The following is a 115,343-nucleotide window of genomic DNA, read 5'->3' as shown; positions in this document are numbered from 1 at the left end:
CGGGCCATCGATCAAAACGGGGGTTTCACGCATGAGCAAGAGATGAACTCCGTGACCTCACAAAGGGTCGACTCGTCTAGCTAAAAGTCTGTGCATGGCATCATTGCGAGCTTAATCGCGGTATACAGCGCAGGTTTGAGCCGTTAACGTAAAGCAAAGCCGTTTATAGAGGAAGGACTCGTGGAACACTCGCTCTTAGTTTGGTTGTTGCCGACTCTTGCCCTGGTTGCCGGTGTCGCCATTGGTTTCCTGGTTGCTCGCTTGCTGCCGAATGCCGCGCCTAACCGCACGCAGCGTCAGCTGGATGACATTCAGGAACGTTTTGACAGTTATCAGAACGAGGTTGTTACCCACTTCAACAGCACCGCGACCCTGGTCAAGAAGCTCACCCAGAGCTACCAGGAAGTACAGGATCACCTCGCCGATGGCGCCAACCGCCTGGCCCTCGACGACATCACCCGCCAGCGCCTGCTGGCCGCGTTGCATTCCGATGCACCGCAACCCCCACGGGAACGCCTGACCCCGCCACGGGAAAACCAGGAGCCACCACGGGACTACGCGCCAAAGACGCCGAACGCCCCAGGCATGCTGGATGAGCATTACGGTTTGAAGAAGTAACTTAATCTTCAAACACTAAAAAGCCCGGCTGATCGATGATCAGCCGGGCTTTTTGTTGAGTGCTCATTCTTCAGAACACTCTAGATCCACTGTGGGAGGTGCGACCTTAAGCCAGTTGTTGTTCCTGCAACAGCCCACCCTCGATCCGCACATGCCGCCCATGGAAGCGCTTGAGGCTACTGCGATGGCCGACGCTGACAATGCTCAACCCCGGCAGCTCATCGATCAACGCCTGATACAGCGTCGCCTCGTCCTCTTCATCCATGGCGGACGTGGCTTCGTCCATGTACAGCCATTGCGGCGCAAACAGCAACGCGCGAGCAAAGGCCAGGCGTTGCTGCTCGCCCGGCGAGAGCATGCGTTGCCAGTGGTTGGCTTCTTCCAGCCGGCCAACCAGATGCGGCAGGCGGCAGGTTTCCAGGACCTGTGCATAACGTTCTGCCGGGTAGGTGCTGTCGCCCTGTGGATAACTCAACACCGCCTTCAGCGTGCCAATCGGCAGGTAAGGTTTTTGCGGCAGGAATAGATAACGTTCGGCCGGCAGGCGGATACTACCGTGCCCAGCAGGCCAGAGCTGCCCCATCGCACGCAGCAAGGTACTTTTGCCGCTGCCGGAACGGCCGCTGAGCATGACACGTTGGCCCGGCTCAACGACCATATCGGCGTCGGCCAGCAGGTGGCGCCCCTCAGCCAGGTCCATGCCCAACCCTTGCACCACCAGGCGTCCGCCCTCGACACTTACATCGATAGCCGCTGGGCGTTGCTCGTTGTCACGCATCGCCTGCTGAAAGCTCAGTAGACGATCACTGGTCGCGCGCCAGCCCGCCAGGTCCGAGTACGCGCTGATAAACCAGCTGAAGTTACCCTGCACGTTGCCGAACGCCGAGTTGATTTGCATCAGTTCACCCAGCTCGATCTTGCCGGAGAAATAGCGCGGCGCGGCCACGATAAACGCAAACACGGTGGCAATCTGTTCGTAGCCGGCGGTGAAGAACGTCAGGCGTTTGGACACCTTCATGATCTCCCAGTAGTTGTGCCAGACCTTCCCGAACCGCGCGCTTAACCGCTGATTCTCATTGGGCTCGCCGTTGTACAGGGCGATACTCTCGGCATTCTCCCGTACCCGCACCATAGAGAAACGCAGGTCCGCTTCGAAACGTTGTTGTTGGTTGCTCAAGCCGATCAGACGGCGACCGATCAGATGGGTCAACCAGCTGCCGACGGCCGCGTAAACCAGGGCGCACCAGAACATGTAGCCCGGGACAGTGATACCGAATACTTCGATGCTGCCCGACACGCCCCACAGGATGATCGAGAACGACACCAGGCTCACCACATTGCGCAGCAGGCCAAGGCCAAGGCTCAAGGTATTCGAGGTAAAGCTGTTGAGGTCTTCGGAAATCCGCTGGTCCGGGTTATCGGTGTAGCCGCCCTGCTCCAGTTGGTAGTAATTCTTGTGGCCAAGCCACCGTGCGAAATACTTTTCGGTCAGCCACGCCCGCCAGCGAATCGTCAGCATCTGGGTCAAATAGAGACGGTACACCGCGCCGAGAATCGCCACGATGGCGATGCCGCAGAAATAGCCGATCTGTTGCCAGAAGGCGGCGGTGTCCTTGTTCTCCAGAGCGTTGTAAAAGTCCTTGTACCAATGGTTGAGCCACACGGAAATCGCCACGCTGAACAGCGTCAAGCCGATTACCACTGCCAGCAACAACCAGGCCCTGCTCTTCTCTTCACTGCGCCAATAGGGTGTGATCATCGCCCAGGTGCGGCGAAAGAATTGCCCACGCACCGCATCGTTGACCGCGGAATACTCAGCGTTCTGATTCATCGTTCAGGCTCGGTAGGGAAAAGGTGACAGGCGTTCGAACCGATCATAGTTGATCGGTTCGGGGCTCCGTGCGGCCTGAAGCAGATTGTTCAGCTGTTGTTCAGATCAGGCTCAGCGACGCACCGGACGCTTCTGCAACTTGCGCTGCAAGGTACGACGGTGCATGCCCAGGGCGCGGGCGGTGGCGGAGATGTTGCCTTCGTGCTCGGTCAGCACACGCTGGATGTGCTCCCACTGCAGGCGGTCCACCGACATCGGGTTTTCCGGCACCAGGGTGTCGAGGTCGGCATGTTCGGAGAGCAAGGCGGCCAGTACGTCATCGGCGTCCGCCGGCTTGCACAGGTAGTTGCAGGCGCCGCGCTTGATCGCCTCGACGGCCGTGGCGATGCTGGAATAACCGGTGAGGATCACCACGCGCATTTCAGGGTCGAGTTCCAGCAGCTTGGGCAACAGCACCAGGCCTGAGTCACCGTCCATCTTCAGGTCGAGCGCGGCGTAGTCCGGCAGGTCGGCGTGGGCGATGGTCAGGCCTTCTTCGGCCGATCCTGCGGTGCTGACACGGAAACCGCGGCGGCTCATGGCGCGCGCCATCACGCGGGTAAAGGTGGCGTCATCATCTACCAGCAACAGGTGCGGCAGTTCTTCGCCTTCGACTTGGATCTCGTCACTCATCGATATCTCCTCGTGCGACACGGGGCAGGCGCAGCTCGGTGAGCGTGCCACCTTCCTCATGACTATAGAGCTTCACTGAGCCGCCCGCGCGGGTCACGCTGGCCTTGCTCAAAAACAGGCCCAAGCCGAAGCCTTTGCCCTTGGTGGTAAAGAAGGGTTTGCCGATCTGTTCGGCAATGGCCAGGGGCACGCCCGCGCCGTGGTCACGAATGCTGATGGTCACGTCTTCCGCATCCCAGTCCAGCTGTACGCCCAGGCCTTCGGGGCAGGCGTCGGCGGCGTTGTTCAGCAGGTTGAGCAGCGCCTGGGTCAGGTCCGGCGGCGGCGCCATGCGCGGCACGCTGCCCTGTCCCAGCAGGTGGAACCGGTAACTGGCTTCAGGGCGCATCAGATGCCAGCGGTTCAGCGCGTCGTCGAGCCACTGGGTCACGTCCTGCATTTCCACTGCGAGGCGGCGATTGGCTTCGGCGGCGCGCACCAGTTGCTGCAAGGTCTGCTTGCACTGCTTGACCTGTTCACGCAGCACGCCGAGATCTTCTTGCAGCGCCGGATCGTGATGGTCCTGGGTCATTTCGTTGAGCAGCACGCTCATGGTGGCCAAGGGTGTGCCCAGTTCATGGGCGGCGCCAGCGGCCTGAGTAGCAACCGCCAGCAACTGCTGGTCGCGCAGGCCTTCTTCCCGGCGAATGGCGCGCAGTTCTTCCTGGCGGCGCAGTTCTTCAGCCATGCGGGCGGCGAAGAAAGTGATCACCGCTGCGGACAGTGCAAAACTCAGCCACATTCCGTAGATCTGCAGATTCTCTCGTGCGATCGGGAAGGTTTGCAGCGGGTAGAACTGCGCCAGAAGCAGGGTGTAAAGGGTCAAGGCGATGCCCGACAGCACTACCGAGTAGCGCCACGGCAAGGTCACGGCGGCGATGGTCAATGGCACCAGGTAATACGACACAAACGGATTGGTGGAACCGCCGGAGAAATAAAGCAACACACTGTGGATAAACAGGTCGCAGGCCAACTGCAGGGCGTATTCCAACTCGGTCACCGGCCAAGTGGTGCGCAAGCGGACCGCCGTAAACGCACAGAGTACGGTGGAGAAACCGAGGGTCACGCCCAGTTGCAGCCAGGGCAGCGGCAGCAGGTCGAACCAATAGGCGAGCCCGACGGAGCCGGCCTGTGCGGCCAATACCAGGGTACGGATGAACGTCAGGCGCCAGAGGTTCTGGCGAGTGGCGGAAGTCAGTTTTACGGCGGCGAGCATGTGCTCTCCCGGTGAGCGCTGCAGGCGGATCGGCAGGAGTATAAACGAAGCAGCGCCTTGGGCATTGGTATGTGGCTCTTTGACGCACCGGGCGCCGCAGCTGCAAGCCGCAAGTTGAAAGCTGCAAGATCGCCCCGCTTTCGCTTGCAGCTTGCAGCTTGAAACTTTTTTTTCTAATTCCTAAACCCGAAGAACCCGACGCCACCGTCTACAGTCATACCGAACACGACTATCCCAAGGAGTTTCCATGTCTCGTTTCACTCGCAGTGCCGCCGTCATCACCCTCAGCGTCGGAACCCTGGTCAGCCTTCCAACCCTGGCCGCCGATGAGCTGCATTACAACCAGATTTCACTGCGTGCCGAGGTCAGCCAGGAGGTGGCTCGCGACAAGATGATCGTGACCCTGTACACCGAGTCCCAGAACAGCGACCCGGCCAAGCTCGCCGCTGAAATCACCACCACCATGAACAAGGCCCTGGGCCAGGCCCGAGAAGTCAACGGCGTGACCCTGCGCCAAGGCAGCCGCAACAGCTACCCGATCTACGACAACAAGAACCAGAAGATCACCGGCTGGCGTGAACGCGCCGAACTGCGCCTGGAAAGCGCGGACTTCCCCGCACTGTCCAAGCTCACCGGAGAATTGCTTAACACCTTGAAGATGGACAGCATGGACTTCGCCATCGCCGACACCACGCGCAAGGCCAGCGAAGATGCGTTGCTCAAGGACGCCGTCGCGGCCTTCAAGGCACGCGCCCAACTGGCCACAGATGCCCTGGGTGGCAAGGGCTACAAGATCGTCAACCTGAACTTCAATACCAACGGTTACCCACAACCCTATGCGCGCGGCGGGATGATGATGAAAGCCGCAGCAATGGACTCGGCACCGACGCCAGACGTTGAGGCCGGCACCAGCCAGGTCAACATGAGCGCCGATGGCTTAATTGAAGTCCAGCATTAACCATTAATAGAACTCAATGGTGCAGCATTAACCAACTGCGCCATTGCTTGAACGTTGTTTCGCGCCCCAACTTCTGTCGTTTGCGCAACGCCCTCTCCACAACCGAAATAAATAGAAACCATATAAGCCACACCATTCCTACTTTAACTCGGAACGTTTCCTACGCAAACAACCACACACTTTCAAACCCCATCAAGACCACTCTCACTGGGAAAACCGAAAGTGACAAATATAAATAATTTCAATATTGTTCGCTATACGCCACCAGCCCCTGGAACGACTAAAGAAGAACAAACGCAGGCACAAGAACGAAAGTCCCCCACACAACTGACTAACTACGAAGCCTATAAAACGGACAACACTGCCTCTGCTACTGACAAACAGTCCGATACTTTCAAGACAACCATCTATGGATCAAATACTGTTAAACCGTTCGGAGGCAGCGAAACGCTTAATGAACGCAAAACTAGCATTGATAACTATGCCTCTCGTCTAAGAACGCAGATCGGAAATATCGAAAACGGCACTGAAGGCGAGCGAAATGTTAAGTTTCAGAACGTGCGCCTTTTCATGGAGCCCGCCGGTTACTTCAGCGCGGGTTTATTAGCGGCAGGGACCAACCCGCATGAAAAATTCACCGTTACGTTCAACTCTTACGTCGGCAAGGGGGTCGCAGAAAACAAGTCCAGTAGCGAGACCCGTACCTACTCCGCCTGGGAAATCGCAGCGGGCATGCTTGACCATGACAAACCAGCACGAGGCGGTGTTCTCAACTTCCATAGCATGGTAATTAAACCAAAAGATAGCAGTAAGATTAAAGATCTGCAATCGCTGGGCAAGCAACTTCAAAAACATTGGGAGCACGATATAGCCACGCCAATGCGTGGTAGCGCTGCGCTCAATAGCGTTCATGATATTACCAAGTTTGCCGGATTCGTAGATCTATTCATCCCCGAAGCGAAAATATCGACAAAAATACCTGAGCGCTCGGGAAAAGCAGACGCCTATGTAGCAAAGGGCGCTATGCAGAGCCTTCGTAACGATAAGGAAGCTTTTGAAAAATTAAGCCCAGCGGGACAAGAAGCGGTTAGCCGAACGTTGGATAAGAATGGGCAAGTGATTATTCCCAATATCTACGGTTACCCCCTGAGTGGGTACGCATTCATTCCCTATACGCCCTATGACGGCGATGCCAAAAACAGGCCCAACCAGGGAATCATGATTGATTTGAAGAGCGGAACTGCCCGCGAGATAAAGAACGATGACGACTTCGCGAAGTGGGCCAAAAACAATCGCAACGAGCTGATAACTCGATTCAACGCCCGCGATCTGCAAGGCGGCAAGGATGCACATTGGCCATCGGCCGCGTATGTACTCGACAGTCTAATCCAAGATAACCGTTCCCACTTCCCCGGGCGCAATACACTGCTATCCGATAAGTCCGTACCCGTTCGTGAATTGTTTAATTATACCGAATCGCGAGGCGATGATTATCAACTGAAGTTTGGCGATCTGAACAAAGGTATTGCTAAACACTATCAGGACGTGAATGCCAAGAATGCAGTATGGGCCGATCAAACCCAGGTTTTTGGCAGCGTGGAGAGAGATTGGAAGGCCGGAAAAGAACTATGGGGCAATACCTTTGGCTACGTCCCCCTCCTTGGCAACGCGGGCAATATTGTTTTTGGCCAGCATGACGCCGAGCATGGCATGACGGCCAACGATCGCGTGGGAGGGGTGGCGGGCGCCGTGATATCAGGCCTGCTGCTGGCGCACGAAGTCATTCCGGCTGGGGTAGAGGCAGGTCTGGGTGAGCCGGCCTTGAATTTCAACGCCTCCAATACCGGAAACTACAATTGGCGATACAACGCGCAGTCCAGCGAATTGGAGTTCGCGCGAGCTCCAACGTCGACAAGCAACGCTGATGTGCCTTCAATCGCACCCAAACAGCCACTGCAAGGGACATCCACGTCAAAGGCTACGACCTTTCCGGGAATGCGAGAAATAGAGCTCAACGGAAAGACATACTTCGTGGCAGAGACCCCTGATGCTAAAGACGGGGTACATTACGTGTTACGCGTGCCGCACCCCAATGATCCCACTCAATTAGTCAATAGCGGAATTATTGCCCGCCCTGATGACGCCGGGATATGGACTCGACGGGGTGCCGATCCAACTGTCCCCGCCACAGGTGAAAAACCCGCAATTGAAAGCCCCTCCGCACTTCCTCCGGTCAACCGACTACGTCCAAGTCAGGCCGGCAATATCAGTGAACATGCAATACCGAACGGCGATCAGCTTATTGGAAATACCACGCCCAACGCGCAGGGGATTTACCAGATAAAGGATGGGACCACAGGCCAAGACCGGTGGTTGATCCGGTATACCGACAATACCGGCTCCAGCAAAGTGTACGAGATCAGAAGCGATTTTAAACTCAGTAACAATTACGTTCAGATCATTAACCCCACCACGCGAAAGCCTGTGCTGACGGTTGAGGGTGCGGGTGATGGGAAGTGGAACGCTGTCAGCGCAGAGGGTGGAGTCAAGTGGCCATGGCAACGCCCGGCTTCACCGACCCCCAGTGATGATCTGAAGGCCCCTGCCACCTTTGCCGCTGAGTTCCGAGAACTTGACGGCAAACCAATGGCCGGTGCCGAAAAGCTGGACGAAGTCTTGAATGTCAAAGAGGGAACCCACTACGAATTCTTCACGAGGAACATCGCGCAACCAGACGGGAGCATTAAAAAACAACTTAACGTGTCCTGGACCGTCGACGAAACGGAGTTTGCCCCCACACCAGGCGAGAAAGCAGAACCTACGGAATACAGCTCGAGCCAGTACTCATCCAGCTTTGTCAAAGATATCCATCGCAACCCTTACAGCGTCACCACGACAGAAAACGGTGTTTCAGTGACCAAGGTGATAGATCTCAGAAAACTGCCAGGGGAGGAAGGAAAGCGACTAGGACTGGAAATGTTCGAGGCGGCAATTCCCGATGCCGACATGAGAGCCCGTATTTCCGAGGTGGCCCACCAAGGCGCAACCGTCGACGCTTACGCAGATTTGCTTAACGGAGGCAAAGTGAAAGATGGCTACTTCTACGGTGCTGAGAATACCGAGTTTAAAATTGATTACAATCCGTCTGATAATTCGGCCAAGGTCCACGTCATTTCAACAGGCGTCCTCACTTACCCGGAAAAAGGCGAGGCCCCTATTCCAGGTGTGCAGGTAACAATCAAAAGGACATTCACGATAAGGGAAGGTAACGAGTTGGACAGTCTATATGAGATCGACAAGAACGCGCCCTCCACGGTCGAGGTTGGCGCCACAGTCGATTCATAAAACCGGCGAATCGCCCCTTACCTGATGCGCCAAAACGGCGGTAACCTCGGTGACCGCCGTTTTTTGTTTGGGCAACGTTTGTATGCCTGCCACTTCAGGGGTCTCCATGGAAAGAATCGCCTTAAAACCGCTCCTCCTCACCGCAGGCCTGCTGGCGTTTACGCCGCTGGCCCAAGCCGCGAGCACCCTCGTCTACTGCTCCGAAGCCAGCCCCGCCGGTTTCGACCCCAGCCAGTACACCAGCGGCACCGATTTTGATGCGTCCGCCGAAACCGTGTTCAACCGCCTGACCCAGTTCAAGCGCGGCGGCACCGAAGTCGAACCTGGCCTGGCGACGAGCTGGGATGTTTCCAAAGACGGCCTGACGTATACCTTCCACCTGCGCGATGGCGTCAAATTCCACACCACCGATTTCTTCACCCCTGCCCGCGATTTCAACGCGGATGATGTGCTGTTTACCTTCAACCGCCTGCTGGATGCCGACAGTCCATTTCGCAAGGCTTATCCCTCCGAGTCGCCGTACTTCACCGACATGGGCTTGAACACCACGATCAAGCGCGTCGACAAACTCGACGACCACACGGTGCGCTTCAATCTGAATAACGTCGATGCGTCGTTCGTGCAGAACCTGGCCATGAGTTTCGCCTCGGTGCAATCCGCCGAATATGCCGCGCAACTGCTCAAGCAAGGCAAGGCCGAAGACATCAACCAGAAACCGGTGGGCACCGGCCCGTTCGTGTTCAAGCGCTATCAGAAGGACTCCCAGATTCGCTACGTGGCCAATAAACAGTATTGGAAACCTGAGGATGTGAAGCTCGACAACCTGGTGTTCGCCATCACCCCGGATGCCGCGTCGCGCCTGCAAAAGCTCAAGGCCGGCGAATGCCAGGTCAGCGGTTACCCGCGCCCTTCGGACATTGAGGTGATGAAGCAGGACCCGAATTTGCGGGTGCTGCAGCAAGCCGGTTTCAACCTGGGCTTTCTGGCCTACAACGTGACGCACCCACCGCTGGATCAGCTCAAGGTACGCCAGGCCCTGGATATGGCCATCGATAAGCCAGCGATTATCAAGGCCGTTTACCAGAGTGCCGGACAATTGGCGCAGAACGCGCTGCCTCCGGCGCAGTGGTCTTATGACCCGACCATCAAGGACGCGCCCTACGACCCAACCAAGGCCAAGGCGCTACTAAAGGAAGCAGGGGTTGCACCAGGCAGCACCATCAATCTATGGGCAATGACCGTGCAACGCGCGTCCAACCCGAACGCGCGGATGTCGGCACAAATGATCCAACAGGATTGGGAAAAAATCGGGATCAAAGCCAATATCGTCAGCTATGAGTGGGGCGAGTACATCAAACGCGCCAAAAACGGCGAGCATGACGCAATGATTTACGGCTGGACCGGCGACAACGGTGACCCCGATAACTGGCTGGGTGTGCTCTACAGTTGTGCCGCCGTCAAGGGCAGCAACTACGCTAAATGGTGTAACCCGGACTATGACAAGCTTGTGCAACAAGCCAAGGTCAGCAACGACCGTGAGCAGCGCATCAAGTGGTATCAAAAGGCGCAAAAAATCCTTAAGGAACAAGTGCCTATAACACCCATTGCGAACTCGACGGTTTTCCAGCCGCTGCGCAAGGAAGTCAAGGGCTTCAAGATCAGTCCCTTCGGGCTGACGCCCTTCTACGGCGTGAGTCTGGATAAGTAACAGCAACGCCCCAACCGAGTGCGCCAGACGCCTCGGTTGGTCTTTTTTGGTGCGCGTCCTGCACCGAAAAAAACCTCAAAATATGCGCAAATATGTACAAACTTTCATAATTGCGACATTCCTGTACGTTCGTACCACTGTTTCACCCCCGTGACGGTTCAGCATCTTGCAATGGGTATGGCGCCTGCATAAGTATCCGCAGGCCGACTCACGAGGTCGCCCTCACCACCAAAAATGACAACAAATCATGAGGCCAACATGCTTAAACACGCAGTCATTCCGTTAATTGTTAGCGCTGGCCTTATGGCCGCAGCCCCTTTCGCCCACGCGGCGACTAACCTGGTGTTCTGCTCCGAAGGGAGCCCGGCCGGTTTTGACCCAGCCCAGTACACCACCGGAACAGACTTCGATGCCTCGGCCGAAACCATGTTCAACCGCCTGGCCCAGTTCGAACGCGGCGGCACCGCTGTGGTTCCTGGGTTGGCCACCAGCTGGGATGTCTCCCCGGATGGCTTGACCTACACCTTTCACCTGCGTGATGGCGTCAAGTTCCACACCACCTCGTACTTCAAGCCGACCCGTACCTTCAATGCCGATGACGTGCTGTTCACGTTCAACCGCATGATCAACAAGGACGATCCGTTCCGTAAAGCCGCCCCCACCGAGTTCCCGTACTTCACGGACATGGGGATGGACACCAACATCAAGAACATCGAAAAAATCGATGATCACACTGTCAAGTTCACCCTTGGCACCGTGGACGCTGCCTTCATCCAGAACATGGCCATGAGCTTCGCGTCGATCCAGTCGGCGGAATACGCCGCCCAGCTGTTGAAAGAAGGCAAGGCCACGGATATCAACCAGAAGCCGATCGGCACCGGCCCGTTCGTGTTCAAGAGCTACCAGAAAGACTCGAACATCCGTTACACCGGTAACAAAGACTACTGGAAACCAGAAGACGTCAAGATCGACAACCTGATCTTCGCCATCACCACCGACCCATCGGTGCGTATCCAGAAGCTCAAGAAAAACGAATGCCAGATCACCTTGTTCCCACGTCCGGCCGACCTGAAGGCCCTGAGCGAAGACAAGGACCTGAAAATGCCGAACCAGGCTGGTTTCAACCTGGGCTACATCGCTTACAACGTCATGGACAAGGTCAAGGGCAGCGACCAGCCAAACCCGCTGGCTGACCTGCGCGTTCGCCAGGCGCTGGACATGTCGGTGAACAAGCAGCAGATCATCGACTCCGTCTACCAGGGCGCCGGCCAACTGGCCGTCAACGCCATGCCTCCGACCCAATGGTCGTATGACACCACCATCAAGGACACCCGGTACGACCCTGAGAAAGCCAAGTCGCTGCTCAAGGAAGCGGGCGTCAAGGAAGGTACCGAAATCGTTCTGTGGGCCATGCCGGTTCAGCGTCCGTACAACCCGAACGCCAAGCTCATGGCTGAAATGCTGCAGAACGACTGGAAGAAGATCGGTCTGAACGTGAGGATCACCAGCTACGAGTGGGGCGAGTACATCAAGCGCTCCAAAGGTGGCGAGAACCAGGCCATGATCATTGGTTGGAGCGGTGACAATGGTGACCCGGACAACTGGCTGAACGTGCTGTTCGGCTGCGACTCGCTGTCTGGCAACAACTTCTCCAAATGGTGTGACAAGAAATTCGACGGCGTCGTGAAAGAAGCCAAGGCTACATCGGATGTCGCCAAACGCACCGAGCTGTACAAGCAGGCGCAACATATCCTCAAAGATGCAGTCCCGATGACACCTATCGCGCACTCGACGGTGTATCAACCCATGCGCAACACCGTGCAGGACTTCAAGATCAGCCCGTTTGGCTTGAACTCCTTCTACGGCGTGGGCGTCAGCGGCAAGTAAGGATCACTGACGGCGACGCTTCCTAGCGTCGCCGTTATTGCATCCGCCTGGACCGTAGGAATAGACCACGCTCACGATCATTGCGTCCTACAGCAATGAACCGCGATGCGTGACGCCGTTACCTACAAGGTCAATCCGATTTGGCGCATTTACTGCCAGGTCCACGACCCATAACGTCGTAGGACAGCAGAGGTTCCCAACTCGGAAAGGCACTTGCTGCGTGTGGGATCAGTGATGTCACCCTGGCCGAACGCCCGGATGATTGCTCGCTGATGACAACTACAAACAAGGATCGGGATCGTCATGCGCCATACCACCGTTCTATCCGCAATTTTTGGCACCAGCCTGCTGGCTGTGGCCACGATGGGCCAAGCCGCCGACAAGAAGAGCCTGGTGTTCTGCTCGGAAGGCAGCCCCGCCGGTTTTGATACCGCGCAATACACCACTGCCACCGATAACGACGCGGCCGAGCCGCTGTACAACCGTTTGGTCGAGTTTGAAAAAGGTGCGACCAATGTGGTGCCTGGCTTGGCAACCAGCTGGGATATTTCCGAAGACGGCCTGACCTATACCTTTCACCTGCGTGAAGGGGTGAAATTCCACAGCAATAAGGAATTCAAGCCGACGCGAGACTTCAACGCCGACGACGTGGTGTTCACCTTCAACCGCATGCTTGACCCCGACCATCCATTTCGCAAGGCCTACCCTACCGAGTTTCCGTATTTCAACGGGATGAGCCTGAACAAGAACATTGCCAAAGTCGCCAAAACCGACTCGCACACCGTGGTGATGACCCTGAACACGGTCGACGCCGCGTTTATCCAGAACATCGCCATGAGCTTCGCCGCGATACTCTCGGCCGAATACGCCGAGCAGTTGCTCAAGGATGGCAAGCCGAGTGATATCAACCAAAAGCCGATCGGCACTGGCCCGTTCGTGTTCCAGCGCTACCAGAAAGATTCGCAAATCCGTTACGTGGGCAACAAACAGTACTGGGACCCGAGTCGGGTCAAGCTGGACCAGCTGATTTTCGCCATCAACACCGACGCTTCGGTGCGGGTGCAAAAGCTCAAGGCCGGCGAATGCCAGGTCACCCTGCATCCGCGCCCGGCTGACGTCGATGCCCTCAAGGCCGATCCGAACCTGCAACTGCTGACCAAGCCGGGTTTCAACCTGGGCTACATCTCTTACAACGTGCGCCACAAGCCGTTTGACCAGCTCGAAGTGCGCCAGGCGCTGGACATGGCGGTGAACAAGCAGAGCATCCTGAACGCCGTCTACCAGGGCGCGGGGCAATTGGCGGTCAACGCCATGCCGCCAACGCAGTGGTCCTACGACGACAGCATCAAGGACGCCGCCTACAACCCGGAAAAAGCCAAGGAACTGCTCAAGGCCGCCGGCGTGAAAGAAGGCACCGAGATCACCCTGTGGGCGATGCCGGTACAACGTCCGTACAACCCCAACGCCAAGCTGATGGCCGAGATGCTGCAAAGCGACTGGGCCAAGATCGGCCTCAAGGTCAAGATCGTCAGCTATGAGTGGGGCGAATACATCAAGCGCACCAAGAACGGTGAGCACGATGTGAGCCTGATCGGCTGGACCGGCGACAACGGTGACCCGGACAACTGGCTGGGCACCCTCTACAGCTGCGACGCCATCGGCGGGAACAACTACTCCATGTGGTGTGACCCGGCGTACGACAAGCTGATCAAGCAAGCCAAGGTCGTCACCGACCGCGAACAAAGGACTGTTCTGTACAAACAGGCGCAGCAACTGCTCAAGCAGCAGGTGCCGATCACGCCAGTCGCCCACTCGACGGTCAACCAGCCGTTAAGCGCCAAGGTCGAAGGTTTCAAAGTCAGCCCCTTCGGCCGCAACGTGTTCTCGGGCGTCAGCATTACCCCATAAGAAAATAACCGGATTGCAGGAGAGCGATGTGGCTCTCCAGCAAACGTGCAGCCATTTATTAGGATTTTTCCTACGGCAAACGTTTGCAAGGCTTGAAAAGAGTTACACACCCAATAGCCGGATCACCAAAAAAGACCGGCATTAAAAAGAGAACCAAAGGAGCTTCATCAATGAAACTGAGCAGCAAAGCGCTTCTGGCCCTGGCCATCAGCAGCATCACGGCCACCGCCTACGCGGAACCCGCCAGCCAGGACTTCGTTCCGACCACCCTGGCCGGCACCAGCGCGCAAAGCGAGGCCAAAGGCTTTATCGACGGTCAAAGCCTGGGCGGTACCACTCGCAACTGGTATGCGAACGAAATGAAGTTTCGCAACGACCGCTTCAGCTACCGCAAAGACGGTGTGAAGACGCCGATCTCCCGCCGTATCAACTGGGCCCAGGGCACCATCCTCAACTACACCTCGGGCTTCACCCAAGGCACTGTCGGGGTCAGCACTGAAGTCGCTGCCTACAACTTCATCGCCCTCGACCGCGATCGCAAAGATATCGCCGGCGGCTCCAACCGTACCCTGGCGGATTCCGGCGGCGACGCTGTAGGCCAGTGGAGCAAGCTGGGCCTGGCCAACGTCAAGTTCCGTGTCTCCAACACCACCTTGACCGCCGGTCGCCAGAACTTCAGCACCGGTATCGTCGACACCATCGGCAACCGTGCCCTGCCTTCGAGCTTTGAAGGCGTGAGCTTCAACAGCGAAGAGTTCAGCAACCTATCGTTCCAGGGCGGTATCTTCGATCGCGTTTCGCCGCGTACCGAGCAGAGCCTGTCGAAATTCCGTTCCGAATACGGCAATGGCCAGGAAACCGACAAGGTCAAAACCCTGGGCTTCAACTACCAGCCGTTCAAGAGCCTGAAAACCAGCGTGTTCGCCGCCAACGTCGAAGACTTCTGGAACCAGTACTACTTCGGCGCTACCCACGAACTGGGTGATGCTCAGACGCTGGCACTGACCACCGGCCTGAACTACTACAAGACCACCGACACCGGCAGCAAGAAGATGGGCAACATCGACAACGATACCTACTCGTTGTCCCTGGGCTTGACCCACCAGGCCCACAGCCTGACCTTCTCGTACCAGGAAGTGAACGGTGACGAGTACTTCGACTACCTGCACGAGACCAACGGCATCTACCTGGCCAACTCCCTGACTTCGGACTTCAACAGCCCGAACGAGAAGTCTTTCCAGATCGCCTACGCCATCAACATGGCCGAATACGGCGTACCAGGCCTGAAGTTCAACGTCTACTCGGCTCGCGGTTGGGGCATCGACGGTACTCACTACAACGGCACCGCCTACGGCGAAGCCGGCGTATCGCGCAGCGACCTGCGCCTCATGGACGGTGAGAAACACCAGGAATACGGCGTTGGTACTTCCTACGCAATTCAGAGCGGCCCGCTCAAGGCCACGACCATCCGTGGCACCTACGTGACTCACCGCGCCAGCGCGCAACAAGCTGACGGCAACATCAAAGAGTTCCGCCTGGTCACCACCATCCCGTTCAACATTCTTTAATCAGCGCCAAGTAAGCGGCGGGCTCAGGACGAGCCCGCCGTCTACGTTTGTCTGGTCCCATCGATTGCAGAGGGCTCCGAATGAAATTGCTCCCACTACAAGCCGCCATGGCTGCCGCGCTGTTGAGCGTGGCGATCGGCGTTTCGGCCAAACCACTGGTGGTCTGCACCGAAGCCAGTCCGGAAGGTTTCGACCCGGTGCTATACACCACCGCCGTGACCGCTGACGCCGCGGCTGAAACCATGTTCAACCGCCTGGTAGACTTCAAGCCCGGCACCACCGAAGTGATCCCCGCGCTGGCCAAAGACCTGCCCGAGATCAGCGCCGATGGCCTGACCTACACCTTTCACCTGCGTGACGACATCAAGTTCCACACCACCGACTACTTCAAGCCCACGCGCAACATGAACGCCGACGACGTGCTTTGGAGTTTCCAGCGCCAGCTGGACCCGAATCACCCGTGGCATAAAAAGTCCAACGTGGGCTACCCCTACTTCGAAAGCATGGGCTTCAAGGAACTGCTCAAGAGCGTAGAAAAGATCGACGATCACACTGTCGTCTTTACCCTGACCCGCCCTGAAGCACCGTTTTTGGCCGACCTGGCCATGGCGTTCTCCTCGATTCACTCCGCCGAGTATGCTGACCAGTTGCTCAAGTCCGGCAAGACCGATGACCTGAATGCCAAGCCGATCGGCACCGGGCCGTTCATCTTCACCCGCTATGCCAAGGACGCCCAGGTGCGCTTCAAGGCCAACCCGGATTACTTCCGTGGCAAGCCGCCGGCTGATCCGCTGATCCTGGCGATTACCACCGACAACAACGTGCGTCTGCAAAAGCTCAAGGCCAACGAGTGCCAGATCGCGCTGTATCCGAAACCGGATGACGTGCCGAGCATGAAGGCCGACCCGAACCTGAAGGTGGCGGAACTGGCGGCGATGACCACCGCCTACACCGCGCTGAACACCACCCACAAGTACATGAGCGACGCACGGGTACGCCACGCAATCAACATCGCGTTCGACAAGAAAGGCTATAACGAATCCCTGTACGGCAAAGGCAATGCAGTGGATGCCACCGCCCCTTATCCAAACACCCTGCTGGGCTTCAGCGACAAGCTGAAAAACCCGCCACGTGACCTCGACAAGGCCCGCGCCCTGCTCAAGGAAGCCGGTGTGCCGGAAGGCACAGAGTTCACTCTGTTCACCCGTAACGGCGGCGGCCCGACCAACCCTAACCCGATGCTCGGCGCCCAGCGCATGCAGGCGGATCTGGCGCAGATCGGCCTGAAGGTGAATATCAAAGTCATGGAATGGGGCGAAATGCTCAAACGTGCTAAAAACGGTGAGCACGACATGGTTTCCGCCGGTTGGGCGGGGGATAACGGCGACCCGGATAACTTCCTCACGCCGAACCTGAGTTGCGATGCAGCGAAAAACGGCGAAAACTACGCCCGCTGGTGTAACAAAGAGTTTCAAGACTTGATCGACAAGGCCCGTGCTGATGCTGAACCGACCCAGCGCGCGGCACTCTATGAACAAGCATTGGACGTTTTCGACAAGGACCAACCGTGGATTCCCATGGCTTACCCGAAAATGTTCACCGCCATGCGCAAGAACGTAGAGGGTTATACCCAAAGCCCACTGACGACAAATAACTTCGCCACTACCCAGGTGAAGTAAATAAGAGAAACGCTCGGCACCGCCCACCCGGGTGGTGCCGGACCTGCCTAACCGGCTGATTGAGGTAAACAACAAGATGTTTAGTTTTATTGCCCGCCGACTGGGGTTACTGATCCCCACGTTTTTCGGCATAACGTTGCTCACGTTTGCGTTGATTCGCATGATCCCTGGCGACCCCGTCGAAGTCATGATGGGCGAGCGGCGCGTCGACCCCGAGATGCACGCACAGGCAATGGAACGCCTCGGCCTTAACAAGCCGCTGTATGCGCAATACCTGGATTACGTCGGCAAACTCGCCCAGGGTGACCTTGGCGAATCGCTGCGTACTCGCACCAGCGTGTGGACCGAATTCACCGCACTCTTCCCGGCGACCCTGGAACTGTCCATGGCCGCCCTGCTGTTCGCCGGTATCCTGGGCCTGTTGGCCGGGGTGATCGCGGCCTTGAAGCGAGGATCCCTGTTCGACCATGGGGTGATGGGCATCTCCCTGGCGGGATACTCGATGCCGATCTTCTGGTGGGGCCTGATCCTGATCATGTTCTTCTCGGTCAGCCTGGGCTGGACTCCGGTTTCCGGGCGTATCGACCTGCTCTACGACATCGAGCCGCGCACCGGCTTCATGCTGATCGACACCCTGCTGGCCGACGAGCCGGACGCGTTCTGGGACGCCCTGCACCACCTGATCCTGCCGGCCATCGTGCTGGGTACCATCCCGCTGGCGGTGATTGCGCGGATGACCCGTTCGTCGATGCTCGAAGTATTGCGTGAAGACTACATCCGCACCGCCAAGGCCAAAGGCCTGTCGCCGGCGCGCGTGGTGTTTGTGCACGGCCTGCGTAACGCGCTGATCCCGGTACTGACCGTGGTCGGCCTGCAAGTCGGCACCCTGCTGGCCGGTGCGGTTTTGACCGAAACCATCTTCTCCTGGCCCGGCATCGGCAAATGGCTGATTGAAGCCATTGGCGCGCGGGACTACCCGGTGGTGCAGAACGGCATCCTGCTGATCGCCTGCCTGGTTATCCTGGTGAACTTCGTGGTGGATATCCTCTACGGCTTCGCCAACCCACGCATCCGTCACCAGCGCTGAGATCATGACCATGACCACACCTACTCCAGTGTCAGCAGTCGATCAAAGCCTGCTGTACCCGTCCCCGTACAAAGAATTCTGGCAAGCCTTCTCCAAGAACAAAGGCGCCGTTGCCGGCCTGCTGTTCATGTTGCTGATCGTGTTCTGCGCGATCTTCGCACCCTGGGTTGCGCCGCATAATCCGAGCGAGCAATACCGCGATTTCCTGCTGACCCCGCCAGCCTGGCTGGAAGGTGGCCAGATGCAGTTCCTGCTCGGCACCGACGAGCTGGGCCGTGACCTGCTGTCGCGCCTGATCCAGGGCTCGCGCCTGTCGTTGCTGATAGGCTTGTCGTCGGTGGTGATGTCGCTGATCCCGGGCATCCTGCTGGGCCTGTTCGCCGGCTTTTTCCCGCGCTTGCTCGGTCCGACCATCATGCGTCTGATGGACATCATGCTGGCCCTGCCCTCGCTGCTGCTGGCTGTTGCCATTGTCGCGATCCTCGGCCCTGGCCTGATCAACACCGTGATCGCCATCGCCATCGTGTCGCTGCCGTCCTACGTCCGTCTGACCCGCGCGGCGGTGATGGGCGAACTGAACCGTGACTACGTGACCGCCGCCCGCCTCGCCGGCGCCGGCCTGCCACGCCTGATGTTCATCACCGTGCTGCCCAACTGCATGGCGCCGCTGATCGTTCAGGCCACCTTGAGCTTCTCGTCGGCAATCCTCGATGCTGCGGCCCTCGGCTTCCTTGGTCTTGGCGTACAACCGCCAACCCCGGAGTGGGGCACCATGCTGGCTTCGGCCCGTGACTACATCGAACGCGCCTGGTGGGTGGTGAGCTTGCCTGGTTTGACCATTTTGCTCAGCGTGCTGGCAATCAACTTGATGGGTGACGGCTTGCGCGACGCGCTGGACCCGAAACTCAAGAACGCCGCCTGAGGAGATTCCCATGTCACTGTTAGAAATCAAGAATCTCAACGTGCGCTTCGGCGACAAGACCGCCGTGCCGGTGGTCGATGGCCTCGACCTCAAGGTCGACAAAGGCGAGGTACTGGCGATCGTTGGCGAGTCGGGCTCGGGCAAATCCGTGACCATGATGGCGCTGATGGGCCTGATCGAGCACCCCGGCATCGTCACCGCCGACGCCCTGAACTTCGACGGCAAGGACATGCTCAAGTTGAGCAACCGTCAGCGCCGCCAGATCGTCGGCAAAGACCTGGCGATGGTGTTCCAGGACCCGATGACCGCGCTGAACCCCAGTTACACGGTGGGTTTCCAGATTGAAGAAGTGCTGCGCCTGCACCTGAAAATGTCAGGAAAACAAGCGCGCAAGCGTGCCATCGAGCTGTTGGAAAAAGTGGAAATCCCAGGCGCTGCCAGCCGTATGGATGCCTACCCGCACCAACTGTCCGGTGGTATGAGCCAGCGTGTAGCCATCGCCATGGCGATTGCCGGCGAGCCGAAACTGCTGATCGCGGACGAGCCGACCACTGCGTTGGACGTGACCATCCAGGCGCAGATCATGGAGCTGCTGCTGGCCCTGCAGAAAGAACAGAACATGGGCCTGGTGCTGATCACCCATGACCTCGCGGTCGTGGCGGAAACCGCCCAGCGCGTGTGCGTGATGTACGCAGGCCAAGCCGTGGAAGTCGGCCAGGTGCCTCAGTTGTTCGACATTCCGGCGCACCCGTACAGCGAAGCACTGCTCAAGGCAATCCCCGAGCACAGCTTGGGCGCCACGCGCCTGGCCACGCTGCCGGGCATCGTTCCAGGTCGCTACGACCGTCCGCAGGGCTGCCTGCTGTCGCCGCGCTGCCCGTATGTGCAGGAATCCTGCCGTGCGCAGCGTCCAGGGCTTGATCCGAAAACCAACAGCCTCGCGCGCTGCTTCTACCCCTTGAACCAGGAGGTGGCGTAATGGCCGTCGTTCTTACCGCCCGCGACCTCACCCGTCATTACGAAGTGTCACGTGGCCTGTTCAAGGGCCACGCCACTGTGCGTGCCCTCAATGGCGTGTCCTTCGAGCTGGAAGCCGGCAAGACCCTCGCCGTCGTAGGCGAGTCGGGTTGCGGCAAATCCACCCTGGCCCGTGCCCTCACGCTGATTGAAGAGCCGTCTTCGGGCTCCTTGAAAATCGCCGGTCAGGAAGTCGCCGGTGCCGACAAGGCCCAGCGCAGGCAACTGCGCAAAGATGTGCAGATGGTGTTCCAGAGCCCGTACGCCTCGCTGAATCCGCGCCAGAAAGTCGGTGATCAACTCGGCGAGCCGCTGCTGATCAACACCCACCTGTCCGCCACCGAACGCCGTGAAAAAGTGCAGGCAATGATGAAGCAAGTGGGCCTGCGTCCCGAGCATTATCAGCGCTACCCGCATATGTTCTCCGGTGGTCAGCGCCAGCGAATCGCATTGGCTCGCGCCATGATGCTGCAACCTAAGGTGCTGGTGGCGGATGAACCGACCTCCGCACTGGACGTATCGATCCAGGCTCAGGTGCTCAATCTGTTCATGGACCTGCAGCAGGAATTCAACACGGCCTACGTGTTCATTTCCCACAACCTGGCCGTGGTGCAGCACGTCGCCGATGACGTGATGGTGATGTACCTCGGCCGCCCGGTGGAAGTCGGTCCCAAGGAAGACATCTACGCACGCCCGCTGCACCCGTACACCCAGGCACTGCTGTCGGCCACCCCGACCATCCACCCAGACCCGAACAAGCCGAAGATCAAGATTGTCGGCGAGTTGCCTAACCCGTTGAACCCGCCACCAGGCTGCGCGTTCCATAAGCGTTGCCCGTATGCGACGGCGCGGTGCAGCACCGAGGAGCCGCAGTTGCGGCCGTTGGATAACCGGCAGGTGGCTTGCCATTATGCGGAGCAGTTCGTGGCCTGAGCCTTGTGAGATCGCTCCCATGCTGCGTGGGAACGATCAGTGATACAGCGTTCTACAGCCCTTCCCGTCAGGTTGCGCATCAACCTTGCGGGAGGGGCTTCTTTTTGGGTTGGCGCTGCATCTCAGGTTTCGCCGTCATCAAAAGTCTCACTATCCTCTCCTTCGTTGATCGGGTTTTCCGGATCCCTGACATCTGTGGGTTGGGGCTGCGGTTTCCAACTACCGGAATTGACCTCGTTGGCCTTTTTCTTGGTGACAGGGCCGGTATCTTTCCACTGGGGGGTGCCATCGCCAGCCAGTGCCGGGAGCGTTGTCAGCACTGGCCCTGCCAATAGCATCAGACAAATAACGTATCGAACATTTCGCACGGTGGTCTCCTTCACAGTCAATGTGTGAAAGCTAGACCCGATGCAGGGTTTTCGCCAACTCCCAGCCTTAGAGAGATGAGAACGTGGGAGGGCTTGCCCCTCCCACAGTTGATTGCATTTCAAATGCCGAAAAAAGGGCGAAGCCATTACAGCATCGCCCTTCTCTCAACCGCAAAGATCTTAATGATGCTCACCTTCCATTATCACCAGGTTGCCCAATGCAGAGCCAGGCGAGAGAACCTTTCGAGATTATAATGCAGTAACGTTTTGCTTCAATATAAAGAACCCTTCGACGCGTGTCGTCGAGCCCGAAACATCCACATTGAGATCAAACTTAAAAAATCCGGCTTTCTCTGAGGAATTTATCATTCCAGTAATAGAACCGGACGTAACCTCAGTACGGCCCCCTACTAAATAATGATCCACACGGAATCCCTGACCGACAGGAATATTGACACCCCAAAAGTCATACGAGTCGAATCTAAAGGTAAAGCCCGTTTCACGAATACCGTTTTGAGTATCCCGACCTTTAAATATCGGTAGGATCGGTGGCGGCCCCTCTTCAAGATATACGTACTTATACTGCGGGGTTACAAGCCCCCCGCCTTCAAAACGATATTCAAAATACCCGGTAGCATTCTGTACCTGCTCTTCCTCATGACTGACCATGATCCAATCTCCATGCTAGGTAACCTGATATAAAGCTCTGTACTTTAACCCCCCCGAGCCAAGAACATGCCATTGAACGTCTACTTATAAGCATTGGCGGTAGGCCTCACGACCTTCTTACCTATCTAACGGCTGATCAATATAAAAATCCACTGTCAAACTTCACAGTTGACTTTTAGCCGCTTACAAAGTCAAAAAAAACCCTAAAGATAAAATCTTTAGGGTTTTCAGTTAGTTGTTCAAAATTAGAGGCTAAATTAATGGTGCTCGCGCGTCGCCCTGAACTTCACATCCGGCCAGCGCTCTTCCATCAGCGCCAGGTTCACCCGGGTCGGCGCCAGGTAGGTCAGGTGACCACCGCCATCCACCGCCAGGTTTTCCACGGCCTTGTTGGAAAACTCTTCCAGTTTTTTCTTATCGCTGCACTCGATCCAGCGCGCCGAATACACGGTGATCGCCTCGTAGGAGCATTCAACCTTGTATTCCTCTTTCAAGCGGCTGGCCACCACATCGAACTGCAGCACACCCACGGCGCCAAGGATGATGTCATTGCTGCGCTCGGGGAAGAACACCTGGGTGGCGCCCTCTTCCGCCAGTTGCTGCAAGCCTTGGCGCAGTTGCTTGGATTTGAGCGGATCGCGCAGGCGTACGCGGCGGAACAGTTCCGGGGCGAAGTGCGGGATACCGGTGAAGCCCAGGGCTTCGCCTTCAGTGAAGGTGTCGCCGATCTGGATGGTGCCGTGGTTGTGCAGGCCGATGATGTCGCCGGCGTAGGCTTCTTCGAGCTGTTCACGCTCGGAGGAGAAGAACGTCAGGGCGTCGCCGATGCGTACGTCCTTGCCGGTACGCACGTGGCGCATCTTCATGCCTTTTTCGTATTTGCCGGAACAGATACGCATGAAGGCGATACGGTCGCGGTGTTTTGGGTCCATGTTCGCCTGGATCTTGAACACGAAACCGGTGAATTTCTCTTCCACAGGCTCGACGGTGCGTTCGTTGGCAACGCGGGCCAGGGGTTTTGGCGCCCAATCCACCACGGCGTCGAGCACGTGGTCGACACCGAAGTTGCCCAGGGCGGTACCGAAGAACACCGGGGTCAACTGGCCGTCGAGAAATTCCTGCTGGTTGAACTCATGGCAGGCACCCTGCACCAGCTCCAGCTGATCGACAAAGCGGTCGTACTCGTCACCCAGGTGGGCGCGGGCTTCGTCGGAGTCGAGTTTCTCGATGATCTTGGTTTCGGTGCGCTCGTGACCGTGACCAGCGGTGTAGACAATGATGTAGTCGTCAGCCAGGTGGTACACGCCCTTGAAGTCACGGTAGCAACCGATCGGCCAAGTGATCGGAGCCGCCTTGATCTTCAGGACGGCTTCGATTTCATCCAGCAGCTCGATCGGGTCGCGGATGTCGCGGTCGAGTTTGTTGATAAAACTGACGATCGGCGTGTCACGCAAACGGCATACGTCCATCAGCGCGATGGTCCGTGGCTCGACGCCTTTACCGCCGTCGAGGACCATCAAAGCCGAGTCGACCGCGGTCAGGGTGCGGTAGGTGTCTTCAGAGAAGTCTTCGTGCCCCGGGGTGTCGAGCAGGTTGACCATGTGGTCGCGATACGGAAACTGCATGACCGACGTGGTAATGGAAATACCCCGTTGTTTTTCCATTTCCATCCAGTCGGAGGTGGCATGGCGGTCGGACTTGCGGGATTTCACCGTGCCGGCCACCGCGATTGCCTTGCCCATCAGCAGGAGCTTCTCGGTGATGGTGGTTTTACCGGCATCGGGGTGGGAAATAATGGCGAAAGTGCGGCGTTTCGCGACTTCGGCGGCCTGGTGGGTCATGGGAAATCGCCTGGCAGGTGAGTCAAAAAAGGGCGGCGAGTATAGCGCAAACCCCAGGGACCGGACCACCGTTCACCCGATTGGGGGTGGCTAAATGCTGCCAAGTGTGGAACCTTTAAATGGTCGAGACGTCCACTCCCCTGCTACCGCACTCGTAACAGGGGCTGATAAATCAGCAAGTTAGCCTGACGAGGCTGCGCTCATGGCTCGGATTGATACCGCGTTGCCGGTATGGACGAGCTGCTTTTCGCGAACTCATTCAGAGGCAGCCAGGAATGGCATTGCCGCCGGAGAATGTGTTCGCCGACAAAAGAAAAAAGGAGTCCGCCTGTGGCTATTCGCTATGGCAAAGGGCTGATAGGAGGAGCGGTTGTCGTCGCCCTCTTGGCCCTGCTGGTCCACTGGATCGGCATCAACACGATCGAACTGTACCGCGACGATTTGTTGTTTTACCTGCAAGCACATTTGATCCTCGTTCTAGTCTCCATGCTGGCCGCCCTGATTGTGGGCATCCCCGCCGGTATCCTGCTCAGCCGACCGAACATGGTCGGGCGCGCAGAACGCTTCATGCAGATCTTCAACATCGGCAACACCGTTCCTCCCCTGGCCGTACTGGCCATCGCCCTCGGCGTCCTCGGCATCGGCAGCGGCCCGGCCATCTTCGCGCTGTTCCTTGCCTCCCTCCTGCCCATCGTGCGCAACACCTACGAAGGCCTGAAAAACGTTCAAGGTTCGCTGAAGGAAGCCGCCACCGGCATCGGTATGACGCCGCGCCAGGTGCTGTTTCGCGTGGAACTGCCCAACGCCGTGCCGATCATCATCGGCGGAGTGCGCGTGGCCCTGGCGATCAACGTCGGCACCGCGCCGCTGGCGTTCCTGATCGGCGCCAACAGCCTTGGCAGCCTGATCTTCCCCGGCATCGCCCTGAACAATCAGCCGCAATTGCTACTCGGCGCCGCGTGCACCGCGTTGCTGGCATTGCTGCTTGACGGTCTGGTGACCATGGCCAGCCGCCTCTGGCTGGAACGCGGGTTGCGTCCGTCTTAAGGCTTGGCAAAGGAATTCACATGAAAAAACTGACCTTGATATTGAGCTGCGTCCTGCTGTTGGCAGGTATTGCGCAAGCCGCTGAAAAACCGGTAATCCGCATCGGCGCCCGGGTGTTCACCGAACAGACCCTGTTGGCCGAAATCACCTCCCAGTACCTGCGCACCAAGGGCTATGACGCCCGTGTGACCGGCGGCCTGGGCAGCAACCTGGCGCGCAGTGCCCAGGAAAGCGGGCAACTGGATCTCATCTGGGAATACACCGGCGTGTCGCTGGTGGCCTACAACCACGTTGACGAGAAACTCGACAGCGAACAGTCCTACGCTCGGGTGAAGGAACTCGACGCAAAAAAAGGCTTGGTCTGGCTCTCGCCTTCGCGCTTCAGCAACACCTACGCCCTGGCACTGCCGGAGAAGGTTGCCGCTGGGCATCCCGAAATCAACAGCATCAGCGACCTGACCAAGGCCATGGCGGAGAACACCAAGGAAAATCGCCTGGTGGCCCTGGACACCGAGTTCGCCAACCGTTCCGACGGCCTGGCCGGCATGGTCAAGCTGTACGATATGAACCTGACCCGCAAGAACACCCGGCAGATGGACGCCGGCCTGGTCTACACCGCGCTGCGTAATGGCCAGGTGTTTGCCGGTCTGGTCTACACCACCGACGGTCGCCTCAACGCCTTCAAATTGAAGCTGCTCGAAGACGACAAGCACTACTTCCCGGACTACACCGCCGCCCCCGTGGTGCGTCAGGTGTATCTCGACGCACACCCGGAATTGGCCGCGGACCTCAAGCCATTGGCCGCCCTGTTCGATGACGCAACCATGCGCCAGTTGAACGCACGGGTCGACGTCGACCATGAAAGCCCCTCCGCTGTTGCCGCCGATTTCCTGCGCCAACACCCGATCAATCAATAAGAGGAGAAGACATGGAATTCCTGAACGCCTTTTCCCATCTTGATTGGGCCCAAGTCCTGCAACTGACCGGGCAACACATCACCCTGGTCGGCATCGCCGTGATCCTCGCGATCCTGATCGGCGTGCCCCTGGGCATCCTGATGACGCGCTTCCCGACGCTCGCGGGCCCGCTGCAAGCCAGCGCCACGGTGCTGCTCACCGTGCCGTCCATCGCGCTGTTCGGCCTGCTGCTGCCGTTCTATTCCAAGTTCGGCCAGGGCCTGGGGCCGATGCCGGCGATCACCGCCGTGTTCCTCTACTCCCTGTTGCCGATCATGCGTAACACCTACCTCGCCCTGACCGGCGTGGAACCAGGCATTCGCGAAGCCGCACGCGGCATCGGCATGACCTTTGGCCAGCGTCTACGCATGGTCGAACTGCCCATCGCCGTGCCGGTGATCCTCGCCGGTGTGCGCACTGCCGTGGTGATGAATATCGGTGTGATGACCATCGCCGCCACCATCGGCGCCGGTGGCCTGGGTGTACTTATTCTGGCTTCCATCAGCCGCAGCGACATGTCGATGCTGATCGTCGGCGCCGTACTGGTCAGTCTCCTGGCCATCTTCGCCGACCTGCTCTTGCAATGGCTGCAACGCTCGCTGACTCCAAAAGGATTGCTCAAATGATCGAACTTCAAAACCTGTCCAAGACCTTCCAAAGCAACGGCAAGACTGTAACGGCCGTTAACGATGTAAGCCTGACCGTCAATGAAGGCGAAATTTGCGTATTCCTCGGTCCCTCGGGCTGCGGCAAGAGCACCACGCTGAAGATGATCAACCGCCTGATCAAGCCTACGTCGGGCAAGATCCTGATCAACGGCGAAGACACCACCGACCTCGATGAAGTGACCCTGCGTCGCAACATCGGCTATGTGATCCAGCAGATCGGCCTGTTCCCGAATATGACCATCGAGGAAAACATCGTGGTCGTGCCCAAGCTGCTCGGCTGGGACAAGCAGAAATGCCACGACCGCGCCCGCGAGTTGATGAGCATGATCAAGCTGGAGCCCAAACAGTACCTGCATCGCTACCCGCGTGAATTGTCTGGCGGCCAGCAACAGCGCATCGGCGTGATCCGCGCGTTGGCGGCCGATGCGCCGTTGTTGCTGATGGATGAACCGTTCGGCGCGGTCGACCCGATCAACCGCGAGATGATCCAGAACGAATTCTTCGAGATGCAGCGCGCACTGAACAAGACCGTGATCATGGTCAGCCACGACATCGACGAGGCTATCAAGCTGGGTGACAAGATCGCCATCTTCCGTGCCGGCAAGCTCCTGCAGATCGACCATCCGGACACGCTGCTGGCGCACCCTGCCGACGAGTTCGTCAGCAACTTCGTGGGCCAGGACAGCACCCTCAAGCGCCTGTTGCTGGTGAAGGCCGAAGACGCGGCGGATAACGCACCGTCGGTGAGCCCTGAGACGCCAGTGGCCGAGGCATTGGAGTTGATGGACGAGCATGACCGCCGCTACGTGGTGGTCACCTGTGCCGAGAACAAGGCGCTGGGCTATGTACGACGCCGCGACCTGCACCGTCAGACCGGCACCTGCGGCCAGTACCTGCGCGAGTTCAATGCCACGGCGGCATATGACGAGCATTTGCGCATCCTGCTGTCGCGCATGTATGAGTTCAACCGCTCGTGGCTGCCGGTGATGGATGCGGAGCGGGTGTTCCTGGGCGAGGTGACGCAGGAATCGATTGCCGAGTATCTGAGTTCTGGTAAGTCGCGTGGGGGCAAGACCAGTATCGTCTCGCCTGCTGAGACTGCGTTGGCCTGACGAAAACGGTCGCCGCCTAGCCCCAGGCGACGACCGGCGCAGGGTCTACGCCTTCGTATTGACACTGTTGGGGTTGCACAGGCTGTTCCCTTCCAGCTTCATGATCACATCATGGGGCACATAGGGACGCGCCGGCTCCAGGCTCCAGCTCTCCTTGTTAGCGGCGATGAACGGCGAGTCCAAATGGCAACCCAGTTGACGGCGCATGCTGCTGCCCAAGTGGTCGAAGTTCCAGGGCTTGCTCATGTCATTGGCGGCCAGGTTGGCCAACTCCGCATACACCACATCCGTTTTACCCACACCGGCTTTCCTGCCGCACTCAGTGGGGGTGACTTTAAGTGAGGCAATGATGCCCATGACGGGCTCGACGTAATTATCCGTCCATTCGACGCTTTCAATGTACTTATCACATGACCGTGGGTCGACCGGCTCAGGGGCCACTGGAGACTGGTCAGCGCTGATGTAGGTAAACCTGGCGTCCTCTCCACTGTTTTTAGGCATTTCCAGATGTACGATCGGCTTCCAGGCATTCCCTTGCTCTAGCCACCTGCGCTGATCATCCCGGGCAAGCTCCCGAGCCTCAAACACCCTACCATCGGAATGAATGACCCCCACCCTACTGACGTAGATAAAGGCAATGATCGGCAGCTGCTTATAGGTTTTATTGACCTCCAGCGATGGATCAAGAGGCGCATCGAACTGAGGTCGGGTAGCCCCCCAATCGCGGTTCCAATACTTGTTGTCGGGCCAGGTCAACAGGCGCAATTCAGTTTGAGTCACTTGTGCATCAACCTTGTCAGCAGCATCATTGGCCAACAATTTTCTCGCCTCGACAAATGTATTAAAAGCATCCGCCTTATTATAAGTACCAAAATAGTTATTCACCGTATCAAAGCCACACTGATACTTATGCGACTTAAGACTCGGCTGAGTGGGCTGCCGGTGAAAATGCTCCAACCATGCACTGGCATTACTAACGCCCAATTTTTGGCAATAGTCTTCGACAGCCTCCAGCGTATTAAGGTTTTCCTGATAGTCCCCACAACCCGCGTCAGTCCGATTGCCCGTCCACGAGTCAATTGGAAAGGCACATAACACTTTTAGTTTGAACTCAGTCTTAGGGTCGACAAAATCATTCGGCTTTAAGGCAAAGCCGTTGAATTTGTTAAGGCCGAGGCCGTCATAGCTGGTATCCGTCCTCAGATAGGAAACCGATACCCCCCTGTTGGAGAGGTTGGGCGGCCCAAAGCCGCCGACCTCGAGACTGTGGGAGTAAGGGCTTGGATCCCATGGAAGATAACTTTGCTTGCTGGCGATTCCTCGCAACATGAGGCCAGAACATTCCGATGCCAATCTGCCGTTACCACAATCGCGGGCGGTAAAGTTATACAAATACCTCATCATTGTCGCCGCATCAGTGCCCGGACTCGCATTCACACAAGTCGAACTCATTGCCAAAACACAGACCAGCAACAACGTTCCAGTGGTTCTTTTTCCTTTATTGCTCATGGCTAATACCTCGCCGCTTATAGGTTGAGATACCAGCCTTAAAACATACAAAACAATACTAGCGCGCGAACAAATTCATCCACGCACACAACCACGATTTATAAAAAACCTGCTTTAGGACCGGCTATTTTTTTTACAGTCAACTCATTGCAAACTCAGTATTCACAAGGCATGCAAATTTGGCTACTGTCATACCTAACAGGTCATCGTCATTACTTATATCTTTTCTGGATATCCGAAGCATCCTCCATTGCGTCAGTGACTATGCCTACGGCACCAACAATGCACGCCGCGCAAGGATCATTTCGCAGACCCAGACCTGAAAACGGGAACATCTGCCTGTCATAAGGGTCGGTTAAAACGTACCTCAGCCACGCACCGCGACGAACGCGTGCAAAAACGCGACATTTTTAGTTGATCTATGGCCCCTCACGTCCTAAAGTTCGCGCCGAACGTCCATGCTGGAAACGATCCATCCGGCTCAAGTACTGACGACGAGACAGCAAGGCCAAGGGAAGCGGTTATTCCCATGGCCTTTTTGCTTTCGGCGACATGCCTTGGGAAGTAGGCGAACCAAAGTGGGGATACGGAGGACGTTCAGTTGCACCCATTGATTACTACAGTTTGCCCTTAGGAGTTCCCAGCATGTCGATCAACGTCGAAGATTATTTCGCGCGCGCCACTTTTGACAAAATGAAGGCGTTCGCCGACAAGCAAGAAACCCCATTCGTGGTGATCGATACCGCGATGATCAGCCAGGCCTACGATGACCTGCGCGCCGGTTTCGAATTCGCCAAGGTCTATTACGCGGTCAAGGCCAACCCGGCTGTCGAGATCATCGACCTGCTCAAGGACAAAGGCTCGAGCTTCGACATCGCTTCGATCTACGAGCTGGACAAAGTGATGGACCGTGGCGTCAGCGCCGACCGTATCAGCTACGGCAATACCATCAAGAAATCCAAGGACATCCGCTACTTCTATGAGAAGGGCGTGCGCCTGTTCTCTACCGACTCCGAAGCCGACCTGCGCAACATCGCCAAGGCCGCGCCGGGCTCTAAAGTGTATGTGCGTATCCTCACCGAAGGCTCGACCACGGCTGATTGGCCGTTGTCGCGCAAATTCGGTTGCCAGACCGACATGGCGATGGACCTGCTGATCCTCGCCCGCGACCTGGGCCTGGTGCCTTACGGCATCTCGTTCCACGTGGGCTCGCAGCAGCGCGACATCAGCGTGTGGGACGCGGCAATCGCCAAGGTCAAAGTGATCTTCGAACGCCTGAAGGAAGAAGACGGCATCCACCTCAAGCTGATCAACATGGGCGGTGGCTTCCCGGCCAACTACATCACCCGTACCAACAGCCTGGAAACCTACGCCGAAGAAATCATCCGCTTCCTCAAGGAAGATTTCGGCGACGACCTGCCGGAAATCATCCTGGAGCCGGGCCGTTCGTTGATCGCCAACGCCGGCATCCTGGTCAGTGAAGTGGTGCTGGTGGCGCGTAAATCCCGTACCGCCGTCGAGCGTTGGGTGTACACGGATGTGGGCAAGTTCTCCGGCCTGATCGAAACCATGGACGAAGCCATCAAGTTCCCGATCTGGACCGAGAAAAAAGGCGAGATGGAAGAAGTGGTCATCGCCGGCCCGACCTGCGACAGCGCCGACATTATGTACGAGAACTACAAGTACGGCCTGCCGCTGAACCTGGCGATTGGTGACCGCTTGTACTGGCTGTCGACCGGCGCCTACACCACCAGCTACAGCGCGGTTGAGTTCAATGGCTTTCCGCCACTGAAATCCTTCTACGTGTAAAACGGCTGCATATAAAAAACCCATGACAAGTCATGGGTTTTTTTTACGCGTTAAGAAAGGCGCAAGAACTTCAGATCCCGCCCTTCGCCGCAATCGGCGAAGAAACCCGCGCGAGCAGCTACACCATCAGCCCCACTGCCAACCCGATCTGCAGGTGATGCCTGCCGGTGGCCCGGTCGGTAAAGGTTCGGACGGTAATCCACTGTCCGCCGACTCACGCATCGGATGCGTGGAGCTTTTGCGTGTAAAACAGAATGTTTCTCGACAAGCCACGGCATAATGCGCGCCGTGTCCTACATATCCGGATAGACGAGGCGGTTAGACGTGTTGAAGAAAACCCTGTTCCAGTTGCACTGGTTCTTCGGCATTACCGCCGGGCTGGTGCTGGCCTTGATGGGGGTCACCGGGGCTGCGGTCTCGTTTCAGGATGAAATTCTGCGGGCAATCAACCCCAGCGTATTGACCGTGGAAAAGCGTGAGGCCGGCGTACTACCCCCCGCCGAACTGGTGCGTAAACTGGAAACCACCGAAGGCAAGACCGTGGCCATGCTGTTCGTGGAGAGCGAGAGCGGCAACGCCGCTCGCGTATTCTTCACGCCGCCCCCCGGCGAGCGCCGTGGCCAGTTGCGCTATTTCGATCCCTACACCGGTGACTACATGGGCGACGTGGTCGGCCAGGATGTCTTCGGCTTCCTGCTGCAACTCCACCGTTTCCTGACGATGGGCGATACCGGACGCAACATCACCGGCGCGTGCACATTGATCCTGGTGTTCTTTTGCCTCTCCGGTCTGTACCTGCGCTGGCCGCGCCAGGTGGCGAGCTGGCGTGCCTGGCTGATCTTGGACTGGCGTAAAAAGGGTCGTGCGTTCAATTGGGACCTACACTCGGTATTCGGCACTTGGTGTCTACTGGCGTACTTACTCTCGGCAGTGACTGGGCTGTATTGGTCCTACGACTGGTACAGCCAGGGGTTGACCAAACTGCTGTCCGACGCCCCGCAAAATGAACGGGTGCGCAAGCGGGGGCCGGCTCCTGAAGGTCCGGCGCCGGTGGCCAATTACGATGCGATCTGGAGCAGTATCTACAGCAACGCCGGCCCTGGCTTGAGTGCCTACAACATCCGTATGCCAGCCGTTGCCGGGCAACCGGCGATCGTCTACTACCTGCTGGAAAAGTCGCCCCATGACCGGGCGCTGAACCAGATCAACCTGGATCCGGCCACCGGCGAGGTCAAATCCCATGACCGCTATGCTAGCAAGTCCTTCGGCTCGCGACTGCTGACCAGCGTCTACGCGCTGCACACCGGCAGCTACTTCGGCCTGGCGGGGCGGATCGTCCTCACCGTCAGCTCGGTGCTGATGCCGCTGTTCTTTATCACCGGCTGGTTGCTGTACCTCGACCGACGCCGCAAAAAACGCCAAGTGCGTGATGCGCGTAAAGGCCTTACGGCCAACCGCAGCGACGCGCCGGCCTGGCTGATCGGCTTTGCCAGCCAGAGCGGATTTGCCGAACAACTGGCCTGGCAGACGGCCGGCCAATTGCAGGCCGCCGGGTTGCCGGTGAAGGTGCAGTCGTTGGGTAGCGTCAGCCAGGATGACTTGCGTCAGTCAGAAAATGCGCTGTTCGTGGTAAGTACCTTCGGCGACGGCGAAGCACCCGACAGTGCTCGTGGTTTCGAGCGCAGCGTGCTCGGCCAGGACGTGTCCCTCAAGGGCCTGAACTACTCGGTGCTGGCCCTGGGTGATCGCCAGTACGAACACTTCTGCGGTTTTGCGCGACGCCTGCATTTCTGGTTGACGAACCAGGGGGGCAACCCGTTGTTTGCTCCCGTGGAAGTCGACAGTGGTGACACCACTGCCCTGCTCAATTGGCAACAACAGCTTGGGCAACTGACTGGCCACGCCCCGGTGGCCGCTTGGCCAACCGCCCAATATGAAAACTGGACGCTCAGCCAACGCACCCGGTTGAATCACGACAGCAGCGGCTCGGACGTATATCTGCTGGGCCTCACGTCGCCGTCGCCACAAAGCTGGCAAGCCGGCGACCTGGTGGAAGTGCTGCCACGCAATTGCCCCTGGGCCATCGAGCACTTCCTCGAAGGCCTGGGCCTGGCGGGCAGCGAAGGCGTATTGATCGAGGGTTTGGCGCAGTCCCTCAGCCAGGCCCTGGCCACCCGCCAACTGCCGGACAACCGCGCTCATCTGGTCGGCCTGCATGCCCAGGCGCTGGCAAACGCGCTGGTGCCCTTGGGCATGCGCGAGTACTCGATCGCCTCGATCGCCAGCGATGGCGTGCTGGAGCTGATCGTGCGTCAGGAGCGCCACGTCGATGGCAGCCTGGGGCTGGCAAGTGGCTGGCTCACTGAGCACGCCGCCCTCGGTTCCAGCATCAGCCTGCGCCTGCGCCGTAACAGTGGTTTCCATCTACCGGACGTGCCCGTGCCACTGATCCTGGTGGGCAACGGCACCGGCCTGGCCGGCCTGCGCAGCTTGCTCAAGGCGCGCATTGCCGACGGCCAGCAACGTAACTGGCTGCTGTTCGGTGAACGCAATATCAAGCATGACTTCCTCTGTCAAAACGAACTGCAAGGCTGGCTGGCCAGTGGGGATCTGGCGCTGTTGGACCTGGCGTTTTCCCGCGACCAGGAGGAAAAAATCTACGTGCAGGATCGCCTGCGTGAATCGGCTGAGGTGCTGCGTAAGTGGCTGAACCAAGGCGCGGCGATTTATGTGTGCGGCAGCTTGCAAGGGATGGCGGCCGGGGTGGATCAGGCGTTGGTGGACGTCGTCGGCAGTGAGGCTGTGGAGCGGTTGATCGAGCAAGGCCGCTACCGGCGCGACGTTTACTGAGATCTTACAGACGCTAAAGAACCCATGTGGGAGCGGGCTTGCTCGCGAATACGGTTGATTCGTCAGCTAGTGTGTGACTGGCACACCGCCGCTCCACAGGTTTGATTGCGTTCCAAGTCAGGCGGGTTGCAGTTTTTGTTCAAATACCGAGACGCCGTCCAGGTCGCGCAGAATCACCGTCAACTCCGCCGTCTGCCCATCAATCTGCACTTCGCCAAAAAACTGAAACCCGGCAAACGGTGAGGTGTTTTGCGCGGGCGGTGCCTTTTCGAACACCACCTCAGGCCCAAAGGTTTTATCCAATGGATTGGGCCCGAAACTCCCCGCGTTCAACGGCCCGGCAACAAACTCCCAGAAGGGTTCGAAATCCTGGAACGCCGCACGATCCGGGTGATAGTGGTGCGCGGCGCAGTAATGCACATCCGCCGTCAGCCACACGTGGTTGCGTACCTTCTGCGCCCTCAAAAAGGCCAGCAGTTCAGCAATTTCTACCTCACGACCTTGTGGAGCGCCTGGATCGTTGTTGGCAATCGCTTCCCAGCGCGGCACGCCCGGGCTTACTTCGCCATCAGGCACACCCAGACCAATGGGCATATCCGCTGCAATGACTTTCCACTGCGCCGGCGAGCCCTTGAGTTCACGCTTGAGCCAGTCAAGTTGCTCACGGCCGAGGAAGGGCTTTTCACCGCCCAGATTGTCATCGTTCGGCCCGCGATAGCTGCGCATGTCCAGTACGAACACATCCAGTAAGGGGCCATAGCTGAGCTTGCGATAAATCCGCCCGCCGCCATCGGCGCTCTGCCGACGCATCGGTGAATATTCGAGCCAGGCCTGACGTGCACGGCCAACCAAGCTGTTGATGTCCTTGACCTGATAACGCTCATCCAATTGTTTGCTCGGCGACCAGTTGTTCACCACTTCATGATCGTCCCACTGCCAGATTTGCGGCACCTCGGCGTTGAAGCGGCGGACGTTTTCATCCATCAGGTTGTAGCGGTAGTTGCCGCGATATTCATCCAGGGTTTCGGCGACTTTGCTCTTGGCTTCGGTGGTGATGTTGCGCCAGATGCGCCCGTTCTCGGTGGTCAGTTGCGCCGGCACCGGGCCGTCGGCGTAGATGGTGTCGCCACTGTGGATGAAGAAGTCCGGCAGCCGCAGGCGCATGGCTTCGTAAATGCGCATGCCGCCTATGTCTGGATTGATGCCGAAGCCTTGGCCCACGGTGTCGCCGCTCCACACAAAACGGATGTCGCGACGCTGTTGCGGCACGCTGCGCAGGTGGCCGAACCAGGGCTCACTGGCGACGCCGGTCTGGGCGTCTTCAAAATGCACGCGGTAGAAAATCGCCTGGTCAGCGGGCAACCCGGTGAGCTCGACGCGGGCGGTGAAGTCGGTGCGGTTGTCGGCCAGGGGCGAGACGAACTTACGCGGGTTGCTGAATACGCTGCGTGTGTCCCACTCCACCACCATGCGTGCCGGGCGGTCGCTGCGACTCCAGATCATGGCGCGGTCGCCAAGCAGATCACCGGACTGCACACCGTCGGTGAGTTGCGGCCGGTCCTTCACTGAAGCGATCACTGCCGGGGCCAGGCCCGGCAACAACAGACCAGCGCCGACCGCTTGCATCACGCGGCGGCGGCCGAGATCGAAATGGCTCATGCAGGTGCCCTCTGACTATCAAAGGGAAAACTTAAACATGGCCGGATGAAACGGCGATGACAGCGCAGCCGAGGCTGCGCTATCAACACGTTACTGGGCGATGGCGACTGCGCTGATCTTTCCGCTGCGATAGGCCTCGAAAATTTGATCGATGCTGGATTTCGCGTCGCCCTTCGCCGTGAAAATCCCACCGCAACCTTGGTTGGCGGCGGCGTAACGCTCGTCGTCCATCAACACCTGGTGCGCTTTCTTCAAGTTCCAGAACGGGATGCCGGCAAACAGGTGATGGGTCAGGTGGTAGTTATCGCCATGCATGCCGATGATCGAGCGCTCAATCAGCGTGGGGAAGCGATTGCGGGTCAGTTGCACCTCTTCGTGGTAGAGGCCAAACATACCGAAGTGCTCAGAGACTTCGGACAACCAGCCAATCACCTGGAACACCGTGAAATAGGGCACCAGCCAAAACAGCACATAAGCCCATGGGCCGATGAAGTAGCTGAACACCAGCAGCAGCACTGTGTGAACAGCCAGCAATTTCAGCCCCTGCGACGGGTTGGCCAGGATATCCCCGGCACGGTTCTTCACCAGGTAGAGGAAGTAACGATAGGTATTGGCCAGCGTCAGGCTTTTGAGTAAATGCCCGATCAGGAAGTCGAAGCGGTCGGTCGCGTTATACAGGCCCGACTCGATGTAATAGCGATGGTCCGGGTCCTTATGGGGGTCACCGAGGTTGTGGTGGTGAAGCTGCACATGGGAGCGACGGTAAGCCTCATAATTTTGAAAGATCGGGTAGCCGAGTAAATACTCTCCGATGATTTTGTTGAGCTTTTTGCTCTGGGTCAGCGTCATGTGTGCTGCTTCGTGCAGAAGCGAAGCTAATGCCCGTTGTCGGGAGCCTATGAACAGCAGCGCCAGTGGGTACAAATAGTTGTAGCGATCCGCAAAAAAAACCGCCAGTGCGATAACGGCCAAATCGGCAAGCACCGCCAATATCCAATGCCAATTGTCCTTTTTGTAAAGTGCACGCAATCGCTGTTTCACTTCATTGGCAGGATTGAACTTGGTTACGTTACTCATCAGAATTCCTTTTCCTCAGTTCAAGGCGTTCAGTATCGTTAATCCTGATACGCAAGATTATAAAAGCGCGCCACGCGACGCGAGTTTTATTGTCACCCCTCGAATCGGCGAAGCCACTTTATAGTGGATAACTGCTCAATAACCGACCGAACAGCAACAGATCATCAACGATCATTACCCTCACTCTTTCACGTCTTTTATATAACTTCATTATTACAGTTTCGCCAACAGCTCCATGAACACCTGCACATCTTCAAGACTGTTTTTATTATTAATCGAAAGGCGCACGAAGCGATCGTACCCCTGCCCCAACATATAATACGGCGTGTGCGCGGCATATCCCGGCCAGCCGTTCACACCCTGCTTGCGCATATAAGCAACCAGTTCGGTTGCCGAATAACGAGCATGGGTAAAGGCGACAATTCCCGCTTGTTGTGTGCCTGGAGCAATGACACTGATGTGCGGCGCCTGTACCAGTTGCTGATAAAGAAACCGGTAGGTCCCGCGCTCAATGTTATGTGCAACGGATAGACGTTCTTTGATCGCCTGGTTCAACCCAACCACCGCCGCATTGTTGCGCTCGGCATATTCATAACGTCGGGCATCGTCGGTCTCCAGGCTCACCACCCCGCGCACATCAACATTGGCCCTGCTCAAATCCGTGAAGCGCGGTTGTGCAGCCGCCATAAAATCGTCGGACAGGTAGGCAAAGCCCGTGCCCCTGGGCCCGCAGAGAAACTTTCTGCCCGCCGCGGTCAGCACATCGGCGCCCATCGCCTGCACCTCCAGGGGCAGCATGCCCGCCGATTGACAGGCATCGACAAAGTAGAAGCAAGGGTAATCACGCAAGATATTACCCACCGCCTCGACATCATTCACGATGCCGCAGCACGACGGCACATGCACCACCGAGACCAACATGACTTGCGCACTCATGTGTTGCGCCAGCCATTGCAGATCCAGATCGCCATTTGCCAGCAGCGGCATCACGTCAACCTTGATACCGTACCGGCGTTGCAACTCGGAGAGTGCAATCAGGTTGCCAGCGTACTCATAGGGGGTGACCACGGCGCGCGCGCCCTTGGCCCAGGGCAAGGCGTTCAATGCCGTTACCCAAGCCTTTGTAGCGCCATCGAAAAGTGCAATATTGCGGGCATTGGCGCCGAGTAACCGAGCAATGTTTTCATAGACTTCACCGTCCAGCGTTTCGGCATGGGACAGCTCGGTTTCATAAGCGCCGACTTCATGTTCTTCTTGCAGGTAAGCCTGCATCAAACCCAACGTTTCAGCGGAGACGCGGCCCGCCCCTGCAGTATTAAAGTGAATCATCAATCAGCCCTGTGCCGGGAGCCCATAAAATAGAAACCGCTCGCGACCACGATGCACATGGACAAGACATAGAACATCGCCTGGGGCGCATAGAACGATAACGCAACGCCGCATAACACCGGCCCCAGGGCAGCCCCCAAGTTCGACAAGTTCTGCGCGCCGTAGTAAACACCGCGCATGTCCTCCGGTGCTATGTAATCAATAAACAAGTATTCCGCCGGAATAATGATAATTTCGCCCACGGTAAAAACAATCATCGCAAGTACCCAGATAATCGGTAGCTGCGCATAGGCAAACCCCATCAGCCCGACTACAAAGAACAGCATGCCCAACATCAACATGCGAAACAGGTTGTGCTGGTTGATCCGGGAGCCGATCAGGTATTGGAGACCGATAACCACACAGGCGTTGGTGGTGACCAGGTAATTGATAATCCGGTACGCGTTCTGCGGGTCGCTGGTCACGATCAGGTATTGCGACAAGTAGGCCGTGAACTGCCCGAACACAATGGCGCTGAGAATGCCGCCGATCGTGAAACACACCAGCCGGTAGTTCCTCACCAGATGCACCAATACGTTGGCGAAACTCGTTCCGCTACCGTCACTCGCACTGCCGGACGCCCGAGGAATCCGACCGCCCACCAGCGCATACAGCACGACAAAAAGCACCCCGATCAACGCCGCCACTGCAAACGGCAGCCCTGGACTGACCTTGGCAAAGATCACCCCCAGAAAAGGGCCAACGGCATAGCCCACGTTGGTCAAGGTGTACTTCAGCGAAAACACGCCCCCGCGCTTGTCTGGCGCCACCAAAAAACCTATGCCGGATTTGACCGCGATATCCACCACCGCATAGGCCAGGTTCACCACCACAATTGCGATGATGAACGGCACCAGGCTGGTGACTTGAAAAGCCACCGCGAACGCGAGCGAGAACACCGTCGCAGCAGCGAGCATGACCCGGTAGTTGGAGAACTTGTCCACCAAAAACCCGCCATACACCCCGAGGATTGAACTGACGATCAACGCCCCGCCGACCGCAAGACCGATATCTGCGACTCCCAGCCCAAACGCCTCGGAGAAGTAAATAACCAGATAGGGCAACGCCAACGCCCTGGCAACCGTCAGGATAAAGGTCGCCGACAGCAGCAGGATCACAGGTCTGTCATAGACTTTGGCTTGACTCTGGCCTACCAGCCCCTCCGAGACGTGCTTCATGTCAGCATTTCCCTGTAGACGCTTGGCTCATGCTCGCGCAGCAATTCGATGCTGTGCTGGATGTTCGCGCGATTGCTATCGAGGATAAATACATGACCTGGGCTGTTTTCCAGGGAAATGGTCGGTTTGAGGACGCCTTCATCCTGGATTTTTATGCTGTGCACGCCAGGGATCGCCTTCCACGCCGTGATGTCCGGCGTACGCGTGATCGGCCCCGCATGGCGCGAGATCAAAAATACGCAACTGGAATGGAAGTAGAGTTTTTTTCGCGGCCGTTGGCGGTAGTCGAGAAAGGCCTCAGGATTGATCAGCGAGTCGATCCACAGGCTCAACTGGTTATGCCCCAAGGCTCGGGTATAGGCCGAAAGATCGATACCGCCCGGCATGCGCGCAGCCGTCTCGAGCAGCACGGGTTCGTCATCGACGATCATCAATTCGCTATGCCCTACGCCGTTGCGGATGCCCAGCGCGTCGAGTACGGCGAATATGTAACCCGAGAGTCGACTGTAGACGTCGGCATTGTCCACCGGGCACATCAACTGATTGTAGTCATGCACCGGCGAGGCACCAATACGGGTGCGGAAAACACGGATAATTTCGCTGACATAGTGCAGGCCATCGACACTCACGGTATTCACGCAGTATTCGATGTCTACGTCCTTGGATTTGCTGAGCAATAACTCGGATTTGAAATCCGAGTTATCCAGATATTGCTGCACCAAAATCTCTTCATTACTTTCCAGAAAGATATTGCGGCTGGATTTTATGACCTGGAAAGCATGTTCAATCTGGCTGACGTCAGTGCAAATGTGGATGTTGTCGGAGCCCGCGCTTTTAACCGGCTTCAATACCACCGGCAGCATGTCGTTTTCCTTGACCCAGTCCAGAATGCCCGGCAACGCGGCTGACTTGAAGTGCTTGATCGAACGTACACCCGCACGCGACAACGCCTCGTGCATCTGGTACTTGTCGCGCCAGCGCACTGCGTGCGCAGGATTGTTATGGCGCGGGACGTTGAACAACGCAGCCAGATGAGCAGCCAACTCGACGCCGAACTCACAACCGGCCAAGACGAACTGCACGCAATATTCGGACAGTGCCTCCTGCAACGCTGCATCCGAGCGATAAAGCAGGTCGTTGATGAAATCCCCGGTGCGGAACCAGGTTTCATAAAACGCATTCACGTCGGCGGTCGAACGCACATGCACACATTCATACCCTCGTGACATGAACGCAGGCGCGATCAAACTGCCAATTGAATAGGCGTCGACAATCAATACTATATTTTTCTTGTAGATCATTTGACGGCCTCCCGTGTTGAACTCAATTCACGCACGGCGGCTTTGATTATCCCCGCCGCCTTGAGGACGTCGGCGCGGCTGATATTGATATGCGGCATAAAACGCATTTCCCTCGCGTTATAGGGCAGGCCGCCGACACCTTGTTGGCTCAGGTGCGTACCGAATTGCATCGGTGTGATACCCAGCGCAGAAATATCCAGGGTCACCATATTGGTCCCCTTGTAGTACGCAGGCGTCTCTTCGATATCGCTGAGCAAACGGTGCAGCAGGGCCGCATGCTCATGATCTTCGGCCAGGCGTTCAATATTATTGTGCATCGCATAGAGCCCGGCAGCGGCCATCATGCCGGCCTGATGAAGATCGCCGCCAAACCATTTACGGTACTTCTTGGCGCGTTGTATCAGCTCTTTGGAACCCACCATGATCGAACCGACGGGTGCGCCAAGGGCCTTGGACAAACACATGGACATGAGGTCGGCGTTTTCCGTATAGGACGTCACATCAATGCCCGAAGCGATAGAGGCATGCAGGATGCGGGCACCATCCAGGTAACGATAGGCGTCGATAGTCTTGGCATAACCGAAAACTTCGTTCATCTGCGCCAGAGGAAAAATCGCCCCGCCTTTGCATCCAAGGGTGTTTTCAATCACCACCACGCGCGGCAAGGCGTAATTCTGATTCCAACGGCAGCGCGAGGCATACAGCTTTTGCAGATCACTGACATCAAACAACCCGTTGTCGTGGGACGACAATGAGAAGTTGACCCCGGAAAACGCCGAGGTAGCGGCGGCCTCGTAATAGTTGATGTGGTATGAGGCATCCAGAAAAATTTCATCACCCGGCTGGGTAAGGGACTTGATTGCCAACTGGTTACTCAGTGTGCCACCCGTGGTGAAGAGCGCCGCTTCCTTCTGAAAGTAATGGGCACAGAACTCTTCAAGTGCACGCACACTCGGGTCTTCGCCGAAACATTCATCCCCGACTTCCGCCTGGTAAATAGCTTTGCGCATGCCTTCCGTTGGCTTGGTGACCGTATCGCTTCTGAGATCGATAAACATAACTGCTCCGTTAATAACCAGCGCCAAAGGTGATACGAGAGGGGTCGTAGAAGTCGGCGAGTGCCTCAAGGACGTTGTCTGGCGATTCCGCCAGGCGATGCAGGAAATGCAGGTACCAGCTATCGCCATACACGGCGGCAATCCGGCAGGTCAGGCCTTCGTCCTTGGCGCGGCGCAACACCTCCGGTTGCACGCCGTGGAGCATTTCCAGTTCATCGATCTTCGAGTGATAAGCACCGTCGAAAAGACGCTTGATCAAGTTTGGATCTTGCGTCGCGCAACTTACCGACACATGGGCGGCCAGTAAGTCATCAAGTAACGTCAGGTAGCGTTTATCCAGTTCTTCACCACGGGGCAGCGCAACTTCGGGTGACTCGTTGTAAACGCCTTTGACCAATCTGACTTTACGTCCATAGCTGATGATGCGCGGCAAATCCTCGACAGTTCTATGCAAATGCGCCTGCACGGTAATACCGACATTATGATGAGCCGGGGCAAGTTCGGCATATACTTCAAAAATCTTATCGACGGCCGAAGAGTGCTCCATGCTGATCATGACGGGGATGTCGTGTTCAGCCGCCGCCGACAAAATAGTGGCAGCATTGTGATAAGCCGTTTCCTGGGAAATGAGCATGCCCACAGCACTTAGATCAAACCCCAACTGCGGTTTTAAACCAGCGCGGGCAAACCCTTGGATGGCATTCAGGTACTCGCTGACGAAACTTTTTACAACCTGGGGATCATGATTTTCTTCACCCACATATTCAACACCCAGTTGATAGCCTTTTAAGGCGAGCACCTGCAACTTGCGGCTCAGTTCCTGTGCGTCCGACGCGATAATGTAGCGATGCGCAGCGCGCTCGAACAACCTGAAAAACAAAGAGTTTTTATCGAACGCGTCACGACACTCCTGGTTAAGTGCCAACTTTTTCAACCCTGCACATGCCAGTGTATAAACTTCCTTGGAAAGCATTTATTCCTCCTTGATGACAATAGTTTGCGCACAAACCGCTTACCGATAAAAAAGCACACCTGGTTTCGGTGTTTGCGACCGATTTCTTCCACGCAATAGCGCCCTACAGGGGAGATGCCATCGGTCACTTGAAAGGAGTTTTGCCCTATTCCTGCTGCATGAGAATGCTCGGGGAGGTGAAGCAATACCACGCCATAAACAGGAGACCCGGTAATTGCTCGTAAAGGGGTCGATAGGCGAAGTGCCGAGAAAGAGCACTTAACGTCGTCAGGTTTCTTTTAAAGGTGACCAGCATTCTCGCCTCGTCGATCAATAGGTCATTTTTATGACATTGCTAATAGCGAATCACTGACAGGTATTCGTGCGTCTAGCTTACCGCCGTGCCACGTTCTGATTTATGATAATTTTTACCAGATAGGTGGAACTGAATTCATGGATACAGGGTGCGTATGTTTTCCTCGGAGCGCTTGAAAGGGATTGATGTGTTCGTTTGCGTCTCGGAAACCGGCAGCTTCAAGGCCGCTGCCGAGAGAATGAATTTGACAGGCTCCGCTATCAGTAAAAGTGTCGCCCGGCTGGAGACCCGATTGGGCACTCGGCTTTTTCAACGCACTACCCGACGCCTGGCGCTGACCGATGCGGGGATCGCGTTCTATCGCACCTGCATCGGTGTGCTCGCCGACCTTGAAGAGGCAGAGTTGTCACTGCAAGTCGACAATATCGAGCCACGTGGCCGTATTCGAATCGACCTTCCCGGCGCATTCGGCCGCGCACAAGTGCTACCGACGCTCCTGCGGTTCATGCAGGATCATCCGCTGCTGATACCGCATATCACGTTCTCCGACGGGTTGATCGACCCGTTCCAGGAGGGCGTGGACGTGGTCGTGCGCATTGGCGGCGCCGATGTCTGGCCCGAAAGAGTGGGCCACCGTTACCTGGCCAGTGAGTGGCATACCTTCTGTGCATCCCCAAGCTATTTGGCCAAGCACGGCATGCCACTCACGGAGCAGGACCTGGAGCATCACCAGTGCATCGCCTATGGCTGGGTGGATGGCAATATCACCCCGTGGAGTTTTGCAGGGGACCATCCTGGCGCCATTAAACGCCAGCCGGTACCCGCCCGGTTGGTGATCGGCAATGGCGAAGGTTTGTTGATGGCGGTACTGGCGGGCTGTGGTATCGCGCAATTGCCATCGTGGCTGATTAATCAGCAGTTGGAAGAAGGAACATTGGTGGAAGTATTGCCCCATCTGGCCACCGAGGGCATCCCGATCAACCTTGCCTGGGTCAAAAGCCGTCAGTCGCTGCCAAAGGTCAGTGCCTTGCTGGACGCATTGACCGCCAGCCTGACACCAGTGGGTGGCATATTAGGGGGGCTTAGACGAACGTGACACCCTTGAGGCACCCGGCGACCCAGAGGTCGCCGTTCCATGCCGATGTGCAACCGCGACCACCCGGGCGTAGCTACAGCGCAGTGCCCCTATTGCCGGCGCGTGCCATCAGGTTGGCGCGACAGCCAGTTCGACAGCTTCCGGACGTTTGATCAACGCGTACACCATCCCCGTCAACAGGCTACCGGCAACGATTGCCAGCAAATACAGCAGCGCGTGGTTCATCGCATTCGGAATCACCAATACAAACAGGCCGCCATGGGGCGCAGCCAGTTTGCAGCCAAAGTACATCGACAGTGCTCCGGTCAGCGCGCCGCCGGCAATGCTGGCCGGGATTACGCGCAACGGGTCCTTGGCAGCAAATGGAATCGCGCCCTCCGAGATAAAGCACAGGCCGAGAATCATCGCTGCCTTGCCGGCCTCGCGTTCGGTCTGGGCGAACTTGCGACGGGCCAGGAAGGTGGCGATGCCCATGCCAATCGGCGGCACCATACCCGCCGCCATGGTCGCCGCCATGGGCGCACCACTGGACGCCGCCAGCAATCCGACGGAAAACGCATACGCCGCTTTATTGATCGGCCCACCCAGATCGACACACATCATGCCGCCCAACAAAATGCCCAGCAGCACCGCGTTGGTGGTGCCCATGGTGCTGAGAAAGTCAGTGAGGCCCGTGAGCAGACGCGCCACCGGCGGGCCAACCAGGTAGATCATCGCCAGGCCGGTAAACAGGCTCGCCAGCAACGGGATGATCAAAATCGGCTTGAGTGCTTCCAGGCTCTGCGGCAATTGCACCGCACGGGAGATGAATTTGACACAGTAGCCGGCGAGAAAACCGGCGAGGATGCCGCCGATGAAACCCGCGCCCAAAGTGCCCGCCAACAAACCGCCAATCATGCCGGGGGCAATGCCGGGGCGGTCGGCAATCGAGTAGGCGATGTAACCCGCCAGCAACGGCACCATCAACATGAAGGCGCGGTCACCCACGGTTTTTAATGCGGCGGCCAGTGTGCCTTCCTGTTCAAACGCGTGAATGCCGAACACGAACGACAAAGCGATCAACAACCCGCCCGCCACCACCATCGGCAACATGAACGACACACCGGTCAGCAGATGCTTATAGATGCCGGTTTTTTCTTTCTTGGCGACTGCACCGCTGGCCGCGTTTTCTACCGCACCTTCGGTCAGGGCCTTGTTGAGCGTGGCTTCGGACTGCTTGAGGGCGATGCCGGTGCCGCAACGGTAGATCTTCTTGCCGGCAAAGCGCTCGGTGGCGACCTCGATATCAGCAGCCAGCAACACCACGTCAGCATCGGCGATGGCTTGGGGGCTCAGCGGTGTACGCGCACCCACCGAGCCTTGGGTCTCGACCTGCAAGTCATAGCCCAAACGCTTGGCCGTCTGCTGCAAGGCTTCGGCAGCCATGAACGTGTGGGCGACGCCGGTAGGGCATGCGGTAATGGCAACGATGCGTGGCGCATTTTTGGTAGCCTGCTGCGTAGCAACATACACCTGCGCCTCTTCGGCGCCGCGACGCAATACGGCGTCGACATCCGCCAGCGCCTGGGCCGGCGTGCTCTGGAACACGCGCTTACCGACAAACCGCTGCATTTCAACCGGGGTACTGCTGACCAACAACACCCATTCGGCGTCGTCGATCGTGGCCTGGGACAACTGGCGCTCCGGGCGCTGCACATCCACCACTTCCACGCTGGTGCTCCAGCCTTGACGTTGCGCGGCGGCGTCCAACAAGCGGGCGCACAGCACACTGGTGACCATACCGTTCGGGCAGGCGGTAACAATGGCTAACTTCATCACAAACCCTCTTATTGTTCTGTCAGCGCGCGCACTTGAACGCCGCTTTCGAGACGCGCCAACTGCGCGTGATCGCTGATACCGAAGCCGATCTGCGTCACTGCCATCGCGGCAATCGCCGTAGCCCGGCGCAGAGTCTGCTCCGGTGTATCGCCACTGAGCAGACCGTGCAGCATCCCGGCCAGCAACGAGTCGCCCGCGCCCACGGTGCTGGCAACCGCGACCTTGGGCGGCGTGGCGTGCATCGACGCGCCTGGGCTGTACCAGGTCACGCCCGCGGCGCCGTCGGAAACCACCACATGTTCAACGCCTTGCTGGTGAAGCTGGCTGATTGCATCCGGAGAATGGCCCAGGGCATCGGCCAGCTCTTCGGAATTGGGTTTGACCATCCACGGCCCTGCCTTCAGACCGGCGCGCAGCGCTTCGCCGCTGGTGTCCAAGGCGACTTTCAAACCCAGGCCCTTGATTTTTTCCAGCATGCTCTGGAACCACTCAGGGCTGACACCCAGCGGCAAGCTGCCCGCCACTACCACCGCATCGAATTCAGGACCGACGATGGCGATGAGTTTGAGCAGCTCTTTTTGCGCCTCCTCACTGACCAGCGGCCCAGGCGCATTGATGTCGGTGACCCGGCCATCCTGCTCGGCAATCTTGATGTTGCTGCGTGTCTCGCCCGGCACGCGAATAAACGCGTCGCCAAACTCACGGCTGGCGATCAGCACGTCGAACGCCTGCGGGTTTGCCGCACCGAGAAAACCACCCACGCTCACAAAATGGCCCAGATCGGCCAATACCTGCGCCACATTCACACCCTTGCCGGCCGCATGGGTCAGCAGGGTTTCACTGCGGTTGACTTCACCCGGCTCCAGGCGCGCCAGGCGTACCGTCAGGTCCAACGCCGGGTTCAGCGTCAGGGTCAGAATCCTTGCCATCTACACGGCCTCCACTAGGGCTCGCACTTCGGCGGGCGAGCCCACCGCCAGTGCTTGTTGCGCCAGGCCCTGGGCCTCGCTCAGACTGAATTCGCGCACGCGCGCCTTCACTTCGGGAATACTGCGGGCCGACACACTCAGCTCATCAACACCCAGGCCAACCAGCACCGGCACCGCCAGCGGGTCCGCCGCCAACTCGCCGCACACGCCGACCCACTTGCCATGGGCATGGGCAGCGCGCACGGTGATGTCGATCAATTGCAACACCGCCGGGTGCAGGCCATCGGCCTGGGCGGACAGCGTCGGGTGGCCACGGTCGATGGCCAGGGTGTACTGGGTCAGGTCGTTGGTGCCGACGCTGAAGAAGTCAACCTCCTTGGCCAATACCGGTGCGAGCAAAGCGGCCGACGGCACTTCGATCATGATGCCCAGTTGCAGGTCCGCCACCGGGATTTCCAGGCGCAGGCGCTCGGTCATGTCGCGGGCCGCACGCCATTCATCGACGCTGCCGACCATGGGGAACATGATGCGCAGCGGGCGGTTGTCCGCCGAGCGCAGCAGTGCCCGAAGTTGCGCTTCCATGATCTGCGGACGTTGCAAGGTCAGACGAATGCCGCGCACGCCAAGGAAAGGGTTTTCTTCCTGGGCGATCGGCCAATAAGGCAGTGGTTTGTCGCCGCCCACATCGAGGGTGCGCACCACCAATGGGCGACCGGCGAGGCCATCGAGAACCCGACGGTATTCGGCTTCCTGGGTGGCCTCATCCGGTGCTTGCGGGTGGGCCATAAAGATCAGTTCGGTGCGCAGCAAACCGATGCCTTCGGCGCCCTGCTCCACTGCGCTGGCGACGCCGGCGCTTTCGCCGATGTTGGCGAACACTTCAACGGCATGCCCGTCGCGGGTCAGTGCCGGTTCATGGCGCTGCGCCGAGGCGGCTTGCAGACGTTGTTCGCGGGTGTCGCGCTCGACAGTCGCACGCTGCAGGGTAGCAGCGTCGGCGTCCACATGCAGGCGACCGCGCTGGCCATCCAGCAACAACGGCGTACCGGCGGCCAACAGCAACACCGCCGGCCCGGCGCCCACCAGCGCGGGAATCCCGAGGGCGCGGGCGACAATGGCGCTGTGGGCCGTCGCGCCACCACGGGCGGTGAGGATGCCGGCGACGCGCGTCGGGTCCAGTCGGGCCACATCGGACGGACCGACTTCGTCCATCACCAGAATGTAGGGTTCGATCGGTTCCTGGACGGTTTCGACGCCACAGAGTTGTGCCAGCACTCGGCGGCCAATGTCACGCAGGTCGGCGGCACGCTCGGCGAGCAATGCGTCCTGCAGCGATTCCTGCTGCTTGGCGGCGCCTTCGATCACGCTCATCCACGCCGCTTCAGCGCTCTCGCCCTGCTTGAGGCGGGTGTCGACCTCGTCGGTGAGTTCCGGGTCGTCGAGCATTTCCTGGTGGGTGATGAAAATCTCGCGGATCGCTTTGGATTGGCTGCGTTCGATCAGGCCCTGGATATCACGGCGCACTTCGGCCAGGGCGCTGTGCAGGCGCTGGCGCTCAATGGCCGAGGACTCGCCACGCAGCGGGTAATCGAAGACCTGCTGAACCTGGATGTGCGCAGGGCCGATGGCGATGCCCGGCGCGGCAGCGATGGCCTGGATCTGGCTACCGGCCAAAGGTGCGCTGAGCACCGGCTCGATATCGACGATTTCAGGCTGGATATTTACGGTCGGCAGCGGCTCGACGTCTTCACCCAGGCCTTCTTCCACCGCCGCCAATAGCGCGGGCAGCGCGTCGCCGGCAATGGTCGGCTCGGCGACAAACTCCAGCACTTGGCCGCGGCGCGCGCCGAGGCTCAGCAGTTTGCTCAGGCTTTTTACCGACACGGCGCCCACCGGGCCATCGACGATGCGCACGCGAATATCGCCGTCAAAACTTTTTGCCAGTTGCGCAAGAATCTTCGCCGGGCGGGCGTGTAAACCGTGGGCATTGGCCAGGGTGATGCGTGCGCTGGGCCAGTCCGGGGGCAGTTCGCCGCCGAGGACTTCGAGCACGGCGCGGCTGCTGGTGGCGCGGCCGAGTTCCTGGCCGCGACCTTCGATCAGCAAGGCGCATAGGCGCTCAAGCAGCGTCTGGTGGGCCTCACCGAGGCTGGCCAGGCAGAACAGGCCATTGAGCGGCTGGCCGAGATAGCGCATGGGTTTGTCCGGGGTGACAAACGCCAGGCCTGGGCGCTTGACGGTCTGTTCGCTGTGCAACCACCACAGGCCATCGCCCAAGGGCAGCGCATCCACCTGCTGCAAAACGGCGGCGAAACCGTTGCTTACACAGTCGGCCTGACGCAACAACCGCGCGCCGCGCCAAACCAACTCTTCAAAGTCATCGGCAGACACCCCCAGGCTGATCATCTGCGCATCCAGCGCCAGTTCCTGTGGCGCGCCTTGCAGCAGTTTCAGCAGGGCTTCGGCGGTTCCCGCACGGCGCAGCGCCTGGCCCAGGTCGGTTTCACCGAGGGCGCGAGTGAGCAGTTGCAACAGGCGCAGGTGTTCGTCGGATTTGGCGGCAATGCCGATAGCCAGGTACACGATCTGGCCGTCACCCCAGTCTACCCCTTCGGGGAACTGCAGCAGCCGTACGCCGGTAGAGAACACCTGATCACGGGTTTCGGGCGTGCCGTGGGGGATCGCAATACCTTGGCCGAGGAAAGTCGAGCCTTGGGCTTCACGGGATTGCAAACCGCTGAGGTAACCCTCGGCAACCAGGCCGTCGGCCACCAGTTTTTCAGCGAGCAGGTGCAAGGCAGCAGATTTGTCCACGGCCACCTGGCCCATGGAAATCTGCTCTACAGTGAGCTCAAGCATGCCGTTCTCCTAGTTAGTGCGGTGGCGCACTAGGTATTGTTTTAAACAAACAGTGTAAGGGTGTTCAAGATTTACTGACTGAGCAGTCAATTGGCAGTAGCCACTCAGGCGCGAACGTCGTAAAAATACGCCGGCTGAAACGTTTAATCTAGATCTTATGGAAGACTACGCGTTAATTGCGCATCCTTGAAGAACCACTCGGCGCTTGAGCCAGGACATTGGTCGTGTACAGGAATCGGTTACGATTGGAGAAAATGTCGGGGCACGCTTCAGAAAACAAGGAAATCCCGGTTTGAAACTCAGTGATATCGCGCGTCTCGCCGGTGTGTCCGTGACCACCGCCAGCTACGTCATCAATGGCAAAGCCGAACAGCAACGCATCAGCAGCGCCACCGTCGAACGGGTGCGTGCCGTGGTCGAAGCCCATGGCTTTACCCCAAACCCACAGGCCGCCGGGCTGCGCAGTCGGCACACGCGCACCTTGGGTTTTATCCTGCCTGACCTGGAAAACCCCAGTTACGCACGCATCGCCAAGCTCTTGGAGCAAGGCGCACGGGCGCGCGGCTATCAACTGCTGATCGCCAGCTCCGACGATGACGCCGACAGCGAACGCCAACTGCTGCAACTGTTCCGTGCCCGGCGTTGTGACGCACTGTTTGTTGCCAGCTGCCTGCCGGCCAGCGATGACAGTTATCGCGAGCTGCAGGCCAAGGGGCTGCCGGTGATTGCCATCGACCGGGTGATGGGCTCGGATGAGTTCTGCTCGGTGGTCAGCGACGACCGTCAGGCGTGCCAGCAACTGACCAGCAGCCTGTTGCAACCGTTGCCCAAGCAAATCGTACTGATCGGCGCACGCCCCGAGCTGAGCATCAGCCAGGAACGTGCCGCCGGCTTCCGTGAAGCGCTCGACGGTTTCAAGGGCGAGGTGATCGTCGAACACGCTGAGGCCTTCAGTCGCGAGTGCGGCCGACAACTGATGGAGCAACTGCTGCAGCAACTGGGGCATTTGCCTGACGCACTGGTAACCACTTCCTACGTGCTGCTGCAAGGGGTGTTCGACGCGCTGCATGACTTCCCACTCAAGTCGCGGCCGCTGCGCCTGGGTACCTTTGGTGATACGCAGTTGCTGGACTTTCTGCCGCTGCCGGTCAATGCCATGGCCCAGCAGCATCAACTGATTGCAGAGACTGCCCTGCGACTGGCCCTGGCCGCGATCGAAGAAGAACAGTACCAACCCGGCGTGCATGCCATCGGCCGGACGTTCAAGCAGCGCATTCACGAGGCCTGAGCGTGGAGTTGATCGACACCCATACCCACCTGGACTTCCCGGATTTCGACAACGATCGCCGGGAAGTCCTAGCGCACGGCCGGGCATTGGGCGTTCGGCGCATGGTGGTGCTGGGGGTGTATCAGCAGAATTGGCAGCGACTGTGGGATCTGGTGCAAGCGGATGAAGGTTTGTTCGCTGCCTTCGGCCTGCACCCGGTATACCTCGATGAGCATCGCCCTGCTGACCTGTCGGCGTTAGGCGACTGGCTGACTCGCCTGCACGGCCACCGTCAACTGTGCGCAGTGGGTGAGATCGGCCTGGATTACTTCCTTGAACAACTGGACCGCGAACGCCAGCAAAGCCTGTTTGAAGCCCAACTCCAGCTGGCAGTGGACTTCCAATTGCCGGCGTTGCTGCATGTACGTCGCAGCCACGCCGCAGTGATTGCCACCCTCAAGCGGATCCGCTTGCCCCGCGGCGGCATCATCCATGCGTTTGCCGGCAGCCGCGAAGAAGCCCATGAGTACATCAAGCTCGGTTTCAAACTGGGGTTGGGCGGCGCCGCCACCTGGCCTCAGGCGCTGCGCATGCACAAGGTGCTGGCACAACTGCCGCTGGACGCGGTGGTGCTGGAAACCGATTCACCGGATATGGCGCCCGCCATGTACCCCGGCCAGCGCAACAGCCCCGAGCACCTGCCGGCCATTTGCAGCGCCCTGGCCGAGCGCATGGGCACCAGCGCCCGGTTACTGGCTGAGGCGAGCACACGCAATGCGTGCCAGCTGTTCAATTGGTAGAGCAGGCGTGACCCGTTGCAGATCCAAGGTCATTCGCTGGCGGTAACGGGCGTATCGCAATACCAGAAAATGCAACAGCAGCACCACCAGAGAGATGTTGAATTGGCCGACCACACTGATCAGCCCCACCCACTCCGCCACCAGTGCCATGATCAGCACCATGCAGGTCAACACGACCATGCTCGGGCGTACCAATATCCAATGGTCCAGGGACCTGAACTGGCGTAATTGCCGAGGGCAGTTCAACTGCACGATCCACTGGCAGTAGGGGCAATCGAACGGCTCTTCGATGGCGATGGCATTCAGTTGCCAAGGCTTGAGCGTAAAGGTGATGTCACAATGGGCGCAATGCCCTTTGATGCCGATTGCAGCAGTCATCGCTGTGCCTCCCCTAAGCTTGAAATCGAGCGAAACAATTTTCACCCATTCAGAGGCTCAGAAAAGAGACGCAGAGAAATCAGGACAAGCACCACGCCAGCAAACGGTAAATCCTACACCCCAATCTCACACGCGAAACGCGCCGATCAATTGCTTCAGCTCAATAACCTGCATTGACAGCTGTCGACTCGCCGCTTCGGTCTGATGCGCACCCTCAGCGGCATGTTCGCCCGCTCGATTGATTTCAACGATGTTCTGATCGATATCGTGGGCGACGGCCGTTTGCTGCTCCACCGCGGCAGCGATCTGCTGGTTCTGATCGACGATCATCCCCACAGCCCCGAGGATGTTTTCCAGGGCCTGCTGAACCTTTTCCGACTGCCCAACGGTACCACTCGCCATTTCATGGCTGCTGCCCATGGCCCTCACTGCTGCTGCCACGCCGCTGTGCAGGCGGCCGATCATCTGTTCGATTTCCTCGGTGGAGTGCTGAGTGCGCCGAGCCAGGGTGCGCACCTCGTCGGCCACCACGGCAAAACCCCGCCCCTGCTCGCCAGCGCGCGCGGCCTCAATGGCCGCGTTGAGAGCCAGCAGGTTGGTTTGTTCGGCAATGCTCTTGATCACTTCCAATACGCTGCTGATGGACTGGCTATCGGTGGCCAACTGGTTAATGACCTTCACTGACTGGTCGATTTCCGAGGCCAGCCGCGCAATGCTGCCCTGCTGGGACTGCACCAGGCCACGGCCACTGACGGTTTCGTCGTTGACGCTGTGGGCACTGCTGACCGCTGCCGCCGCGCTGCGCGCAACTTCCTGGGCAGTAGAGGACATCTGGTTCATCGCCGTCGCGACTTGCTCGATCTGGGTGAGCTGCCCGGAAACCGCCTGGTTACTCCGGGCAGAAACAGTTTCCACCTGACCGGCCTGGAGTTCGACCTGGCTGACGGTGTGCCCGACGCGCTCGATCAGGTCATGGATCTTAGCTACAGTGCCGTTGAACACCTTGCCCAAGTCACCCAACTCATCGCAACTGTGAGCAACAAAAGTGACGGTCATATCGCCGGCCGCCACCTTGTCCATCATCGCCGCCAGACGTCGCAGCGTGGTACGCGTTGAGGCGTAGAAGCCGGCGTACAAGTAGAAGATCAGCAAGAACACGGCTGTCAGGGCCGAGATCAGCACCACCATATGCGTGCGGTTCTGCGCCAGTCGCTGCTCCAATTGCTGCCCGAGGAATGTCAGGGTGGCTTCATCAAGTTGGTAGGTCCGGGCCATCAACTGGCTGACGCTGTCGTAGAAATCCTGCCACGGCGCCTCGAGGGTCTCAGCCATCACCACCTGCTCTTCAAACAACTCACTGCCTTGCTTGAGGCTGGCGCTGCTGGCTTTGGCCAAGCTGTCGAGCGCGCTGTGCGCAGCTTTGCTGGAGCCCAAGGCGTCCTGCAACTTCAAGCCATACTCAGACTGGAGTTTTTCCAGTTGTTGCAGCAGTTCGTCAAACCGCGTGCTGGAGGACGAGTTGAGAAAACCCTGCCCCAGGGAATACGCGCCCATCGCCCTTCCTTCGCCAAGGGTCTGGGTGACTTGCGGGGTGACACTGGTCACCAGCTCGCTGAGCTGGCGCAAATCACTTTGGGTATCGCGGCTCAAGCCTGCTTGGCTGGCGATGATCTGGCTGAGCATCTGCGCCTTGTTGAGCAGCTTGCCGATCAGGGCGCTTTTGCTCAGAAGAGACGTTTCCTGTTGCTGGGCCTTGAAGGCCGCGATCAACTCCTCGCGCTTGCCCTCAAATACGGCGACTTGCTCAGGCTCGCTGGCCATGGTCTGAAGGCTTTGCAGGCGAATCAGCACGCTTTGCTCCAGCGCACCGATCTTGCCCTCAAGGTCACCGGCCTTGCCGGCCTGGCCAAGTGTGGCGTTGATCTGCACTTGGTTGTTAAGGGTTTCCAGGTCGCGGCGCAAGGCCAAGCTGCTGCCGAGCAAGTCGAGGCTTTGCAGCTCGATGCGCGTACCCTGGAATTCACGCCACGAATCACGCACCAGGTAATAGTTGGTCGCCAGCATCGGCAGCAGGAACAACACGCTGATCAAGCTGAACTTCATACCGAAGTTCAGGTGATTCATCAGCGCGACGGCGGGATAGAGCAAGCTCTTCACAAGTGAACTCCCTTTCTTTTATTGTTATTGAGGCGCAGGGCGGCAGTTAGCCAGCATCTGTATAGCTCAATTTGAAAGGGAGTTTTGTAACTTAAGGTTAATGGGGGGGGTTAAGGCAACACCGTCCAGATCGCAAACCCGGCATACCACAGCACCGCCGCGCGCAACAGCAGCTCCCAGAGCCGGTCGAGGCTGTTGACGCCATCGGGGCCTACCACCGGTGGCGGAATTTCGGCGGCGACCAGGCCAACCTTTTCCACCAGCTGAGCGGCGCTGATGTCCCAGCTCAACAGTTCGTGCAGCATCACGCGACCGACCGCGACGAAGTTACCCACCAGGGCGAAGCTGGCCGCCAGCAGGCGCACCGGCAGCCAGTCAAACGCATGGCGCAGTTGCCACGCACGCTCTGCCACCAAGGGGTTCTTGCTGTGCTCAGCGGCCAGTGCGAGCAGACGATAAGCCAAGGCAGCAACTGGCCCTAGCAGGAAGTACCAGAAGATCACTGCGAAAAAGCTCTGGTACGCCTGCCACAACAGATGGCCCTGAACGCGCTCGAGCAATTGTTCGCCACTGTCGGCGCTGAGGTTCAAGTCGCGCTCGGCCACGTGTTCGGCGGCTTGCAGGTCGCCACGACGCCAGGCATCACGAAAGGGCCCCAGCCCGGCAAGCAGATCACCACGGCCCAGGCTGTAGATCACCACCAGCAGGTGCACCGGCAGCGCCAACAATCCGTAGGCCACCGGCTCCAGCACCAGCAGCAACAACGCTAGCAGCGCCACCGGCAACAGCGCCAGCAACGTCAGAATCAACCAGGGTCGCTTACCCATGCGCGGGCTCGATTCCAGCTTGGCCAGTTCACGCAACCAGCCGCCATCGCGCTGCAACCGCTGGCGCAGCGCCGAGAATTTCTCGATCCACACCGCCAGCACCAACACCAGAAAACTCATCGTACGTGTCCTCCATCCTGCAGGGCGCTACGAAAGCGCGTCCAATCAAAAGCGGGGCCGGGGTCGGTCTTGCGTCCCGGAGCAATATCGCTGTGACCACAAATACGCTGGGAGGTGATGCCAGGATAAGCCGCCAGCAACTGGCGTGTCAGGTCAATCAGCGATGTGTATTGGGCATCAGTGAACGGTTGCTCATCCGTGCCTTCCAGCTCCACTCCCAGGGAAAAATCATTGCAGGTTTCCCGCCCCTCGAACTGCGAAACCCCGGCATGCCAGGCCCGGTCGAGGCAGGACACAAATTGCGTCACCACGCCATCACGCTCAATCAGAAAATGCGCAGATACCCGTAGGTCGGCAATCCCTTCAAAGTAGGGATGTTCCGTGACATCCAGGCGGTTCTGGAAAAATTCCTGCACCTTGCCGGTGCCGAACTGTGCCGGTGGCAGGCTGATGTTATGCACCACCAACAGTGAGATTTCGCCTGCGGGGCGCTCGTTGAAGTTGGGTGAGGGGCAATGACGGATGCCCTCGCACCAACCGCTGGTGGGGTCCAACTGCATACAGGTTCCTTGAACGAGACAACGTGTGACCAGTATGCCGCGTTCAACCCTCCGGTTGCGATCACTTGCCGCGATTGAGTTGACGCAGCTTGGCCACCACCGCCGCCAGCGCGCGCTCGAACAGGGGATCGTCGTCCAGGGTATGCAGCGCGCCGCGCTTGAACGCCAACGCCAATTGGCCGGCAGTCTTCTCCAGCACCTTGAGTCCGGTGCGACTGGTAAAAATGTAGGTATGCGCCGGTGCCATGATCGCCGTCAGCTTACACCGCAGCGTATTGGCCTCATCTTCCTGGAACACCACCCAGCTACCCACGTGCAATTGATGAGCCTTGAGCAGGTCAGGGTCATTGCCCGACAGGTCGCTGCCCGTGTCGGGTGATGCCGCACTCAGCACGAACGGCTCACGCACTTCGATTAACTCTTCGGCGCTTTCAGGTGCCTGGATGTGCAGGGCCTGCAAGCGCACAAAAAATTCGCGGGTGCTGAAAGGGTCAAACGCGGCACTGGTCAAACCATCGCGCAAGGCTTTGAGCAAACCCGGCAGTTGCTCCAGCAAATGTCGCCCGGCCTCGGTGTCCTGCTGCAGACTGACGCTCCAGATCAGTTCGTCCATGGCACGCAACCCCGCTTGCCACTGCACCGACTGCTCGCCATGCTTGAGGCTGGCCAGCAACAGTACCTGGCTCCACGCCTGCTGCAGGAACTGCACGACCGGGCGCGGCAGGACTTTGCCCAGCAGCCGTTTATTCAGCACATCGGCCACACGCTGGCGGGCGGCTTCGGTCCGCACGCGGCCAGCCTCGGCATCACGGGTGTGCTGTTCAAGCACGTCACTGCGCCGCCGCTCATCGGCGGCAAACGCGCTGAACTCTGCGAGTAACTGGGAAAAAATCGTCGGGTCTTCGACAAACTCGTTGAGCAGGCGCTGTATCACCCGTTCGATGCGCAGGTAGAGGTGATCGCGCTGGCAGCAGCCCATGGCGGCCGCCGCAATTTCATTGAGCAGGCATCGCGCCGGATGGCTGGAACGACTGAAAAAGCTCTTGTCCAGCAACGCTACTTTCAGCAGTGGGATCTGCAAGCGACCGATCAGGGCCTTGAAGACATCGGGCACGGCGCGGTCATTGAGAATGAACTCGAACAGCAGTGCAACCAGGTTGATCACGTCTTCGTCCGCATCCTCCACCACCCGCGACTTACCACTCTTGACGCTGACGCGGGTGAGCAACTGTTCAAGCTGACCACGCAGGTCGAAATCGTCTTCCGCCCCAGGCTCCGGCACGTACTGCTGCAAGTGAGAGAGCAGGCGCAACAGGTCACGGGTGGCAATGGGCAAAGTTTCGGCGCTGGCTTCAAGCGTTGGCGCCACGCTGCCGCGTACCGTGCTGAGCAATTGCTGGAGCGCGGCGAAGGCTTCCTGGCCGTTTTCGTCGGCGCACAGGTCGGCGGCAGGCGAGATTTCTTCACGCGGGAGTTCAACGCCCGCTCGCCCCTCAAGTCGGCGCGACGGTACGGCCTTCAGCTCAGGCAATACGCCTGTCGCGAGCAGCAATTGATTGGCTTCGCCGTACAGTTGGTCGGCGTCACTGAGCACGTATTTTTCAAAAAGCTTGAGCATGATCAGTTTGACGCGGATCTCCACGCCGAGGCTGCGCCCCGCCCGCAGGAAGAACTCACACAGCAGCGCAGGCCCCAGCGGGTTCTCACGATCATCCAGACGCTTGCCCAGCAAGGCGCTCAAACGCGCGGTGAGCTGCCCGAGGGCCAGGCCGTCACGATGCCGTACCCGACCGAGCATCGCTTCAAGTGCCACGGCTTTTTCCAAGTCATCCCTGGAGGAGCCCGGTACCGCGTCGTAGGAAACCACCGGCACCAACTGCGGCTCGCCCCGCCCCGCCTGGCCAAGGCCGGCAAAGGCTTCGAACAGGCGCTCCATGAACACGCGCTCGAAATTCTTGCGTTTGAGGCGCAGGTCGCGCATGGCTTCAAAGAAAATATGGTGATCGAGGTTGTTGCGCGCCTTGTCAGCCATTTCGAACAGCGTGTCATCGGCGTTATCGAACAGATCCTGCAGCCCTTGCTGCAATTGTTGCGCCGCCTTGTCGCGGACCTGCTGCAGCACCACCGGCAGTCGGGCGAGCGGCGATGGCGTGGCGGGTGCCTTATTGATCGGCACCACCTTTCCGTCATTGTGCATCCTGGCCTCCTGAAACGGCGGTATGGTTCTGAACGTCAAAGCTATGACGCCAATTGCAAGGCGCAAGATTATCTTGCAAATGAGGGGGGTTGCGCCAGCAAACTCTGCCATTGCGCGGTAAATGAGTGGTGAGCCTGGGTTCGAACGCACACTGCCCCTATAATCGGGGCACTTTGTATGTGGAGCCTGTTATGCCGAATCTCCGTCTTGCCGACCTCACCGCCGAAATCGAAGCCAACGTGCGCCGCGCACTGCTGGAAGATATCGGCAACGGCGACATCACTGCGCAGTTGATCCCGGCCGAGCGGCTGGCCACGGCCACTATCATTACCCGCGACGCCGCGGTGATCGCCGGTACAGCCTGGGTGGATGCGGTGTTCCGCCAGTTGGACCCACGGGTCGCCGTACATTGGCAGGTGGCCGACGGTGAACGCGTCAGCCCCAATCAAGCGCTGTTTCACCTTGAAGGCCCGGCACGTTCGCTGCTCAGCGGTGAACGCTGTGCGTTGAATTTCCTGCAGCTGCTGTCCGGAGTCGCCACCCGCGCCCAATTCCTGGCGGATTTTGTCGCCAGCACCCAAGTCAAACTACTGGACACGCGTAAAACCCTACCGGGCCTGCGCCTTGCGCAGAAGTACGCCGTAACCTGCGGCGGCTGCCACAACCACCGTATCGGTTTGTACGACGCGTTCCTGATCAAGGAAAACCATATCGCTGCCTGCGGTGGTATCGCCCAGGCAATCACGGCCGCGCACAAGATCGCTCCCGGCAAGCCAGTGGAAATCGAGGTGGAAAGTCTGGATGAACTGCGCGAAGCCCTGGCGGCGGGCGCGGATATCATTATGCTCGACGAGTTGAGCCTGGATGACATGCGTGAGGCCGTGCGCCTGAACGGCGGCAAAGCCAAGCTGGAAGCCAGCGGCGCAATCAATGAAAGCACCCTGCTGCCGATTGCTGAAACGGGGGTGGATTACATTTCCATTGGCGCCCTGACCAAGGATGTGAAGGCAGTGGATTTGTCGATGCGCCTCAGTATCTGAAGAGTTGCAAGCCGTAAGCTTCAAGCTGCAAGCAACTGCGCGACTTGCAGCTTGCAGCTTGCAGCTTGAAACATGTAGCTGCTTTTAAACCACCAGGTCATTCATCTCGCAATACTCTTCCCATTCGACACCCAGCACCTCGGCCGCCTCTTTGTGCAAGGCCAGCCGTGCCGCTTCGAATTCTTCCGGTGTCGAGGTGTACTTGAGGGTCAACTCCCAGGGCTGATAGCCCTGGCTCTCGGCCTCGTCCTCGAATGCCCACTGAATCTGGTCGCGCTGATCATCGGCGCTCAGGTCCTTGATCTCTTCTTTAAGCTGCGGCGATTCCTCGAGGTATTTCTCAAGGGCTGCCTGATGCCGAACTTCCTGGGTCATTTCAGTCGTGGTCATGTTGTTCTCTTAGATCGAGGAATGGGGATGCATCTGGGTCATCAAGGTTGCGCAGATACAAAAGAGCGGGCGCAAATGCCGGCTCGTCTGGCCTTCAGAACCATTCTGGGATCAACTGAAAACAGTGCTGCTTTGTTGCCTTTTTGCCCGAGACAGGAATCGAACCTGCGACCTTCGCGTTACGAGTGCGCTGCTCTACCGGCTGAGCTACACGGGCGGTGGGCTAAAGCTAGCACCGCATTGGGAGTCCGGCAACTTGCCGCCGTCAACGGGCAATCACACCCTGGGCCCAGAAGCGCGGTTGGAGAAAGTCTTGATGGGCGTCCAGGTACTGTTGCTGGGACTGCTTGAGATGAGGCACATCGCGCACCGCAATAAAGATCAACAGACCAACGGCCAACACGCTCAGGATTTTCCACGCGCCCCTGGCCAATGGCAATTCAGCGGTCACCGGCGTTCGCCACACATGCAGCCCCATCAGCCAACCGACCACCAGCGCCAGCCAGACCTGGGAGTTGGGCATTACAATCACGCCATCGACCATGGACTGCACCAACGCACCGACCACTGCTGCAAACAGACATATTCGTAGCAGGTCCACTCGCTCGACGCTCCGCGTGCGTTCGCGCAGTACACCGAAAGTGGCCCACCCCCCGCGCCAGGCCAGCAACGCCACGCACAAAGCCGATGGCACTCCCCACTCACTGGCCCATTGCAGAATGGCCTGATGGGGGTGAGCGGCAACCTTATTGGCGATATCGGCAAAATGCATCGGCCCGAACCCCAACCACGGACGCTCCACGAGCATCTGCCAAGCCTGCCACCAAATAGGCCCACGCCCAGACAAATGAGTGGTCAGACGGTCACCGGCGCCATTGGCGACTTCGATCCCCAGGTAACCCGCCAACACCGTGAACATCAGCCAGTACAGCAATAGCCCGCCCAATACTGCGCCGAACTGCCAACCCAGCCAGCGCCGCGCCCACGGCCCCAGCACCGCCAATACCACGCCCGCCGCGGCCATGCCAAGCCAGGTGCCCCGCGTGCCGCCACTAATCGCGATCAACCACCACACGCACAGCAACGTAAACACTGCCGCTTTGAGTGAGCGGTTGAGCGCAGGGGTCAATAAGGGAAGGGCCAGCAGCGGCAGGGTGAGCGTCTGGAACTGACCATAGAACCGCTTGTTGGAAAAGCCCGTTAGCAGCAAGTCAGGGTCCAGCACCTGCTCGGCGCTGGCAAATGCCAGCACACCCGCCTGCATATATTGAATCGACTTGATCACGCATATCAGCACTACCACCATGATCAAGATACGATCCAGAGGCTCACCACCCTGGCGACGCAGCCAGGCAAAACCCACTGCGATCGCGCCACAGCTGACAAACAAAGCCACTTCGGCAAGTGCCCAGAGCGGTTGATGGGCCAACATCGATGACACCAGCCCCAGCGCGATAATCAGTGCCAGCCCCAGGGCGGTTGGCCGGTCCACCAGTTGCTCGACCGGGGCGGCCGACAATCCATACAGCACCGCGCATGCCCCGACGGCAATCTGCACCGCCCGTTGCAAGTCATGCCCACTGAAGGGCGCACAAACCCCGACAACCAGCAGACACACCACTGCCACCAGGAAAACACTGCCACGCGGCTCTATGGATAACGCCATCGGCCAACCTCAACTTCCCTGTGGATGGTTCAACCGCTACGCCCCATCGGCGCCGCAGCCCTTGGCGACATATTTTGCATCAGCGGTAGTGCTGCACTTCCAACCCGTGGTGGCATTGCGTGTCAGGCTGATGGTCTTGCCCAGCACCGGCGCCGGAGCATCGAGTATTTCGCAACGGATGGAGCCCGCGCCCGTGGCAACATCCCCAGTCACCTCGATCGTGCAATTGGCTGTCGGGCTGGTGCCACCGATCAAGGCCAGGGTGGGTACGGTGCCCTGGTTGAGGGTGTCTTCATAGCCGGCCTTCAACGCAGCAATCTCAGCCAGGCCGGCGGTGAACTTGGCCTTGGCCTGGTGGGTGGTGTACATGGGCAGGCCAATGGTGGCCAAAATGCCGATGATTGCCACGACGATCAACAGCTCGATCAGGGTAAAACCTTTTTGACGTATCACATTCACTCTCCAGGATAGAACTCATGACAAGGCGCGTCCTGCGCCCCGCTTTGTGCTGCGGCGCCAGTGTACTCATCCGCAGACGGTCAATCGCATACAAGACGCACATTCTGACATTTTATCCTCCTTCCCGGCCTGTCCGAATCCGTCACCTGACTAAGCTATAAATCTTCGACGACCTCTGTGCGGAACCGTGACATGGACAACGCTTCAACGATCTACGCCTGGGAAGGCATCAACCGCAAAGGACGCAGGGTGTCCGGTCAGACCACGGGGCACACCCTTGCTCTGGTCAAGACTCAGTTACGTCAACAGGGCATCAGCCCATGTCATGTGCGCAAGAAATCTACTGTGCTATCGAGCCTCGCCCCCTCGATCAAATCAACGGACATCACCCTGCTCACTCGGCAATTGGCCACGCTGCTGAAAGCCGGAATTCCTCTTCTGCAAGCCTTCGACATCATCGGCGAAGGCTTCGACAACCGCGCCGTACGTCAGTTGGTGCAAAGTTTGAAACAGGCGATCGCTGCCGGCTCCAGCCTGGCCGAAGCGCTGCGCAAACAACCTCGCCACTTCGATGGACTGTATTGCAACCTGGTGGCCGCCGGCGAACAAGCCGGGGCACTTGAGACGCTGCTGGAGCGCGTGGCGATCCACCGTGAAAAGAGCGAGCAGTTGAGGGCCAGGATCAAAAAAGCCATGACCTATCCGATCGCAGTATTGGTAGTAGCCAGCCTGGTCACCGGGGTTCTGTTGATTCATGTCGTGCCGCAGTTCCAGAACCTGTTTGCCGGGGTCGATGGCAAGCTGCCGGCGTTCACGTTACGGGTGATTGCACTGTCCGAGTACATGCAGCAAGCCTGGTGGCTCGTAGCGCTGGGCATAGGTGCGGGAGGCGCGGGGTTGCGCTACGCCTATCGTACCCAGGCCTCTTTGCGCCTCTGGCTGGACGCCCGTTTGTTGAAAGCGCCGCTGGCAGGCAAACTGCTGAGAAAGTCAGCAGTGGCCCGCTACGCCCGTACGCTTTCCACCACCTTCGCCGCCGGTGTTCCGCTGGTACAAGCCCTGGATTCTGTGGCGGGTGCCGTCGGCTCCGGGCCGTTCAAACAGGCAATCGAACATATGCGACATGATGTATCCACTGGCATTCAATTGAACCAATCCATGGTTGCCAGCGGCCTGTTTCCCAGTATGGCGATACAGATGACAGCCATCGGCGAAGAGTCGGGCACACTGGATCGCATGCTGGAAAAGGTCGCCAGCCATTACGAAGCCGATGTGGACAACCTCGTCGACAATCTAACCACCCTGATGGAGCCGCTGATCATGGTGATACTGGGGAGTATTGTCGGCGCGCTGGTGATCGCCATGTACTTGCCGGTCTTCCAGTTGGGGAGCGCGTTTTGAGCCTGCTGCTGGGTGACTGCCCAGGGGCCTTCGCCTTGATGGCAGGCGTGCTGGGGCTGATCGTCGGCAGTTTTATAAACGTGCTGGCGTGGCGCCTGCCGAAAATGCTCGAACGGGATTGGCGCGCCCAGGCCCATGAAGTGCTCGGCATACCCGCTGAACCCTGCGGCCCAACCTACAACCTGATGCACCCCAACTCTTGCTGCCCGCACTGCAACCATCCCATACGTCCCTGGGAAAATATCCCACTGCTGAGTTACCTGTTTCTCAGAGGTCGCTGCGCCTATTGCCAAGGGGCGATCAGCGCCCGCTATCCACTGACTGAACTGGCGTGCGGGTTGCTCTCGGCCTGGGTGGCCTGGCATTTCGGCGTTGGCTGGCAGGCGGGCGCAGTGCTGGTGCTGACCTGGGGGTTGCTGGCGATGAGCCTGATCGACGCGGACCATCAATTGCTGCCGGATGTGCTGGTGATGCCGTTGCTGTGGTTGGGACTGATCGTCAACGGCTTCGGCTTGCTGACCACACTGCCTGATGCCCTTTGGGGCGCCGTGATCGGGTACCTGAGCCTGTGGAGTGTGTTCTGGCTGTTCAAGCTGGTCACCGGTAAGGACGGCATGGGCCACGGCGACTTCAAGTTACTGGCGCTGCTTGGTGCCTGGGGCGGCTGGCAGATCCTGCCGATGACACTGTTGATGTCGTCGCTGGTCGGCGTGTTCGTGGGTCTGATCTTGATGCGTCTGCACAAAGCCCAAGCGTCGGCACCGATGCCGTTTGGTCCGTATCTGGCGATTGCCGGCTGGATTGCATTGCTCTGGGGTGGTCAAATAACCGACTTCTATTTGCAGTCTGTCGGTTTCAGATGACCACTTCTGTTGCAACACCCTGGATTCTTGGCCTCACGGGCGGCATCGGCAGCGGTAAAAGCGCTGCGGCACAGCACTTTACCGACTTGGGTATCGACTTGGTGGACGCCGACCACGCCGCGCGCTGGGTGGTCGAGCCCGGCCGACCTGCGCTGACACGTATCGCCGAGCACTTCGGTGCTGGCGTGCTGCAGCCAGATGGCCAATTGGACCGAGGCGCCTTGCGCAAGCTGATCTTTGAGGTACCCGAAGAACGCCTTTGGCTGGAAGCTCTGCTTCACCCGTTGATTGGCGAAGAGATTCGCAGCCACCTGGCGCGCGCGAAGTCGCCTTACGCGATATTGGTGTCGCCACTGCTGATCGAATCCGGCCAATACAGCATGACCCAGCGCATCCTGGTGATCGACGTGCCGCAATCGCTGCAGATTCAGCGTACCCTGCAGCGCGATGGCATCAGCGAACAACAGGTGCAGGCGATCCTCAAGGCCCAATCCAGCCGTGAAGACCGCCTGAACCATGCCGATGACGTACTGGTCAATGACCAGAACCTCGCTTGGCTACACAGCGAGGTCGAGCGACTGCACCACTTTTACCTTACTTTGCGTGGAGGCCGATCATGAGCCAACCCTTGACCGTCGACTGCCCAACCTGCGGCGCCCCCGTGGAATGGAAAGCGACCAACCTCAACCGGCCGTTCTGCTCGGACCGCTGCAAACTCATCGATCTGGGCGCCTGGGCCGCAGAAGAACACAAGATCCCCGTCGCTCCGGATGCCGAAGACGAGCTGTTTTCCGAAGACCTGCCGCCGCGCCACTAAGGGCGCATAAAGGCGTACTCCTGCTGGTCGTCGAGGTTTTCTGCAAGGTATTGCAACTCGTCGGCCAAGTCTTCGAAACTGCGCACGCCCTTGCTCTGCTGCACCACCGCGCTGAGCATGGCGCGTAAGGTCAAGCCTGGGTCAAAACCGATTTCCTGTGCCGCATCCTGGCTTCTGCGCAACTCCTGCCGTGCCCACTCGTACACACTCATGATCCGTGCTCCTGGAGAAATTTTGCAGAGCATGGGCCTGCCAGGGTGTGTGAGATTTGATCTGGGTCAACGCAGTGAATCGTCGTCCTTCCAGGGTGCCGACAAGTAACGCGTGCGGTTGAAGGTCTCCAGCCATTCCGGGCAGAACACCACCAGGGCGCTGATGACCATGCCGTTGATAAACGCTTCGGGAAAGATGATCAGCCACAGGTAGCCGATGAAGTCTTCCAGCCATTCCGGCATAGCAAAACGCCCGTCGAACCACAGAAGCCCCAGCCCAAACAACAGGCACAGCAGCGCCGACAGAGCAGCAGCGAAAAAACCGGAACAAAAGATATACACAAAGGGATTGCGCGGTTGCGCACGCTCGACCAGCAGCGCGCAGACTTCGGTGACCAGCACCGGCAGCGCAATAAGCAATAGGCCGTTGACGCCGAGTGCTGCAAGGTCCTGGCGCCCCAACACCATCAAGCCCAGCTGGGCGGCAAAGCCGCCGACGATTGCAAGGGGCCAATCCAGCAGCAGGGTCACGGCGGTCATACCGATGAAGTGGTAGGACACGCCGGTATCAAAATCCCGCCGTACCAGCCATAGCATGAACAACGCGAACACAGTGCCGAACAGCAAATGTTGGCGTCGACGGTCAGCAAACAATTCGACCCAAGGTGACCGTATGACCGCCCATAGCACGACGGGCGCATACAACAGCCAGCCGACGCCCAAAGTCGTCGGCGCCAGCATTGCGGCACTGATCACGGCGGCACTCTCCATGTTGGAAAATCAGTCGGATCGTCAGTCTACACCGACGTTTTATAGCGGGACTTCCTGCGGTCATCATTTGGGCGCTAAGCTGCTAGTTATGGATGACTCAGATTACTTGCGCCTGCTCACTGTAGCGGCAGAACAAGCCAACGCCTTCCTGTCCAATGCCCGCAAGTGGGAGCGTGAGCGTTGGGTCTGCCAGCGCCTGTTGCAAGGCTTGAACGTGCCCTACCGCGCCGAAGAATTCCACGCCGCCGGGCAAGAGCCGCCGGACGTGCTGTTTCGCGACGCCAGCTTCGAGGTATTTTTCGTACTGGATGAAGGCCGCCGCCTGAACGACGAATGGCGCGACGAGTTGCTGCGCCGCCGCAGCGCCTTCTCCCTGAGCCAGCTGGTGCGGCGCGAAGCCAAGCCGCGGCGTATCCCCGCCCATGAATTCTTGTTGCGCCTGGCGCCTACACTGCGCAAGAAGGCGCATAACTATAAAGAGCGCGGGATGGACCTGGGGGAGCTGGATATCGTCGCCTTCACCAGCCTCAAGCGCGAAGTGCTCGACCTCAACAGTCATTTTCCGCCGCCGACCGAATACCTGCGCCAGGGCTGGCGCTCGCTGTCGCTGGTGGGGCCGACCTTTGCACGGGTGTTGTTTGCCCACCCCGACGCACCGGATTTCTTGCGCAACAACCTGGGCCGCAGCATAGTATTCGACGTGGGCATCAGCCTCTGAGCCCCCCGGACTGTAACGTGGCGCCCTTTTGCAACGTCTACCTGACGAGGCCTTTATGACCAGCCGCCTGAACCCCGATGACCAACGACATGTCGAAGAGTACCTGCAACTCTCCCAGAACCGAGTCGAGCGCAAGCCATTCCGGCCGTGGCTGCTCCTGAGTGTGGTGCTTGTTGTGGTGATCGGCCTGGGCCTGCTGAGCCGACTTTTGAGTTACCTGACGCTATGAGCTGCGTGGCGCTCGCGGGGGTAACTGCTCCGATTTCTTTTAGCCTTGCGAGATATCCCCATGACCCATCGTATTATTATCGTCGGCGGCGGCGCCGGCGGCCTGGAGTTGGCTACCCGCCTGGGTAAGACTCTGGGCAAGCGCGGCACCGCCAGCATCGCGCTGGTGGACGCCAACCTGACCCATATCTGGAAGCCCTTGCTGCACGAAGTGGCCGCCGGCTCGCTGAACTCTTCGGAAGACGAGCTCAATTATGTCGCCCAGGCCAAATGGAACCACTTCGAGTTCCAGTTGGGGCGTATGAGCGGGCTTGATCGTGAACAGAAGAAAATCCAGCTGGCCGCCACCCTCGATGAAGAAGGCCGTGAGTTGGTGCCCGCGCGCGTACTGGGTTATGACAGCCTGGTCATCGCGGTAGGCAGCACTACCAATGACTTTGGCACCGAGGGCGCGGCGCAACACTGTCTGTTCCTCGACACCCGCAAGCAGGCCGAGCGGTTCCATCAGCAATTGCTCAACCACTACCTGCGCGCCCATGCCGGGCAGACCGATGTGGTGGAAAAGATCAGTGTCGCCATCGTCGGCGCCGGTGCAACCGGGGTCGAGCTGGCCGCCGAACTGCATAACGCCGCTCACGAGCTGGCCGCCTATGGCCTGGACCGCATCAAGCCGGAAAACATGCACATTACCCTGATCGAAGCCGGCCCACGGGTGCTGCCTGCCCTGCCGGAGCGTATCGGCGGGCCTGTGCATAAAACCCTGGAGAAGCTTGGGGTGACCGTACTGACCAACTCGGCGGTCAGCGAGGTGACGGCCGATGCGCTGATCACCAGCAGCGGCCAGGTGATTCCCGCCAGCCTCAAGGTATGGGCTGCGGGGATTCGCGCGCCAGGTTTCCTCAAGGACATCGATGGCCTGGAAACCAACCGCATCAATCAACTGCAGGTGTTGCCGACACTGCAAACCACCCGCGACGAAAACATCTTCGCCTTTGGCGACTGCGCCGCCTGCCCGCAACCGGGCACCGACCGCAACGTACCGCCAAGGGCCCAGGCGGCTCACCAACAGGCATCGTTGCTGGCCAGGTCGCTGAAGCAGCGCATCGAAGGCAAGGACCTGCCGAGCTACAAATATACTGACTACGGCTCGCTGATCTCGCTGTCGCGCTTTTCGGCTGTGGGTAACTTGATGGGTAACCTCACCGGCAGCGTGATGCTGGAAGGTTGGCTGGCGCGGATGTTCTATGTGTCGCTGTACCGCATGCACCAGATGGCGCTGTATGGGTTCTTCCGTACGGCGATGTTGATGCTGGGGAGCAAGATTGGGCGCGGCACCGAGCCACGCCTTAAATTGCATTAACAACACGGTCTCGGATGCGACCAGGTAAATGTGGGAACGGGCTTGCTCGCTCCCACATTTGTTTTGCGCTGAGGCAGGATTCGCGCGCACAAAAAATCCCCGTATCTTTCGATACGAGGATTTTTAATATGGTCGGGGTAAGGGGATTCGAACTCCTGACATCCTGCTCCCAAAGCAGGCGCGCTACCGGACTGCGCTATACCCCGGTAAAAAAAAGGCGACCTTTCAGTCGCCTTCTTCGATCAGCGCTTTTGGCCTCTGATCTTAAGATTCGATTCCAGCGTTAACTGGTCTCAAAAATGGTGGGTCGTGTGGGATTCGAACCTACGACCAATTGGTTAAAAGCCAACTGCTCTACCAACTGAGCTAACGACCCAAATATGGTCGGGGTAGGGGGATTCGAACTCCCGACATCCTGCTCCCAAAGCAGGCGCGCTACCGGACTGCGCTATACCCCGATATTGAAATTGGCTCCGTGACCAGGACTCGAACCTGGGACCCAATGATTAACAGTCATTTGCTCTACCGACTGAGCTATCACGGAACTACATATTTCAAAGTACTACGTTGTTGCTTACTACCTTCTCTTCGACTTGTCCGTATCGCTACGTTCATGTCTCTGAGGCGCGCTATTCTACAATCTTAAAAACCCCTGTCAACCCTTTAAATTGCTTTTAAGACAATGATTTGCGCTTGTTTCTGATTTCTTCTTGGGGAGAAGAAACCCGTGGGCTGACGTTGCTGCGGGGCGCACTTTACAAGCCTTTGCCTTACAGTTCAACGCCCTATCGAAAAAAAAGGCCCCGCAATGCGGGTAATGCTGTTCACTTAAGCATTTGAGCTAAAGCGAGGCTTCCTGGAAAATCCGATGCCAGACCTCTGGCATCGGATTTTTTATGTCTGTTCAACAGGACCTGCTCGACCTCGGCGACCTTTTCAACTTCTGCGACCTAAGCACTTTCACCCAGAACATCCCCATAGAATGGGTTGCGTCTGCGCTGGATCTATCCAGTCAGGCCACTATTCGTCGGCGTCGCTTGCCCGCCGATCAGGTACTTTGGTTGGTGCTTGGCATGGCGTCGTTTCGTAATGAGCCTGTTCATGAGGTCGCTAGACGGTTGAACATTTGCGCTCAAGGCCTCGCTTGCGACCACTTGTTGGCCCGAAGCGGTGTCACTGAAGCCCGCAAGCGACTAGGGGCCGATCCAGTTGAGTGGTTATTCCGTAAAACCGGCACTCAATGGGGCTCGGAGCGCTACAACGAGGACGACTGGCACGGTTTGCAGGTCTTCGCGGTGGACGGTGTGCTCTTGCGCACACCGGACACACCCGAGCTTCGAGATCATTTCGGGTCAGGAAATACGCCCAGTGATCGTCAGACTCCCTTCCCCATGATGCGCTTGGTAGCGCTAATGAATGTGCGTTCGCACTTAATCCTGGATGCACAATTAGGGCCTTACCGGCGCAGTGAAATGCGCTTGGCCGACGAGTTTTTGCAGCAAGTCCCCGATCACTCCGTGACGCTATTCGATAAAGGATTTTGGGGCGCAGAAATGCTGTTGAGCCTGAGTAACACCGGAACCCATCGTCATTGGTTGATTCCCGCCAAAAAAGGCATGGTCTGTGAAGAAGTGATCCGTTACGGCGAGCACGACCGCTTGGTGCGCATGAAGGTCTCACCGCAAGCCAGAAAGAGAAATCCGGCTCTTGGTACCCATTGGGAAGCCCGTGAAGTCAGCTATGAAATCCAAGGCAGAGTAAAAACGGTCATGACATCGTTGCCAGCCAACACCTACAGCACCAAGGTCGTTGCCAAACTCTATCAGGAGCGCTGGGAAATCGAGTTGGGCTTCAGGGATATCAAAAGCTCCATGCAGCAGAATGCTGTGACCTTGCGTAGTAAGAGAGTCGACTTGGTCTATCAGGAAGTGTGGGGGCTTTTGCTGGCTTACAACGTGATTCGGCGGGAGGCTGGTCAAGCAGCAGTAGCGTTTGGTCGTGCACCGTCGGATATACGCTTTAAGCCGGTCTGCCAATACATTGCCGTGCAGTTGATCGTGATGGCAGCAGCCAATCCGGTTTCAGCTACAGGAAGACGCTTGGCGGAATTGAGGAAAGGTATTGGCGGATTGTTTCTGGATCACCGCCCCAGACCTGCGAGGCCAAGGACGGTGAAGATCTCAAAGACCCGGTTTCCAGTGGACCGTAAGGCTGCTCCGCTTAAGTGAACAGCATTACCGCAATGCGGGGCCTTCTCTTATTACCCAATAAACCGGGCTTAGTGAAAGACGATTTCGTCGTTTTCCACGGTCGCCTCGACGCTGGTACCGGGCATGAAGCGGCCCGACAGGATCAACTGCGCCAGCGGGTTCTCGATCCAGCGCTGGATCGCACGCTTCAACGGCCGTGCGCCATACACCGGGTCGTAACCCACAGCGATCAGCTTGTCCAACGCCTCGCGGCTCAGCTCAAGCGACAACTCGCGCTCTGCAAGACGGGCACGCAGGCGGCCCAACTGGATCTCGGTGATGCCCGCGATCTGATCCCGTGCCAACGGCTCGAAGATCACCACTTCGTCGACCCGGTTGATGAATTCCGGGCGGAAATGCGAGGTCAGCGCATCCATCACCGCCGCACGCTGTGCTTCACGATCCCCCACCAACTCCTGGATCTGCGCCGAGCCCAGGTTGGAGGTCATCACGATCACCGTATTGCGGAAGTCCACCGTACGGCCGTGGCTGTCAGTCAGGCGGCCATCTTCCAGCACTTGCAGCAGGATGTTGAACACATCCGGGTGCGCCTTCTCGACCTCATCCAGAAGGATCACCGAGTAAGGCTTACGCCGCACGGCTTCGGTCAGATAACCGCCCTCTTCGTAGCCCACATAGCCTGGTGGCGCACCGATCAAGCGAGCCACCGAATGTTTCTCCATGAATTCGGACATATCAATCCGCACCATGGCCTCTTCAGTATCAAAGAGGAACTCGGCCAAAGCCTTGCACAGCTCGGTCTTACCCACACCGGTCGGGCCGAGGAACATGAACGAGCCACTCGGACGGTTCGGATCGGACAACCCGGCCCGCGAACGCCGTACCGCATTGGACACCGCCACCACGGCCTCTTCCTGGCCAATCACGCGCTGGTGCAACAGGCTTTCCATTTTCAGCAGTTTGTCGCGCTCGCCTTCGAGCATTTTCGATACCGGAATGCCGGTCCACTTCGAGACGACTTCAGCGATTTCTTCCTCGGTCACCTTGCTGCGCAGCAGCTGGTTCTCAGGCTTGCCGTGTTGATCGACCATCTGCAGGCTGCGCTCCAGGTCCGGGATCACCCCGTACTGCAACTCGGCCATACGGTTCAGGTCGCCTTTACGGCGCGCGGCTTCCAGCTCCTGGCGGGACTGCTCGATCTTTTGCTGGATCTGCGCAGAGCCCTGCACTTCGGCTTTTTCCGAGGTCCAGATTTCTTCCAGGTCCGAATACTCGCGCTCCAGACGGACGATTTCTTCCTGGAGTTTTTCCAGGCGTTTCTTCGCCGCGTCGTCCTCTTCTTTCTTCAGGGCCTGGGACTCAACTTTCAGTTGAATCAGGCGCCGATCCAGACGGTCGAGCACTTCCGGCTTGGAGTCGATTTCCATGCGGATACGGCTGGCCGCTTCGTCGATCAGGTCGATGGCCTTGTCGGGCAACTGACGGTCAGTGATATAGCGGTGGCTCAATTTGGCCGCCGCAATGATCGCGCCGTCGGTGATCGCCACCTTGTGGTGAACCTCATAGCGTTCTTTCAGGCCACGCAGGATCGCGATGGTGTCTTCTTCGCTCGGCTCTTCCACCAGCACTTTCTGGAAACGACGCTCAAGGGCAGCGTCCTTTTCAATGTACTGGCGATATTCGTTGAGCGTCGTGGCACCGACGCAGTGCAACTCGCCCCGCGCCAAAGCGGGCTTGAGCATGTTGCCGGCATCCATGGAGCCTTCGCCTTTACCGGCACCGACCATGGTGTGCAGTTCATCGATAAACAGAATGATCTGCCCTTCCTGCTTCGACAGCTCATTAAGCAGGGATTTCAGGCGCTCTTCGAACTCGCCACGGAACTTGGCACCGGCAATCAGCGACCCCATGTCCAGGGACAGCAAGCGCTTGCCTTTGAGGCCGTCCGGCACTTCACCATTGATGATGCGCTGGGCCAAGCCTTCGGCAATCGCGGTTTTACCCACGCCAGGCTCGCCGATCAGCACCGGATTGTTCTTGGTGCGACGTTGCAGGACCTGGATGGTGCGACGGATCTCATCGTCACGGCCGATCACCGGATCAAGCTTGCCTTCTTCGGCGCGCTTGGTCAGGTCGACGGTGTATTTATCCAGGGCCTGGCGCGACTCCTCATGGTTGGGATCGTTCACCGCGTCGCCGCCGCGCAGGTTGTTGATGGCGTTTTCCAAGGCTTTCTTGCTCACGCCCTGGCCCAGCAGCAACTTGCCGAGCTTGCTGTTTTCGTCCATGGCGGCGAGCAGCACCAATTCGCTGGAGATGAACTGGTCACCCTTCTGCTGGGCCAAGCGGTCTGCCTGGTTGAGCAGGCGCGCCAAGTCCTGGGACATATTCACGTCCCCAGTTGGATTTTGGATTTTCGGCAGTTGGTCGAGCTCTTTGCTCAACTCCTTGCGCAGGCTGTTGACGTCAAAGCCCACCTGCATCAGCAAGGGCTTGATAGAACCACCTTGCTGTTCCAGGAGCGCCTGCATCAAGTGTGCAGGCTCGATAGCCGGATGGTCGAGGCCCACCGCCAGGGATTGAGAGTCAGATAAGGCCAACTGCAATTTGCTGGTTAAACGATCAATACGCATTAGTCACCTTCCTTTTGAGCAGGCCGGAGCTATAAAACATCCTGAATGAAGAAACCTGCCAGATACCCCTATAGATGGGGTGGATTCTGGGAGTTTCAAGCAACAGACAGTTGACGCAGATCAGATGAGTCTAGCGTTCCAGCCAGATAAGGGAGGCAAATCGACCGGTGCGAGGGCTGCGCCGGTAGGAAAAGAAGCGTGGGTCGGTCACGGTGCAGAACCCGCCACCATAAACAGCAGTGACGCCATGTGCGGCCAGGCGCAAACGGGCCAGCTTATAGATGTCAGCCATGAACTTGCCGGGGTTGCGGCTGGGCACGAAGGCTTCGGCGGTGATCGGCAATTGCTGCATGAAGGCTTCACGCACTTCCGGGCCGACTTCAAAGGCTTGCGGGCCAATTGCAGGGCCGAGCCACACCAGTACTTCGCTGGGTTCGGCATCCAGGCTTTCGAATGCCGCTTCCAACACACCCGCCGCCAGACCACGCCAACCGGCATGGGCCGCCGCTACACGGGTGCCGGCGCTGTTGCAGAACAACGCAGGCAGGCAATCGGCGGTCATGGAGGTGCAGGCAATGCCTGGGGTGCTGGTCCAACTGCCGTCCGCTTCAGCGGTACAACCGGGGTCGGCTTCGACCACAGTTACCCCGTGAACCTGACGCAGCCAGGCTGGCTGAATATTGAACGCATCGCTGAGACTTCGGCGATTCTCAAGGACGGCTTCGAGGCTGTCCTCGACATGATCGCCGAGGTTGAGGCTGTCGAACGGCGCCAGGCTGACACCGCCCGCACGGGTGGTGACGCAGGCTTTCACCTGAGGCGGCGCGGGCCAGTCAGGAATCAGCCAGTCACTCACCCGACAAACGCCTCGCGATCCTGCTTGAGCAGCGACAACAACCAGACCAGGTCGTCCGGCAGAGGCGATTCCCAGCTCATCCGCTTACCGCTCGTCGGATGATCCAGCTCCAGGAAACGTGCATGCAGGGCCTGGCGCGGGAAGTTTTTCAGCGAATCAACCATAGTTGCACTGGCCGCCGGCGGAATCCGGAAGCGGCCACCGTAGGCCGGATCACCGACCAACGGGAAGTTGATGTGCGCCATGTGCACGCGAATCTGGTGGGTACGGCCAGTTTCCAGCTTGACCCGCACGTGGGTGTGGGAACGGAAACGCTCCAGCACGCGGTAGTGGCTGACGGCCTGCTTGCCGCCTTCCATCACCGCCATACGCTGGCGCTGCTGGCCGTGGCGACCGATCGGGGCGTTGATCTTGCCACCCGCCACCACGACGCCGATCACGATGCACTCGTAGATCCGGCTGACGCTGCGGCTTTGCAATTGTGTGACCAACTGCGTCTGCGCCTGAATGGTCTTGGCCACCACCATCAAGCCGGTGGTGTCCTTGTCCAGGCGGTGCACGATGCCGCAGCGCGGGACGTTGATGATGTCCGGCACGTGGTGCAGCAGGGCATTGAGCAAGGTGCCATCAGCGTGCCCGGCTGCCGGGTGAACCACCAGGCCTGCGGGTTTGTTGATGACCAGGATGTCGTCGTCTTCATAGACGATATCCAGCTCGATGTCCTGGGCGACCCATTCTCCCTGGGCTTCCTGCTCGGCAGTCAGCTCAAGAATCGCACCGCCATGGACTGTGTCTCGCGGGCGGATAACCGCTCCATCCACAGTCAGGCGGCCGTCTTTGATCCAGGCGGAAAGGCGCGAGCGCGAGTGCTCAGCGAATAATTGTGCGGCGACTTGATCGAGGCGTTGGCCGCCCAATTCGGACGGCACCTCTGCGCGAAGTTCAATTTTATCGGACATGCTCAGACTAGGCGTGGCACAGCCTTTGGTTTCGGCTGCGCGCTTGTGGTTAAATACGGCGTCTTTTGCCCCGAGGCTTTCAACGGGGCGCTCATCATAACAGGACGGCCCCGCCCAAGACAGCGGCCGTCATAGGGACGCAAGCCGCCATGCAAGTGAAACACCTGCTGCTGATCGCCATCCTCGCCATGACTGCTGCTTGCTCGTCAACAAAGGAAGTCGTCGACGAAAACCTGAGCGAAGTCGAGTTGTACCAACTGGCTCAGAAAGACTTGGACAATAATAGCTACACCAGCGCCACAGCGAAGCTGAAGGCACTGGAGTCGCGCTATCCGTTCGGGCGCTACGCCGACCAGGCCCAACTCGAGCTGATCTACGCCAACTACAAGAACGCCGAGCCGGAAGCTGCCAAGTCCGCTGCCGAGCGTTTCATCCGCCTGCATCCACAGCACCCGAACGTCGACTACGCCTACTACATGAAGGGCCTGACTTCGTTCGACCAGGACGTCGGCCTGCTGGCGCGCTTCCTGCCGCTGGACATGACCAAGCGCGACCCGGGCGCTGCCCGCGACTCCTACAACGAGTTCGCCCAGCTGACCAGCCGCTACCCCAACAGCCGCTACGCGCCGGACGCCAAGCAGCGCATGATCTACCTGCGCAACCTGCTGGCTTCCTACGAAATCCACGTGGCCCACTACTACCTGACCCGTCAGGCTTACGTAGCCGCCGCCAACCGTGGTCGTTATGTAGTAGAGAACTTCCAGGAAACCCCTTCCGTGGGTGACGGCCTGGCCGTGATGACCGAGGCCTACCAGCGTCTGCACCTGGACGACCTGGCCAGCACCAGCCTGGAAACCCTGAAGCTCAACTACCCGGATCACCCTAGCCTGAAAGACGGCCAGTTCGTGCCTCAGGTTGCCGAAGCCGACAACCGTTCGTGGCTGAGCAAGTACACCCTGGGCCTGATCGAGTCCCGTCCACCGCTGCCGCCGGGCGAAACCCGCGCCAACCAGGACGTGATCAAGCAGTACCAGGACGCCAAGGACGCCATTCCTTCAGAGCTCAAGCCCCACGATGAGAACGGCGACGTGATCGAAGAGGAAGAGCCACAGGCCCTGGGCAACAACCAGGACCGTTCGTGGTTCAGCTACATGACTTTCGGTGTGTTCGACTGATTGCACCGGCGTCATCAAGAAGGAGCCTTTCGAGGCTCCTTTTTTGTGGGTGGTATTATTGCGCTGTGCGCTACGCACGTCCTTGGCTAAACTGGCGCATTCCTTGTCGAGAAACTGCCCATCATGCTTCGTCTACTGTTCTGGATTGCCGTCATTGCCGCCGCAGTATGGTTTTGGCGCAAACTCAAAAGCCCGGCCGCCAAGCAGCATCGTGACAGCGAGCCCAACGCGGCCCTGATGGTGCGCTGCGCCCACTGCGGCGTGCACTTGCCGCAGGATCGCGCCTTGAGCTCGCGCCAGGAATGGTATTGCACCCAGGCGCATCTGGAGCAAGGGCCGAAGTCTATCCAGCATTGATCCGACCTTCTGGCGCATAAGGCGCGGGGTCGATAATCGGCGCACGCGCCAGCAGCAGGTCGGTAAACAGCTGGCAGGACGCTGGCGCGAGCACCAGGCCATTGCGGTAATGGCCGCAATTGAGCCACAAGCCGTCGAAGCCCGGCACTTGGCCGATGTAAGGAATACCTTCCGGCGAACCTGGGCGCAATCCGGCCCAATGCCCAACCACCTCGGCGTCCGCCAGGGCGGGAATCAGCTCCACCGCTGATGCCTTGAGGCTTTCCAATGCGGTGTTGGTGGGGGTCTTGTCGAAGCCTTCATGTTCCAGGGTACTGCCGATCAGGATGTGCCCGTCACGCCGTGGGATCGCATAACGCCCCTTGGCCAGGACCATGCTCGACAGGAAATCCGAAGCGCATTTGTACAGGATCATCTGGCCTTTGACCGGCTCGACCGGCAGCGACAAACCCAACGTACCCAGCAGCTCACCGCTCCAGGCGCCGGCCGCCAGTACGACCTGGTCGCCGAAGATCAAGCCATCAGTTGTGTTCACGCCCACGACATTGCCCGCACCCAGAACGAAACCAGTCACTTCACACTGTTCGTGAATGGTCACGCCGGGCAGCGCCAGCAGCGCTGCCTTGAGGGATTTGACCAGGCGCGGGTTGCGCACATTGGCGACGTTGGCCATGTAGATCGCCTGGGAGTACCCGCCACCCAGCACCGGAACGGCGTCATGGGCGGCCGATACGTCGACTTTGCTCAATGGGCGGCCTTCGCGCGCAGCCCAGGCCAGGGCTTGGGCTTCATCGTCCAGGTCCAGCCAGTACAGGCCCGTGGTATGCACCTCCGGGTCGACCCCCGTCTGGGCAAACAGGCGCTGCGCCAGCTGTGGATAAAAGTCCTGGGACCAATGGGCCAGCGCGGTGACGGCCGGGCTGTAGCGCCACGGATACAGCGGCGAAACAATGCCACCGCCCGCCCAGGAGGACTCCTGCCCCAACCCCGCGCGCTCCAGCAGCACCACCGTTTGCCCTTGGGTCGCCAGGTTGAACGCCGTCAACAAACCGATGACTCCGCCACCGACAATCACTACCTGCTGTTGCTCTGCCATCATTTGATCCAGCCGATAAATAGGAACCTGCGCGCACGGCGCCCAGTCGTCCAGCACCCTCGTCATTGGCCCCAACACTGCTTGCGCGACATTTCAGGTGCCGCGCCCGGATTGGTCCGCATACCGGTGCTGGTCAGGCTGAAGTCACCGCAAAGGTCGCCGGCCATCATCGAGCCGACGCCAGGCGTAGCCACGAGCTGAAAATCCTGAGGGTTCAATGCTGCGGTGATTCTATAGCGATCATTGCCCTCGCTGACGCCGCTTGCATCAATAAAAGTGCCGGTCCTCGTATAAAAACGCTCCAGATGCTGAGCCTGATCGGTCAATAACGCGACAATTTCCGCGCGATAGGCCTTTTTCATATGACTGGTGTAGCCGGGGTAAGCAATCCCGGCCAGTACCGCAATGATCACCACGGCGATCAGTAACTCAATCAGGGTAAAGCCCTGGCTGTCCGTGCTCATTTCAACGCTCCTTATTGAAGTTGCCGCCAGGCCACCCGCCGGAAACGCGAGCCGCCCTCCTCTTCTACCCGTGCATAGACGCTCTCCAGCAACGTGCGCAATTGGCCGCTTAAACCGACGGCCGTCACTCGATATACGTCGGCCGTTGTTTGCGGTGGTAAATGCGCCAGCCCAACCGCGAGGCCCAGGGATTGAATGCCGTATAGACCCCCCTCCAGTGCGACCCAAGTGATACCCGAAACAGGATCTACCCCAGCCCCAACCACCGAATAGGCAGATGCCGGCGGCGCACAGCTGACAATCGAACGGCACTTGGGCAGCGCTGCAAATAACCGCTGTACGACCGACTCCCCACGCCGCAAGCCACTCTCGGCGCTTTGCAGCGACTGATTACGGTGCCAGAGACTACCGCTGACCTTTTGTTGGCTCACCGCACTCTGCATGGATGACAGACCTATCAGCGACAACAGCAACAACACCACCAGGCTGATCAGCAACACCATGCCGGCCTGCCGTAGACGAATAGACTCTTTAAGTATCATGGCGGCCCTACCCCAGACGGTTTCGCAGCGCCGCCACGACGCTGTAGGTTTGATCCTTCACGTGACCGGTCGGGTCTCGCAGCGTCATCCGGATGCGTACGCTGCGTATCAAGGCCAGGTCCGCCGGACTCGCGTCGTAACGCGCCACCTCCGTCGACGAAGGTTTGGCGGCCACGCCAAAGCTGATATCGAAGGCCTGCACGTTATCCACCAGCACGGCCTTGGCAGGGGCCGCAGGCGTGCTGACTTTCAATTGGCCCGCTTCGAAGGTGTAGGTGATCTGGCGCAGTGCAATGCGGATTTGTCCGGGCGCTGGTGCAGGCGCACTGCCGGCGTGCGCCTGGGCGGTTCCTGTGCAGTCGGACAATACCGTCCAGTCGGGCTTGCCACCCTCAAGACCGACATCCGCCGTCACCAGCGACAACGACTTCGCCCCCGCCTCGGCCCTCCAACTGAAAGGCTGATCAAACGCGGGTGGGGCATTGTCGATAAACGCCGTGGCCAAACAGCCAAACATGCCCACCTGGCGAATATCCTGGGTCATCTTGCCCAGCAAGAACCGTGCGTCATCCTGCAGCAACATCGCAGCCTGCTGACTGGCATGGGTCACTCTGGAACTGATCACTACCTGGCTGACCCCAAGCACCAAGACCAACCCCATAGCCAACGCCAGCAGCAACTCCACCAGGCTGAATCCGCGAACAAGAGGCCTCATTGCGCGTTCCTCAATTCATCACCGATGCGGCTGGTCAGGGTGAATGTTTCCCGGGCGCCCGGCCTGTTCGCGCCCCGGCTGTCATCCCAACTGATGCTGACAGTCACCTCGCCAGCACTGACCAACACCGAGCCTTTGGCGCTCGTCCCGGCAAAGCCGAGGATATTGGCCTCGAAATCATGCAGGTCCAGATCGCGCACGCTGGCAGATGCATCGCTGGCCGAGGCACGCTCGGCCCGGCCCCAGGAATAGTCGACAGCAGAATTGGCGCGGATTCGGTCGAGCATGTCGTAGGCAATGAAACTGGCCTGGCTAGTCATCCTGGAGCTGTCGGTGTATTTGAGCGCATTGAGCTGGATGACCGCCGCACCCAGCAGGCCAATGGCGAGGATCAGTACGGCGACGAGCACCTCGATCAGCGTCATTCCAATTTGGTGCCGAGGCGAATCCTTGGGGAAACCAGTGCAGGGGCAGGCAAGCATTACCGTCGTCATCCGTGTCGAGGTCCAAAAAAGCAGGAGAAACCTGCTGTGCGGCCCAAGACTAGCGCCGGTTTTTCGCCTGCGCTGCTTCCGGAACAAAGGGAAATACTTTGGACATGAAGGCCATCATTCAGCGCAACGCACTGGACGCTATAACTAAGGCTGCACCTAATTCCAAGGAGGGAGGACACATGCGCCAACAAGGTTTCACCCTGATAGAACTGCTGCTCGGGCTGATCGTGAGCGGCATCCTGGCTAACTTGGCAACCCCCAGCTTCAAGGGTTTACTGGAATCACAGCAGCGTCACAGCGCAGCGCAATCCTTAGCCGGAGGGCTGCGCTACGCACGCACCGAAGCCATCGCACGCAACCAGGCCGTGGTGATTCATGCGCGGGAAGACGATTGGAGCCAAGGCTGGCGGGTCATTCTGGATGTAAGCGGACGCGGCTACCTGGACGACGATAACCCCGTGCTACTGGAGCACCAGGATAATGGTCGCGTGCCGGTAGTCGGCAACGGGCCGGTCAAGAGCCAGGTGCGCTTCAGCGGGCTGGGTGAGCCGGTGTTTTCAGGGGGTGGTTTTCGTGCCGGCACCGTACATGTGTGCGCCACGGATCAGGCGCAGAGCCTGTATCAGGTCGTACTGGCGCCCAGCGGGCGCATCAGCCTGCGCAGCGACCGTGCCGAGCAAGCGTTGTGCCGGAGCTACTCCGGCACACGGACGCTCAGAGCAGCGAGCGAACCCGCAGCTCCTTGGGCATGGAGAAGGTGATGTTCTCTTCACGGCCAGCTAGTTCATCAGCACCGGTGGCACCCCAGGCATGCAATTGCTGGATAACGCCGCGCACCAGCACTTCCGGGGCCGAAGCGCCGGCCGTGATGCCAATCCGCTCGACGCCATCGAACCAGCTGCGCTGCATGTCTTCGGCGCCATCGATCAGGTACGCCGGGGTCGCCATGCGTTCCGCCAACTCACGCAGACGGTTGGAGTTGGAGCTGTTAGGGCTGCCGACAACCAGGACCACATCGCATTCATCGGCCAATTGCTTGACGGCGTCCTGCCGGTTTTGGGTGGCGTAGCAGATGTCGTCCTTACGTGGCCCGCCAATGGCCGGGAAGCGGCCGCGCAACGCATCGATGACGCGGCTGGTGTCATCCATGGACAAGGTGGTCTGGGTCACGAACGCCAGTCGCTCGGGGTTCTGTACCTGCAGGTTGGCGACGTCTTTTTCGTCTTCCACCAGGTAAATGGCCCCGCCATTGCTGGCGTCGTATTGACCCATGGTGCCTTCGACTTCCGGGTGACCGGCATGGCCGATCAGGATGCACTCTCGTCCGTCACGGCTGTAGCGGGCGACTTCGATGTGTACCTTGGTGACCAGTGGGCAGGTGGCATCGAAGACTTTGAGGCCACGGCCTGCCGCTTCGGTACGCACGGCCTGGGAAACACCGTGGGCGCTGAAGATGACGATGACGTCGTCCGGCACCTGGTCCAGTTCTTCGACAAAGATGGCGCCACGCGCACGCAGGTCTTCGACCACGAATTTGTTGTGAACGACTTCATGGCGCACATAAATCGGCGGCCCGAAGACTTCCAGGGCGCGGTTGACGATTTCGATCGCCCGGTCCACGCCGGCGCAGAAGCCACGGGGGTTGGCGAGTTTGATTTGCATGCTGTGCCTCGTGTCTTGCAGCCACTTGGGTTCAAGCTAGACGCTAACCCACCTGACAGTAGAGATCAAAGATGTGAGCGACGGTGCGACGATTCGACATTTTTAACCGCGTCGTTGATCAGATCGCTTTAACGTCGATGATTTCAACATCAAAGGTCAAGGTTTTACCAGCCAACGGGTGGTTGAAGTCGATGGTTACTTGCGCGTCATCGAAGGTTTTCACCACACCTGGCAGCTCGGTATTCGCCGCATCATTGAAGATCACCAACAAGCCTTCCGACAGGTCCATGTCCTGGAACTGCGAACGCGGGATGATCTGCACGTTTTGCGGGTTGGGCTGGCCAAAGGCGTTTTCCGGCAGGATCTGCAGGGTGCGCTTGTCGCCGGCCTTGAAACCGAATAGGGCCGCTTCAAAACCGGGCAGCAGGTTGCCATCGCCGACCTTGAAGGTGGCTGGGGCTTTGTCGAAGGTGCTGTCGACCGTATCGCCATTCTCCAGGCGCAGTGCGAAATGCAAGGTGACTTCCGTATTCTGGCCGATGCGTTGCTCAGCCAATACCTGATCAGTCATTGACGGTCTCTCCGGTTTTCTTGCTTTTGAACATGTCCAACGCCAGCATGATCGCACCGACGGTGATGGCGCTGTCGGCGAAGTTGAACGCCGGGAAGTAGTGGCGGTTCTGCCAATGCACCAGGATAAAGTCGATCACATGGCCGAGGGCAATGCGGTCGTACAGGTTGCCCAGCGCGCCGCCCAATACCAGGGCCAAGGCAATAGCCAGCCAGGTGTCATCGCGGCCAAGACGCTTGAGCCACACCACCAGCACCGCACTGACCACCACGGCGATCAGGGCGAACAGCCAGCGCTGCCAGCCGCCGCTATCCGCCAAAAAGCTGAAAGCGGCGCCGGTGTTGTAGGCCAGGGTCCAGCTGAAGTAATCCGGGATCACCACGATCTGCTGGAACATCTGCAGGGAGCCTTCGAAATGAGCCTTGCTGACCTGGTCGATGACCAGGACCAGCAGACTCAATACGAGCCAGCCCAGACGTCCGAAACGGCTGGAAGTATTAGGCATAGTGGCGAACCTCACCAGCGCCCGAGATGTTGTCGACACAACGACCACAGATTTCCGGGTGCTCAGGGTTCACGCCGACGTCTTCACGGCAGTGCCAGCAGCGGGCGCACTTAGAGAAGGCCGACTTGACCACTTTGAGCTTGAGGCCCGGCACTTCGGTAGCGACCGCGTCCGCCGGGGCCTGGGCGAATGGCGCCAGGCTCGCGGTGGAGGTGATCAGCACGAAGCGCAGTTCGTTGCTCAGCTTGGCCAGGTCGGCGGTCAGGCCTTCCTCGGCAAACAGGGTGACTTCGGCTTGCAGGTTGCCACCGACAGCCTTGGCCGCGCGTTGCACTTCCAGCTCCTTGTTCACCGCAACCTTCACGGCCATCACGCCTTCCCAGTACTCGCGGCCCAGTTCGAAGTCGGCCGGTAGTTCGGTCAGGCCTTCGTACCAGGTGTTGAGCATCACGGACTCGTTACGCTCGCCCGGCAGGTATTCCCACAGCTCGTCGGCGGTAAAGGCAAGGATCGGCGCGATCCAGCGCACCAGCGCTTCGGAGATATGGAACAGCGCGGTCTGCGCCGAGCGGCGCGCCTTGCTGTTGGCGCCGGTGGTGTACTGGCGGTCCTTGATGATGTCGAGGTAGAAACCACCCAGCTCCTGCACGCAGAAGTTGTGGATCTTCGAGTACACGTTCCAGAAGCGGTATTCGCCGTAGTTTTCCTGCAACTCACGTTGCAGCAACAGGGTACGGTCCACGGCCCAACGGTCTAGGGCGAGCATGTCCTCAGCCGCCAGGATGTCGGTGGCCGGGTTGAAACCGGTCAGGTTCGACAGCAGGAAACGTGCGGTATTGCGGATACGGCGGTAGGCATCGGCGCTGCGGGCCAGGATCTGGTCCGACACGGCGATTTCGCCCGAATAGTCGGTCGACGCAACCCACAGACGCATGATGTCGGCGCCCAGGGTGTCGTTGATCTTTTTCGGCTCGATCACGTTCTTCAGCGACTTGGACATCTTGCGGCCCGTCTCGTCGACGGTAAAACCGTGAGTCAGCAGTTCGCGGTACGGCGCGTGGTTGTCGATGGCGCAACCCGTCAGCAACGACGAGTGGAACCAGCCACGGTGTTGGTCGGAGCCTTCCAGGTACAGGTCGGCACGCGGACCGGTCTCGTGGCCCATCGGGTGCGAGCCGCGCAGCACGTGCCAGTGAGTGGTGCCGGAGTCGAACCACACGTCGAGGGTATCGCTGATCTTGTCGTACTGAGACGCTTCATCGCCCAGCAGTTCGGCGGCGTCCAGCTTGAACCAGGCTTCGATGCCTTCCTGTTCAACGCGTTGGGCCACTTGCTCCATCAGTTCGACGGTACGTGGGTGCAGCTCGCCGCTTTCCTTGTTCAGGAAGAACGGAATCGGAACGCCCCAGTTACGCTGGCGGGAGATGCACCAGTCCGGACGGTTGGCGATCATCGAGTGCAGGCGCGCCTGGCCCCAGGCCGGGACGAACTTAGTATCTTCGATGGCCTTGAGCGAACGGACACGCAGGGTGTCGCCACTGACCGGTTCTTTGTCCATGCCGATGAACCACTGCGCGGTGGCGCGGTAGATCAGCGGGGTCTTGTGGCGCCAGCAGTGCATGTAGCTGTGCTGGATGGTGGCGGTTTGCATCAGCGCACCGACTTCACGCAGCTTTTCGATGATCGCAGGGTCGGCCTTGAAGATGAATTGGCCGCCGAAGAACTCCAGCGAAGGCACGTAAACGCCGTTGCTTTGCACTGGGTTGATGATGTCGTCGTTGACCAAGCCATATTTTTTGCAGATGACAAAGTCGTCCACGCCATAGGCCGGCGAACAGTGAACAATGCCCGTGCCCGAACCCAGTTCGACGTAGTCAGCCAGGTACACCGGCGACAGACGGTCATAGAACGGGTGGCGGAAATTGATCAGCTCCAATGCGGCGCCGGTGGTGGTCGCGATGACCGAACCTTGCAGTTCGTAACGGGCCAGGCAGGCCTCGACCATTTCTTCAGCAAGCACCAGCAGGCGATCACCGACATCCACCAGGGCATAGGTGAATTCCGGGTGCACGTTCAGCGCCTGGTTGGCCGGGATGGTCCATGGGGTGGTGGTCCAGATCACGATGGCGGCCGGCTTGGTCAGCGAAGACAGGCCAAAGGCCTCGGCCAGCTTGGCCTCGTCGGCGATCGGGAAGGCCACGTCGATGGTCGAGGACTTCTTGTCTTCGTACTCGACTTCCGCTTCAGCCAGGGCCGAACCGCAGTCGAAGCACCAGTTCACGGGCTTGAGGCCCTTGAACACGAAACCGCCCTTGACGATCTCGGCCAAGGCGCGGATTTCCCCGGCCTCGTTCTTGAAGCTCATGGTCTTGTACGGGTTGTCCCACTCGCCGAGCACGCCCAGGCGGATGAATTCGGACTTCTGCCCTTCGATCTGCTCGGTGGCGTAGGCACGGCACAATTCGCGGGTTTTATCCGCGCCCAGGTTCTTGCCGTAGGTCACTTCGACTTTGTGTTCGATCGGCAGGCCGTGGCAGTCCCAACCCGGCACGTACGGCGCGTCGAAGCCCGACAGGGTTTTCGAGCGCAGGATCATGTCCTTGAGAATCTTGTTCAGCGCATGACCGATGTGAATCGTGCCGTTGGCATAAGGAGGGCCGTCGTGCAGGACGAATTTCGGACGATCCTTGCCAATCTCGCGCAACTTTCCGTACAGGCCAATACTGTCCCAGCGCTGCAGGATCTGCGGTTCGCGCTGTGGCAGGCCGGCCTTCATTGGGAAGGCGGTGTCCGGAAGGTTTAGCGTGGCTTTATAGTCGGTCATTTAAGGCTCTTCGGTTAGCGATGGGCGCTAGGTGCGGCTAGTGCACGGGCGGCGGCGACATCCGCATTGATCGCCGTTTTCAACGCCTCAAGGGAGGCGAAACGCTGCTCTTCACGCAGCTTCTGGTGGAAAACCACCGTCAAACGCCGGTCATACAAATCACCGGCAAAATCCAAAAGGTGAACTTCCAGGTGGGCCTTGCCATCACCTGCAACCGTAGGCCTGACGCCTATGTTGGCGACTCCCGGCCACGATTGGCCATCAACGTCGACGCTCACCAGGTAAACCCCGGTCAGCGGCACACGACGGCGCTTGAGTTGCACGTTGGCGGTTGGCGTGCCCAATTGGCGCGCCAGCTTCTGGCCGTGCAGGACCCGCCCGGCAATGCGGAACGGGCGACCGAGCAAACGCTCGGCCAAGGCGAAGTCGGCAGCAGCCAGGGCGTTACGTACCTGGGTACTGCTCACGCGCAGGCCGTCCAGTTCGACGGTTTGCGCGGCTTCGACGGTAAAACCCTGGTTGACGCCCGCGTGCTGCAGGAAATCGAAATCCCCGACGCGGTCGCAACCAAAGCGGAAGTCGTCACCGACCTCCAAATGCTGCACGCCCAGGCCATCGACCAAGATACGGTCGACGAATTCGGCGGCGCTCAGGCTTTGCAAACGCTGGTTGAAGGCCAGGCAGAGAACACGATCCACACCCTCCTCAGCCAGCAATTGCAACTTGTCACGCAGGCGGGCCAAGCGAGCCGGCGCGGTCTCGGGAGTAAAATATTCCCGCGGCTGTGGCTCGAAAATCACCACGCAGCTGGGCACGCCCAACTCGACCGCGCGTTCGCGCAGCCGGCCCAGGATAGCCTGGTGGCCACGGTGAACACCGTCAAAGTTGCCAATGGTGGCGACGCAACCCCGATGCTCGGGGCGCAGGTTGTGGAGACCTCGAACCAGCTGCATAACGCGCTTCTTGCTCATAAAGTGGTCGATTATAACCACACCCGGCCCCGGACGACAGGCAACAGCACAGGCCAAATGGATCGAATCGATAAAACAACCGATTTATCGCGGCAAACTCTCTAACCCAGCGACTTGCGATTGAAATCCCGCAGGCGGAAGCCCTGCAGCAGCAACATCCCGAAGTACACCACCACACCGGCGGCGACCAGTACACCAAGACGCATGAAGCGCTCCAGCATATGGCCTTCGTCCCAGGCGGGCATAAAGTGCATCAGGCCGAGCAATACGGCAGACATCATGGCCACCGCCACCAGCAGCTTGAGGGCAAACAGGCCCCAACCTGGCTGCGGCTGGAACATCTGCTGTTTGCGCAGTTGGTAAAACAACAGACCGGCATTGATACATGCGCCGGCACTGATGGCCAGGGCCAGGCCGGCGTGAGCCAGCGGGCCAATAAATACCAGGTTGAGCAATTGCGTGACGATCAACGTGAAAATCGCGATTTTGACCGGCGTACGGATGTTTTGCTGGGCATAGAAGCCGGGGGCCAGCACTTTGATCACGATAATACCGAGCAGACCGACGGAATAAGCGACCAGCGCGTGCTGGGTCATCAACGCGTCATGGGCATCGAATTGGCCGTATTGAAACAGCGACACCGTCAACGGTTCGGCCAGGATCCCCAGCGCCAGGGCGCACGGCAGCACCAGTACAAAGCACAAGCGAAGGCCCCAGTCGAGGATGCGCGAGTATTCCTGCCGGTCCTTGCTGGCGTAGGTGCGCGCCAGCGTCGGCAGCAGAATCGTGCCCAGCGCCACGCCCAGCACGCCGGACGGCAATTCCATCAGGCGGTCGGCGTAGTACATCCACGACACCGAGCCGGACACCAGCAGCGAGGCGAACGCCGTGTTGATGATCAGGGAAATCTGGCTGACGGAAACACCCAGGATCGCCGGCAGCATATTGCGCATCACGCGCCACACGCCCGTGTCCCTGAGGTTCAGGCGCGGCAGCACAAGCATGCCAATTTTTTTCAGGTGCGGCAGTTGGTAGAGCAATTGCGCCAGGCCGCCGGCCAGTACGGCCCAACCCAGGGCCATCACCGGTGGATCGAAGTACGGGGTAAGGAACAGCGCGAAGATGATCATGCTGACGTTCAGCAGGGTCGGCACGAAAGCCGGCACCGAGAAACGGTTCCAGGTATTGAGGATCGCCCCGGCCAGGGATGACAGGGAGATCAGCAATATATAAGGAAAGGTCACTCGCAGCAGATCAGTGGTCAGCGCGAACTTTTCCGGGGTATTGGCAAAACCGGGGGCCGTGGCCCAGATCACCCAGGGGGCAGCGAGCATGCCAAGGACGGTCACCAGCATCAGTACCAGGGTCAACAGGCCCGAGACATAAGCAATAAAGGTGCGGGTGGCTTCCTCGCCCTGCTGGGTCTTGTATTCGGCCAGGATCGGCACGAAGGCCTGGGAAAACGCGCCTTCGGCGAAAATTCGCCGCAGCAGGTTGGGGAGTTTAAACGCAATAAAGAAGGCATCCGTGGCCATGCTGGCGCCGAAAATGCGCGCCAGCAGGGTATCGCGTACAAACCCCAGTACGCGGGAAATCATGGTGATAGAGCTGACGGCGGCCAACGATTTGAGCAGATTCATTGAAAGAGTTTGCGCCTTTAGATAAAGAGCAGGCGAACAACGCGCCTACTTATGCGATACTGCGCGCCTGCAACAGCACAGAGCCAAAGCTCGCGAGTTTACAGGTCAAGCGCCGGAAATAAATCACCCGCCTCTTCAGATCGACCACTCAGCAGTTCGCATCAGCCGCCCTTGACAACCCATCAAGTCATCGGCATGATTCGCGGCCTATTTTGTTTGCTATTTCCTAAAAAGTCTTTCGAGGAGCTCGACGGTGGCCAACACACCTTCCGCCAAAAAACGTGCAAAACAGGCTGAGAAGCGTCGCAGCCACAACGCCAGCCTGCGTTCCATGGTTCGTACCTACATCAAGAATGTAGTTAAAGCCATCGACACCAAAGACGCTGAAAAAGCCCAAGCTGCTTACGTTCTGGCTGTGCCAGTTATCGACCGCATGGCCGATAAAGGCATCATCCACAAGAACAAGGCCGCTCGTCATAAGAGCCGCCTGAATGGCCACATCAAGGCTTTGAGCGTTCCTGCTGCCGCCTAAGTGGTAACAACTGCAACGCAACCCAGGTTGCGAAACAGTTAAGAAATGCCCCGCACCGAAAGGTCCGGGGCATTTTTGTTTGTGTGTGGGATCGCAGTGCATTTTTGCACACAAAAAAACGCCCCGAACCAGTCGGGGCGTTTTTGCTACCTATTGATCAAACCGCAATCAATGGTGATGACCGCCTTCACCGTGGACGTGGCCGTGAGCCACTTCTTCCTGGGAAGCGTCGCGAATGGCAACGATCTTCACTTTGAAGTTCAGGCGCTGGCCAGCCAGTGGGTGGTTGCCGTCGACGGTCACGTCGTCGCCGTCCAGGTCACGGATAGTCACGATCTGCATTTGGCCGTCCGGCGCGGAAGCGTGGAACTGCATGCCCACTTCCAGCTCGTCAACGCCTTCGAACATGCTGCGGCTGAGGGTGCTGACCAGTTCGGCCGAGTACTCGCCGTAGGCATCTTCAGGTTCTACGGCAACGGCCAGCTCATCACCGACGTTCTTGCCTTCCAGTGCCCTCTCCAGGCCTGGGATGATATTACCTGCGCCTTGCAGGTAGACCAGCGGCGCGCCGCCGGCGGAGCTGTCGATGACCTCACCAGCGTCGTTGGTCAGGGTATAGTCGATGGAGACAGCCTTGTTAGCGGCGATCGTCATGGGGCGAGACCTTTTGCATAAGAATGAAGAACGGACAAGTCTAAACAAGGATTTGCCCGAAAGCGAACAGAACCCGGACAGACGGGACCGATCGACGGCATCCTTCATCATCGGGTTCCACCAGGACGACGACCAGCACTGGGTCGCCGAGCTGTCCTGCGGCCACACCCAGCACCTGCGCCACCAGCCACCCTGGCAGTCTCGCGCCTGGGTACTCGACCCTGCGCAACGCCTTGAAAAAATAGGCCAGCCCTTTGCCTGCGGCTGGTGTGCGCAAGCACACGAATAACGATAACCTTGGCGCCTGATTCCCGGTAGATGTTCAACCATAGAACCTCACCGAAGCCATGCACCTTCAGAGAATTCGCATGCAGACTTTTTTTATCGCGCCCACCGATTTTGGTGTGGGTCTGACCTCCATCAGCCTCGGGCTGGTGCGTACGCTGGAGCGGGCTGGACTGAAAGTCGGCTTCTTCAAGCCGATTGCCCAACCGCACCCCGGCGATACCGGTCCAGAGCGTTCCACTGAGCTGGTGGCGCGCACACACGGTCTCAAGCCGCCACAGCCCCTGGGCCTGACCCATGTAGAGCGGATGCTGGGCGACGGCCAGCTCGACGAGCTGCTGGAAGAAATCATCACGCTGTACCAGCAAGCCGCCGTGGGCAAGGACGTATTGATCGTCGAAGGCATGGTGCCCACCCGTAGCGCCAGCTATGCGGCACGGGTCAACCTGCACCTGGCCAAGAGCCTGGATGCGGAAGTGATCCTGGTGTCCGCCCCGGAAAATGAGGTGCTCACCGAGCTCTCCGGCCGCGTGGAATTGCAGGCCCAACTGTTCGGCGGGCCGAAAGACCCGAAAGTGCTCGGCGTGATCCTCAACAAGGTGCGCACCGACGAAAGCATGGAAGCTTTTTCGGCACGTCTCAAGGAGCATTCGCCACTGTTGCGCAGCGGTGATTTCCGCCTGCTCGGCTGCATTCCTTATCAGCCTGAACTCAACGCGCCGCGTACCCGCGACGTGGCCGACCTGATGGGCGCGCAGATCCTCAACGCCGGCGACTACGAAACCCGGCGCATGACCAAGATCATCATCTGCGCCCGCACCATGCGCAACACCGTGGAGCTGCTCAAGCCCGGCGTACTGGTGGTGACGCCCGGCGACCGCGACGACATCATCCTCGCCGTCAGCCTGGCGGCGATCAATGGCGTGCCCCTGGCCGGCCTGTTGCTGACCAGCGACACCCTGCCCGACCCGCGCATCATGGAGTTGTGCCGTGGCGCGTTTCAGGCCGGGCTGCCGGTGCTGTCGGTGAGCACCGGCTCCTACGATACCGCCAACCAGCTCAATAGCCTCAACAAGGAAATTCCAATTGATGACCGCGAACGTGCGGAGATCATCACCGACTTCGTCGCCAGCCATCTCGATGCGCGCTGGCTGCACCAACGCTGCGGCACGCCACGGGAAATGCGCCTGTCACCGGCAGTATTCCGCTATCAGTTGATCCAGCGCGCCCAGGCGGCCAACAAACGCATCGTACTGCCCGAAGGCAGCGAGCCACTGACCGTGCAAGCCGCCGCAATCTGCCAGGCGCGGGGTATTGCCCGCTGCGTGCTGCTGGCCAAGCCGGCGGACGTGGAAGCGGTCGCCCGCGCCCAAGGCATCGAATTGCCCGAAGGCCTGGAGATTCTCGACCCGGACCTGATTCGCCAACGCTATGTCGAGCCGATGGTCGCACTGCGCAAGAGCAAAAGCCTCAACGCGCCGATGGCCGAGCAGCAACTGGAAGACACGGTGGTGATCGCCACCATGATGCTCGCGCTGGATGAAGTGGACGGCCTGGTTTCCGGGGTTATTCACTCCACCGCCAACACCATCCGCCCTGCCCTGCAGTTGATCAAGACCGCACCGGGCTGCACGCTGGTGTCGTCGGTGTTTTTCATGCTGTTCCCCGAGCAGGTGCTGGTGTACGGCGACTGCGTGATGAATCCGCACCCAAGTGCTGCTGAACTGGCAGAGATTGCCCTGCAAAGCGCTGACTCGGCGGCTGCATTCGGTATCACGCCGCGCGTGGCGATGATCAGCTATTCCAGCGGCGACTCGGCCAGCGGTGAGGAAGTGGAAAAAGTCCGTGAAGCCACCCTGCTCGCCCATGAACAGCAAAGTTCGTTGCTGATCGACGGGCCGTTGCAATACGACGCCGCCGCCAATGAAAACGTAGCGCGACAGTTGGCGCCCAACAGCCAGGTCGCCGGCAAGGCCACGGTGTTCGTATTCCCTGACCTCAATACCGGCAACACCACGCACAAGGCCGTGCAGCGCAGCGCCGACTGCGTGAGCCTGGGGCCGATGCTCCAGGGCCTGCGTAAACCGGTCAACGACCTGCCGCGCGGTGCCCAGGTAGACGACATCGTGTACACCATCGCGCTCACCGCGATTCAAGCCGCCAACCGACCAATGGATATCTAAATGCTGGATTTTCTACCTGCCGCCGTGCGCGGGGTGATTGCATCACTGCTGTTGGCGCTGAACACGATCCTGTTGTGTTCGTTCCTGTTTATCGTCGCACTGTTCAAGGCATTGCCCTTTGCCAAGCGCTTCAGCGAATGGCTGATGAACCACACTCATGAGGCCTGGGTCACCAACAACAAGGGCTGGATGAACCTGGTGCGACGTACGCGCTGGCACATCACCGGCCTTGAAGGGCTGGACTATCAGCACTCATACCTGGTGACCAGCAACCACCAGAGCTGGGTTGACATCATGGTGCTGCAATACGTGTTGAACCGTCGGATCCGTCCACTGAAGTTCTTCCTCAAACAGGAGCTGATCTGGGTGCCGGTGATTGGTCTGGCGTGGTGGGCACTGGGCTTCCCGTTCATGAAGCGCTACACCAAGGCCTACCTGGAAAAACACCCGGAGAAGAAAGGCAAGGACCTGGAAACCACCCGCAAGACCTGTGCGAAATTTCGCGACAACCCAGTGGGGATTTTCAACTTTGCCGAAGGCACGCGATTTACCCCAGGCAAACATGCACAGCAGAAGTCGCCTTTTCGCTACCTGCTCAAGCCCAAGGCTGGCGGTATCGCGTTTGTGCTGGATGCCATGGGTGAGCAGTTGAAGTCGCTGGTCAATGTGACCATTTACTACCCTGCCGGCCGCCCTGGATACTGGGACCTGCTGTGCGGGAATGTGCAGGATGTGGTCGTGCAGTTCGAAGAAGTGCAGATCCCGACTGAGTTCATTGGCAAGAATTATGAGCAGGATGGGGAGTACCGGACAGCGTTCCAGGGTTGGATCAACCGGTTGTGGGAAGACAAGGATGTATTACTGGAAAAGCTGCATACCCAGCACCCAGGATAAGGCATGAAAAAGCCCGCCATCATCACTCGATGGCGGGCTTTTTCTTGCAGCTTGCAGCTAAAAGCTTATTGCTGCATCCCCTTAGATCGCGCCGCGCTGACGCAACAGCTCCAGCACTTGCTTGACGCTTTCTTCCAACGACAGAGCCTGGGTGTCGATGACCAGGTCGGCATTCAACGGCACGTCATACGGGAAGGACTCGCCCGGGATGTTATCCCCACCGGCAGCGTACAAGCCTTGCGGATCACGCTCGGCGCACACCAGCGGCGACGCCTGCACGTACACCGTCAGCAGACGGTCGGCACCGATCAGCGCCTTGGCCTGTTCGCGGCCTTCGGCATCCGGCGCAACAAATGCAGCCAGGGTCAGCAGGCCCGCTTCGTTGAATTGACGCGCCACATGCGCGGCACGACGCCAGTTCTCGGTGCGGCCGGCACGGTCCTGCGGCAGGCCCTTGTTCAGGTCGTGACGCAGGTTCTGGCCATCCAGCACGAACACCGCACGGCCCATGTCGAACAGCTTGCGCTCGACTGCATAGGCCAAGGTGCTCTTGCCAGCGCCAGACAAGCCGCTGAACAACACGGTGGCCGGTTGCTGGCCGAAGCGCAGCGCGCGCTCTTCGGTAGCAACATGAGCCAGCTTGCCGTGCTGTGCCGAGCTGCCGTGGGTGAGCGGCGGCGCGATGATCATGCCCGCAGCCACAGTACCGTTGGTCAAACGATCGATAACGATAAATGCACCGATGGTGCGGTTACTGTCGTAACCGTCCAGGGCGATGGCGGCGTCGAGGCTGACCTTGACCCGACCAATCTCGTTCAGTTGCAGCGAACTCGCCGGACCTTCGTCCAGGGTGTTCACGTCCACGCGGTGCACGATGCTGGTGATGGAACCCGGCACGTAGCTGGTGGCACGCTTGATGTCGTATTTCTTGCCCGGCAGCATCGGTTCTTCGGCCATCCACACCAGCATGGCGTCGAACGCGTCGGTCACTTGCGGCACGTTGTCGGCGTGTACCAGCAGGTCACCACGGGAGATGTCGATCTCGTCTTCCATGGTCAGGGTCACGGCCTGGCCTGGGCCGGCGTGCTCCAGTTCACCTTCAAAGGTGACGATGGATTTGACGCGGCTGCTCTTGCCCGACGGCAACACCACGACTTCGTCGCCCTTGTGCACGATGCCGCTGGCCAGGGTGCCGGCGAAACCACGGAAGTTCAGGTTCGGACGGTTGACATACTGCACCGGGAAACGCAGGTCGGTGTAGTTGCGGTCGTTGGCGATCTCGACCGTTTCCAGGATTTCCATCAGCGACTGCCCGGTGTACCAGGCCGAACGCTCGCTCTTGTTCACCACGTTGTCGCCCTTGAGCGCCGACATCGGCACAAAGGCCAAGGTGCTTGGCTTGAAGGCGATACCATCGGCGAACTTCAGGTAATCGGCCTTGATCTGCTCGAATACGCTCTGGTCGAAGCCATTGATGTCCATCTTGTTGACGGCCACCACGATGTGCTTGATGCCCAGCAACGAGGCGATGAAGCTGTGGCGACGGGTCTGGGTCTGCACGCCATAGCGTGCGTCGATCAGGATAATCGCCAGGTCACAGGTGGACGCACCGGTGGCCATGTTGCGGGTGTACTGCTCATGGCCGGGGGTATCGGCGATGATGAATTTGCGTTTGGCGGTGGAGAAGTAGCGGTAGGCCACATCGATGGTAATGCCCTGCTCACGCTCGGCCTGCAGGCCGTCGACCAGCAAGGCCAGGTCGATATCGTCGCCGGTAGTACCGGACTTCTTCGAATCGCGGGTGATGGCTTCCAGGTGATCTTCATAGATCATCTTGGAGTCGTGCAGCAGGCGCCCGATCAGGGTGCTCTTGCCGTCGTCGACGTTGCCGCAGGTCAGGAAGCGCAACATTTCCTTGCGCTCGTGCTGGCCCAGGTAGGCGAGGATGTCCTCGCTGATCAAATCAGATTGATGCGACATGACAGCCCCTTAGAAATAGCCTTGACGTTTTTTATCTTCCATCGAGCCTGCACCATCGTGGTCGATGACACGGCCCTGGCGCTCGGAAGTTCGCGTCAGGAGCATTTCCTGAATGATGTCCGTCAGCGTCTCGGCTTCGGACTCCACCGCGCCCGTCAACGGGTAGCAGCCAAGGGTACGGAAACGTACTTTCTTTTTGACGATTCGGGCTTTGTCTTCGTCGGACAAGTGCTCGAGGATGCGGTCGTCGTCGATCATGATCAACGTGCCGTTCTTCTCGATCACTTTGCGTTCGGCGGCGAAGTACAGCGGCACGATCGGGATGCCTTCGAGGTAGATGTACTGCCAGATGTCCAGCTCGGTCCAGTTGGACAGCGGGAACACGCGGATGGACTCACCCTTGTTGACGTTGCCGTTGTAGACGTTCCACAGCTCGGGACGCTGGTTTTTCGGGTCCCAGCGGTGCTTGCTGTCGCGGAATGAGTACACGCGCTCTTTGGCGCGGGATTTCTCTTCATCGCGACGGGCGCCGCCAAAGGCCGCGTCGAAACCATGCTTGTCCAGGGCCTGTTTGAGGCCTTCGGTCTTCATGATGTCGGTGTGCTTGGCGCTGCCGTGGGTGAACGGGTTGATGCCCTGCGCCACACCGTCCGGGTTGACGTGGGTGATCAGGTCCAGACCAAGCTCTTCGACCATCTTGTCGCGGAACTTGTACATCTCCTGGAATTTCCAGCGGGTGTCGACGTGCATCACCGGGAACGGCAGTTTGCCCGGGAAGAAGGCCTTGCGTGCCAGATGCAGCATCACGGCGGAGTCTTTACCGATCGAGTAGAGCATCACCGGGTTGTCGAACTCGGCGACGACCTCGCGGATGATGTGGATGCTTTCCGCCTCCAGCTGTTTCAGATGCGTCAGTTTGTCGACCATGGTTACTCACGGAAAAACGATCTTATGGACGGCCAGCGGGCCGTGTTCGAGCGGGGCATGCTAGCACAGCATCTGCTTCTATTCAGGAAGCCATCTAGATCGAAACGGTATATGAATATACCCCCAGGTTTGGCCCTCAAATAGGGTTGGGGCAATCGATGAACAGATGCTCCAGGGCGAAACGTCGCGCCAAGTAATCGCCCAAGGCCTGTACGCCATAACGCTCGGTGGCGTGGTGGCCGGCGGCGATGAAGCTGATGTCGTTTTCGCGGGCGCTGTGGAAGGTTTGCTCGGAGGCTTCGCCGCTCAGGTACAGGTCGACGCCGGCGGCAATCGCCTGGTCGATGTAGCCCTGGCCACCGCCAGTGCACCAGCCGACGCGGCGAATCATCTCGCTGCCTTCGATCAGCAGCGGTTCGCGGCCCATGACTTCCTGCACACGGCGGGCAAAATCACGGGGTGACAGGGGCTCGGCAAGGGAGCCGACCAAGCCGACGATCTTGGGGTTGCTCGGGTCCAGCGGGCCTTCGACCGTAATATCCAGCTGACGGGCGAGCTGCGCGTTATTGCCGACGTCGGGGTGCAGATCCAGCGGTAGATGGTAGGCGAGCAGGCTGATGTCGTGCTTGAGCAAGGTCTTGAGACGGCGCTGTTTCATGCCGGTAATGCAAGGGTTTTCGCCCTTCCAGAAATAGCCGTGGTGCACCAGGATCAGATCGGCCTGGGCTTCGACGGCCGCGTCCAGCAGAGCCTGGCTGGCGGTCACGCCGCTGACGATGCGCATCACCTGCGGGCGCCCCTCGACCTGCAGGCCATTGGGGCAATAATCGGCAATTTTTGCGCTGCCGAGGTAGCGGTCCGCTTCCTCGACGAGGGTGGTAAGGGGGACGGCCATAAAAGACTCCTAAATATCCCGTTCGCAGGCGTCACAGCCTCGTATAATGCGCGACATTATGGGCGCTCTCTCGCCCCCTGCAACCTGTCAGGACTTACTTGATGCTCAAGGCGCTGCGTTTTTTTGGATGGCCATTGCTGGCTGGCGTGCTGATCGCGATGCTGATTATTCAGCGTTATCCCGAGCTGGTGGGCCTACCCAGCCTGGATGTGAACCTGCAACAGGCGCCGCAGACGAGCGCGGTGGTGCAAGGCCCGGTAACTTATGCCGACGCAGTCACCATCGCCGCCCCTGCGGTGGTCAACCTGTATACCACCAAGGTCATCAACAAACCGGCGCACCCGTTGTTTGAAGACCCGCAGTTTCGCCGCTATTTCGGCGACAACGGGCCCAAGCAGCGGCGCATGGAGTCCAGCCTGGGTTCGGGCGTGATCATGAGCCCCGAAGGTTACATTCTCACCAACAACCACGTGACCACCGGTGCCGACCAGATCGTGGTGGCCCTGCGTGACGGCCGTGAAACCCTGGCCCGTGTGGTGGGCAGCGACCCGGAAACCGACCTCGCGGTACTCAAGATCGATTTGAAGAGCCTGCCTTCCATTACCCTCGGCCGTTCCGATGGTTTGCGCGTAGGTGACGTAGCACTCGCTATCGGCAACCCGTTCGGCGTGGGTCAGACGGTGACCATGGGCATCATCAGCGCCACCGGGCGTAATCAATTAGGCCTCAACAGCTACGAAGACTTCATCCAGACCGACGCGGCGATCAACCCGGGTAACTCAGGCGGTGCGCTGGTGGATGCAAACGGCAACCTGACCGGTATCAACACGGCGATTTTCTCCAAGTCCGGCGGCTCACAAGGCATCGGTTTTGCGATCCCGGTGAAGCTGGCGATGGAGGTGATGAAATCGATCATCGAGCACGGCCAGGTGATTCGTGGTTGGCTGGGGATTGAAGTACAGCCGTTGACCAAAGAGTTGGCCGAATCGTTTGGCTTGACCGGACGCCCAGGCATCGTGGTCGCCGGAATATTCCGCGATGGCCCGGCGCAGAAAGCCGGCCTCCAATTGGGCGATGTGATCCTTAGCATCAATGGCGAACCGGCGGGTGATGGCCGCAAGTCGATGAACCAGGTGGCGCGTATCAAGCCGACCGACAAGGTGGCGATCCAGGTGATGCGCAACGGCAAGGAGATCAAGCTGCTGGCGGAAATCGGACTGCGTCCACCGCCAGCGCCGATCAAAGAAGAGGAATAAGTCGCGTCATGCAGGTGCCCGTTCGCGGGCACCTGTAAGCTGATATTTCAAAGCAATTCATTCTCATCAGTCATGTTATATTGTTTCAATATCGCTATTGGAACGCTCTATCATGCCGTCTCGAAAAATTGCCCCCTTGGCTGGCCTGGCCTTGGGTTTGCTGCTCGACCCCGCCTACGCCGAAGAAAACACCCTGGAACTCGACACCATCAGTGTCACCACCGACGCCTATGAATCCGCTACCGGGCCAGTCGAAGGCTACCGCGCCACCCGTTCGGCCAGCGCGACAAAAACCGACACTGCGATTCGTGACATCCCACAATCCATCAGCGTAATTCCTGCCACGGTGCTCAAGGACCTGGGCAGCACCAACGTGGAGCGCGCCCTGGAATTTGCCGGCGGCGTGTCCAAGCAAAACAACTTTGGCGGCCTGACACTTTACGAATACAGTGTGCGCGGCTTCACCACGTCGGAGTTCTATCAGGACGGTTTCAGCGCCAACCGTGGCTACCCGAGCACACCGGACACGGCCAATATCGAACGCATTGAAGTACTCAAGGGGCCCGCCGCCAGCCTGTACGGCCGTGGCGATCCCGGCGGCACGGTGAACATCGTCACCAAGAAGCCCCAACCCGAAGCCTTCACCACCCTGCAAACCAGCGCCGGCAGTTGGGACCGCTATCGCACCGCCGTGGACGTCAACACCCCGCTGGACAGTGAAGGCAAGGTGCTGACTCGGGTCAACCTGGCGGTGGAAGACAACCACAGCTTCCGCGATCACGTGCAGAGCAAGCGAGTATTTGTCGCGCCCTCGTTCAGTTGGCAGCTGGACCCAGACACCAGCCTGCTGTTGGAAAGCGAATTCGTCCGCCACAGCTCCACCTTCGACCGAGGCATCGTCGACGCCCCCGGCGTATCGCGCTCCACCTTCCTCGGCGAACCCAACGACGGCGATATCGACAACCACAACAACCGTATCCAGGCCACCCTCGAACACCACCTCAACGACGCCTGGAAACTGCGCCTGGCCAGCCACTACAAACAAGGCAGCTTGTGGGGCGACGCCTCGGAAAACCGCGCATTGAACGCCGACGGCCAGACGATCAACCGCCGCTACCGCGAACGCTCAATGGGTTGGCACGACAGCATCACCCAGCTAGAACTGCGCGGCCTGTTCGACATCGGCAGCTGGCAGCACGAATTGCTGATCGGCACCGAATACGAAGATTACCGAAAGAAGGAACGCGTGACTGCTATCGACGGCAGCCCCTACGCCATCGATATCTACAACCCGGTCTACGGCCAGCCCAAACCCAACGGCACGCGCTCCGGCACCGATTTCTTCGAACAGACCAAGAGTCACGCGCTGAACCTGCAAGACCAGATCATCTTCACCGACCGCCTGCGCGGCATGGTCGGTGCACGCTTCGAGCATTTCGAGCAGAACATCGACGACTTCACCCGCAGCCAGGCCAAGAGCAAGCAGACCCATGACGCCTTTACCCAACGCGCCGGCCTGCTCTACCAGCTAACGCCCGAAGTCGGCGTATTCGCCAACGCCTCCACCTCGTTCAAACCCAACAGCGGTCTGGACGCCAACAACAAATCCTTCAAGCCCGAAGAAGGCGTGGGCTATGAAGTGGGGATCAAGAGCGAGCTGTTCGACGACCGCCTCAGCGCCACCCTCGCCGCCTTCCATATAGAAAAGGAAAACGTGCTGACGCTGGATCCGGCCACCAACCTCAACCGCGCCGTGGGCAAAGCACGCAGCCAGGGTTTCGACCTGCAACTGACCGGGCAAGTGACCGATGCCGTACGGGTGATTGGCGCATTTGCCTACATCGACGCCGAAGTGACCAAAGGCGATAAAGCCATTCCCGCGGGCAGCCGCATCCTTGGCGTGGCCAAGCGCAGCGGCAGTTTGTTGGGGGTGTATGAGTTTCGGGAGGGTGCGTTGCGCGGCTCAGACCTTGGCGCGGCGTTCACCTATGTGGGCGATCGTTCCGGTGAAGCCGGCACGCAATTCGAGCTGCCGGCCTACCACACCGTTGATCTGCTGGCCCATTACAAGGCAACGGAAAACGTCACCGTGGGCCTGAACCTCAACAACCTGTTTGATGAGAAGTACTACGAGCGGTCCTACAGTAACTATTGGATCAATCCGGGTGAGCCGCGCAATCTCACGGTCAGCCTGACCCTAAATCTGTAACACGGTAAAAATGCAGAAGCTGGCGTATACCTGCGTGTATCGTCCACTCATGCCGATGGAAAACACGACTTGATCGTCCCGTCGGCATGTACGCCTATCAACGTACAATTTTTTTTGTAGTACGGTACAATAAGACTGTACACCGTAGGAGGGCCGCCAATGACCAAACCAGCCACTAAAAGCGTCGCCAGTGAAGTCCGCCAGCTAGCCAGAACTCACAAAGTGACCTCTGAGCGAGATAGTGTCAGCCGCATGGCCGCGTGTATCACCTCTCTATCAGGGGATACGGTCGTTCTTGATTCGGTTGAGCAGCTCCTGGTTAATTTGAAGCGCAAAGGCGTAATGAGCACTTCTGATCTACTCGCCATGCAGGTGCGCTACCTGACAGAGAAGAGCGCGGGCGAGCGCAGGGCGAAGAAGAAGCTTCACGCGTGAGATTCGACCCCTTCGGCGACTTTGAGACCGCAGGTTATCTGCGAAATATCTATCAGCTCACTGATCTCAATATCGTGAAGCGACTCGAACACTCCTCGTTCGAATCCAATATCGAGCAAGCTCTTGCCTACTTGGCAGATTGGCAGACGCCGAAACCATCGATTACACATCCATCCTGACGGTCCATCAAATGCTCTTCATGAGCATCTACCCTTGGGCCGGCCAAGATCGAATGGTCGTTACACCTGAGCTTCGCATCACGAAGGGCCGCAAAGGCGAGCCAGGCTATACCGAGTTCGCTGACGCGGAAGACATCCGGCTAGCGGCTGAGTACGCAATAGGTCTAGCCGGTAAATATGCTCGCTTTCGGGATCGACCAGGCGAGGTCATGGGCGCCCTCGCCCTGGCGCACCCCTTCCTCGATGGCAATGGCAGAACTATTCTTCTCATTTATACAGAGCTTTGCCACCGAGCAGGCTTCAGCATTAACTGGGGTCATACCACCAAGGATGACTATCTTGCTGCGCTAAGTGCTGAGATTCTTGACCCTAGGAAACAGCTACTTGATGCCTACCTTAAACCTCACGTGGTCAACGCTGTGAGCCGCAAGGACTGGCCTGCTCTGATTGGCGGAATCCAAGGCCTGGATGGCCTCGATAAAGAGGATCTGGTTTATCAAAAGATCGATGGTTCAGAACCTAAACTGCAGTATCGAGGCTACCTGGCAGAGGCCGTTGGTCGAGCCAATGAGTCGTAATGGGCTTTGGGCTAGGCTGCATGTGACCTGACGTAAGGTCAAAACCAATAGCCACCATTGATTCTGAGAAGGGTTGGTATTCAGACGGATTCGACATCCTCATCACGGATAAATAACCCTCGCGACCAAGCACATTCAAGTTAAAACGACAGGTGCCCTTTCGCACAGAGTGTTCAACGCCTTCGCCCACTGCAGATCATCATTCAGGCACGGCACCAGTACCAATTCCTCTCCCCCGGCCTCGCGGAACTGCTCCAGGCCGCGATCGCCGATCTCCTCCAACGTCTCGATGCAATCGGCAACAAACGCCGGGCACATCACCAGCAGCTTTTTCACGCCTTGCTGGGCCAACGCCTCCAGGCGCGCTTCGGTGTAGGGTTCGATCCATTTGGCGCGGCCCAGGCGCGACTGGAACGCCACCGACCATTTATCTTCCGGCAAGCCCAGGCGTGCAGCAAGATCACGGGCGACGCTGAAGCATTGCGCGCGATAGCAGGTCTTAAGCACTTCGGCGGACGCGTTCTTGCAGCAGTCGGCATCCTTGAAGCAATGCTGGCCTGTCGGGTCGAGTTTGGTCAGGTGGCGCTCAGGCAAGCCGTGGAAACTCAGCAACAGGTGGTCGTAATCCTGCTCCACATAAGAGCGGACACTCGCCGCGAGGGCATCAAGGTATTCCGGCTGGTCGTAGAACGGCTGCAAGATCGAGAATTGCACGCTCAGCTTCTTATCGCGCACGACCCGCTTGGCCTCTTCAATCACCGTGGTCACGGTGCTGTCGGCGAACTGCGGATACAACGGCGCCAGGGTGACTTTGCGAATGCCCTGGGCGGCGAGGCGGGTCAGCACGTTTTCAATGGACGGCTCGCCGTAGCGCATCGCCAACTCCACCGGGCCTTGAGTCCACTGTGAGGTCATCTGCTGCTGTAAACGGCGGCTGAGCACCACCAACGGCGAACCCTCGTCCCACCAGATCGAGGCGTAGGCGTGGGCCGACTGCTCGGGGCGCTTGATCAGGATCAGCGAAACCAACAAGCGTCGCACCGGCCACGGCAAGTCGATCACATAAGGGTCCATCAGGAACTGATTGAGGTAGCTGCGCACATCGGCCACCGAAGTGGACGCTGGTGAGCCAAGGTTGACCAGTAACAACGCGTGATCCGTCATGCAACATCCTATCTCTAGAGGCGGCTGGACAAGTCGTCCAGAGCCGCGCGCAACTCAGTGAACTGGAAAGTGAAACCGGCGGCCAGCAGCCGTTCGGGCACCGCTTTCTGCCCCCCCAGCAACAGGCCGGACAACTCGCCCAGGCCCACCTTCAACGCAAAGGCCGGCATCGGCATAAACGCCGGACGGTGCAACACCTGGCCCAGGGTTTTCGCAAACTCGCGATTGCGTACCGGGTGCGGTGCGCAGGCATTATAAGGACCGCTGGTGTCAGGCTGCTGTAGAAGAAAATCAATCACGGCGATTTGATCCTTGATATGCACCCACGGCATCCACTGGCGACCATTGCCGATAGGCCCGCCCAGCGCCAGTTTGAACGGCAGCAACAGCCGCGACAAAAAGCCGCCTTCGGCTGCCAGCACCAGGCCGGTACGCACCAATACAACGCGAATACCCAGGGCCTCGGCGCGCTGAGCGGTTTCCTCCCAGGCGATACACAACTGGCTGGGAAAATCGTCTTGCACCGGGCCGCTGGCCTCGGTCAGTTCGCGCTCGCCGCCATCGCCATACCAGCCCACGGCCGAACCGGAAATCAACACCGCCGGTTTTTGCGCAAGGCCCTCAAGCCATGTCAGCAAGGTTTCAGTCAGACCGATGCGGCTGCTCCACAACAATGCCTTGCGCTTGTGGGTCCAGGGACGATCCGCGATAGGTGCACCAGCAAGATTAATGACCGCATCCACCGGGCCGACAACCTGTTGCAGGTGGTCGACGCCTGACACCTGCGCGCCGCACAGCCTGGTAACCTGATCCGGATGACGACTCCATACGGTCAGGCGATGGCCCTGCGCAAGCCAATTCCGGCAGAGTTGGCGGCCGATCAAACCAGTACCACCGGTCAGCAAAATATGCATGGGACGCTCCTCATGTAACGTTCGCCGCCGATCACTGGTCTATTTTATAAGCAGGGATCAATTTAATCGGACGGAACATTGGTTCAAGCCTTCGCTTTAACCATAGGTCACGCCGTAAGAACAGGTAAGCCAAAACTTATACCAAAAAACAATATTGTACAGATATTAGTGTCGGCGTAGTCTGTACCCAACGGTAAAACGAGGCCTCCCATGACTGTTCCCATCGCGATCATCGGCACCGGCATCGCCGGTCTCTCCGCCGCCCGAGCGTTACGAGACGCGGGGCACGTTGTACTACTCTTCGATAAAAGCCGCGGCAGTGGCGGCCGCATGTCCAGCAAGCGCAGCGATGCCGGCTCTCTGGACATGGGCGCGCAATATTTCACCGCCCGCGACCGGCGCTTCGTCAACGAAGTGCAGCGCTGGCAAAGCAATGGCTGGGCCGAACAATGGAAGCCCCAGCTGTACAATTTCAAGTCCGGCCAGCTCACACCCTCCCCCGATGAACAGATCCGCTGGGTCGGCACGCCACGCATGAGCGCGATCACCCGCGCCCTGCTTGATGACCTGCCGGTGGAGTTCGGTTGCCGCATCACCGATGTATTCCAAGGGAAGCAACACTGGAACCTGCTGGATGCCGACGGCGAAAACCACGGCCCGTTCAGCCACGTGATCATCGCCACGCCAGCGCCCCAGGCCACCGCCCTGTTGGCGGCCGCGCCAAAGCTGGCCAGTGCCGCCGCTGGCGTGAAAATGGACCCGACCTGGGCCATTGCCCTGGCGTTCGACAAGCCCCTGGATACGCCGATGGAGGGCTGTTTCGTCCAAGACAGCCCCCTCGATTGGCTGGCGCGCAACCGCAGCAAACCGGGACGTGACACCGCCCTCGACACCTGGGTGCTGCACGCCACCAGCGCATGGAGCAGGGCCCATCTGGACCTGTCCAAAGAAGCGGTAATCGAGCATCTGCACGGCGCCTTCGCCGAACTGCTGCACAGCGCCATGCCCGCGCCATCGTTCAGCCTGGCGCACCGCTGGCTTTATGCGCGCCCATCCAGCAGCCATGAATTCGGCGTGCTCGCTGACGCTGATCTGGGCCTGTACGTGTGTGGCGACTGGTGCCTGTCGGGCCGAGTTGAAGGTGCATGGCTCAGTGGCCAGGAAGCCGCGCGACGCTTGATCGAACACCTGCAATGAACCGCATCAATCCCGCAAAATTGCTGCTGTCGAAGTGGACAGCAGCTCATCCTCGCAACAAAGAAAAACACTTTTTGGTCACCGAGCTGTTTCGGGACGAAGAAGGCATCGTGCTGGAAATCGAACTTCAAGCCGTCATGACCCGACGCGCCGCGCGCTTCGCCTGGCAGTCGCTGCAAGACGCCGACACCTGGAAAATGGGCTGGAAATAACTCACCTGCAAAAAACTTGTACAAAAAAATTGACTTGTACAGCACTGAATCTATGATGAGATTTAGTTGTACAAAATTTCTATTTTGTACAGGAATATTGCAGAGGTTCGTTTATGTCCAGCACCACCAAACCGAAGATCGCCATCAGCGCCTGCCTGCTGGGCGAGAATGTGCGTTTCAACGGCGGCCATAAACAATCCCTGCTGTGCAGCCAGACCCTCGCCGACTATTTCGACTTCGTGCCGTTGTGCCCCGAGGTGGCTATCGGGCTCGGCATACCACGCGAGCCGATCCGCCTGGTGGGCGACCCTGCTCACCCGCAAGCCGTTGGCACGCTGCACCGCGAGCTGAACGTCACTCAGCCACTGAACAACTACGGCCAGCAGATGGCATCGGAACATACCGACCTGTGCGGCTACATCTTCATGCAGAAGTCACCGTCATGCGGCTTGGAGCGGGTCAAGGTCTACCGCGACAACGGCACCCCGGTCGACGGCGGCGGGCGCGGTATCTACGCCCAGGCATTTTGCGCACGCCACCCTAACCTGCCAGTTGAAGAAGACGGTCGGCTGAATGATCCGGTGTTGCGGGAAAACTTCCTGACCCGCGTGTTCGTCTACGCCGACTGGCAACAGCTGCTGGTCGAAGGACTGACCCGCCACCGCTTGTTGGCCTTCCATTCACGTTACAAATACTTGTTGATGGCCCACAGCCCCGCGCATTACAAACGTCTCGGGCAGCTGCTGGGCAGCATGACCAAGGATGCCAACCTTGACGAATTGGCCAGTTGCTATTTCAGCGACCTGATGACCGGCCTCACACGCTGCGCCACCCGTGGCACCCACACCAACGTGCTGCAACACATCAGCGGTTATCTCAAACAAGTCATCAGCGCCGACGACAAACAGGAAATGCAGACCGTTATTGGCCAATACCGTCACGGTGTCGTGCCGCTGGTGGTGCCGCTGACCCTGCTAAAGCACCACTTTCGCCAACACCCGGACCGCTACATCGCGCAACAGGCGTACCTGCAACCGCATCCGGAAAATCTCAGTCTGCGAAATGCGATCTAGACCATGAAAGCTGCCCTGCACGACGAACCCGGCGAAGACATCGCGCAAGCCCTTGAAAATGGGTGGCTGCCGATCCGCGAAGTGGCACGCCAGACCGGCGTCAACGCCGTGACCCTGCGCGCCTGGGAACGCCGCTATGGCTTGATCGTGCCTCAGCGCACGCCCAAGGGTCATCGGCTGTTCAGCGCCGAGCATGTACAACGCATCCACACCATCCTCACTTGGCTCAATCGCGGCGTGCCCGTCAGCCAGGTCAAAGGCCTGATCGACTCCGCTCTCACCGTACCCGATGCCGTGCAAAACGAATGGCACTCTCTGCGTCAGAACCTGGTGCAAGCCATCAGCGAACTGATCGAGCGCCGAGTGGATGACGCCTTCAACCAGGCCATGGCGCTGTACCCGCCGCGCACCCTGTGCGAGCAACTGCTATTGCCGCTGTTGCAAGAGCTGGAACAACGTTGGCAGGGCCAGTTTGGTGCGCAGATGGAGCGGGTGTTTTTTCTGTCCTGGCTGCGCAGCAAGTTTGGTGCGCGTATCTACCACAACAATCGTCAGTTGCACGGCGCGCCGTTGCTGCTGGTCAACCAGTCCGACCTGCCCCTGGAGCCGCACCTGTGGCTCAGCGCCTGGCTCGTCAGTAGCGCCGACTGCCCGGTGGAAGTGTTCGACTGGCCGTTGCCCGCCGGTGAACTGGCCCTGGCGGTGGAACACCTGCAACCGCGCGCGGTGCTGCTGTATTCCAGCAAAGCATTGCATTTGCCGGCCGTCGTAAAACTTTTGGCTGGCGTCAGTTGCCCCAAGTTGATCGTCGGACCAACGGTATGTATCCATCAGGCCGAGCTGTCCGTATTAACCCATGACATCCCTGAATTGTTCGTCGCCGAAGATCCGTTGTCGGCCCACCAACTGTTGATCCAGCGTGGACTCGTTTAAATGCATTTGATCTGGCTACGCACCGACCTGCGCCTACACGACAACACCGCCCTGGCCGCCGCGAGCCAGCGTGGACCGATTGCGGCGGTGTACCTGATCACACCGCAGCAATGGCTGGACCATGATGATGCGCCGTGCAAAGTGGATTTCTGGCTGCGCAACCTGCAAGACCTGAGCAAGACGCTGGGTGAGTTGAACATTCCCCTGCTGATCCGCACCGCAGCCACCTGGGACCAGGCACCCGGTGTACTCAGCAAGCTGTGCCGCGAGCTGTCGGTGGAGTCAGTGCATGTCAACCAGGAATACGGCATCCACGAAAGCCGCCGAGATGCGGCCGTGGGCAAAGCCTTGGAAAAAGAAGGCATCACCTTCCACAGCTATCTGGACCAACTGTTCTTCCAGCCCGGCAGCGTATTGACCAAGACCGGCAGCTACTTCCAGGTGTTCAGCCAGTTCCGAAAGGTCTGCTACACCCGCTTGCACGGCGCCTTGCCACGATTGGTCGCGGCACCCAAGGCTCAAGCCGCGATCAAGCTGAGAAGCGATCCCATCCCGACAACCGTCGAAGGTTTTGCCCCCCCCAGCGCATCCCTGCGTGCCCTCTGGCCAGCCGGCGAAGACGAAGCCCGGCGCCGCCTCGACGCCTTTGTCGACCAGCAGATCAGCGACTACAAAGACGAGCGCGACTTCCCCGCCAAACCCGGCACCAGCCAGCTCTCCGCCTACCTTGCCGCGGGCGTGGTTTCGCCACGCCAGTGCCTGCATGCCGCGCTGCAAACCAACGGCGGTGAGTTCGAAAGTGGCGACATGGGCGCTATCACCTGGATCAACGAATTGCTCTGGCGGGAGTTCTACAAACACATCCTGGTGGGCTACCCGCGGGTCTCCCGTCACCGTGCCTTCCGCCCCGAAACCGAAGCGGTCGCGTGGCGCAACGCACCCAAAGATCTCGCCGCCTGGCAGGAAGCGCGAACCGGCCTGCCAATCATTGACGCCGCCATGCGCCAACTGCTCGAAACCGGCTGGATGCATAATCGCCTGCGCATGGTGGTGGCAATGTTCCTGACCAAGAACCTGCTGATCGATTGGCGCGAAGGCGAGCGCTTCTTTATGCGTCACCTGATCGATGGTGACCTGGCGGCCAACAACGGCGGCTGGCAGTGGAGCTCATCCACCGGCACCGACTCGGCGCCGTATTTCCGGATTTTCAGCCCGTTGAGTCAGTCGGAGAAATTCGACAGCGAAGGCATTTTCATCAAGCGCTGGCTGCCGGAGCTGGCCGCGCTGAATAAAAAGGAAGTGCACAACCCTGAAGCCGCCGGCGGTTTATTCGGCGTGGCCGATTACCCACGTTCGATTGTGGACCTGAAGAAGTCCCGCGAACGCGCCTTGGCCGCCTTCCGCAGCCTGCCTTCGCGCCAAGCGGCAGGGGGCGAACATGAGTGACTTCCTGCGCCGTTTCGCCCAGGGCTTCACCACGCTGGACAAGCACAACCTGCATTTGCTCGACAACCTGTACAGCCCGGACATCCGCTTTGCCGACCCGCTACATGAAGTCCACGGTCTACCGGCCATGCACCGCTACTTCGCCGAGCTGTACAGCAACGTCAGCCAACTGCGCTTCGACTTCCATGGTTTCGACCAGGTGGCCGAAGGCGAAGGCTACCTGCGCTGGAAAATGAGTTTTTGCCACCCGCGCCTGGCGAGCGGCAAGGTCATCCGAGTGGAAGGCTGCTCGCACTTGATGTGGCGTGACAAGGTGTACCGCCACCGCGATTATTTTGATGCTGGCGCCATGCTGTACGAACACTTGCCTGTGCTGGGCAACGTCATCCGTTGGCTGAAAAGGAGAATGGGATGAGCCTGAAACCGCCTCGTCGTTATTGGCTGACCGGCGCCAGCAGTGGCATCGGTGCGGCGCTGGCTGTGGAGTTGCTCAACAGCGGCGCCCATGTGGCCCTCAGCTCGCGCACCAGAGGGCCTTTGGAAGCGCTCGCCCACCGGTATCCCGGCCAAGTGCTGGTGGTGGCCGGCGACCTGACCGACAGCCAGACCGTGCGCGAGATCGGCGAACACATCGGCGTCGTCTGGGGGTCGCTGGACACCGTGATCCTCAACGCCGGCACCTGCGAATACGTGGATGCGCGGCAGTTCGACTCATCGATCATCGAACACGTAGTGCGTACCAACCTGCTGGCAAGCAGTTATTGCATTGAAGCAGCCTTGCCGCTGCTGCGTGCCGGCCACACGCCGTACCTGGTGGGCGTCGCCAGCGCCGTGACGTACCTGCCGATGCCGCGTGCCGAAGCCTATGGCGCGTCAAAAGCCGGCTTGCGCTACCTGTTCGAGTCCTTGCGCATCAGCCTGTCGCCGGAAAATATCGATGTCACGGTAATCAGTCCGGGCTTTGTCGACACGCCACTGACTGAGCGCAACGACTTCCCCATGCCCCTCAGTTGGTCGGCGGACAAAGCCGCGAAACATATCTTCGCCAAGCTGGAAAAACGCCCACTGGAAATTGCCTTCCCCGCGCTGTTCATCGCGACCCTCTGGCCGCTGTCGAAACTGCCGAACCGCGCGCAGTTGATCATCGGCAAACGCATGTTGCGCAGCCCGCCGCCGAAGAAGGATGACCTGTGAAGATCGCCATCATCGGCAGCGGCATCGCGGGGCTGACCAGTGCTTACCTGCTCAGCCGTCAGCATGAGATCACGCTGTTCGAAGCGGGCGACCGCATTGGCGGACATACCCACACGGTCAACGTGACCGTCGAGGGTAAAAGCTACGCGGTCGACACGGGTTTTATCGTGTTCAACGACTGGACCTATCCCCATTTCATTCGTCTGCTGAGACAGATCGGGGTCAGGTTCAAACCGACTGAAATGAGCTTTTCGGTGTGCGACGAAAACACTCGGTTCGAGTACAACGGCAACAACCTCAACAGCCTGTTTGCCCAGCGGCGCAACATCCTGTCGCCCGGGTTCTGGGGCATGCTGCGTGACATCCTGCGCTTCAATCGCCAGGCACCGCTGGACCTGCATGAGCAACGCATCAGCGCCGACATGACCCTGGGGGATTACCTCGAAGCGAAAGGATATGGTCCGCGGTTTATCCTGCATTACATCGTGCCGATGGGTGCCGCGATCTGGTCGATGTCGCTGGTGGACATGCTGAAATTTCCGCTGCAGTTCTTCGTGCGTTTTTTCAAGAACCACGGGTTGCTCTCAGTAAACAACCGGCCACAGTGGTGTGTGATCGAGGGCGGCTCAAGCAGCTATATCGAACCCCTGACCCGCACCTTTCGCGAACACATCCGCCTCGACTGCCCGGTACACCTGGTAGAGCGGGATGCAGAGGGCGTGGTGGTCCACAGTGCCGTCGGCACCGAAGCGTTCGACAAGGTGGTGTTTGCCTGCCACAGCGACCAGGCGCTGGCGTTGCTCGGTGACCCCAGCCAGGCCGAACAGCAAATATTGAGCGCACTGCCCTACGCCGACAATGATGTGGTGCTGCACACCGACACGCGCCTGTTACCCGACCGCAAACTGGCCTGGGCCAGCTGGAACTACCGGCTCACTGCCAACCGGCAGACGCAGGCGGCGGTCACCTATGACATGAACATCCTGCAAGGTATCGACAGCGACACCACGTTTTGCGTCAGCCTCAATCAGACGCAAATGATCAACCCGTTGAAGATTCTCGCCCGCTACACCTACGCCCACCCGCAATACAGTCTGGCGGCGGTGGCAGCCCAAGCGCGCTGGGATGAAGTGTCTGGCGTGCGCAATACCTTTTATTGCGGCGCCTACTGGGCCAATGGTTTTCACGAAGACGGCGTGGTCAGCGCGTTGCGCGTGGCCCGAGCCTTTGGGGAAACCCTGTGAACAGCGCCCTGTACAGCGGCTGGATTGCCCATCGCCGGTTTGCGCCCAAGGCCCATGCCTTTCGCTACCGCATCGGCCTGCTGTACCTGGATTTGAGCGAAGAACACGACGTGCTCGGGCTCTCGCCCCTGGCCGGGCGCAGCCGTCTGGCGCCCTTCGGTTTTCGCCAGCAGGACTACCTGCGTGAATGGACGCGCACCGGCATCAGTTTGAGCGATGCCGTGCGCCAGGAAGTCGGCAAGGCGCTGGGGCGTACCCCCCAGGGCGTTATCTGCCTACTGACCCAGGCCCGCAGTTGGGGCCTGGCTTTTAACCCTGTGAGTTTCTTCTATTGCTTCGAGGCTGACGGACGTCTGGCCGCGATTCTGTGTGAAGTGACGAACACCCCATGGCGAGAACGCTACCACTACGTGCTGCCGGCGCAGTCTCCGGGTGCGGATGAGCACCAGCACTTTGCCGTGGCCAAGGCCTTCCATGTGTCGCCGTTCTTGCCGCGCGACATGGAATACCGCATGAGTTTCAGCCCACCCGCCGCCAAGCTCGGCGTACATATGGCCGATTGGCAGGGCGAATTGAAAGTCTTCGACGCCACCTTGAGCCTGCACAAGGAAGCGCTCACCCGCGCCAGCCTGCACCGCTACCTATGGCTCTTTCCGTGGATGAGCGCCAAGACCTGTCTCGCGATTTACTGGCAGGCCCTGCGCCTGTTGCTCAAACGCACACCGATTTTCTCCCATCAGGCCGCCGATGGCGCCTCAAGCACCGCAGTCGGGTATACCAAGGATCGCCGCCATGAAATCCCCTAGCTTATCGGTCAAGACTAATCGCCTGAACGTCAACGGCATGACCGCCGTGCTATTGCGCAAAGCCGTGCTGCGTCAGCTCAGCCTACTGCGCCATGGCCAGTTGGTGGTGATCGAGGACGGCGAGCGGCAGGTATTCGGCGCACGGGAAGCGCATTTGCTGGGGGAGATCCAGATTCTCGATTCCGCCGTGTGGGGCCTGGTGGCGGCCAACGGTTCCATCGGTGCCGGCGAAGCGTTTATCCACGGCTACTGGAGCAGCCCGGACCTTACGGCGGTGGTTCGCGTGATGGTCAGCAACCTGGATGTGCTCGACGCGATGGAGGGCGGCCTGGCACGTCTGGCCCGTCCGTTCACCCAGGGCCTGCACTGGCTCAACCGTAATACGCGCAAAGGCTCGCGGAAAAACATTGCCGCCCATTACGACCTGGGCAACGACCTGTTCGAAGAATTCCTCGACCCGACCATGATGTACTCGGCGGCGCAATTCCTGAGCCCCGACGACACCTTGGAACAGGCGCAACTGAACAAGCTGGAGCGCATCTGCCAGAAGTTGGCGCTCAAGCCCGGCGACCACCTGCTGGAAATCGGCACCGGCTGGGGCAGCATGGCGCTGTATGCGGCGCAGCATTATGGCTGCAAAGTCACCACCACGACCTTGTCCAAGGAGCAGTTCGCCTACACCGAAAAACGCATCGCGGCGCTTGGCTTGCAAGATCAGGTCACGCTGCTGTTGCAGGATTACCGCGACCTTACCGGCCAGTATGACAAGCTGGTGTCGATCGAGATGATCGAGGCAGTGGGCCATCGGTTTCTGCCGACCTACTTCAAACAGTGCGCGCACCTGCTCAAGAGCGATGGACTGATGTTGCTGCAAGCCATCACCATTCGTGACCAACGCTACGAGCAGGCCAAAACCAACGTCGACTTTATCCAGCGCTACATCTTCCCGGGCGGCGCCCTGCCTTGCGTGCAAAAGATGATGCAGATCGTCAGCCGCGATACCGACATGAACCTGCTGCACATGGAGGATTTCGGCCTGCACTACGCGCGAACCTTGCGCCTGTGGCATGAGAATTTTCGCCGCGCACATGGCCGCCTTGCGGAGTTGGGCTACGACGAGTACTTCCTGCGGCTGTGGGAGTTCTACCTGTGCTACTGCGAAGGTGGCTTTATGGAACGCACCATCGGTACCGCGCAATTGCTGCTGGCCAAACCGTCGGCGATCAACCCGCCGCTGCTCGGGCGTTTCAGTGCTTAAGACGCTGGCCAATGCCGTGCTGTTTCAATGCGGCTGGTTTGCTTGCGTGCTGGGTGGCGACAGCCTGTGGTTACTCATTGGGCTAGCCGCGCTGGGTATTCATCTGCTGTGGATAAGTTCGTGGGCTGAAGACGGCAGGCTGATTCTGGGCGTGACGTTGTTCGGCACGTTGATAGATACGTTGTTACGCACCGTGGGGTTTTTCCAGTTCAGTGAGCCTGGGCCGTTGATTCCTCTGTGGTTGATAATGCTCTGGGCGTTATTGGCAACCACACTGCGTCATTGCCTGGCCTGGAGTACCCAGCCTCGGTGGCGTGCCGCCTTATTGGGCGCAGTGGGCGGCCCGACGTCTTACTACGCGGGCAGTCAACTCGCCGGGGTGAGCTTTGGTTATTCATTGGAGGCGAGCCTGTCCGCATTGGCACTGCTGTGGGCTTTGCTCTTTATCCTGCTCGCCAGCGCTGCCACAAAAAACTGAAGCCGGTCGGCTTTTACTTGCAGCTTGCCGCTCAAAGCTTGAAGCTGCGGCCATGTCCAACATCCCTCACACTCAAATCACCGAACCTGCGGTCACCTGCTCGACCTGCGCGGCCTGTTGCTGTCAACTGGAAGTGATGCTGATCACCGACACCGGCGTGCCGGAGCGCTATATCGACACCGACGATTGGGGCGGCGAAGTGATGCTGCGCCTGGACGACGGCTGGTGCGCGGCGCTGGATCGGGACACGATGATGTGCACGATCTATGAGCGACGGCCACTGATCTGCCGGGAATTCGAAATGGGGGCACCGGAGTGCCTGGAAGAAAGGCAGGGGATTGCGACGGCTTATCGCTGATCTTCAGGTGAGTGGAGAGCTAAATGTGGGAGCGGGCTTGCTCGCTCCCACAGGGTTCTCCAGTGTTACAACGGCAAGGTGTAGTGCAACGAGTAGCTCTCTACCCCATCGTTGTTGCTGCTGATGCCCGCATTGGAATAATGCGTTGCACGAATGCCCACCTCATGCCCACCCGCGAAGCGCAGGCCAAAGCCCAGGCGGTCTTCGAACTGGAAGGCCTGGCCGATGTTGTTGTCTTCCAGCTTGGTACGAGAAAATACCGCTACGCCGATCCCGGCTTCGATGTAGGGTTTGACGGACTGCCCGGCAAACTCATACACAAACACGGGCGAGAACGACAGGCTGCTGGCGCCGGCACGATCGTCGCCTTCCCAATAAGTGTAAGCACCGCTCCAATAGCCCGTCAGACGACCCGTATCGCTCTGCATCCAGCTCTTGTCCCAATCCGACGTCAACCCGAACCGATAGGTCAGCGTTGAATCACTGGTCGCCCCCAGACCAAACTCCAACCCGGCGGCTTGCGCCGAAAAAGAGTGTCCCATTACCGCGGCCGCAAGCGCAGCCAAACAGAGAAAACGCTTCATATGAAACATCCCTTTAAACGACGTTGTAAGATTTTATGTACAGGCTAACGAGCTATAGAAGCCGCCATTAATGCAGAAGTTCAGTCGAAAACCGTGATTTTTTCACGTTTTTTTCACATGCCGAAATTACGCACATTTCCGGGAAATTTCCATAGTGCCGGTAGGATGTTTCTGAAATGTTGCAGATCGCCACTGGTCCAGAACTGAGCAGGCTCAGGCTTGCCGCCGGCCAGTAGCTCGCGCTCGCCCAGCAAACGCTTGAGCTGGCGAGCCACGGCGGCGCCGGTGTCGATGAGGATGATGCTGGGGGGCAGCATCTGCGTCAGGAGTGGCTTGAGGAAGGGATAGTGGGTGCAGCCGAGGATGATGGTGTCGCAACCGGCGCTGAGCAGCGGTTCGATGTAACCCTGCAGCATCTGGCGCAGGGTCGGGCTGTTCAGGTCGCCGGTTTCAATCAGTTCCACCAGCCCTGGGCAGGGTTGGGTGATGACCCGTACATCCGTCGCGAAACGGTCCAGTAAGGCCGCGAACTTGGCGCTCTGCAGGGTCCCGGTGGTGGCAAGCACGCCGACCACGCCACTGCGGGTGGCTGCAGCGGCTGGTTTGACGGCGGGCTCCATGCCCACCAGTGGCCAATCGGGATAGTCCTGGCGCAAGTCAGCAACCGCCGCGACCGTTGCGGTATTGCAAGCGATCACAAAAGCCTTGGCGCCCTTTTCGCGGAAAAACTCGGCAACCAACCGCGAACGCTCGCGAATGAACGCGGGCGTTTTCTCGCCATAGGGGATATGCCCGCAGTCGGCCACGTACAGCAGCGATTCATGGGGCAACAATTGCTGGATTTCGTCCAATACCGACAAACCGCCAACACCGGAGTCGAACACACCGATAGGCGCGCCCTTAACCATGCTGAGTCCCGCAGACGCTGCAGCCAGGGTCACGTTTGACGCGCAATTCGCGAAAACGCGTGGTCAATGCATCGATGAGCAACAGGCGACCCACCAAAGGCTCACCGAAACCGGCGAGCAGTTTCAAAGCTTCCAGGGCTTGCAGACTGCCGACCAGCCCCACCAGCGGGCCGGCCACGCCGGCTTCGCTGCAGGTCAGTTCGGTATCGCTGCCGTGCCCATATAAACAGTGGTAGCACGGGCTTTCGGCGCGACGCGGGTCGAACACCGACAGTTGCCCTTCAAGACGAATGGCCGCACCGCTGATCAAGGGTTTGCCCGCCGCCACGCAAGCCGCATTGACCGCTTCGCGGGTGGAGAAGTTGTCGCTGCAATCGAGTACCACGTCGACCGCTTCGACCGCTGTTGCCAGTGAATCGGCATCCAGGGCGGTGCGGTGGGCGATCAGCTTGATCTCGGGGTTGATGGCCGTCAGGCGGCGCAAGGCCGAGTCGACCTTGGTCTGCCCGACGCTGTCGGTGTCATGGATGATCTGGCGTTGCAGGTTGGTCAGGTCGACAGTGTCGAAGTCCGCCAGATGCAGCTCGCCCACGCCCGCCGCCGCCAGGTACAGCGCAACGGGTGCGCCCAGGCCACCGAGGCCGACGATCAGCGCCCGGCTGTTTTTCAGGCGCAATTGGCCGTCGATGTCGACATGCTGCAACAGAATCTGCCGGCTATAGCGCAACAGCTCCTGGTCGGTCAGCACGGACGGCGTCCCAGGGTAATACGCTCGTGACCGCCCAGGTCGATGCGGCTGTGCACCTCTTCGAAACCTTCACTCAACAGCAGGTC

Annotated in this window: 105 protein-coding genes and 5 tRNA genes (2 of these 110 only partly in view); 53 read left to right on the top strand and 57 right to left on the bottom strand. The window is 59.1% G+C overall.

Features of this window, described 5'->3' with window-relative positions; translation table 11 throughout:
* Positions 1-33, bottom strand: partial view of an alpha/beta hydrolase gene (locus LVW35_RS04150; RefSeq protein ID WP_233893866.1) — the 5' portion only. Its footprint begins 597 nt before the window's first position; the window shows 33 of its 630 coding nt (coding positions 1-33); it begins with the start codon at positions 31-33; its stop codon lies beyond the left edge, outside the window.
* Positions 34-180: 147 nt separating this feature from the next.
* Here LVW35_RS04150 and LVW35_RS04145 point away from each other — a divergent pair, with 147 nt between their 5' ends.
* Positions 181-618: a YhcB family protein gene (locus LVW35_RS04145; protein ID WP_032893585.1), complete on the top strand. Its 438-nt coding sequence runs from the start codon at positions 181-183 to the stop codon at positions 616-618.
* Positions 619-724: 106 nt separating this feature from the next.
* Here the strand turns inward: LVW35_RS04145 and LVW35_RS04140 are convergent, their stop codons facing one another.
* The 3 genes from LVW35_RS04140 to LVW35_RS04130 all read right to left on the bottom strand — a co-directional run bounded on the left by LVW35_RS04140 (position 725) and on the right by LVW35_RS04130 (position 4,376).
* The gene (locus LVW35_RS04140) at positions 725-2,449 is read right to left on the bottom strand and encodes an ABC transporter ATP-binding protein/permease (RefSeq protein WP_233893865.1); all 1,725 of its coding nucleotides are present in this window, start codon (positions 2,447-2,449) and stop codon (positions 725-727) included.
* A 111-nt stretch (positions 2,450-2,560) separates the two neighbouring features.
* Complete coding sequence (locus LVW35_RS04135; protein ID WP_233893863.1) at positions 2,561-3,121, bottom strand: response regulator transcription factor; 561 nt, start codon at positions 3,119-3,121, stop codon at positions 2,561-2,563.
* Positions 3,114-4,376 carry an ATP-binding protein gene (locus LVW35_RS04130; RefSeq protein WP_233893861.1) on the bottom strand — a complete coding sequence of 421 codons (1,263 nt, stop codon included), beginning with the start codon at positions 4,374-4,376 and terminating at the stop codon, positions 3,114-3,116. The genes LVW35_RS04135 and LVW35_RS04130 overlap by 8 nt, the downstream gene beginning before the upstream one ends.
* A gap of 247 nt (positions 4,377-4,623) precedes the next feature.
* Here LVW35_RS04130 and LVW35_RS04125 point away from each other — a divergent pair, with 247 nt between their 5' ends.
* From LVW35_RS04125 to LVW35_RS04075, 11 genes are all read left to right on the top strand, one after another.
* Positions 4,624-5,334: an SIMPL domain-containing protein gene (locus tag LVW35_RS04125; RefSeq protein WP_233893859.1), complete on the top strand. Its 711-nt coding sequence runs from the start codon at positions 4,624-4,626 to the stop codon at positions 5,332-5,334.
* A 222-nt stretch (positions 5,335-5,556) separates the two neighbouring features.
* Positions 5,557-8,679, top strand: a complete 3,123-nt coding sequence (locus LVW35_RS04120) for a hypothetical protein (RefSeq protein ID WP_233893858.1) — start codon at positions 5,557-5,559, stop codon at positions 8,677-8,679.
* A gap of 106 nt (positions 8,680-8,785) precedes the next feature.
* Positions 8,786-10,387: an ABC transporter substrate-binding protein gene (locus LVW35_RS04115; protein WP_233893857.1), complete on the top strand. Its 1,602-nt coding sequence runs from the start codon at positions 8,786-8,788 to the stop codon at positions 10,385-10,387.
* A gap of 258 nt (positions 10,388-10,645) precedes the next feature.
* The gene (locus tag LVW35_RS04110) at positions 10,646-12,274 is read left to right on the top strand and encodes an ABC transporter substrate-binding protein (RefSeq protein ID WP_233893856.1); all 1,629 of its coding nucleotides are present in this window, start codon (positions 10,646-10,648) and stop codon (positions 12,272-12,274) included.
* Between the two features lie 363 nt (positions 12,275-12,637).
* Complete coding sequence (locus tag LVW35_RS04105; protein WP_442799663.1) at positions 12,638-14,182, top strand: ABC transporter substrate-binding protein; 1,545 nt, start codon at positions 12,638-12,640, stop codon at positions 14,180-14,182.
* 170 nt (positions 14,183-14,352) lie between these two features.
* Positions 14,353-15,750, top strand: coding sequence for an OprD family outer membrane porin (locus LVW35_RS04100; RefSeq protein WP_233893854.1), 1,398 nt, complete (start codon positions 14,353-14,355; stop codon positions 15,748-15,750).
* An 80-nt stretch (positions 15,751-15,830) separates the two neighbouring features.
* Complete coding sequence (locus tag LVW35_RS04095) at positions 15,831-17,429, top strand: ABC transporter substrate-binding protein (RefSeq protein ID WP_233893853.1); 1,599 nt, start codon at positions 15,831-15,833, stop codon at positions 17,427-17,429.
* 76 nt (positions 17,430-17,505) lie between these two features.
* Positions 17,506-18,516 carry an ABC transporter permease subunit gene (locus tag LVW35_RS04090; RefSeq protein WP_003171721.1) on the top strand — a complete coding sequence of 337 codons (1,011 nt, stop codon included), beginning with the start codon at positions 17,506-17,508 and terminating at the stop codon, positions 18,514-18,516.
* A gap of 10 nt (positions 18,517-18,526) precedes the next feature.
* On the top strand, positions 18,527-19,438 hold the full coding sequence (locus LVW35_RS04085) for an ABC transporter permease subunit (protein WP_010213191.1): 912 nt from the start codon (positions 18,527-18,529) through the stop codon (positions 19,436-19,438).
* A gap of 10 nt (positions 19,439-19,448) precedes the next feature.
* A complete protein-coding gene (locus LVW35_RS04080; RefSeq protein WP_016976249.1) occupies positions 19,449-20,417 on the top strand; it encodes an ABC transporter ATP-binding protein in 969 nt (322 codons plus the stop codon).
* Positions 20,417-21,388 (top strand): peptide ABC transporter ATP-binding protein, encoded by a 972-nt coding sequence (locus tag LVW35_RS04075; RefSeq protein WP_233893851.1) that lies wholly within the window; start codon positions 20,417-20,419, stop codon positions 21,386-21,388. The genes LVW35_RS04080 and LVW35_RS04075 overlap by 1 nt, the downstream gene beginning before the upstream one ends.
* A gap of 122 nt (positions 21,389-21,510) precedes the next feature.
* On the opposite strand, the gene LVW35_RS04070 is transcribed toward LVW35_RS04075, so the two are convergent.
* From LVW35_RS04070 to LVW35_RS04060, 3 genes are all read right to left on the bottom strand, one after another.
* Positions 21,511-21,756, bottom strand: coding sequence for a hypothetical protein (locus tag LVW35_RS04070; protein ID WP_233893849.1), 246 nt, complete (start codon positions 21,754-21,756; stop codon positions 21,511-21,513).
* 249 nt (positions 21,757-22,005) lie between these two features.
* Entirely contained in the window at positions 22,006-22,425 is a 420-nt protein-coding gene (locus tag LVW35_RS04065) for a hypothetical protein (protein ID WP_233893848.1), read from the bottom strand.
* 257 nt (positions 22,426-22,682) lie between these two features.
* The gene (locus LVW35_RS04060) at positions 22,683-24,266 is read right to left on the bottom strand and encodes a peptide chain release factor 3 (protein WP_233893847.1); all 1,584 of its coding nucleotides are present in this window, start codon (positions 24,264-24,266) and stop codon (positions 22,683-22,685) included.
* A gap of 330 nt (positions 24,267-24,596) precedes the next feature.
* Here LVW35_RS04060 and LVW35_RS04055 point away from each other — a divergent pair, with 330 nt between their 5' ends.
* The 4 genes from LVW35_RS04055 to LVW35_RS04040 are packed head-to-tail and all read left to right on the top strand — an operon-like array spanning position 24,597 to position 28,049.
* Positions 24,597-25,313, top strand: a complete 717-nt coding sequence (locus tag LVW35_RS04055; protein ID WP_004372306.1) for an ABC transporter permease — start codon at positions 24,597-24,599, stop codon at positions 25,311-25,313.
* Between the two features lie 20 nt (positions 25,314-25,333).
* Positions 25,334-26,230, top strand: a complete 897-nt coding sequence (locus tag LVW35_RS04050) for a glycine betaine ABC transporter substrate-binding protein (protein ID WP_233893846.1) — start codon at positions 25,334-25,336, stop codon at positions 26,228-26,230.
* Positions 26,231-26,241: 11 nt separating this feature from the next.
* The gene (locus LVW35_RS04045) at positions 26,242-26,895 is read left to right on the top strand and encodes an ABC transporter permease (protein WP_010213201.1); all 654 of its coding nucleotides are present in this window, start codon (positions 26,242-26,244) and stop codon (positions 26,893-26,895) included.
* On the top strand, positions 26,892-28,049 hold the full coding sequence (locus LVW35_RS04040; protein ID WP_213548714.1) for an osmoprotectant ABC transporter ATP-binding protein OsmV: 1,158 nt from the start codon (positions 26,892-26,894) through the stop codon (positions 28,047-28,049). Before LVW35_RS04045 ends, LVW35_RS04040 begins: the two co-directional genes overlap by 4 nt.
* 45 nt (positions 28,050-28,094) lie before the next feature.
* Here the strand turns inward: LVW35_RS04040 and LVW35_RS04035 are convergent, their stop codons facing one another.
* The gene (locus LVW35_RS04035) at positions 28,095-29,558 is read right to left on the bottom strand and encodes a DUF2599 domain-containing protein (RefSeq protein WP_233893845.1); all 1,464 of its coding nucleotides are present in this window, start codon (positions 29,556-29,558) and stop codon (positions 28,095-28,097) included.
* A 645-nt stretch (positions 29,559-30,203) separates the two neighbouring features.
* Here LVW35_RS04035 and LVW35_RS04030 point away from each other — a divergent pair.
* Entirely contained in the window at positions 30,204-31,367 is a 1,164-nt protein-coding gene (locus tag LVW35_RS04030; protein ID WP_014716890.1) for a type III PLP-dependent enzyme, read from the top strand.
* A gap of 324 nt (positions 31,368-31,691) precedes the next feature.
* Positions 31,692-34,217, top strand: a complete 2,526-nt coding sequence (locus LVW35_RS04025) for a sulfite reductase flavoprotein subunit alpha (RefSeq protein ID WP_233893844.1) — start codon at positions 31,692-31,694, stop codon at positions 34,215-34,217.
* Between the two features lie 117 nt (positions 34,218-34,334).
* Here LVW35_RS04025 and LVW35_RS04020 read toward each other — a convergent pair whose 3' ends face one another.
* From LVW35_RS04020 to LVW35_RS03990, 7 genes are all read right to left on the bottom strand, one after another.
* Entirely contained in the window at positions 34,335-35,876 is a 1,542-nt protein-coding gene (locus tag LVW35_RS04020) for an alkaline phosphatase D family protein (protein ID WP_233893843.1), read from the bottom strand.
* 90 nt (positions 35,877-35,966) lie between these two features.
* Positions 35,967-36,953: a guanitoxin biosynthesis L-arginine gamma (S) hydroxylase gene (gene gntB, locus LVW35_RS04015; RefSeq protein WP_233893842.1), complete on the bottom strand. Its 987-nt coding sequence runs from the start codon at positions 36,951-36,953 to the stop codon at positions 35,967-35,969.
* A 213-nt stretch (positions 36,954-37,166) separates the two neighbouring features.
* Positions 37,167-38,282, bottom strand: a complete 1,116-nt coding sequence (locus tag LVW35_RS04010) for an aminotransferase class V-fold PLP-dependent enzyme (RefSeq protein WP_233893840.1) — start codon at positions 38,280-38,282, stop codon at positions 37,167-37,169.
* Complete coding sequence (locus tag LVW35_RS04005; protein WP_233893839.1) at positions 38,282-39,499, bottom strand: MFS transporter; 1,218 nt, start codon at positions 39,497-39,499, stop codon at positions 38,282-38,284. The genes LVW35_RS04010 and LVW35_RS04005 overlap by 1 nt, the downstream gene beginning before the upstream one ends.
* Positions 39,496-40,800: a hypothetical protein gene (locus tag LVW35_RS04000; RefSeq protein ID WP_233893838.1), complete on the bottom strand. Its 1,305-nt coding sequence runs from the start codon at positions 40,798-40,800 to the stop codon at positions 39,496-39,498. The genes LVW35_RS04005 and LVW35_RS04000 overlap by 4 nt, the downstream gene beginning before the upstream one ends.
* A complete protein-coding gene (locus tag LVW35_RS03995; RefSeq protein ID WP_233893837.1) occupies positions 40,797-41,858 on the bottom strand; it encodes a threonine aldolase family protein in 1,062 nt (353 codons plus the stop codon). Before LVW35_RS03995 ends, LVW35_RS04000 begins: the two co-directional genes overlap by 4 nt.
* A gap of 10 nt (positions 41,859-41,868) precedes the next feature.
* A complete protein-coding gene (locus tag LVW35_RS03990; protein WP_233893836.1) occupies positions 41,869-42,831 on the bottom strand; it encodes a proline dehydrogenase family protein in 963 nt (320 codons plus the stop codon).
* 449 nt (positions 42,832-43,280) lie between these two features.
* On the opposite strand from LVW35_RS03990, the gene LVW35_RS03985 reads away from it, so the two are divergent.
* Positions 43,281-44,222, top strand: coding sequence for a LysR family transcriptional regulator (locus tag LVW35_RS03985; RefSeq protein WP_233896390.1), 942 nt, complete (start codon positions 43,281-43,283; stop codon positions 44,220-44,222).
* Between the two features lie 108 nt (positions 44,223-44,330).
* On the opposite strand, the gene LVW35_RS03980 is transcribed toward LVW35_RS03985, so the two are convergent.
* The 3 genes from LVW35_RS03980 to ptsP are packed head-to-tail and all read right to left on the bottom strand — an operon-like array spanning position 44,331 to position 49,828.
* A complete protein-coding gene (locus LVW35_RS03980; RefSeq protein WP_233893835.1) occupies positions 44,331-46,037 on the bottom strand; it encodes a PTS fructose-like transporter subunit IIB in 1,707 nt (568 codons plus the stop codon).
* 11 nt (positions 46,038-46,048) lie between these two features.
* Positions 46,049-46,969 carry a 1-phosphofructokinase gene (gene pfkB / locus LVW35_RS03975; protein ID WP_233893834.1) on the bottom strand — a complete coding sequence of 307 codons (921 nt, stop codon included), beginning with the start codon at positions 46,967-46,969 and terminating at the stop codon, positions 46,049-46,051.
* Positions 46,970-49,828 (bottom strand): phosphoenolpyruvate--protein phosphotransferase, encoded by a 2,859-nt coding sequence (gene ptsP / locus LVW35_RS03970; protein ID WP_233893833.1) that lies wholly within the window; start codon positions 49,826-49,828, stop codon positions 46,970-46,972. It lies immediately after the preceding gene.
* A 292-nt stretch (positions 49,829-50,120) separates the two neighbouring features.
* Between ptsP and cra the strand changes: the two genes are divergently transcribed.
* Together cra and LVW35_RS03960 are read left to right on the top strand one after the other, a co-directional pair.
* Entirely contained in the window at positions 50,121-51,116 is a 996-nt protein-coding gene (gene cra / locus LVW35_RS03965) for a catabolite repressor/activator (RefSeq protein WP_233893832.1), read from the top strand.
* 2 nt (positions 51,117-51,118) lie between these two features.
* Positions 51,119-51,895 carry a TatD family hydrolase gene (locus LVW35_RS03960; protein ID WP_233893831.1) on the top strand — a complete coding sequence of 259 codons (777 nt, stop codon included), beginning with the start codon at positions 51,119-51,121 and terminating at the stop codon, positions 51,893-51,895.
* Here LVW35_RS03960 and LVW35_RS03955 read toward each other — a convergent pair.
* The 5 genes from LVW35_RS03955 to LVW35_RS03935 all read right to left on the bottom strand — a co-directional run bounded on the left by LVW35_RS03955 (position 51,845) and on the right by LVW35_RS03935 (position 58,134).
* Entirely contained in the window at positions 51,845-52,273 is a 429-nt protein-coding gene (locus LVW35_RS03955; protein ID WP_233893830.1) for a hypothetical protein, read from the bottom strand. The two genes, LVW35_RS03960 and LVW35_RS03955, sit on opposite strands and share 51 nt — an antisense overlap.
* A gap of 126 nt (positions 52,274-52,399) precedes the next feature.
* Positions 52,400-53,104, bottom strand: coding sequence for a methyl-accepting chemotaxis protein (locus LVW35_RS29060; protein WP_442799662.1), 705 nt, complete (start codon positions 53,102-53,104; stop codon positions 52,400-52,402).
* 1,436 nt (positions 53,105-54,540) lie between these two features.
* Entirely contained in the window at positions 54,541-55,377 is an 837-nt protein-coding gene (ampE, locus tag LVW35_RS03945; protein ID WP_233893827.1) for a regulatory signaling modulator protein AmpE, read from the bottom strand.
* Complete coding sequence (ampD, locus tag LVW35_RS03940; RefSeq protein ID WP_233893825.1) at positions 55,374-55,937, bottom strand: 1,6-anhydro-N-acetylmuramyl-L-alanine amidase AmpD; 564 nt, start codon at positions 55,935-55,937, stop codon at positions 55,374-55,376. Before ampD ends, ampE begins: the two co-directional genes overlap by 4 nt.
* 61 nt (positions 55,938-55,998) lie before the next feature.
* Positions 55,999-58,134 (bottom strand): DUF1631 domain-containing protein, encoded by a 2,136-nt coding sequence (locus tag LVW35_RS03935; RefSeq protein WP_233893824.1) that lies wholly within the window; start codon positions 58,132-58,134, stop codon positions 55,999-56,001.
* 191 nt (positions 58,135-58,325) lie between these two features.
* On the opposite strand from LVW35_RS03935, the gene nadC reads away from it, so the two are divergent.
* The gene (gene nadC / locus LVW35_RS03930) at positions 58,326-59,174 is read left to right on the top strand and encodes a carboxylating nicotinate-nucleotide diphosphorylase (RefSeq protein WP_233893823.1); all 849 of its coding nucleotides are present in this window, start codon (positions 58,326-58,328) and stop codon (positions 59,172-59,174) included.
* 84 nt (positions 59,175-59,258) lie between these two features.
* Here the strand turns inward: nadC and LVW35_RS03925 are convergent, their stop codons facing one another.
* From LVW35_RS03925 to LVW35_RS03910, 4 genes are all read right to left on the bottom strand, one after another.
* The gene (locus LVW35_RS03925) at positions 59,259-59,564 is read right to left on the bottom strand and encodes a DUF6388 family protein (protein WP_033903347.1); all 306 of its coding nucleotides are present in this window, start codon (positions 59,562-59,564) and stop codon (positions 59,259-59,261) included.
* 144 nt (positions 59,565-59,708) lie between these two features.
* Positions 59,709-59,781, bottom strand: a tRNA-Thr gene (locus tag LVW35_RS03920).
* 48 nt (positions 59,782-59,829) lie between these two features.
* Positions 59,830-61,230 (bottom strand): O-antigen ligase family protein, encoded by a 1,401-nt coding sequence (locus LVW35_RS03915; protein WP_233893822.1) that lies wholly within the window; start codon positions 61,228-61,230, stop codon positions 59,830-59,832.
* 36 nt (positions 61,231-61,266) lie between these two features.
* The gene (locus tag LVW35_RS03910) at positions 61,267-61,680 is read right to left on the bottom strand and encodes a pilin (RefSeq protein ID WP_326489608.1); all 414 of its coding nucleotides are present in this window, start codon (positions 61,678-61,680) and stop codon (positions 61,267-61,269) included.
* Between the two features lie 201 nt (positions 61,681-61,881).
* On the opposite strand from LVW35_RS03910, the gene LVW35_RS03905 reads away from it, so the two are divergent.
* From LVW35_RS03905 to yacG, 4 genes are read left to right on the top strand one after another with little or no spacing between them, the layout of a single operon-like run.
* Positions 61,882-63,090: a type II secretion system F family protein gene (locus LVW35_RS03905; protein WP_233893820.1), complete on the top strand. Its 1,209-nt coding sequence runs from the start codon at positions 61,882-61,884 to the stop codon at positions 63,088-63,090.
* The gene (locus LVW35_RS03900) at positions 63,087-63,953 is read left to right on the top strand and encodes a prepilin peptidase (protein WP_326489602.1); all 867 of its coding nucleotides are present in this window, start codon (positions 63,087-63,089) and stop codon (positions 63,951-63,953) included. The genes LVW35_RS03905 and LVW35_RS03900 overlap by 4 nt, the downstream gene beginning before the upstream one ends.
* Complete coding sequence (gene coaE, locus LVW35_RS03895; protein WP_233893819.1) at positions 63,950-64,573, top strand: dephospho-CoA kinase; 624 nt, start codon at positions 63,950-63,952, stop codon at positions 64,571-64,573. Before LVW35_RS03900 ends, coaE begins: the two co-directional genes overlap by 4 nt.
* The gene (gene yacG / locus LVW35_RS03890; RefSeq protein ID WP_003188437.1) at positions 64,570-64,770 is read left to right on the top strand and encodes a DNA gyrase inhibitor YacG; all 201 of its coding nucleotides are present in this window, start codon (positions 64,570-64,572) and stop codon (positions 64,768-64,770) included. Before coaE ends, yacG begins: the two co-directional genes overlap by 4 nt.
* Here the strand turns inward: yacG and LVW35_RS03885 are convergent.
* The gene (locus LVW35_RS03885; RefSeq protein ID WP_003171680.1) at positions 64,767-64,982 is read right to left on the bottom strand and encodes a hypothetical protein; all 216 of its coding nucleotides are present in this window, start codon (positions 64,980-64,982) and stop codon (positions 64,767-64,769) included. The genes yacG and LVW35_RS03885 overlap by 4 nt on opposite strands.
* Before the next feature lie 66 nt (positions 64,983-65,048).
* On the bottom strand, positions 65,049-65,738 hold the full coding sequence (locus LVW35_RS03880) for an energy-coupling factor ABC transporter permease (RefSeq protein ID WP_233893816.1): 690 nt from the start codon (positions 65,736-65,738) through the stop codon (positions 65,049-65,051).
* Positions 65,739-65,841: 103 nt separating this feature from the next.
* Between LVW35_RS03880 and LVW35_RS03875 the strand changes: the two genes are divergently transcribed.
* The 3 genes from LVW35_RS03875 to LVW35_RS03865 are packed head-to-tail and all read left to right on the top strand — an operon-like array spanning position 65,842 to position 68,059.
* The gene (locus tag LVW35_RS03875; protein ID WP_010213242.1) at positions 65,842-66,471 is read left to right on the top strand and encodes a DUF1780 domain-containing protein; all 630 of its coding nucleotides are present in this window, start codon (positions 65,842-65,844) and stop codon (positions 66,469-66,471) included.
* 55 nt (positions 66,472-66,526) lie between these two features.
* The gene (locus LVW35_RS03870) at positions 66,527-66,700 is read left to right on the top strand and encodes a DUF3094 family protein (protein ID WP_233893814.1); all 174 of its coding nucleotides are present in this window, start codon (positions 66,527-66,529) and stop codon (positions 66,698-66,700) included.
* A 60-nt stretch (positions 66,701-66,760) separates the two neighbouring features.
* Positions 66,761-68,059, top strand: coding sequence for an NAD(P)/FAD-dependent oxidoreductase (locus LVW35_RS03865; RefSeq protein ID WP_233893812.1), 1,299 nt, complete (start codon positions 66,761-66,763; stop codon positions 68,057-68,059).
* Positions 68,060-68,188: 129 nt separating this feature from the next.
* Here the strand turns inward: LVW35_RS03865 and LVW35_RS03860 are convergent.
* The 4 genes from LVW35_RS03860 to LVW35_RS03845 form a co-directional block, all read right to left on the bottom strand.
* Positions 68,189-68,265: transfer RNA gene (locus LVW35_RS03860), tRNA-Pro, on the bottom strand.
* A 94-nt stretch (positions 68,266-68,359) separates the two neighbouring features.
* Positions 68,360-68,435: transfer RNA gene (locus tag LVW35_RS03855), tRNA-Lys, on the bottom strand.
* A gap of 5 nt (positions 68,436-68,440) precedes the next feature.
* Positions 68,441-68,517: transfer RNA gene (locus LVW35_RS03850), tRNA-Pro, on the bottom strand.
* A gap of 10 nt (positions 68,518-68,527) precedes the next feature.
* A tRNA-Asn gene (locus tag LVW35_RS03845) sits at positions 68,528-68,603 on the bottom strand.
* Between the two features lie 352 nt (positions 68,604-68,955).
* Between LVW35_RS03845 and LVW35_RS03840 the strand changes: the two genes are divergently transcribed.
* On the top strand, positions 68,956-70,287 hold the full coding sequence (locus tag LVW35_RS03840) for an IS4 family transposase (protein ID WP_233893811.1): 1,332 nt from the start codon (positions 68,956-68,958) through the stop codon (positions 70,285-70,287).
* A 50-nt stretch (positions 70,288-70,337) separates the two neighbouring features.
* Here LVW35_RS03840 and clpB read toward each other — a convergent pair whose 3' ends face one another.
* The 3 genes from clpB to rluD all read right to left on the bottom strand — a co-directional run bounded on the left by clpB (position 70,338) and on the right by rluD (position 74,717).
* Complete coding sequence (gene clpB / locus LVW35_RS03835; RefSeq protein ID WP_233893810.1) at positions 70,338-72,902, bottom strand: ATP-dependent chaperone ClpB; 2,565 nt, start codon at positions 72,900-72,902, stop codon at positions 70,338-70,340.
* A 130-nt stretch (positions 72,903-73,032) separates the two neighbouring features.
* The gene (gene pgeF, locus LVW35_RS03830; protein WP_233893809.1) at positions 73,033-73,758 is read right to left on the bottom strand and encodes a peptidoglycan editing factor PgeF; all 726 of its coding nucleotides are present in this window, start codon (positions 73,756-73,758) and stop codon (positions 73,033-73,035) included.
* The gene (gene rluD, locus LVW35_RS03825) at positions 73,755-74,717 is read right to left on the bottom strand and encodes a 23S rRNA pseudouridine(1911/1915/1917) synthase RluD (RefSeq protein WP_233893808.1); all 963 of its coding nucleotides are present in this window, start codon (positions 74,715-74,717) and stop codon (positions 73,755-73,757) included. The genes pgeF and rluD overlap by 4 nt, the downstream gene beginning before the upstream one ends.
* A gap of 149 nt (positions 74,718-74,866) precedes the next feature.
* Here rluD and LVW35_RS03820 point away from each other — a divergent pair, with 149 nt between their 5' ends.
* Positions 74,867-75,892 (top strand): outer membrane protein assembly factor BamD, encoded by a 1,026-nt coding sequence (locus LVW35_RS03820; protein WP_233893807.1) that lies wholly within the window; start codon positions 74,867-74,869, stop codon positions 75,890-75,892.
* A gap of 123 nt (positions 75,893-76,015) precedes the next feature.
* Positions 76,016-76,249, top strand: a complete 234-nt coding sequence (locus tag LVW35_RS03815) for a PP0621 family protein (RefSeq protein WP_233893806.1) — start codon at positions 76,016-76,018, stop codon at positions 76,247-76,249.
* Here the strand turns inward: LVW35_RS03815 and thiO are convergent.
* The 5 genes from thiO to pilV all read right to left on the bottom strand — a co-directional run bounded on the left by thiO (position 76,236) and on the right by pilV (position 79,548).
* A complete protein-coding gene (gene thiO, locus LVW35_RS03810; protein ID WP_233893805.1) occupies positions 76,236-77,345 on the bottom strand; it encodes a glycine oxidase ThiO in 1,110 nt (369 codons plus the stop codon). The genes LVW35_RS03815 and thiO overlap by 14 nt on opposite strands.
* Before the next feature lie 62 nt (positions 77,346-77,407).
* Positions 77,408-77,809, bottom strand: coding sequence for a type IV pilin protein (locus LVW35_RS03805; protein ID WP_233893804.1), 402 nt, complete (start codon positions 77,807-77,809; stop codon positions 77,408-77,410).
* 11 nt (positions 77,810-77,820) lie between these two features.
* Entirely contained in the window at positions 77,821-78,351 is a 531-nt protein-coding gene (locus LVW35_RS03800; protein WP_233893803.1) for a pilus assembly PilX family protein, read from the bottom strand.
* Positions 78,352-78,358: 7 nt separating this feature from the next.
* A complete protein-coding gene (locus LVW35_RS03795) occupies positions 78,359-79,066 on the bottom strand; it encodes a PilW family protein (RefSeq protein WP_233893802.1) in 708 nt (235 codons plus the stop codon).
* Complete coding sequence (gene pilV, locus LVW35_RS03790) at positions 79,063-79,548, bottom strand: type IV pilus modification protein PilV (RefSeq protein WP_233893801.1); 486 nt, start codon at positions 79,546-79,548, stop codon at positions 79,063-79,065. Before pilV ends, LVW35_RS03795 begins: the two co-directional genes overlap by 4 nt.
* A gap of 191 nt (positions 79,549-79,739) precedes the next feature.
* Between pilV and LVW35_RS03785 the strand changes: the two genes are divergently transcribed.
* Positions 79,740-80,321, top strand: coding sequence for a GspH/FimT family pseudopilin (locus LVW35_RS03785; protein ID WP_233893800.1), 582 nt, complete (start codon positions 79,740-79,742; stop codon positions 80,319-80,321).
* Here the strand turns inward: LVW35_RS03785 and ispH are convergent.
* The 6 genes from ispH to murJ form a co-directional block, all read right to left on the bottom strand.
* Entirely contained in the window at positions 80,275-81,222 is a 948-nt protein-coding gene (ispH, locus tag LVW35_RS03780; RefSeq protein ID WP_233893798.1) for a 4-hydroxy-3-methylbut-2-enyl diphosphate reductase, read from the bottom strand. The two genes, LVW35_RS03785 and ispH, sit on opposite strands and share 47 nt — an antisense overlap.
* A 118-nt stretch (positions 81,223-81,340) precedes the next feature.
* On the bottom strand, positions 81,341-81,778 hold the full coding sequence (fkpB, locus tag LVW35_RS03775) for an FKBP-type peptidyl-prolyl cis-trans isomerase (RefSeq protein WP_173390393.1): 438 nt from the start codon (positions 81,776-81,778) through the stop codon (positions 81,341-81,343).
* Between the two features lie 7 nt (positions 81,779-81,785).
* Complete coding sequence (lspA, locus tag LVW35_RS03770; RefSeq protein WP_233893797.1) at positions 81,786-82,298, bottom strand: signal peptidase II; 513 nt, start codon at positions 82,296-82,298, stop codon at positions 81,786-81,788.
* Positions 82,291-85,122: an isoleucine--tRNA ligase gene (ileS, locus tag LVW35_RS03765; RefSeq protein WP_233893796.1), complete on the bottom strand. Its 2,832-nt coding sequence runs from the start codon at positions 85,120-85,122 to the stop codon at positions 82,291-82,293. Before ileS ends, lspA begins: the two co-directional genes overlap by 8 nt.
* 14 nt (positions 85,123-85,136) lie before the next feature.
* A complete protein-coding gene (ribF, locus tag LVW35_RS03760) occupies positions 85,137-86,075 on the bottom strand; it encodes a bifunctional riboflavin kinase/FAD synthetase (RefSeq protein WP_233893795.1) in 939 nt (312 codons plus the stop codon).
* Between the two features lie 119 nt (positions 86,076-86,194).
* Positions 86,195-87,733, bottom strand: coding sequence for a murein biosynthesis integral membrane protein MurJ (murJ, locus tag LVW35_RS03755; RefSeq protein WP_233893794.1), 1,539 nt, complete (start codon positions 87,731-87,733; stop codon positions 86,195-86,197).
* 253 nt (positions 87,734-87,986) lie between these two features.
* Here murJ and rpsT point away from each other — a divergent pair, with 253 nt between their 5' ends.
* Entirely contained in the window at positions 87,987-88,265 is a 279-nt protein-coding gene (rpsT, locus tag LVW35_RS03750) for a 30S ribosomal protein S20 (RefSeq protein WP_003188401.1), read from the top strand.
* 168 nt (positions 88,266-88,433) lie between these two features.
* Here the strand turns inward: rpsT and LVW35_RS03745 are convergent, their stop codons facing one another.
* Positions 88,434-88,919 carry an FKBP-type peptidyl-prolyl cis-trans isomerase gene (locus LVW35_RS03745; protein ID WP_233893793.1) on the bottom strand — a complete coding sequence of 162 codons (486 nt, stop codon included), beginning with the start codon at positions 88,917-88,919 and terminating at the stop codon, positions 88,434-88,436.
* On the opposite strand from LVW35_RS03745, the gene LVW35_RS03740 reads away from it, so the two are divergent.
* The 3 genes from LVW35_RS03740 to LVW35_RS03730 all read left to right on the top strand — a co-directional run bounded on the left by LVW35_RS03740 (position 88,918) and on the right by LVW35_RS03730 (position 92,281).
* Positions 88,918-89,208 (top strand): DUF3565 domain-containing protein, encoded by a 291-nt coding sequence (locus LVW35_RS03740; protein ID WP_033896987.1) that lies wholly within the window; start codon positions 88,918-88,920, stop codon positions 89,206-89,208. The two genes, LVW35_RS03745 and LVW35_RS03740, sit on opposite strands and share 2 nt — an antisense overlap.
* Positions 89,209-89,287: 79 nt before the next feature.
* On the top strand, positions 89,288-91,387 hold the full coding sequence (pta, locus tag LVW35_RS03735; RefSeq protein ID WP_233893791.1) for a phosphate acetyltransferase: 2,100 nt from the start codon (positions 89,288-89,290) through the stop codon (positions 91,385-91,387).
* On the top strand, positions 91,388-92,281 hold the full coding sequence (locus tag LVW35_RS03730) for an acyltransferase (protein ID WP_233893789.1): 894 nt from the start codon (positions 91,388-91,390) through the stop codon (positions 92,279-92,281).
* Between the two features lie 81 nt (positions 92,282-92,362).
* On the opposite strand, the gene cysN is transcribed toward LVW35_RS03730, so the two are convergent.
* The 3 genes from cysN to LVW35_RS03715 all read right to left on the bottom strand — a co-directional run bounded on the left by cysN (position 92,363) and on the right by LVW35_RS03715 (position 96,083).
* On the bottom strand, positions 92,363-94,261 hold the full coding sequence (cysN, locus tag LVW35_RS03725; RefSeq protein WP_233893788.1) for a sulfate adenylyltransferase subunit CysN: 1,899 nt from the start codon (positions 94,259-94,261) through the stop codon (positions 92,363-92,365).
* Between the two features lie 9 nt (positions 94,262-94,270).
* Positions 94,271-95,188: a sulfate adenylyltransferase subunit CysD gene (cysD, locus tag LVW35_RS03720; protein WP_233893787.1), complete on the bottom strand. Its 918-nt coding sequence runs from the start codon at positions 95,186-95,188 to the stop codon at positions 94,271-94,273.
* 136 nt (positions 95,189-95,324) lie between these two features.
* Complete coding sequence (locus tag LVW35_RS03715; RefSeq protein WP_233893786.1) at positions 95,325-96,083, bottom strand: Nif3-like dinuclear metal center hexameric protein; 759 nt, start codon at positions 96,081-96,083, stop codon at positions 95,325-95,327.
* 101 nt (positions 96,084-96,184) lie between these two features.
* On the opposite strand from LVW35_RS03715, the gene algW reads away from it, so the two are divergent.
* From algW to LVW35_RS03695, 4 genes are all read left to right on the top strand, one after another.
* A complete protein-coding gene (gene algW / locus LVW35_RS03710) occupies positions 96,185-97,339 on the top strand; it encodes a Do family serine endopeptidase AlgW (protein WP_061435266.1) in 1,155 nt (384 codons plus the stop codon).
* Between the two features lie 112 nt (positions 97,340-97,451).
* On the top strand, positions 97,452-99,548 hold the full coding sequence (locus tag LVW35_RS03705) for a TonB-dependent siderophore receptor (protein WP_233893785.1): 2,097 nt from the start codon (positions 97,452-97,454) through the stop codon (positions 99,546-99,548).
* A 159-nt stretch (positions 99,549-99,707) separates the two neighbouring features.
* Positions 99,708-99,983: a hypothetical protein gene (locus LVW35_RS03700; protein WP_233893784.1), complete on the top strand. Its 276-nt coding sequence runs from the start codon at positions 99,708-99,710 to the stop codon at positions 99,981-99,983.
* Positions 99,984-100,173: 190 nt separating this feature from the next.
* Positions 100,174-100,740 carry a cell filamentation protein Fic gene (locus LVW35_RS03695; RefSeq protein WP_326489601.1) on the top strand — a complete coding sequence of 189 codons (567 nt, stop codon included), beginning with the start codon at positions 100,174-100,176 and terminating at the stop codon, positions 100,738-100,740.
* 135 nt (positions 100,741-100,875) lie between these two features.
* Here the strand turns inward: LVW35_RS03695 and hemH are convergent, their stop codons facing one another.
* Positions 100,876-101,904, bottom strand: a complete 1,029-nt coding sequence (gene hemH, locus LVW35_RS03690; RefSeq protein WP_233893783.1) for a ferrochelatase — start codon at positions 101,902-101,904, stop codon at positions 100,876-100,878.
* 14 nt (positions 101,905-101,918) lie between these two features.
* Positions 101,919-102,818 carry a TIGR01777 family oxidoreductase gene (locus LVW35_RS03685; RefSeq protein WP_233893782.1) on the bottom strand — a complete coding sequence of 300 codons (900 nt, stop codon included), beginning with the start codon at positions 102,816-102,818 and terminating at the stop codon, positions 101,919-101,921.
* Positions 102,819-103,028: 210 nt separating this feature from the next.
* Here LVW35_RS03685 and LVW35_RS03680 point away from each other — a divergent pair, with 210 nt between their 5' ends.
* From LVW35_RS03680 to LVW35_RS03625, 12 genes are all read left to right on the top strand, one after another.
* Entirely contained in the window at positions 103,029-104,015 is a 987-nt protein-coding gene (locus tag LVW35_RS03680) for an NAD(P)/FAD-dependent oxidoreductase (protein WP_233893781.1), read from the top strand.
* Complete coding sequence (locus LVW35_RS03675) at positions 104,012-104,227, top strand: TIGR02450 family Trp-rich protein (protein ID WP_233893780.1); 216 nt, start codon at positions 104,012-104,014, stop codon at positions 104,225-104,227. The genes LVW35_RS03680 and LVW35_RS03675 overlap by 4 nt, the downstream gene beginning before the upstream one ends.
* 113 nt (positions 104,228-104,340) lie before the next feature.
* Positions 104,341-105,300: a YbgA family protein gene (locus tag LVW35_RS03670; protein ID WP_233893779.1), complete on the top strand. Its 960-nt coding sequence runs from the start codon at positions 104,341-104,343 to the stop codon at positions 105,298-105,300.
* Between the two features lie 3 nt (positions 105,301-105,303).
* Positions 105,304-106,233 carry a MerR family transcriptional regulator gene (locus LVW35_RS03665; protein ID WP_233893778.1) on the top strand — a complete coding sequence of 310 codons (930 nt, stop codon included), beginning with the start codon at positions 105,304-105,306 and terminating at the stop codon, positions 106,231-106,233.
* A complete protein-coding gene (gene phrB / locus LVW35_RS03660; RefSeq protein ID WP_233893777.1) occupies positions 106,234-107,679 on the top strand; it encodes a deoxyribodipyrimidine photo-lyase in 1,446 nt (481 codons plus the stop codon).
* Entirely contained in the window at positions 107,672-108,094 is a 423-nt protein-coding gene (locus LVW35_RS03655; RefSeq protein WP_233893776.1) for a nuclear transport factor 2 family protein, read from the top strand. Before phrB ends, LVW35_RS03655 begins: the two co-directional genes overlap by 8 nt.
* On the top strand, positions 108,091-108,873 hold the full coding sequence (locus LVW35_RS03650) for an SDR family NAD(P)-dependent oxidoreductase (RefSeq protein WP_233893775.1): 783 nt from the start codon (positions 108,091-108,093) through the stop codon (positions 108,871-108,873). The genes LVW35_RS03655 and LVW35_RS03650 overlap by 4 nt, the downstream gene beginning before the upstream one ends.
* A complete protein-coding gene (locus LVW35_RS03645) occupies positions 108,870-110,117 on the top strand; it encodes an NAD(P)/FAD-dependent oxidoreductase (protein ID WP_233893774.1) in 1,248 nt (415 codons plus the stop codon). The genes LVW35_RS03650 and LVW35_RS03645 overlap by 4 nt, the downstream gene beginning before the upstream one ends.
* On the top strand, positions 110,114-110,923 hold the full coding sequence (locus LVW35_RS03640; RefSeq protein WP_233893773.1) for a DUF1365 domain-containing protein: 810 nt from the start codon (positions 110,114-110,116) through the stop codon (positions 110,921-110,923). Before LVW35_RS03645 ends, LVW35_RS03640 begins: the two co-directional genes overlap by 4 nt.
* Positions 110,910-112,181, top strand: a complete 1,272-nt coding sequence (locus LVW35_RS03635; RefSeq protein WP_233893772.1) for an SAM-dependent methyltransferase — start codon at positions 110,910-110,912, stop codon at positions 112,179-112,181. Before LVW35_RS03640 ends, LVW35_RS03635 begins: the two co-directional genes overlap by 14 nt.
* Complete coding sequence (locus tag LVW35_RS03630) at positions 112,174-112,659, top strand: DUF2878 domain-containing protein (RefSeq protein ID WP_233893771.1); 486 nt, start codon at positions 112,174-112,176, stop codon at positions 112,657-112,659. Before LVW35_RS03635 ends, LVW35_RS03630 begins: the two co-directional genes overlap by 8 nt.
* 52 nt (positions 112,660-112,711) lie before the next feature.
* Complete coding sequence (locus LVW35_RS03625; RefSeq protein WP_177074683.1) at positions 112,712-113,017, top strand: YkgJ family cysteine cluster protein; 306 nt, start codon at positions 112,712-112,714, stop codon at positions 113,015-113,017.
* Between the two features lie 65 nt (positions 113,018-113,082).
* Here LVW35_RS03625 and LVW35_RS03620 read toward each other — a convergent pair whose 3' ends face one another.
* From LVW35_RS03620 to prmC, 4 genes are all read right to left on the bottom strand, one after another.
* Positions 113,083-113,601: an acyloxyacyl hydrolase gene (locus LVW35_RS03620; protein ID WP_233893770.1), complete on the bottom strand. Its 519-nt coding sequence runs from the start codon at positions 113,599-113,601 to the stop codon at positions 113,083-113,085.
* 113 nt (positions 113,602-113,714) lie between these two features.
* A complete protein-coding gene (gene murI / locus LVW35_RS03615) occupies positions 113,715-114,509 on the bottom strand; it encodes a glutamate racemase (RefSeq protein WP_233893769.1) in 795 nt (264 codons plus the stop codon).
* Positions 114,502-115,257: a molybdopterin-synthase adenylyltransferase MoeB gene (locus LVW35_RS03610; protein WP_233893768.1), complete on the bottom strand. Its 756-nt coding sequence runs from the start codon at positions 115,255-115,257 to the stop codon at positions 114,502-114,504. The genes murI and LVW35_RS03610 overlap by 8 nt, the downstream gene beginning before the upstream one ends.
* Positions 115,251-115,343 carry the 3' end of a peptide chain release factor N(5)-glutamine methyltransferase gene (prmC, locus tag LVW35_RS03605; RefSeq protein WP_233893767.1) on the bottom strand. It continues 738 nt past the right edge of the window, so only the last 93 of its 831 coding nucleotides appear in the window; its start codon lies beyond the right edge, outside the window — the gene reads right to left on this strand; it ends in the stop codon at positions 115,251-115,253. The genes LVW35_RS03610 and prmC overlap by 7 nt, the downstream gene beginning before the upstream one ends.

This window comes from Pseudomonas sp. HN11 (assembly GCF_021390155.1).
Taxonomy (GTDB): Bacteria; Pseudomonadota; Gammaproteobacteria; order Pseudomonadales; family Pseudomonadaceae; genus Aquipseudomonas.
This window is presented reverse-complemented; position numbering and strand designations above follow the sequence as displayed.

Coding starts and splice junctions, on each gene's coding strand:
- LVW35_RS04140 (WP_233893865.1), bottom strand. CDS start 2,449: ATGAATCAGAACGCTGAGTATTCCGCGGTCAACGATGCGGTGCGTGGG.
- LVW35_RS04135 (WP_233893863.1), bottom strand. CDS start 3,121: ATGAGTGACGAGATCCAAGTCGAAGGCGAAGAACTGCCGCACCTGTTG.
- LVW35_RS04130 (WP_233893861.1), bottom strand. CDS start 4,376: ATGCTCGCCGCCGTAAAACTGACTTCCGCCACTCGCCAGAACCTCTGG.
- LVW35_RS04125 (WP_233893859.1), top strand. CDS start 4,624: ATGTCTCGTTTCACTCGCAGTGCCGCCGTCATCACCCTCAGCGTCGGA.
- LVW35_RS04115 (WP_233893857.1), top strand. CDS start 8,786: ATGGAAAGAATCGCCTTAAAACCGCTCCTCCTCACCGCAGGCCTGCTG.
- LVW35_RS04110 (WP_233893856.1), top strand. CDS start 10,646: ATGCTTAAACACGCAGTCATTCCGTTAATTGTTAGCGCTGGCCTTATG.
- LVW35_RS04105 (WP_442799663.1), top strand. CDS start 12,638: ATGGGCCAAGCCGCCGACAAGAAGAGCCTGGTGTTCTGCTCGGAAGGC.
- LVW35_RS04100 (WP_233893854.1), top strand. CDS start 14,353: ATGAAACTGAGCAGCAAAGCGCTTCTGGCCCTGGCCATCAGCAGCATC.
- LVW35_RS04095 (WP_233893853.1), top strand. CDS start 15,831: ATGAAATTGCTCCCACTACAAGCCGCCATGGCTGCCGCGCTGTTGAGC.
- LVW35_RS04090 (WP_003171721.1), top strand. CDS start 17,506: ATGTTTAGTTTTATTGCCCGCCGACTGGGGTTACTGATCCCCACGTTT.
- LVW35_RS04085 (WP_010213191.1), top strand. CDS start 18,527: ATGACCACACCTACTCCAGTGTCAGCAGTCGATCAAAGCCTGCTGTAC.
- LVW35_RS04080 (WP_016976249.1), top strand. CDS start 19,449: ATGTCACTGTTAGAAATCAAGAATCTCAACGTGCGCTTCGGCGACAAG.
- LVW35_RS04075 (WP_233893851.1), top strand. CDS start 20,417: ATGGCCGTCGTTCTTACCGCCCGCGACCTCACCCGTCATTACGAAGTG.
- LVW35_RS04065 (WP_233893848.1), bottom strand. CDS start 22,425: ATGGTCAGTCATGAGGAAGAGCAGGTACAGAATGCTACCGGGTATTTT.
- LVW35_RS04060 (WP_233893847.1), bottom strand. CDS start 24,266: ATGACCCACCAGGCCGCCGAAGTCGCGAAACGCCGCACTTTCGCCATT.
- LVW35_RS04050 (WP_233893846.1), top strand. CDS start 25,334: ATGAAAAAACTGACCTTGATATTGAGCTGCGTCCTGCTGTTGGCAGGT.
- LVW35_RS04045 (WP_010213201.1), top strand. CDS start 26,242: ATGGAATTCCTGAACGCCTTTTCCCATCTTGATTGGGCCCAAGTCCTG.
- LVW35_RS04040 (WP_213548714.1), top strand. CDS start 26,892: ATGATCGAACTTCAAAACCTGTCCAAGACCTTCCAAAGCAACGGCAAG.
- LVW35_RS04035 (WP_233893845.1), bottom strand. CDS start 29,558: ATGAGCAATAAAGGAAAAAGAACCACTGGAACGTTGTTGCTGGTCTGT.
- LVW35_RS04030 (WP_014716890.1), top strand. CDS start 30,204: ATGTCGATCAACGTCGAAGATTATTTCGCGCGCGCCACTTTTGACAAA.
- LVW35_RS04020 (WP_233893843.1), bottom strand. CDS start 35,876: ATGAGCCATTTCGATCTCGGCCGCCGCCGCGTGATGCAAGCGGTCGGC.
- gntB (WP_233893842.1), bottom strand. CDS start 36,953: ATGAGTAACGTAACCAAGTTCAATCCTGCCAATGAAGTGAAACAGCGA.
- LVW35_RS04010 (WP_233893840.1), bottom strand. CDS start 38,282: ATGATTCACTTTAATACTGCAGGGGCGGGCCGCGTCTCCGCTGAAACG.
- LVW35_RS04005 (WP_233893839.1), bottom strand. CDS start 39,499: ATGAAGCACGTCTCGGAGGGGCTGGTAGGCCAGAGTCAAGCCAAAGTC.
- LVW35_RS04000 (WP_233893838.1), bottom strand. CDS start 40,800: ATGATCTACAAGAAAAATATAGTATTGATTGTCGACGCCTATTCAATT.
- LVW35_RS03995 (WP_233893837.1), bottom strand. CDS start 41,858: ATGTTTATCGATCTCAGAAGCGATACGGTCACCAAGCCAACGGAAGGC.
- LVW35_RS03990 (WP_233893836.1), bottom strand. CDS start 42,831: ATGCTTTCCAAGGAAGTTTATACACTGGCATGTGCAGGGTTGAAAAAG.
- LVW35_RS03985 (WP_233896390.1), top strand. CDS start 43,281: ATGTTTTCCTCGGAGCGCTTGAAAGGGATTGATGTGTTCGTTTGCGTC.
- LVW35_RS03980 (WP_233893835.1), bottom strand. CDS start 46,037: ATGAAGTTAGCCATTGTTACCGCCTGCCCGAACGGTATGGTCACCAGT.
- pfkB (WP_233893834.1), bottom strand. CDS start 46,969: ATGGCAAGGATTCTGACCCTGACGCTGAACCCGGCGTTGGACCTGACG.
- ptsP (WP_233893833.1), bottom strand. CDS start 49,828: ATGCTTGAGCTCACTGTAGAGCAGATTTCCATGGGCCAGGTGGCCGTG.
- LVW35_RS03955 (WP_233893830.1), bottom strand. CDS start 52,273: ATGACTGCTGCAATCGGCATCAAAGGGCATTGCGCCCATTGTGACATC.
- LVW35_RS29060 (WP_442799662.1), bottom strand. CDS start 53,104: ATGTCCTCTACTGCCCAGGAAGTTGCGCGCAGCGCGGCGGCAGCGGTC.
- ampE (WP_233893827.1), bottom strand. CDS start 55,377: ATGAGTTTTCTGGTGTTGGTGCTGGCGGTGTGGATCGAGAAATTCTCG.
- ampD (WP_233893825.1), bottom strand. CDS start 55,937: ATGCAGTTGGACCCCACCAGCGGTTGGTGCGAGGGCATCCGTCATTGC.
- LVW35_RS03935 (WP_233893824.1), bottom strand. CDS start 58,134: ATGCACAATGACGGAAAGGTGGTGCCGATCAATAAGGCACCCGCCACG.
- nadC (WP_233893823.1), top strand. CDS start 58,326: ATGCCGAATCTCCGTCTTGCCGACCTCACCGCCGAAATCGAAGCCAAC.
- LVW35_RS03925 (WP_033903347.1), bottom strand. CDS start 59,564: ATGACCACGACTGAAATGACCCAGGAAGTTCGGCATCAGGCAGCCCTT.
- LVW35_RS03915 (WP_233893822.1), bottom strand. CDS start 61,230: ATGGCGTTATCCATAGAGCCGCGTGGCAGTGTTTTCCTGGTGGCAGTG.
- LVW35_RS03905 (WP_233893820.1), top strand. CDS start 61,882: ATGGACAACGCTTCAACGATCTACGCCTGGGAAGGCATCAACCGCAAA.
- coaE (WP_233893819.1), top strand. CDS start 63,950: ATGACCACTTCTGTTGCAACACCCTGGATTCTTGGCCTCACGGGCGGC.
- yacG (WP_003188437.1), top strand. CDS start 64,570: ATGAGCCAACCCTTGACCGTCGACTGCCCAACCTGCGGCGCCCCCGTG.
- LVW35_RS03885 (WP_003171680.1), bottom strand. CDS start 64,982: ATGAGTGTGTACGAGTGGGCACGGCAGGAGTTGCGCAGAAGCCAGGAT.
- LVW35_RS03875 (WP_010213242.1), top strand. CDS start 65,842: ATGGATGACTCAGATTACTTGCGCCTGCTCACTGTAGCGGCAGAACAA.
- LVW35_RS03870 (WP_233893814.1), top strand. CDS start 66,527: ATGACCAGCCGCCTGAACCCCGATGACCAACGACATGTCGAAGAGTAC.
- LVW35_RS03865 (WP_233893812.1), top strand. CDS start 66,761: ATGACCCATCGTATTATTATCGTCGGCGGCGGCGCCGGCGGCCTGGAG.
- LVW35_RS03840 (WP_233893811.1), top strand. CDS start 68,956: ATGTCTGTTCAACAGGACCTGCTCGACCTCGGCGACCTTTTCAACTTC.
- clpB (WP_233893810.1), bottom strand. CDS start 72,902: ATGCGTATTGATCGTTTAACCAGCAAATTGCAGTTGGCCTTATCTGAC.
- rluD (WP_233893808.1), bottom strand. CDS start 74,717: ATGTCCGATAAAATTGAACTTCGCGCAGAGGTGCCGTCCGAATTGGGC.
- LVW35_RS03820 (WP_233893807.1), top strand. CDS start 74,867: ATGCAAGTGAAACACCTGCTGCTGATCGCCATCCTCGCCATGACTGCT.
- LVW35_RS03815 (WP_233893806.1), top strand. CDS start 76,016: ATGCTTCGTCTACTGTTCTGGATTGCCGTCATTGCCGCCGCAGTATGG.
- thiO (WP_233893805.1), bottom strand. CDS start 77,345: ATGGCAGAGCAACAGCAGGTAGTGATTGTCGGTGGCGGAGTCATCGGT.
- LVW35_RS03805 (WP_233893804.1), bottom strand. CDS start 77,809: ATGAGCACGGACAGCCAGGGCTTTACCCTGATTGAGTTACTGATCGCC.
- LVW35_RS03800 (WP_233893803.1), bottom strand. CDS start 78,351: ATGATACTTAAAGAGTCTATTCGTCTACGGCAGGCCGGCATGGTGTTG.
- LVW35_RS03795 (WP_233893802.1), bottom strand. CDS start 79,066: ATGAGGCCTCTTGTTCGCGGATTCAGCCTGGTGGAGTTGCTGCTGGCG.
- pilV (WP_233893801.1), bottom strand. CDS start 79,548: ATGCTTGCCTGCCCCTGCACTGGTTTCCCCAAGGATTCGCCTCGGCAC.
- LVW35_RS03785 (WP_233893800.1), top strand. CDS start 79,740: ATGCGCCAACAAGGTTTCACCCTGATAGAACTGCTGCTCGGGCTGATC.
- ispH (WP_233893798.1), bottom strand. CDS start 81,222: ATGCAAATCAAACTCGCCAACCCCCGTGGCTTCTGCGCCGGCGTGGAC.
- lspA (WP_233893797.1), bottom strand. CDS start 82,298: ATGCCTAATACTTCCAGCCGTTTCGGACGTCTGGGCTGGCTCGTATTG.
- ileS (WP_233893796.1), bottom strand. CDS start 85,122: ATGACCGACTATAAAGCCACGCTAAACCTTCCGGACACCGCCTTCCCA.
- ribF (WP_233893795.1), bottom strand. CDS start 86,075: ATGCAGCTGGTTCGAGGTCTCCACAACCTGCGCCCCGAGCATCGGGGT.
- murJ (WP_233893794.1), bottom strand. CDS start 87,733: ATGAATCTGCTCAAATCGTTGGCCGCCGTCAGCTCTATCACCATGATT.
- LVW35_RS03740 (WP_033896987.1), top strand. CDS start 88,918: ATGGGGCGAGACCTTTTGCATAAGAATGAAGAACGGACAAGTCTAAAC.
- LVW35_RS03745 (WP_233893793.1), bottom strand. CDS start 88,919: ATGACGATCGCCGCTAACAAGGCTGTCTCCATCGACTATACCCTGACC.
- pta (WP_233893791.1), top strand. CDS start 89,288: ATGCAGACTTTTTTTATCGCGCCCACCGATTTTGGTGTGGGTCTGACC.
- LVW35_RS03730 (WP_233893789.1), top strand. CDS start 91,388: ATGCTGGATTTTCTACCTGCCGCCGTGCGCGGGGTGATTGCATCACTG.
- cysN (WP_233893788.1), bottom strand. CDS start 94,261: ATGTCGCATCAATCTGATTTGATCAGCGAGGACATCCTCGCCTACCTG.
- cysD (WP_233893787.1), bottom strand. CDS start 95,188: ATGGTCGACAAACTGACGCATCTGAAACAGCTGGAGGCGGAAAGCATC.
- LVW35_RS03715 (WP_233893786.1), bottom strand. CDS start 96,083: ATGGCCGTCCCCCTTACCACCCTCGTCGAGGAAGCGGACCGCTACCTC.
- algW (WP_061435266.1), top strand. CDS start 96,185: ATGCTCAAGGCGCTGCGTTTTTTTGGATGGCCATTGCTGGCTGGCGTG.
- LVW35_RS03705 (WP_233893785.1), top strand. CDS start 97,452: ATGCCGTCTCGAAAAATTGCCCCCTTGGCTGGCCTGGCCTTGGGTTTG.
- LVW35_RS03700 (WP_233893784.1), top strand. CDS start 99,708: ATGACCAAACCAGCCACTAAAAGCGTCGCCAGTGAAGTCCGCCAGCTA.
- LVW35_RS03695 (WP_326489601.1), top strand. CDS start 100,174: ATGCTCTTCATGAGCATCTACCCTTGGGCCGGCCAAGATCGAATGGTC.
- hemH (WP_233893783.1), bottom strand. CDS start 101,904: ATGACGGATCACGCGTTGTTACTGGTCAACCTTGGCTCACCAGCGTCC.
- LVW35_RS03685 (WP_233893782.1), bottom strand. CDS start 102,818: ATGCATATTTTGCTGACCGGTGGTACTGGTTTGATCGGCCGCCAACTC.
- LVW35_RS03680 (WP_233893781.1), top strand. CDS start 103,029: ATGACTGTTCCCATCGCGATCATCGGCACCGGCATCGCCGGTCTCTCC.
- LVW35_RS03675 (WP_233893780.1), top strand. CDS start 104,012: ATGAACCGCATCAATCCCGCAAAATTGCTGCTGTCGAAGTGGACAGCA.
- LVW35_RS03670 (WP_233893779.1), top strand. CDS start 104,341: ATGTCCAGCACCACCAAACCGAAGATCGCCATCAGCGCCTGCCTGCTG.
- LVW35_RS03665 (WP_233893778.1), top strand. CDS start 105,304: ATGAAAGCTGCCCTGCACGACGAACCCGGCGAAGACATCGCGCAAGCC.
- phrB (WP_233893777.1), top strand. CDS start 106,234: ATGCATTTGATCTGGCTACGCACCGACCTGCGCCTACACGACAACACC.
- LVW35_RS03655 (WP_233893776.1), top strand. CDS start 107,672: ATGAGTGACTTCCTGCGCCGTTTCGCCCAGGGCTTCACCACGCTGGAC.
- LVW35_RS03650 (WP_233893775.1), top strand. CDS start 108,091: ATGAGCCTGAAACCGCCTCGTCGTTATTGGCTGACCGGCGCCAGCAGT.
- LVW35_RS03635 (WP_233893772.1), top strand. CDS start 110,910: ATGAAATCCCCTAGCTTATCGGTCAAGACTAATCGCCTGAACGTCAAC.
- LVW35_RS03625 (WP_177074683.1), top strand. CDS start 112,712: ATGTCCAACATCCCTCACACTCAAATCACCGAACCTGCGGTCACCTGC.
- LVW35_RS03620 (WP_233893770.1), bottom strand. CDS start 113,601: ATGAAGCGTTTTCTCTGTTTGGCTGCGCTTGCGGCCGCGGTAATGGGA.
- murI (WP_233893769.1), bottom strand. CDS start 114,509: ATGGTTAAGGGCGCGCCTATCGGTGTGTTCGACTCCGGTGTTGGCGGT.